This is a genomic window from Bradyrhizobium sp. Ses1, assembly GCF_059512365.1.
Genome location: NZ_JCAMOQ010000008.1, coordinates 54,930 through 168,289 on the forward strand (window position 1 = coordinate 54,930; position 113,360 = coordinate 168,289).

The 113,360-nt window shown below is 63.6% G+C and carries 98 protein-coding genes, 1 tRNA gene and 2 pseudogenes (2 of these 101 cut by a window edge); 60 read left to right on the top strand and 41 right to left on the bottom strand.

Translation table 11 applies throughout. From position 1 onward, the window contains the following. The 4 genes from AC5ZG5_RS12315 to AC5ZG5_RS12330 form a co-directional block, all read right to left on the bottom strand. On the bottom strand, window positions 1-1,822 hold the 5' portion of the coding sequence (locus tag AC5ZG5_RS12315; RefSeq protein ID WP_456645481.1) for an alkaline phosphatase family protein. The gene continues 17 nt to the left of window position 1, outside the view; 1,822 of the gene's 1,839 nt are visible here — the first part of the coding sequence; the start codon lies at window positions 1,820-1,822; its stop codon lies off the left edge, out of view. Window positions 1,823-1,884: 62 nt separating this feature from the next. Beyond that, the gene (locus AC5ZG5_RS12320) at window positions 1,885-5,121 is read right to left on the bottom strand and encodes an efflux RND transporter permease subunit (protein WP_456645480.1); all 3,237 of its coding nucleotides are present in this window, start codon (window positions 5,119-5,121) and stop codon (window positions 1,885-1,887) included. Next, window positions 5,114-6,331: an efflux RND transporter periplasmic adaptor subunit gene (locus AC5ZG5_RS12325; RefSeq protein ID WP_456645479.1), complete on the bottom strand. Its 1,218-nt coding sequence runs from the start codon at window positions 6,329-6,331 to the stop codon at window positions 5,114-5,116. The genes AC5ZG5_RS12320 and AC5ZG5_RS12325 overlap by 8 nt, the downstream gene beginning before the upstream one ends. A gap of 113 nt (window positions 6,332-6,444) precedes the next feature. Next, entirely contained in the window at window positions 6,445-6,810 is a 366-nt protein-coding gene (locus AC5ZG5_RS12330) for a hypothetical protein (RefSeq protein WP_456645478.1), read from the bottom strand. A 248-nt stretch (window positions 6,811-7,058) separates the two neighbouring features. Here AC5ZG5_RS12330 and AC5ZG5_RS12335 point away from each other — a divergent pair, with 248 nt between their 5' ends. Then, window positions 7,059-7,865 carry an ABC transporter substrate-binding protein gene (locus AC5ZG5_RS12335; protein ID WP_028164017.1) on the top strand — a complete coding sequence of 269 codons (807 nt, stop codon included), beginning with the start codon at window positions 7,059-7,061 and terminating at the stop codon, window positions 7,863-7,865. On the opposite strand, the gene AC5ZG5_RS12340 is transcribed toward AC5ZG5_RS12335, so the two are convergent. Beyond that, entirely contained in the window at window positions 7,839-8,537 is a 699-nt protein-coding gene (locus AC5ZG5_RS12340) for an ABC transporter permease (protein WP_028164016.1), read from the bottom strand. The two genes, AC5ZG5_RS12335 and AC5ZG5_RS12340, sit on opposite strands and share 27 nt — an antisense overlap. A 242-nt stretch (window positions 8,538-8,779) precedes the next feature. Between AC5ZG5_RS12340 and AC5ZG5_RS12345 the strand changes: the two genes are divergently transcribed. Further along, window positions 8,780-11,497: a bifunctional diguanylate cyclase/phosphodiesterase gene (locus tag AC5ZG5_RS12345; RefSeq protein WP_456645477.1), complete on the top strand. Its 2,718-nt coding sequence runs from the start codon at window positions 8,780-8,782 to the stop codon at window positions 11,495-11,497. A gap of 11 nt (window positions 11,498-11,508) precedes the next feature. Here the strand turns inward: AC5ZG5_RS12345 and AC5ZG5_RS12350 are convergent, their stop codons facing one another. Further along, entirely contained in the window at window positions 11,509-12,075 is a 567-nt protein-coding gene (locus AC5ZG5_RS12350; protein WP_456645476.1) for a phosphatase PAP2 family protein, read from the bottom strand. A gap of 125 nt (window positions 12,076-12,200) precedes the next feature. On the opposite strand from AC5ZG5_RS12350, the gene AC5ZG5_RS12355 reads away from it, so the two are divergent. Then, the gene (locus AC5ZG5_RS12355; RefSeq protein WP_456645475.1) at window positions 12,201-12,737 is read left to right on the top strand and encodes a DUF4142 domain-containing protein; all 537 of its coding nucleotides are present in this window, start codon (window positions 12,201-12,203) and stop codon (window positions 12,735-12,737) included. A 10-nt stretch (window positions 12,738-12,747) separates the two neighbouring features. Here AC5ZG5_RS12355 and AC5ZG5_RS12360 read toward each other — a convergent pair whose 3' ends face one another. Continuing rightward, the gene (locus AC5ZG5_RS12360) at window positions 12,748-13,653 is read right to left on the bottom strand and encodes a DUF6328 family protein (protein WP_456645474.1); all 906 of its coding nucleotides are present in this window, start codon (window positions 13,651-13,653) and stop codon (window positions 12,748-12,750) included. A 97-nt stretch (window positions 13,654-13,750) separates the two neighbouring features. Between AC5ZG5_RS12360 and AC5ZG5_RS12365 the strand changes: the two genes are divergently transcribed. From AC5ZG5_RS12365 to AC5ZG5_RS12375, 3 genes are all read left to right on the top strand, one after another. Then, window positions 13,751-14,827: a flavodoxin family protein gene (locus tag AC5ZG5_RS12365; RefSeq protein WP_456645473.1), complete on the top strand. Its 1,077-nt coding sequence runs from the start codon at window positions 13,751-13,753 to the stop codon at window positions 14,825-14,827. Window positions 14,828-14,934: 107 nt separating this feature from the next. Continuing rightward, the gene (locus AC5ZG5_RS12370) at window positions 14,935-15,495 is read left to right on the top strand and encodes a type 1 glutamine amidotransferase domain-containing protein (protein ID WP_456645472.1); all 561 of its coding nucleotides are present in this window, start codon (window positions 14,935-14,937) and stop codon (window positions 15,493-15,495) included. Window positions 15,496-15,511: 16 nt separating this feature from the next. Then, the gene (locus AC5ZG5_RS12375) at window positions 15,512-15,958 is read left to right on the top strand and encodes a PPC domain-containing DNA-binding protein (RefSeq protein WP_028164011.1); all 447 of its coding nucleotides are present in this window, start codon (window positions 15,512-15,514) and stop codon (window positions 15,956-15,958) included. Window positions 15,959-15,982: 24 nt separating this feature from the next. On the opposite strand, the gene AC5ZG5_RS12380 is transcribed toward AC5ZG5_RS12375, so the two are convergent. From AC5ZG5_RS12380 to AC5ZG5_RS12390, 3 genes are all read right to left on the bottom strand, one after another. After that, complete coding sequence (locus AC5ZG5_RS12380) at window positions 15,983-16,453, bottom strand: DUF6496 domain-containing protein (RefSeq protein ID WP_456645471.1); 471 nt, start codon at window positions 16,451-16,453, stop codon at window positions 15,983-15,985. A gap of 89 nt (window positions 16,454-16,542) precedes the next feature. Next, window positions 16,543-18,993 (bottom strand): PAS domain-containing hybrid sensor histidine kinase/response regulator, encoded by a 2,451-nt coding sequence (locus AC5ZG5_RS12385; protein ID WP_456645470.1) that lies wholly within the window; start codon window positions 18,991-18,993, stop codon window positions 16,543-16,545. Between the two features lie 70 nt (window positions 18,994-19,063). Then, window positions 19,064-19,825: a thermonuclease family protein gene (locus AC5ZG5_RS12390; protein ID WP_456645469.1), complete on the bottom strand. Its 762-nt coding sequence runs from the start codon at window positions 19,823-19,825 to the stop codon at window positions 19,064-19,066. A gap of 298 nt (window positions 19,826-20,123) precedes the next feature. On the opposite strand from AC5ZG5_RS12390, the gene AC5ZG5_RS12395 reads away from it, so the two are divergent. The 4 genes from AC5ZG5_RS12395 to AC5ZG5_RS12410 all read left to right on the top strand — a co-directional run bounded on the left by AC5ZG5_RS12395 (window position 20,124) and on the right by AC5ZG5_RS12410 (window position 23,725). Beyond that, the gene (locus AC5ZG5_RS12395) at window positions 20,124-20,333 is read left to right on the top strand and encodes a hypothetical protein (RefSeq protein WP_028164007.1); all 210 of its coding nucleotides are present in this window, start codon (window positions 20,124-20,126) and stop codon (window positions 20,331-20,333) included. 143 nt (window positions 20,334-20,476) lie between these two features. Further along, window positions 20,477-22,492, top strand: a complete 2,016-nt coding sequence (locus AC5ZG5_RS12400) for an acetyl-CoA carboxylase biotin carboxylase subunit (RefSeq protein WP_496165447.1) — start codon at window positions 20,477-20,479, stop codon at window positions 22,490-22,492. A 70-nt stretch (window positions 22,493-22,562) separates the two neighbouring features. Continuing rightward, window positions 22,563-23,429: an isocitrate lyase/PEP mutase family protein gene (locus AC5ZG5_RS12405; protein ID WP_456644213.1), complete on the top strand. Its 867-nt coding sequence runs from the start codon at window positions 22,563-22,565 to the stop codon at window positions 23,427-23,429. Then, entirely contained in the window at window positions 23,426-23,725 is a 300-nt protein-coding gene (locus AC5ZG5_RS12410; protein WP_130226943.1) for an acylphosphatase, read from the top strand. Before AC5ZG5_RS12405 ends, AC5ZG5_RS12410 begins: the two co-directional genes overlap by 4 nt. A 6-nt stretch (window positions 23,726-23,731) precedes the next feature. On the opposite strand, the gene lipB is transcribed toward AC5ZG5_RS12410, so the two are convergent. Continuing rightward, window positions 23,732-24,484 carry a lipoyl(octanoyl) transferase LipB gene (gene lipB / locus AC5ZG5_RS12415; protein WP_456644212.1) on the bottom strand — a complete coding sequence of 251 codons (753 nt, stop codon included), beginning with the start codon at window positions 24,482-24,484 and terminating at the stop codon, window positions 23,732-23,734. Between the two features lie 60 nt (window positions 24,485-24,544). On the opposite strand from lipB, the gene AC5ZG5_RS12420 reads away from it, so the two are divergent. The 6 genes from AC5ZG5_RS12420 to AC5ZG5_RS12445 all read left to right on the top strand — a co-directional run bounded on the left by AC5ZG5_RS12420 (window position 24,545) and on the right by AC5ZG5_RS12445 (window position 39,231). Further along, complete coding sequence (locus AC5ZG5_RS12420) at window positions 24,545-24,787, top strand: FliM/FliN family flagellar motor switch protein (RefSeq protein WP_028164002.1); 243 nt, start codon at window positions 24,545-24,547, stop codon at window positions 24,785-24,787. Window positions 24,788-24,887: 100 nt separating this feature from the next. Further along, window positions 24,888-24,972 (top strand) — tRNA-Leu (locus AC5ZG5_RS12425). A 924-nt stretch (window positions 24,973-25,896) separates the two neighbouring features. Continuing rightward, on the top strand, window positions 25,897-26,523 hold the full coding sequence (locus tag AC5ZG5_RS12430) for a secretin and TonB N-terminal domain-containing protein (protein WP_207231040.1): 627 nt from the start codon (window positions 25,897-25,899) through the stop codon (window positions 26,521-26,523). Continuing rightward, complete coding sequence (locus tag AC5ZG5_RS12435) at window positions 26,520-27,062, top strand: RNA polymerase sigma factor (protein ID WP_456644211.1); 543 nt, start codon at window positions 26,520-26,522, stop codon at window positions 27,060-27,062. Before AC5ZG5_RS12430 ends, AC5ZG5_RS12435 begins: the two co-directional genes overlap by 4 nt. 7 nt (window positions 27,063-27,069) lie before the next feature. Further along, window positions 27,070-28,023: a FecR family protein gene (locus AC5ZG5_RS12440; RefSeq protein ID WP_456644210.1), complete on the top strand. Its 954-nt coding sequence runs from the start codon at window positions 27,070-27,072 to the stop codon at window positions 28,021-28,023. A 216-nt stretch (window positions 28,024-28,239) separates the two neighbouring features. Then, the gene (locus AC5ZG5_RS12445; RefSeq protein WP_456644209.1) at window positions 28,240-39,231 is read left to right on the top strand and encodes a filamentous hemagglutinin family protein; all 10,992 of its coding nucleotides are present in this window, start codon (window positions 28,240-28,242) and stop codon (window positions 39,229-39,231) included. A gap of 66 nt (window positions 39,232-39,297) precedes the next feature. Here the strand turns inward: AC5ZG5_RS12445 and AC5ZG5_RS12450 are convergent, their stop codons facing one another. Next, complete coding sequence (locus AC5ZG5_RS12450) at window positions 39,298-40,992, bottom strand: acyl-CoA dehydrogenase family protein (RefSeq protein WP_456644208.1); 1,695 nt, start codon at window positions 40,990-40,992, stop codon at window positions 39,298-39,300. Between the two features lie 228 nt (window positions 40,993-41,220). Here AC5ZG5_RS12450 and AC5ZG5_RS12455 point away from each other — a divergent pair, with 228 nt between their 5' ends. The 12 genes and pseudogenes from AC5ZG5_RS12455 (at window position 41,221) to AC5ZG5_RS12510 (ending at window position 51,959) form a co-directional block, all read left to right on the top strand. Next, complete coding sequence (locus tag AC5ZG5_RS12455) at window positions 41,221-41,874, top strand: TetR/AcrR family transcriptional regulator (protein WP_456644207.1); 654 nt, start codon at window positions 41,221-41,223, stop codon at window positions 41,872-41,874. A 120-nt stretch (window positions 41,875-41,994) separates the two neighbouring features. After that, on the top strand, window positions 41,995-42,837 hold the full coding sequence (locus AC5ZG5_RS12460; protein WP_456644206.1) for a class II aldolase/adducin family protein: 843 nt from the start codon (window positions 41,995-41,997) through the stop codon (window positions 42,835-42,837). A gap of 5 nt (window positions 42,838-42,842) precedes the next feature. Further along, a complete protein-coding gene (locus AC5ZG5_RS12465) occupies window positions 42,843-43,727 on the top strand; it encodes a Rossmann-like and DUF2520 domain-containing protein (RefSeq protein WP_456644205.1) in 885 nt (294 codons plus the stop codon). 589 nt (window positions 43,728-44,316) lie between these two features. After that, window positions 44,317-45,048: pseudogene (locus AC5ZG5_RS12470) on the top strand (calcium-binding protein); the annotation flags it as partial. Window positions 45,049-45,243: 195 nt separating this feature from the next. After that, window positions 45,244-46,401: a calcium-binding protein gene (locus AC5ZG5_RS12475; protein ID WP_456671237.1), complete on the top strand. Its 1,158-nt coding sequence runs from the start codon at window positions 45,244-45,246 to the stop codon at window positions 46,399-46,401. Between the two features lie 192 nt (window positions 46,402-46,593). Next, a complete protein-coding gene (locus AC5ZG5_RS12480) occupies window positions 46,594-48,387 on the top strand; it encodes a type I secretion system permease/ATPase (RefSeq protein ID WP_456644204.1) in 1,794 nt (597 codons plus the stop codon). 137 nt (window positions 48,388-48,524) lie between these two features. Further along, the gene (locus AC5ZG5_RS12485; RefSeq protein WP_456644203.1) at window positions 48,525-49,781 is read left to right on the top strand and encodes an HlyD family type I secretion periplasmic adaptor subunit; all 1,257 of its coding nucleotides are present in this window, start codon (window positions 48,525-48,527) and stop codon (window positions 49,779-49,781) included. Then, a complete protein-coding gene (locus AC5ZG5_RS12490; RefSeq protein ID WP_456644202.1) occupies window positions 49,778-50,023 on the top strand; it encodes a molybdopterin-binding protein in 246 nt (81 codons plus the stop codon). Before AC5ZG5_RS12485 ends, AC5ZG5_RS12490 begins: the two co-directional genes overlap by 4 nt. 46 nt (window positions 50,024-50,069) lie before the next feature. Next, window positions 50,070-50,240 (top strand): annotated as a pseudogene (locus tag AC5ZG5_RS12495) (c-type cytochrome); the annotation flags it as partial. Window positions 50,241-50,263: 23 nt separating this feature from the next. Continuing rightward, the gene (locus AC5ZG5_RS12500) at window positions 50,264-50,668 is read left to right on the top strand and encodes a DUF302 domain-containing protein (protein WP_456644201.1); all 405 of its coding nucleotides are present in this window, start codon (window positions 50,264-50,266) and stop codon (window positions 50,666-50,668) included. A 124-nt stretch (window positions 50,669-50,792) separates the two neighbouring features. Then, window positions 50,793-51,311: a filamentous hemagglutinin family protein gene (locus AC5ZG5_RS12505; protein WP_456644200.1), complete on the top strand. Its 519-nt coding sequence runs from the start codon at window positions 50,793-50,795 to the stop codon at window positions 51,309-51,311. 273 nt (window positions 51,312-51,584) lie between these two features. Further along, window positions 51,585-51,959 carry a hypothetical protein gene (locus AC5ZG5_RS12510; protein ID WP_028163989.1) on the top strand — a complete coding sequence of 125 codons (375 nt, stop codon included), beginning with the start codon at window positions 51,585-51,587 and terminating at the stop codon, window positions 51,957-51,959. 33 nt (window positions 51,960-51,992) lie between these two features. On the opposite strand, the gene AC5ZG5_RS12515 is transcribed toward AC5ZG5_RS12510, so the two are convergent. Both AC5ZG5_RS12515 and AC5ZG5_RS12520 read right to left on the bottom strand, forming a co-directional pair. Continuing rightward, entirely contained in the window at window positions 51,993-53,318 is a 1,326-nt protein-coding gene (locus tag AC5ZG5_RS12515; RefSeq protein WP_456644199.1) for a polysaccharide deacetylase family protein, read from the bottom strand. Window positions 53,319-53,416: 98 nt separating this feature from the next. Beyond that, complete coding sequence (locus AC5ZG5_RS12520) at window positions 53,417-54,199, bottom strand: polysaccharide deacetylase family protein (RefSeq protein ID WP_456644198.1); 783 nt, start codon at window positions 54,197-54,199, stop codon at window positions 53,417-53,419. 121 nt (window positions 54,200-54,320) lie between these two features. Here AC5ZG5_RS12520 and mgtE point away from each other — a divergent pair, with 121 nt between their 5' ends. From mgtE to AC5ZG5_RS12560, 8 genes are all read left to right on the top strand, one after another. Continuing rightward, window positions 54,321-55,742: a magnesium transporter gene (mgtE, locus tag AC5ZG5_RS12525; protein WP_028163987.1), complete on the top strand. Its 1,422-nt coding sequence runs from the start codon at window positions 54,321-54,323 to the stop codon at window positions 55,740-55,742. A 66-nt stretch (window positions 55,743-55,808) separates the two neighbouring features. Then, the gene (locus AC5ZG5_RS12530) at window positions 55,809-56,105 is read left to right on the top strand and encodes a helix-turn-helix domain-containing protein (RefSeq protein ID WP_028163986.1); all 297 of its coding nucleotides are present in this window, start codon (window positions 55,809-55,811) and stop codon (window positions 56,103-56,105) included. 36 nt (window positions 56,106-56,141) lie between these two features. Then, a complete protein-coding gene (locus tag AC5ZG5_RS12535; RefSeq protein ID WP_456644197.1) occupies window positions 56,142-56,960 on the top strand; it encodes an aldo/keto reductase in 819 nt (272 codons plus the stop codon). Window positions 56,961-57,024: 64 nt separating this feature from the next. Beyond that, complete coding sequence (gene tolA, locus AC5ZG5_RS12540; protein ID WP_456644196.1) at window positions 57,025-57,882, top strand: cell envelope integrity protein TolA; 858 nt, start codon at window positions 57,025-57,027, stop codon at window positions 57,880-57,882. Window positions 57,883-57,972: 90 nt separating this feature from the next. Beyond that, entirely contained in the window at window positions 57,973-58,626 is a 654-nt protein-coding gene (locus AC5ZG5_RS12545; RefSeq protein ID WP_130231766.1) for a glutathione S-transferase family protein, read from the top strand. A gap of 306 nt (window positions 58,627-58,932) precedes the next feature. Further along, window positions 58,933-59,136 (top strand): hypothetical protein, encoded by a 204-nt coding sequence (locus AC5ZG5_RS12550; RefSeq protein WP_130231764.1) that lies wholly within the window; start codon window positions 58,933-58,935, stop codon window positions 59,134-59,136. A gap of 156 nt (window positions 59,137-59,292) precedes the next feature. After that, window positions 59,293-60,270: a hypothetical protein gene (locus tag AC5ZG5_RS12555; RefSeq protein WP_456644195.1), complete on the top strand. Its 978-nt coding sequence runs from the start codon at window positions 59,293-59,295 to the stop codon at window positions 60,268-60,270. A gap of 40 nt (window positions 60,271-60,310) precedes the next feature. Then, entirely contained in the window at window positions 60,311-60,751 is a 441-nt protein-coding gene (locus tag AC5ZG5_RS12560; RefSeq protein ID WP_456644194.1) for a DUF1489 family protein, read from the top strand. 75 nt (window positions 60,752-60,826) lie between these two features. Here the strand turns inward: AC5ZG5_RS12560 and panC are convergent, their stop codons facing one another. Next, window positions 60,827-61,678 carry a pantoate--beta-alanine ligase gene (panC, locus tag AC5ZG5_RS12565; RefSeq protein WP_130230822.1) on the bottom strand — a complete coding sequence of 284 codons (852 nt, stop codon included), beginning with the start codon at window positions 61,676-61,678 and terminating at the stop codon, window positions 60,827-60,829. Between the two features lie 283 nt (window positions 61,679-61,961). Between panC and AC5ZG5_RS12570 the strand changes: the two genes are divergently transcribed. Continuing rightward, window positions 61,962-62,885, top strand: a complete 924-nt coding sequence (locus AC5ZG5_RS12570; RefSeq protein ID WP_456644193.1) for a division plane positioning ATPase MipZ — start codon at window positions 61,962-61,964, stop codon at window positions 62,883-62,885. 9 nt (window positions 62,886-62,894) lie between these two features. On the opposite strand, the gene AC5ZG5_RS12575 is transcribed toward AC5ZG5_RS12570, so the two are convergent. Further along, complete coding sequence (locus AC5ZG5_RS12575) at window positions 62,895-63,977, bottom strand: alcohol dehydrogenase catalytic domain-containing protein (protein WP_456671235.1); 1,083 nt, start codon at window positions 63,975-63,977, stop codon at window positions 62,895-62,897. Between the two features lie 108 nt (window positions 63,978-64,085). Between AC5ZG5_RS12575 and AC5ZG5_RS12580 the strand changes: the two genes are divergently transcribed. The 4 genes from AC5ZG5_RS12580 to AC5ZG5_RS12595 all read left to right on the top strand — a co-directional run bounded on the left by AC5ZG5_RS12580 (window position 64,086) and on the right by AC5ZG5_RS12595 (window position 67,762). Further along, the gene (locus AC5ZG5_RS12580) at window positions 64,086-64,859 is read left to right on the top strand and encodes a helix-turn-helix transcriptional regulator (protein WP_456644192.1); all 774 of its coding nucleotides are present in this window, start codon (window positions 64,086-64,088) and stop codon (window positions 64,857-64,859) included. Between the two features lie 306 nt (window positions 64,860-65,165). After that, window positions 65,166-66,080, top strand: coding sequence for an alpha/beta fold hydrolase (locus AC5ZG5_RS12585; protein ID WP_456644191.1), 915 nt, complete (start codon window positions 65,166-65,168; stop codon window positions 66,078-66,080). A 91-nt stretch (window positions 66,081-66,171) separates the two neighbouring features. After that, complete coding sequence (locus AC5ZG5_RS12590) at window positions 66,172-66,936, top strand: vWA domain-containing protein (RefSeq protein WP_130230832.1); 765 nt, start codon at window positions 66,172-66,174, stop codon at window positions 66,934-66,936. Between the two features lie 109 nt (window positions 66,937-67,045). Then, a complete protein-coding gene (locus tag AC5ZG5_RS12595; protein ID WP_130230834.1) occupies window positions 67,046-67,762 on the top strand; it encodes a DnaJ domain-containing protein in 717 nt (238 codons plus the stop codon). Between the two features lie 237 nt (window positions 67,763-67,999). Here AC5ZG5_RS12595 and AC5ZG5_RS12600 read toward each other — a convergent pair whose 3' ends face one another. Next, on the bottom strand, window positions 68,000-69,838 hold the full coding sequence (locus AC5ZG5_RS12600; protein ID WP_456644190.1) for a serine hydrolase: 1,839 nt from the start codon (window positions 69,836-69,838) through the stop codon (window positions 68,000-68,002). 405 nt (window positions 69,839-70,243) lie between these two features. Here AC5ZG5_RS12600 and AC5ZG5_RS12605 point away from each other — a divergent pair, with 405 nt between their 5' ends. Beyond that, complete coding sequence (locus tag AC5ZG5_RS12605; protein ID WP_028163972.1) at window positions 70,244-70,579, top strand: phasin family protein; 336 nt, start codon at window positions 70,244-70,246, stop codon at window positions 70,577-70,579. Between the two features lie 74 nt (window positions 70,580-70,653). On the opposite strand, the gene AC5ZG5_RS12610 is transcribed toward AC5ZG5_RS12605, so the two are convergent. Continuing rightward, on the bottom strand, window positions 70,654-72,012 hold the full coding sequence (locus AC5ZG5_RS12610) for a TadE/TadG family type IV pilus assembly protein (RefSeq protein WP_456644189.1): 1,359 nt from the start codon (window positions 72,010-72,012) through the stop codon (window positions 70,654-70,656). A 493-nt stretch (window positions 72,013-72,505) separates the two neighbouring features. On the opposite strand from AC5ZG5_RS12610, the gene clpS reads away from it, so the two are divergent. Both clpS and clpA read left to right on the top strand, forming a co-directional pair. Then, window positions 72,506-72,841 (top strand): ATP-dependent Clp protease adapter ClpS, encoded by a 336-nt coding sequence (gene clpS / locus AC5ZG5_RS12615; protein WP_165435454.1) that lies wholly within the window; start codon window positions 72,506-72,508, stop codon window positions 72,839-72,841. A gap of 278 nt (window positions 72,842-73,119) precedes the next feature. After that, entirely contained in the window at window positions 73,120-75,522 is a 2,403-nt protein-coding gene (gene clpA / locus AC5ZG5_RS12620) for an ATP-dependent Clp protease ATP-binding subunit ClpA (protein WP_130228739.1), read from the top strand. Between the two features lie 56 nt (window positions 75,523-75,578). Here the strand turns inward: clpA and AC5ZG5_RS12625 are convergent, their stop codons facing one another. Both AC5ZG5_RS12625 and AC5ZG5_RS12630 read right to left on the bottom strand, forming a co-directional pair. Beyond that, entirely contained in the window at window positions 75,579-76,514 is a 936-nt protein-coding gene (locus tag AC5ZG5_RS12625) for a glycine/sarcosine/betaine reductase selenoprotein B family protein (protein WP_456644188.1), read from the bottom strand. An 18-nt stretch (window positions 76,515-76,532) separates the two neighbouring features. Next, window positions 76,533-77,180 carry an HAD family hydrolase gene (locus tag AC5ZG5_RS12630; RefSeq protein WP_456644187.1) on the bottom strand — a complete coding sequence of 216 codons (648 nt, stop codon included), beginning with the start codon at window positions 77,178-77,180 and terminating at the stop codon, window positions 76,533-76,535. 81 nt (window positions 77,181-77,261) lie between these two features. On the opposite strand from AC5ZG5_RS12630, the gene AC5ZG5_RS12635 reads away from it, so the two are divergent. The 4 genes from AC5ZG5_RS12635 (at window position 77,262) to tsaA (ending at window position 80,082) form a co-directional block, all read left to right on the top strand. Continuing rightward, window positions 77,262-78,212: a transglycosylase SLT domain-containing protein gene (locus AC5ZG5_RS12635; protein WP_456644186.1), complete on the top strand. Its 951-nt coding sequence runs from the start codon at window positions 77,262-77,264 to the stop codon at window positions 78,210-78,212. 233 nt (window positions 78,213-78,445) lie between these two features. Beyond that, the gene (locus tag AC5ZG5_RS12640; protein ID WP_130228736.1) at window positions 78,446-79,189 is read left to right on the top strand and encodes an AzlC family ABC transporter permease; all 744 of its coding nucleotides are present in this window, start codon (window positions 78,446-78,448) and stop codon (window positions 79,187-79,189) included. Next, complete coding sequence (locus AC5ZG5_RS12645) at window positions 79,186-79,530, top strand: AzlD domain-containing protein (protein ID WP_456644185.1); 345 nt, start codon at window positions 79,186-79,188, stop codon at window positions 79,528-79,530. Before AC5ZG5_RS12640 ends, AC5ZG5_RS12645 begins: the two co-directional genes overlap by 4 nt. Before the next feature lie 60 nt (window positions 79,531-79,590). Further along, on the top strand, window positions 79,591-80,082 hold the full coding sequence (gene tsaA / locus AC5ZG5_RS12650; RefSeq protein ID WP_456644184.1) for a tRNA (N6-threonylcarbamoyladenosine(37)-N6)-methyltransferase TrmO: 492 nt from the start codon (window positions 79,591-79,593) through the stop codon (window positions 80,080-80,082). 135 nt (window positions 80,083-80,217) lie between these two features. On the opposite strand, the gene AC5ZG5_RS12655 is transcribed toward tsaA, so the two are convergent. From AC5ZG5_RS12655 to AC5ZG5_RS12670, 4 genes are all read right to left on the bottom strand, one after another. Then, the gene (locus AC5ZG5_RS12655) at window positions 80,218-80,640 is read right to left on the bottom strand and encodes an HIT domain-containing protein (protein WP_130228733.1); all 423 of its coding nucleotides are present in this window, start codon (window positions 80,638-80,640) and stop codon (window positions 80,218-80,220) included. Window positions 80,641-80,687: 47 nt separating this feature from the next. Beyond that, a complete protein-coding gene (locus AC5ZG5_RS12660) occupies window positions 80,688-81,935 on the bottom strand; it encodes a GNAT family N-acetyltransferase (RefSeq protein ID WP_456644183.1) in 1,248 nt (415 codons plus the stop codon). Window positions 81,936-82,041: 106 nt separating this feature from the next. After that, on the bottom strand, window positions 82,042-82,794 hold the full coding sequence (locus tag AC5ZG5_RS12665) for a glycerophosphodiester phosphodiesterase family protein (RefSeq protein ID WP_456644182.1): 753 nt from the start codon (window positions 82,792-82,794) through the stop codon (window positions 82,042-82,044). 3 nt (window positions 82,795-82,797) lie between these two features. Continuing rightward, complete coding sequence (locus tag AC5ZG5_RS12670) at window positions 82,798-83,265, bottom strand: RidA family protein (protein WP_130228743.1); 468 nt, start codon at window positions 83,263-83,265, stop codon at window positions 82,798-82,800. A 237-nt stretch (window positions 83,266-83,502) separates the two neighbouring features. Here AC5ZG5_RS12670 and AC5ZG5_RS12675 point away from each other — a divergent pair, with 237 nt between their 5' ends. Beyond that, window positions 83,503-84,366 (top strand): cell envelope integrity EipB family protein, encoded by an 864-nt coding sequence (locus tag AC5ZG5_RS12675; RefSeq protein ID WP_456644181.1) that lies wholly within the window; start codon window positions 83,503-83,505, stop codon window positions 84,364-84,366. 117 nt (window positions 84,367-84,483) lie between these two features. Here AC5ZG5_RS12675 and AC5ZG5_RS12680 read toward each other — a convergent pair whose 3' ends face one another. Then, a complete protein-coding gene (locus AC5ZG5_RS12680) occupies window positions 84,484-85,791 on the bottom strand; it encodes a DNA polymerase IV (RefSeq protein ID WP_456644180.1) in 1,308 nt (435 codons plus the stop codon). Continuing rightward, a complete protein-coding gene (locus tag AC5ZG5_RS12685; RefSeq protein WP_028163956.1) occupies window positions 85,770-86,069 on the bottom strand; it encodes a DUF3572 domain-containing protein in 300 nt (99 codons plus the stop codon). Before AC5ZG5_RS12685 ends, AC5ZG5_RS12680 begins: the two co-directional genes overlap by 22 nt. A gap of 225 nt (window positions 86,070-86,294) precedes the next feature. Here AC5ZG5_RS12685 and AC5ZG5_RS12690 point away from each other — a divergent pair, with 225 nt between their 5' ends. Then, window positions 86,295-86,660, top strand: a complete 366-nt coding sequence (locus tag AC5ZG5_RS12690) for a response regulator (protein ID WP_027581229.1) — start codon at window positions 86,295-86,297, stop codon at window positions 86,658-86,660. A gap of 15 nt (window positions 86,661-86,675) precedes the next feature. Further along, a complete protein-coding gene (locus tag AC5ZG5_RS12695; RefSeq protein ID WP_028163955.1) occupies window positions 86,676-88,049 on the top strand; it encodes a PleD family two-component system response regulator in 1,374 nt (457 codons plus the stop codon). Window positions 88,050-88,311: 262 nt separating this feature from the next. On the opposite strand, the gene AC5ZG5_RS12700 is transcribed toward AC5ZG5_RS12695, so the two are convergent. After that, window positions 88,312-88,896, bottom strand: a complete 585-nt coding sequence (locus AC5ZG5_RS12700) for a TetR/AcrR family transcriptional regulator (protein ID WP_456644179.1) — start codon at window positions 88,894-88,896, stop codon at window positions 88,312-88,314. Window positions 88,897-89,030: 134 nt separating this feature from the next. Here AC5ZG5_RS12700 and AC5ZG5_RS12705 point away from each other — a divergent pair, with 134 nt between their 5' ends. Together AC5ZG5_RS12705 and AC5ZG5_RS12710 are read left to right on the top strand one after the other, a co-directional pair. Continuing rightward, entirely contained in the window at window positions 89,031-90,266 is a 1,236-nt protein-coding gene (locus tag AC5ZG5_RS12705; RefSeq protein WP_456644178.1) for an MFS transporter, read from the top strand. A gap of 543 nt (window positions 90,267-90,809) precedes the next feature. Further along, entirely contained in the window at window positions 90,810-92,216 is a 1,407-nt protein-coding gene (locus AC5ZG5_RS12710; protein WP_456644177.1) for an ammonium transporter, read from the top strand. Between the two features lies 1 nt (window position 92,217). Here AC5ZG5_RS12710 and AC5ZG5_RS12715 read toward each other — a convergent pair whose 3' ends face one another. The 7 genes from AC5ZG5_RS12715 to topA form a co-directional block, all read right to left on the bottom strand. Further along, window positions 92,218-92,748, bottom strand: coding sequence for a hypothetical protein (locus AC5ZG5_RS12715; protein WP_028163947.1), 531 nt, complete (start codon window positions 92,746-92,748; stop codon window positions 92,218-92,220). A 76-nt stretch (window positions 92,749-92,824) separates the two neighbouring features. Next, the gene (gene rpmG / locus AC5ZG5_RS12720; RefSeq protein WP_027581235.1) at window positions 92,825-92,992 is read right to left on the bottom strand and encodes a 50S ribosomal protein L33; all 168 of its coding nucleotides are present in this window, start codon (window positions 92,990-92,992) and stop codon (window positions 92,825-92,827) included. 124 nt (window positions 92,993-93,116) lie between these two features. Continuing rightward, window positions 93,117-94,442, bottom strand: coding sequence for an LLM class flavin-dependent oxidoreductase (locus tag AC5ZG5_RS12725; protein ID WP_456644176.1), 1,326 nt, complete (start codon window positions 94,440-94,442; stop codon window positions 93,117-93,119). 105 nt (window positions 94,443-94,547) lie between these two features. Next, window positions 94,548-95,297, bottom strand: coding sequence for an NUDIX hydrolase (locus tag AC5ZG5_RS12730; protein ID WP_130231029.1), 750 nt, complete (start codon window positions 95,295-95,297; stop codon window positions 94,548-94,550). Window positions 95,298-95,331: 34 nt separating this feature from the next. Next, on the bottom strand, window positions 95,332-95,775 hold the full coding sequence (locus AC5ZG5_RS12735) for a DUF983 domain-containing protein (RefSeq protein ID WP_208822369.1): 444 nt from the start codon (window positions 95,773-95,775) through the stop codon (window positions 95,332-95,334). Continuing rightward, window positions 95,763-98,093, bottom strand: a complete 2,331-nt coding sequence (rnr, locus tag AC5ZG5_RS12740) for a ribonuclease R (protein ID WP_456644175.1) — start codon at window positions 98,091-98,093, stop codon at window positions 95,763-95,765. The genes AC5ZG5_RS12735 and rnr overlap by 13 nt, the downstream gene beginning before the upstream one ends. After that, complete coding sequence (topA, locus tag AC5ZG5_RS12745; protein WP_456644174.1) at window positions 98,094-100,832, bottom strand: type I DNA topoisomerase; 2,739 nt, start codon at window positions 100,830-100,832, stop codon at window positions 98,094-98,096. It lies immediately after the preceding gene. A 227-nt stretch (window positions 100,833-101,059) separates the two neighbouring features. Here topA and AC5ZG5_RS12750 point away from each other — a divergent pair, with 227 nt between their 5' ends. After that, the gene (locus AC5ZG5_RS12750) at window positions 101,060-101,302 is read left to right on the top strand and encodes a hypothetical protein (RefSeq protein ID WP_454619483.1); all 243 of its coding nucleotides are present in this window, start codon (window positions 101,060-101,062) and stop codon (window positions 101,300-101,302) included. A gap of 904 nt (window positions 101,303-102,206) precedes the next feature. On the opposite strand, the gene AC5ZG5_RS12755 is transcribed toward AC5ZG5_RS12750, so the two are convergent. Continuing rightward, on the bottom strand, window positions 102,207-102,680 hold the full coding sequence (locus AC5ZG5_RS12755; protein WP_456644173.1) for a winged helix-turn-helix transcriptional regulator: 474 nt from the start codon (window positions 102,678-102,680) through the stop codon (window positions 102,207-102,209). Between the two features lie 104 nt (window positions 102,681-102,784). On the opposite strand from AC5ZG5_RS12755, the gene AC5ZG5_RS12760 reads away from it, so the two are divergent. Both AC5ZG5_RS12760 and AC5ZG5_RS12765 read left to right on the top strand, forming a co-directional pair. Continuing rightward, window positions 102,785-103,573, top strand: a complete 789-nt coding sequence (locus tag AC5ZG5_RS12760) for an SDR family NAD(P)-dependent oxidoreductase (protein ID WP_165435423.1) — start codon at window positions 102,785-102,787, stop codon at window positions 103,571-103,573. A gap of 201 nt (window positions 103,574-103,774) precedes the next feature. After that, window positions 103,775-103,933: a hypothetical protein gene (locus AC5ZG5_RS12765; protein ID WP_165435422.1), complete on the top strand. Its 159-nt coding sequence runs from the start codon at window positions 103,775-103,777 to the stop codon at window positions 103,931-103,933. Window positions 103,934-104,043: 110 nt separating this feature from the next. Here AC5ZG5_RS12765 and AC5ZG5_RS12770 read toward each other — a convergent pair whose 3' ends face one another. Beyond that, on the bottom strand, window positions 104,044-104,652 hold the full coding sequence (locus AC5ZG5_RS12770) for an FMN-dependent NADH-azoreductase (protein WP_456644172.1): 609 nt from the start codon (window positions 104,650-104,652) through the stop codon (window positions 104,044-104,046). Between the two features lie 100 nt (window positions 104,653-104,752). On the opposite strand from AC5ZG5_RS12770, the gene AC5ZG5_RS12775 reads away from it, so the two are divergent. Next, window positions 104,753-105,154 (top strand): winged helix-turn-helix transcriptional regulator, encoded by a 402-nt coding sequence (locus tag AC5ZG5_RS12775; RefSeq protein ID WP_456644171.1) that lies wholly within the window; start codon window positions 104,753-104,755, stop codon window positions 105,152-105,154. A gap of 153 nt (window positions 105,155-105,307) precedes the next feature. Here AC5ZG5_RS12775 and dprA read toward each other — a convergent pair whose 3' ends face one another. Continuing rightward, complete coding sequence (dprA, locus tag AC5ZG5_RS12780) at window positions 105,308-106,420, bottom strand: DNA-processing protein DprA (protein ID WP_456644170.1); 1,113 nt, start codon at window positions 106,418-106,420, stop codon at window positions 105,308-105,310. Between the two features lie 232 nt (window positions 106,421-106,652). On the opposite strand from dprA, the gene AC5ZG5_RS12785 reads away from it, so the two are divergent. Beyond that, the gene (locus tag AC5ZG5_RS12785) at window positions 106,653-107,894 is read left to right on the top strand and encodes an amidase (RefSeq protein ID WP_456644169.1); all 1,242 of its coding nucleotides are present in this window, start codon (window positions 106,653-106,655) and stop codon (window positions 107,892-107,894) included. Here the strand turns inward: AC5ZG5_RS12785 and AC5ZG5_RS12790 are convergent. The 4 genes from AC5ZG5_RS12790 to AC5ZG5_RS12805 form a co-directional block, all read right to left on the bottom strand. Continuing rightward, the gene (locus AC5ZG5_RS12790) at window positions 107,889-109,109 is read right to left on the bottom strand and encodes a patatin-like phospholipase family protein (protein ID WP_456644168.1); all 1,221 of its coding nucleotides are present in this window, start codon (window positions 109,107-109,109) and stop codon (window positions 107,889-107,891) included. The two genes, AC5ZG5_RS12785 and AC5ZG5_RS12790, sit on opposite strands and share 6 nt — an antisense overlap. Window positions 109,110-109,261: 152 nt before the next feature. Then, complete coding sequence (gene plsY / locus AC5ZG5_RS12795) at window positions 109,262-109,858, bottom strand: glycerol-3-phosphate 1-O-acyltransferase PlsY (protein WP_028166687.1); 597 nt, start codon at window positions 109,856-109,858, stop codon at window positions 109,262-109,264. A gap of 101 nt (window positions 109,859-109,959) precedes the next feature. After that, window positions 109,960-111,261 carry a dihydroorotase gene (locus AC5ZG5_RS12800; protein WP_456644167.1) on the bottom strand — a complete coding sequence of 434 codons (1,302 nt, stop codon included), beginning with the start codon at window positions 111,259-111,261 and terminating at the stop codon, window positions 109,960-109,962. A 4-nt stretch (window positions 111,262-111,265) separates the two neighbouring features. Further along, window positions 111,266-112,219, bottom strand: coding sequence for an aspartate carbamoyltransferase catalytic subunit (locus tag AC5ZG5_RS12805; RefSeq protein ID WP_028166685.1), 954 nt, complete (start codon window positions 112,217-112,219; stop codon window positions 111,266-111,268). 242 nt (window positions 112,220-112,461) lie between these two features. On the opposite strand from AC5ZG5_RS12805, the gene AC5ZG5_RS12810 reads away from it, so the two are divergent. Next, complete coding sequence (locus AC5ZG5_RS12810) at window positions 112,462-113,175, top strand: M15 family metallopeptidase (protein WP_456644166.1); 714 nt, start codon at window positions 112,462-112,464, stop codon at window positions 113,173-113,175. 122 nt (window positions 113,176-113,297) lie between these two features. Continuing rightward, a protein-coding gene (locus AC5ZG5_RS12815; RefSeq protein ID WP_456644165.1) for an isovaleryl-CoA dehydrogenase crosses the window boundary here: on the top strand, window positions 113,298-113,360 show its start. The gene runs 1,584 nt beyond the window's last position; the window shows 63 of its 1,647 coding nt (coding positions 1-63); it begins with the start codon at window positions 113,298-113,300; its stop codon lies beyond the right edge, outside the window.

Below are 113,360 nucleotides of genomic sequence, written 5' to 3' on the forward strand. Positions count from 1 at the left end.
TCTGTTTGCCGCTCTCGACCTCGAGGCCCAGCGTCCGCCCCGGAAAACCGGCGACGTCGAAATAGCGGGTCGACAGCACGCGCTGGAACTTGATGACGGTGCGCAGCCCGTTGGTGTCCGGCTTCGAGGTGACGGTGCCGTCGGCCATCTTCGGGACGATGCCGTTCGGGATCGCTTCCGACATCACCCGACCCAGCAGCCCGCCATTGGCGCTGGCGCGGAGGTCCAGGAGCTTGGCGATGGTCATGCCGACGTCGGCGTTGCTGACGGGAAGGGGATCGACATAGCCGGATTTGAAGTCGGGTCCGATCGCCGCCATGAAGTTCAGCGTGTCGCCCCGGCTGAAGCTGCCGTGCATGCCCTGGCCCTGGCGCAGGACCGTGTCGGCGACCTGGACCGAGCAATTGGTCGGCTCTTCGCAGCCCGACGACCAGGAACGGAAATTGACTACGATCGACGGCGTCGGCGTCGCCGCCTTGCCACGAAGGTTGAGCTGGGAGATCGGCAACGTGCCGGGGAAGCGCCCGAGCCGGTCATCGACGAACAGGCCGCTGACATAGTCCTGCTCCAGCAGCGCCTTGATGACGCGCCCAGTGAGCTTCTTGTCCCGGTTCGGCAGATAGATCAGGTCCGATCCGCCATTGGTGGCCACGACGACGTCGGGCTTGGCGGGGTCCTGGCCGAGCACGCCGTTGCCGGCCTTGGGATGGGCGTTGTCTGCGACACGGGCGTTCTTGTCGTTGGGATCGAACAGCGGCAGGTCCAGCGCCTTGGCCAGATCGATCGCCAGGAAGCCCATCGGCAGGAAATCCTTCGGCGTGTCGTCGTAGGAGATCTTGGCGGAGGGGCTGGTCTTGCTCTCCTTCGAGATCGTCGAGAAGCCATGGTCGGCGGAGACGATGATGTTGGTCGAGGCGGCGAGCCCGAGCTCGTCGAGCGCCTTGCGCAACTGCGCGAGGTTGTCGTCGGCGTTCTTGATCGCGGCCATCGAGGTCGGCCCGTTGATCCCGGGCGTGATCGTGTTGAGGCTGTCGCCGGTGTTGTGCTGGCTGCCATCCGGGTCGCGCGACCAGAACACCAGGACAAACGGCTTGTTGCGCGCCTTGAACATCGGCAGCACGACCTTGGTGGCGACGTCCGCGAAATAGGCCTGCTGGGCGACATTGGCGACCGTGGTGCCGGGTGTCTTGGCGTCGCCGGCCTTGCCATTGTCGCCGCGGCTTGGCGTCGTCAGGGGCAGGTTGGCCTTAGTGAGCGCATCCTTCACCTCCTCGGATACGGGAACGCCATTCTTGCCGCCGGTGGAATCGTCGAAGATGATGGTGTGCTTGCCGCGATCGGTGTGGTCGAACAGCAGCGTCGGGCCGACCTTGCCGATGGCGGCGGTGCTGAAACCCTTCTCGCGCGCCATCTTCAGGATGGTCTCTTCGTTCAGATAGTCGCCGTTGAAGTGATCGTCGATGTCGGCCAGCACCGCGTCATTCTCGATGAAGGGCACAACGGTGTCGCCTGCGGGGGCCGAAGAATAGCCAGTGTAGATGGTGTTGCTGAAGGTACCGGTGTCGCCGAGATAGTGGCCGGTCGACATCGCCGAGCTGTTGGCCATGGTGAAGGTCGGAAACAGCGAATGCGAGTTCTTGAAGTTGACGCCCTTGTCGCGGATACCCGCCATCGCCGGCGCCGTCTGCGGAGTGACGATGCGCGAGCGCAGGCCGTCGGGGATGAACAGGATCACGTTACGTGGCGTGCTGTTCTGGGCCGATGCGGCCCCGGCCGCGAGCGTGATCAAGCCTGCCGATAGCAATGTTATTGTGCGGCGCATCTTCATTTCCCCCTGTCAGAAGCGACGATCCTGCGATCGATCGTCGCACCCGTTTAGTTTTGCTATATGACAGAATTGTTACAGGCGGGCTCCTGTGCGTGCTCTGCGACAGGTTTGTCAACGCGCCGTCCGAACCGTGCGTAGAGCGCCGGGAGGACGGCCAGCGTCAGCAGTGTTGCGCTAATCAGGCCGCCGATGACGACGGTCGCCAGCGGCTTTTGCACCTCCGCGCCCGTGCCGGTGGCGAAGGCCATCGGCACGAAGCCGAGCGCCGCCACGAGTGCGGTCATCACGACCGGGCGAAGCCGGGTGAGGGCGCCATTCTCGATGGCCTGCCGCAGCGGCATGCCGTCCTCATAGAGCTTGCGGACCAGGCTCAGCATCACAAGGCCGTTCAGCACGGCGACGCCCGACAGCGCGATGAAGCCGACCGCTGCTGAGATCGAGAACGGCATGCCGCGAAGCCAGAGTGCGGCGATGCCGCCGGTGAGTGCGAGCGGCACGGCGCTGAACACCACCAGCGCATCGCGCGCCGATCCCGTGGCCGCCAGCAGCAAGAGGAAGATCAATGCAAAGCAGGCCGGCACGACGATGCCGAGCCTCTGCCGGGCCGCGGCCAGATTCTCGAACTGTCCGCCCCAGCTCGTCCAGTAGCCTGGCGGCAGCTTGACCTGCTGGCCGACCTTGGCCTGGGCTTCCGCGACCACCGAGCCGAGGTCACGGCCGCGCACGTTGGCGGTGATGACGATGCGGCGCTTGCCGTTCTCGCGGCTGATCTGGTTCGGCCCCTCGGTGAAGGAGAAGCGCGCCAATCGATTGAGTGGAAGGCTCTGGACCGGGGCGTTGGGCGTTGCCTTCGGCAGCGCCACGGGAAGGTTGCCGAGCGCCTCGAGGTCGGATCGCAACGCTTCCGGCAGCCTTACGACGATGTCGAACCGGCGGTCGCCCTCGAACACGACGCCTGCGTCCTGGCCGCCGACCGCGGCGCCGATCACATCCTGCACCGCCGCCGCGCTCAGACCGCGACGGGCGATCGCGGCGCGGTCGACCTTGATATCGAGGACAGGAAGGCCGCCGGCCTGCTCCACCTTCACGTCGGTCGCTCCATGCACCGAGCGCAGGACCGAGGCCACTTCGTTGGCCGCTTTCAGCATCGGCTCGAACTCGTCGCCGAACACCTTGACGGCGATGTCGCCGCGAACGCCGGCCAGAAGCTCGTTGAAGCGCATCTGGATAGGCTGGGTGAATTCATAGACGTTTCCGGGCACGCGATTGACGGAGCTTGCGATCTGCTCGACCAGTTGCTCCTTCGTCATCGACGGATCCGGCCATTGATCGCGCGGCTTGAGCATGATGAAGGTGTCGGACGCGTTCGGAGGCATCGGGTCGCTCGCGACCTCGGCCGTTCCGGTCTTGGAGAAGACGAAGGCGACCTGCGGCAAACGGCTGACGGCGTTCTCGACCGCAAGCTGCATCGCCTGCGATTGCGACAGCGCGGTGCTGGGAATCCGCAGCGCATGCATGGCGATGTTCTTCTCGTCCAGCGACGGGATGAACTCCTGCCCGAGGCGCGCGAAGCCAGCGAGTGCGACCGCAAACAGCACCGCAGCCGTTGCGATGACGGGCAGCGGGGCGGCAATCGCATAGCGCAACAGCGGCCGGTACAGGTGCTTCAAGGCGCTGACGAGCCCGCTTTCATGCTCCTGTACGCGTCCCGTGACGGCAATGGCAATCGCTGCGGGAACGAGCGTCAGCGACAGAACGAATGCCGATGCCAATGCCAGGATCACGGTCACGGCCATCGGCGTGAACATCTTGCCTTCGATGCCGGTGAAGGTGAGGAGCGGCACGTAAACCAGGAGGATGATGGCCTGCCCGTAGAGGCTCAGGCGGATCATCTCGACCGCGGAGGCGCGCACGGTGGCCAGCCGCTCGTCGCGGGAGAGGGGACGCCCAAGGTCGCGCTGCCGCTCCGCCAGATGGCGCAGGCTGTTCTCCGTAATGATGACGGCGCCATCGACGATCAGGCCGAAATCGAGTGCGCCCAGGCTCATCAGATTGGCGCTGATGCGGCCCTGCCACATGCCGATCGCAGTCATCAGCATCGCCACGGGGATCACCAGCGCGGTGATCAGCGCTGCGCGAAAATTGCCCAGTAGGACAAACAGCACAGCAACGACCAGCAGTGCGCCCTCGCTCAGATTGGTCGCAAGCGTTCTGACGGTGGCATCGACCAGCTGGGTGCGGTCGAGCACGGTCTTGACCTCGACACCCGGCGGCAGTGTCGGCGCGATCTCGCGCAGTCGCGCATCGACCGCCGACGACACGGTGCGGCTGTTGGCGCCGATCAGCATCAGCGCCGTGCCGACCACCACCTCGTGGCCGTTCTCGCTGGCACTGCCGGTCCGGCTTTCGCCGCCGATCGTGACGGTGGCGATATCGCGGATCCGCACCGGAACGCCGCCGCGCGTAGTGACGACGATGGTGCCGAGTTCCTCCATGTTCTCGATGCGACCGCCGGAGCGCACGACGAATCCCTCGCCGTTCTTTTCGATATAGCGCGCGCCGCGGCTGACATTGTTGGCCTCGATCGCGTTCGCAACATCGGCAAAGGTCAAGCCGAGGGCGATCAGCTTCGCCGCATCCGGATGGACCTGGTACTGCTTGAGATAGCCGCCGATCGTATCGACGCCGGCGACGCCCGGAACAGTCTTGATCTGCGGCCGGATGATCCAGTCCTGTACCGTGCGCAAATAGGCGTTCTTCTCGATGTCGCCTTTGAGCCGCGCGCCGTCGCTGGTGACAAAGCTTCCGTCCCGTTGCAGGCCCGGCGCGCCGTCGGCTTCGACCGGTTTGTCGGCGAACCGAACGGTCCACATGTAGATCTCGCCGAGCCCGGTCGAGATCGGACCGATCCGCGGCTCGATGCCTTGCGGCAGGCGTGCGCGAACCTCGGCGAGGCGTTCGGTGACCTGCTGACGCGCGAAGTAGATATCGGTCGATTCGCTGAAGACCGCGGTCACCTGTGAAAAGCCGTTGCGCGACAGCGAGCGGGTGCTCTCGAGGCCGGGCGCGCCGGCGAGCGCCGTCTCGACGGGAAAGGTGACCTGCTTCTCGATCTCGAGCGGCGACAGCGCGTGGGCCGCGGTGTTGATCTGCACCTGCTTGTTGGTGATGTCGGGCACCGCGTCGATCGATACCCTCGTCAACGCAAAGCCGCCGAGCGCCATGACGACGGCGCAGAGCGCAACGACCACCCAGCGGCGGTGAACGGAGAAGCCGATGATCGCCTCAATCATGGCCATGCTCCGCTTCGGCCTTTTCCAGCTCGGCCTTGAGCGTGAATGTGTTGGCGACGGCGATCGTCTCTCCGGGCGATAGACCGCTCACGATCTCGACGTCGTCATCATCCTCGCGACCGGTACGCACCTGTCGCGCCTCGAACCCTTCGGCGTCACGGACGAATATCGTGGCGTTGCCCTTGACGGTCTGCAGCGCCTTCTTCGAGACGATCACCTTGGAGGGCTCGCCGCCGAGCGGCACTTCGGCGGTGACGAAAGTGCCGGGCCTCCACCGGTGATCCCGGTTCGGCAGCGTCGCGATCACGCGAGCATTGCGGGTCTCGCGATCGAGCAGGGGGCTGACAAAGATCACCCGCGCGACCGCTTCGTCGTCGCTACCGATCGCGCGGATCGTGACCAGACCGCCCTCGCGCACGGCGGCGATGTCTTCCGGGGAGACCGCGAGATCGACCCAGATATCGTCGAGATTGACGATGACGAACAGTTCGCTTTCCTGGCCCTCGCGGCCGATCAGCCCGCCGAGGTCAACGCGCCGCTCCGAGACCCGGCCCGAGATCGGCGCACGTAAATATTGTTGGCGCAGGCTTTCCGGCGGCTGGTTCGGGAGATCGGCGATCTCCTGTTCGGACAGACCCAGCGCGAACAGCTTTTGCCTGGCGCCGTCGAGCTTGATCCTAGCGTCGTTGGCGGCGAGCTGGGTCCGCAGGAATTCGTTTTCCGACATGGCCCGGCTTTCGGCCAAGCTTTTTTGTCTGTTGTAGAGGGTCTGCTGCAGATCGTTGGTCAGCCGCGCGGCGAGGTATTCGCTCTTGGCGTCCGCCACTTCGCGGCTTTCGATGACGGCGACGATCTCACCTTTTTCGACACTGTCGCCGAGGCGCTTGCGCAGTTCGCCGACCGTTGCCAGCACGCGTACGGAGACGCGGCCGACGTGGTCGGCGTCGGGAATAAGCGAGCCTGGCGCCAGGAAATGGCGTCTGAGCGTACCGCCCGCAACCGGTGCCAGCCTGATGCCGGCATCGCTGATCTGCTCCTCGCTCAGCACGATGCGCTCGGTGCCGTGATCCTCGCTTTCGGCTTTTGCTGTCCCGGTCGTCGCCGCTTCCGGTTGCGCTGGCGTTCCCGACAGCGGCCAATGCGACCAAACCGTGATGCCCAGGCCGCTGCCGATGATGATGCCGGCAACGAAAAGAAGAATCCGTCTCATATATGCCTTCCCGCCGCGCGCGGGTCCGAGCCCGGCGCTGCTGCCATAGCCATGCGTGCAAGTTGGGCGCGCTGCCGGGAGGCAGCGCGGCCGGATCGGTCATGCTGATCGGATCAGGCGCGGGGTGGCTTGAAGGGAGAGATCGGTTCGGCCGCTTCGGGGGCACGTATGGCAAGGAAGCGATAGGCGTGCGCGGTATACTCGATCGTGATCGACGTGTCCTGTGTCGCCACGGTCGATACGTGGGTCAAGCAATGATCGCCATGGGGCAATGCTGGATGGACGGGAGCGTTGTCGGTGGCATCACCGGCGAGTTGCGCGATCGACAGTGCCGGCACTGCATCGTCGCTGTCGAAGCCGAGACCGTGAAAGAAGGACAGCACGAGCGCTAGCGAGATCAGTCCCGCAAGCAGGCTGCGCCACCGGCGCGACGGGGCCTTGCAGGTCGAAGAATCCGGTGCGGCGAAGCGAGAATCCATGCCGTTAGTTAGCGCCGCCCCGGTACCGATTCAAGTCAGCAGAGTGCTGAATGCTATAACGTTACGCTTTCGCCGGCGGTCGCTTGTTCCTTGTGACGCGGAACATGATGGCGCGACGACGGAGTCGCGCAGTTAGGGGCATTGTAAAAGCCGGCTTCCGATCGCTGCGGCGGATCGCCTCGCTTATGGTCGGGCAGGCTGAGATGAAGTAGAACTTCCTGGACAGCCGGCTTGGCGGAGGTGGGGAAATGCTCGCACGAATCGTGGTCGCAACTCTTCTCATGATCTCCAGCGCGTTCGCGCAGGAGCGCTCAATCACGGTGGCATCGACGACATCGACCGAGCAATCCGGGCTGTTCGGTTTCCTCTTGCCGCGCTTTACGGCGGCAACCGGGATCGGTGTCAAGGTCGTCGCGGTCGGCACCGGCCAGGCGCTCGACATCGGACGGCGAGGCGATGCCGACGTGGTGTTCGTGCATGATCGCCCGGCGGAGGAGAAGTTCCTGGCCGAAGGATTTGGCGTCAAGCGCCAGGACGTGATGTACAACGATTTCGTGGTGATCGGGCCAAAGGCCGATCCGGCGCATATTGCCGGCGGTAAGGACGTCACGGAAGCGCTGAAAAAGATCGCCGCCGCGAAGGCGACCTTCGTCTCGCGTGGCGACCGCTCCGGCACGCACCAGGCCGAATTGCGGCTATGGAAGGAGGCGGGCATCGACATCGCGACGGCGAAGGGATCCTGGTATCGCGAGATCGGGCAGGGCATGGGGCCCGCACTCAACATGGCCGCATCCGACAATGCCTATGTGCTCTCCGATCGCGGCACTTGGCTGTCGTTCAAGAATCGCGGCGATCTCGCGATCCTGACCGAGGGCGACCGGCGCCTGTTCAACCAATATGGCGTGATGCTGGTCAATCCGGCCAAGCACCCGACCGTGAAAGCCAAGGATGGCCAGGCCTTCGTCGACTGGCTGATCTCCGCCGAGGGACAGAAGGTGATCGCCGACTACAAGGTCGGGGGCGAGCAGCTATTTTTCCCCAACGCGTCCGACTAGCAGGAACGCGACCGTGCTGACGGTCACGCTGAGGCCGAGCAGGATCAGGCCGAGCCCGAGCGCGAGTGGCAACTCGCCCTTGCTGGTTTCCAGCGCGATCGCAGTCGTCATGGTCCGGGTGTAGCTGCGGATATTGCCTCCGACGATGATGATGGCGCCGACTTCGGCGATGGCGCGGCCGAACGCGGCGAGGAACGCGGTCAACAGCGAGGCGCGGCCAAGCGACGACAACAGCGCCATGCTGCGCAGACGCGACATGCCATCGGTGCGCATGAGGTCGGCATATTCCGCCCACAATAGCGAGACCGGACGGTGCACGAGTGCGACCACGATCGGCGTGGCGAGGATCGTCTGCGCGACAATCATGGCGCTCGGCGTGAACAGCAGTCCGGCAAAGCCGAGCGGACCGGAACGCGACAGCAGGAGGTAAAGCGCCAGTCCGACCACCACGGGCGGCAGGCCGAGCATGGCGTTCACCAGCACGATCGTGGCCTGCCTGCCCTGAAACCGGCTAATCGCGAGCAGGACGCCGAGGGGGGCGCCGATCAGCAGCGCCAGCAGGCTCGCCGTCAGGCTGACGCGCAACGATAGCAGGACGATGCCGATCAGCTCAGCGTCAAGACTTGCGATCAGCGAGAGCGCCGTCGCCACCGATTGCGTGAAATCATTCATCCTGCTGCGCGCTTGGCCGCCCCGGTGAAATCGCCCGAATGAAGATTGCCGGCTGCCACCATCCAGCAAACACCTAAATCTCTCATAAACTGCGTAACGTCCAATACCGCACAAGCGATGTTGCGCGGTCGAAATCTGGTAACACTCAGAAACAAAGTTCCATGTTAACCGGCTGATAACTCATTTTCCTAACGCCCTCTTGGGTTGTGTCTCCTACAACAAGCGCTTGTAGGGGCAGGGAAATGTCAGACAGCTCGGCCAAGAGCGATATTTTGCAGAGCCGGTGGTGGCCGAAATGGGCCGCCGCGGCGCCACCGCGATTGAGCGCAATTCAGTGGCTCGTGCTGTGCGCGGCTGCGCTCGTGGCCGCGATCGGGCTCGGCACCGGGTACCTGGCGCTGCAATTCCGGGAGCGCGCGCTCGATCTTGCCGAACGCGAACTCTCCAACACGGCGCTGCTGCTGTCCCGCCATTTCGATCAGCAGCTCTCCGATCTCCAGCACGTGCACGATGATGTCGTCGCCAACATGCGGGCGGACGGGGTCGATACGGCCGATCAGTTCGAAAAGGTGATGTCACTGCTGAGTGCGCACGAAATGCTGCACACCAGGCTTGCGGCGCTGCCGCATGTTGGTGGTCTCAATCTGTTCAATGCCGAGGGATGGCTGATTAATTCCTCCGAGATGTGGCCGGTGCCCGACCTCAATGTCAGGGATCGGCGATATTTCAGGGAGTTCACCTCCGGCAAGCCGACGCCGGATGTCATCGTCGAGCCCGCCGTGAGCCGCGTCACGGGCAAGTGGACGACGCTGTTCGCCCGCAAGATTGTCGACGGTAATGGCGCCATCATCGGCTTTTCCAGCCGGGGTGTCGAGCCCAGCCAGTTCGAGGATTTCGTCGCCTCTTTGGCGCTGAATGGCGACACAATCATCTCAATGATCCATCGCGACGGCACGGTGATCGCCCGCTATCCCAAGGATGACGGGGCGGTCGGTAAGAGCGTAGCCGGTCTCCGGCCATTCCAGAAGGCGCTGACGCTTGACGGGAATATCTCGGGGCGCTTCAGCACTGAAGATGCCGAAGACAAGATCGGGGCAGTTCGACCGCTCACTCATTTTCCGATCCTGATCGTTGCCACGACCAAGACCTCGACCGCGCTCGCCAACTGGCGGGCGCAGACGAAACTGCAGTTCAGCGCTGCGATCCTGGCGATCGTCGTCGTCATCGTCACGATCTTCCCGATCGTGAGACAACTGCAGCGACAGCATGAGGCCGCGCGCCAGAAGCTATCGGAGAAGAGCCTTCATCTCGACACCGCCATCAACAACATGACCCAGGGGCTGTTGCTGTTCGATGCGTCGGGCCGGCTCGTGGTCTGCAATCAGCGCTATCTCGATATGCTCGGCGTATCTCCTGACGTCGCCAAGCCCGGATGCCACCTGCGCGATCTCGTGCTGCACCGTCAGGCGATCGGATCCTTTATCGGCGATGTCGACGAATATTGCGCGCACTTCATCGGACCCAACAGCAGCGAGATCGGCGAACGCCATTTCTCGACGCAGGACGGGCGAATTATCCGAATGATCTTCAAACATTCACCGGACGGGGGTTGGGCCACGACATTCGAGGACGTGACCGAGCGGCGCCGTGTCGAGGCGAAGATCGAACATCTCGCCCATTACGATCCGCTGACCAATTTGCCGAACCGGACGCTGTTCCAGCGCCACGCCGAAGGCTTGCTGCTCGAAACAGCCGATGTGCAGTTCGCGATCCTCTATATCGATATCGACGAGTTCAAGCGCATCAACGATTCGCTCGGCCATCTGATCGGTGATGAGTTCCTCAGAGGTGTCGCCGAACTGTTGCGGCAGTCGATCGGACCGGAGGATTTCATCGCGCGTCTCGGCGGGGACGAGTTCGCTATCGTTCAACGCGGCATCACGGCCGATGGCGATGTCAGCGCGCTGGTTGAACGGATCTATCAGGCGCTGCGGACGCCATTCGATTGCCACGGCCATCACTTGTCCGGCGACGCCAGCATTGGCATCGCGGTCGCGCCGCGGGATGGTACCGATCTGCTCGGCTTGTTGAAACGCGCGGACCTTGCGATGTACGCAGCCAAGGCTGCCGGTCGCCGCACCCACCGTTTCTTCGAGCCGGAAATGGAGAAGGAGGCCAAGCTCCGCCGCGAGCTCGAAGCCGATATGCGCACTGCGCTGGTCGAGGGCGGGTTTGAAATCCATTACCAGCCGCTCGTCGACCTGCGCAGCGACGAGGTGACCGGCTGCGAGGCGCTGGTGCGCTGGCGGCATCCGGTGCGCGGCATGGTATCGCCGGCCGAATTCATTCCGGTCGCGGAGGAGACGGGCCTGATCGAGGAGATCGGGCAGTGGGTGCTGCGAACCGCCTGCACCGAGGCTGCCACCTGGCCCGCCCATGTGCGGGTGGCGGTCAACGTATCGCCAATTCAGTTCAAGTCGGATGCGTTGTCGTTGAAGGTCGCAGCGGCATTGGCCGAGAGCGGGCTCGATCCGCGCCGCCTCGAGCTCGAAATCACCGAGGCCGTGCTGATCGCGGACGATGATGCCGCGCTGATCGCACTCAACCAGCTCCGCGCGCTCGGCGTCCACATCGCGCTGGATGATTTCGGAACCGGTTATTCCTCGCTGCAATATCTGCAGCGCTTCCCGTTCGACAAGATCAAGATCGACCGCAGCTTCGTCAAGGAAGTCACCCGCAACAGCTCGTCGGCGTCGATCATTCGCGCGGTGGTGAGCATCGCGGCCGACCGCGATATGATCACGACGGCGGAGGGCGTCGAAACCGAGCAGCAGCGCGACACTGTGCACATGCTGGGCTGCACCCAGATGCAGGGCTATCTGTTCAGCGCGGCGCGCACGGCGCAGGAAATCCGGGCGATGCTGGCGTCCGAAGCCGCCGAGGTGGAGAACGCGGCCTGATCGGCGACGCTTCAGCGTTCGCGCCGATTCTTGCCGTAGCCTGTGATGGGGCGCAACAGCCGTTCGGTCAGCACGCCGATCGCAAGGCCGGCAACGACATCGCTCAGCCAATGCGCAAGCAGGACGACGCGTGTCAGCACCAAACCTCCACCGATCGCCCATACCACGTTGCGCTTTGCCGGCGGAAGCACGGTTGCGGCTGAGGCGATTGCACCGACGTGAATCGCATGGCCGGACGGAAAAGCGTCCTCTGGCTGGCCGGAGAACGGCACGCCATGAAGGTGACCTCGGGCTGTCCGTCGATCGGGGCGCTCCTGGTCGAATACCGTTTTCAGCACGTGGGGCAGGATAGTCGCGACGATCGTGGTCAGGAGGATGTGGTTGCTGTTGCGGCGCTGCTTCGCGTCCTTGTCGCGAGAATAAAGCCACCAGCCCAACGCAAGCGCGCTGAGCACGTGCTCATCCGCGCCCCAGGTCAGGACCTCGGCGACGCGCTCGGCTGTCGGCGTCGTGTATTCCGATACGGTGTCGGCGATAGCCTTATCAGCACGGGTTGGCTGCACCCGGAAAAGCGCCATCGTATTCTCCCTTCGAGAGTACAAACCTTTGACGGCCGTGATGGTTTCGCGGGCGCACCCGCGCATAGGAACGAAAATTTCGGCCACGAGTTTGCCGCTCACGATCCCGAGGAGAGGCAAGCACCATGAAGAGATCGATCGTGGTGACGGCGGTTGCCGTCGCCCTTATTTCCACCTCGGCAGCCGCGCAATCGGTCGGCGAGAAGACCGGCGTCAATTCGGTACTGGGCGTCGCACCCTCAACGGCGGATTTCGTGAAGGAAGCCGCGATCAGCGACATGCTGGAGATCGAGGCGGGCAAGGTCGCCGAGCAGAAGGGCAATGCGGAGGAGAAGAAGTTCGCGTCCCAGATGATCGCCGACCACACCAAGACCAGCAGCGAGCTGAAGGGCCTGGTCACGAGCAGCGAGGGCGTGCAGATTCCATCGGGCTTGGATTCATCTTCGCAAAGCAAGCTCGACAAGCTGCGCGACACCAAACCGAACTTTGCAAGCCAATATAACCCGATGCAGGTGAGCGCGCACAAGGATGCGGTGTCGCTGTTCGAACGCTACGCCAAGAGCGGCGACAATCCGAAGCTGAAGGATTGGGCCGGCAAGACGCTGCCGACGCTGCGGCACCATCTCGAGATGGCGCAGGCGCTGGACAAGAATCGCAAGTGACGCCGCGGCGTCACGCCTTGCGCTGGTGGCGCGTCCATTGCACGATCAGCGGCAGAGCGTACCAAAATCCGACCAGGCCGAGAAAACTCGCCGTCGCGCAAGTGGCGGCGAGTTCGCGGTTGGTGATCCTGCCGAGAACGACGTAGCTCTCTGCGGCTATGCCCGCGGCCAGAAACAGCGGCGCCGCTGTCACCAGCGCGGAGGCTGTGCCCAGAAATCTCGGAGAATCTGCGCCGCCATAGGAGAGCCGGTGCAGGGCGGCTGGCGTCATCAGGAGGATGACGTTCACGGCGACGAGGCCGAGCGCGACGGCATGCACGATCTTTGCCGTCTGCGGCATCTCATCAAATCCAGCGGTAAGCATGGCGATGAATTGAAAGCCGAACAGGGCCTGTGCGCCGGGGATGATGACCCGCGCTTCGGTCAGCAGTTGCTCGACTTTTGTCGCGAGCGGGGTTGTTCCTCCTGAATCGGGCATTGGTGTTCTCTCCCGGTGAAACAGCTCCAATCCGAACCACGCAAAGCTTGATGCGAGTATCAGCGCGAGTCCGCTGGTGGTACCCGCGAACCAGCCGAAATGTCGTTCGATCACGACGTAGGCGGCAACGCCAAGGCTCAAGGAGAAGGGAACCAGGCCGGCGGTCGCGTACAAAGAGGTCGCGCGGACGAGGCGCTTCGACGATGAACCTCCCTCGACCATCCGGTGTTCCATCGAGGGGATGATCAGGAGCCCCAGCGAAAGCGTCAGCAGCGCAAGCCCAACGGCGCAGAGCATTTTCGACGCGGAGGAGAGCGATGGAAAGCTGGTCTGGAAGAAGGCCTGGAATTGAAATCCGAGCAGGACCTGGATGCCGAGGACAAGCAGACGAGTTTCGTCAAGCGCCGTCTTGACCATGCGGTCCAGCTTCTCGGACATCCTGGCCGCACTCCTTTCTCGCCGCGCGGGAACCGTCGCCGATGTCGTGTTGTTAACGCGACATGTCATCTAACGTTCATCTACGGCGGGGTGCGACATGACGGCGCCAGACGTCCGCAAGGGGATGCCATCAGTCAAATTGCCGCGCGAGGAGTTTGCGGAACGCTACCGCAGCCGTTTCGTCGATCCCGCCTTCAGGCCGCTGCAGCGGGAGATCGATGCCATCATCGACGCGGCGTGGGATGCCTACAGTCATTCGCGCAAGTCGCCGCTGACGCGCAAAGCGGGGCCGGGCTTCGCCGATCCGGAATACGAACTGGCGGTGGACTGGCTCGCGGCGCGCGAGGCGATCCTGGCGGCGCAGCGGCGTCACGACGATGCGGCGGAGAGACCGCGCATCCTGATCATCAACGGCTCCTCACGCAGCGAGCATACTTGTCCCGGTGAAATGTCCAAGAGCTGGCGATTGGTCAAGCTCGCCGAGCCTGCGTTCGTCGAGATGGGGCTTGCCGTCGACATCCTCGATCTCTCGCGACTGGCGTCCGAGTTCGGCAAGCAAATCCATCCCTGCAAGTCCTGCGTCTCGACATCGCCTGCGCTCTGTCACTGGCCCTGCAGTTGCTATCCGAATTACGCGCTCGGCCAGACCGACGACTGGATGAATGATATCTATCCGCTATGGGTGGCGGCGCACGGCATCCTCATCGTATCGCCGGTGAATTGGTATCATGCGCCGACGGGGCTGAAAGCCATGATCGATCGGATGGTTTGTGCCGATGGCTGCAATCCCGACCCGACCTCCACCCACGGCAAACACGCGGATGAAGCCAAGGCGCTCGAGTTGAAGGGCTGGCCTTATCCGCGGCATCTCGCTGGCCGCAACTTTGGTCTCGTCGTGCACGGAGATTCCGTTGGCGCGGAAACGATGCGACGTTCGCTATCGGATTGGCTGACGGATATGGGGCTGATCCCGGTCGGCCGAACGGGTGAGCTCGACGGCTATATCGGCTACATGGAGCCTTACGCGACCTCACATCAGGCACTCGATGAGGACAAAGCGTTCCAGGAACAGACCTTGAACGTCGCACGAGCGCTCGGCAACGCCGTGAAGCTTGCGCGTGAGGGCAAGTTGCGGGATCCGGCAGCGGGCCTAGTCGAGCCGAATCCGAAATAGTGTCACCGGCGGTTCCCGGCGAACGGGATCAATTCGCCGTTGCGCAGGAACGATGCTCGGCATTGCCGATTGGTCGGCATCTCCCATCCACTGCGACGGAGTTTCCCATGGACTTGAAAGGCAAGAAGATCGCAATCCTCGCAACCCACGGCTTCGAACAGTCGGAACTGGAAGTGCCGCGCGACCGGCTCAAGAAGGCTGGCGCGGCCGTCGACGTGATTTCGCTGGCCGCAGGCGAGATCAAGGGCTGGGACATCAAGGATTGGGGCCGGCCGGTGAAGGTCGACAAGACGCTCGACCAGGTCTCCGCGTCCGACTACGACGCGATCGTGCTGCCGGGCGGACAGATCAATCCGGACCTGCTGCGGGCCGAGCCGAAGGCGCTGAAGTTCATCAAGGAGATATTCGACGCCAAAAAGGTCGTCGCGGCGGTCTGCCACGCGCCCTGGCTTCTGATCGAAACCGGCATCGCCAAGGGGCGGCGGATGACCTCGTACAAGTCGATCAAGACCGACGTGATGAATGCTGGTGCCAAGTGGGAAGACTCCCAGGTGGTAACCGACCAAGGCGTGATCACATCCCGCAATCCCGGCGATCTCGAAGCCTTCAGTGCCAAGATCATCGAGGAGGTGAAGGAAGGCCGCCACACCCAGCGCAGCGCAGCCTGATGAAGCGAGCCAGCCGATGCAAAGCAAATTGATCTCCGACGAGCCGGGCGCGCAGGTCCATGTCGTCATCCTCGACACCGGCGAGGAAGCATTCGCGGCGCTGACGAAGTTCGCCAACGAGGCCAGGATCTCGGCGGCGACGCTGACCGCGATCGGCGCGTTCGAGAAGGCGACCGTCGGCTGGTTCGATTTCGGCTCGAAATCCTACCGGAAGATCGAGGTCAACGAGCAATGCGAGGTGCTGAGCGCGATCGGCGACGTCGCGATCGGCGATGACGGCAAGGCCAGTCTGCACGTTCACATCGTGCTCGGGCTGTCGGATGGCTCTACGCGCGGCGGCCACCTGCTCGCGGGCGTGGTGCGGCCGACGCTCGAGGTCGTGCTGACGGAAGCGCCGGCAAAGCTTCGACGGAAGAAGAGGGCGGATCTCGGCATCGCCCTCATCGATATCGCGGCCCAATAGTGCCAATAGAAAAAGGAGACGCGCTTAGCGCACGCCGAGCGCGTTCTCCAACTGCTGCTTCGTCATTTTCGAGCGGCCTTCGATTCCGCGTCGCTGCGCCCTCGCGTAAAGCTCTCGCCGCGTATGTCCGTCGCGCTTGCGGGCGCGAGAGCGTGCCGCTTTGCGTCCGCGGGCGGTGAGCTTGCGGGCATTGCGGCCGCCCATCGCGCGGCTGCTTTCCCGCTTGCCGGAAGCCCCGACATGCGACTTGCCCTCGCGTTCCTGCTGGGCGGTACGGCCCTTCGCTTCCTTTTGTTCGGTGCGGCGCAGGTCACGAGTGTTGCGGCGCTCGCTCTGGTATTTGGAGGCGCCGGCTTCCTGCAGCGCAATGGCGATCGCCTGCCGGCGATTCTTGACCTTGCCGGCGCGGCCGCCACGGCCGCTCTTCAGTTCGCCATGCTTGAATTCGTGCATCACCCTGCCGGTGACGCGTCGTTGACGCGATGAGGGTGCCATCGTCTTAATCCTCCGTTTATCGGCAAGAACCGCCGACGGCGGATGTCGTTCCAACGGAGGGCAGAGGTTAAGGCCGCAGACGTTAAGGCTCAGACGGTCGAACTGATCGACCCCCGATCGACGATCGCTTTCCGTAAGATGCGCGACAGCGACTCGACCGAATAGGGTTTCTGGATCAGCTCGAATCCGCGATGCGCATTTTCGGCGAGCACGTTGCTGTATCCGCTGGTCAGGACGACCGGCAGCCCGGGATAGCGGTCGCGGATCACGCTGGCGAGCTCCACGCCGTTCATGCCGGGCATGATGACGTCGGAGAATACGAGGTCGGCGGAAAACTCGTCTTCGGACAACAGGGCAAGCGCTGCATTGGCATTCGCCACGCGTTTGACCGAGTATCCGAGATCTTCGAGCAGCTCGGTGGAGAACTGCCCGACCTCGTCATTGTCCTCCACGACCAGGACGCGGTAGCCGCGGCCCGTGGTTGCGGGCTCGCTGGCGATGGCTGCAGCGGACGCCGCATCGGCCGGTCGTGCTGCCTGCGGCAGATAGATCGTGAAGGCCGCGCCTCGTCCGAGCGTACTGACGACATCGATGTCGCCGTCGGACTGCTTGGCAAAGCCAAATGCCTGGCTCAGGCCAAGCCCGGTTCCCTTGCCGACTTCCTTGGTGGTGAAGAACGGTTCGAAGATCGATTGCAGATGATCGGGCGCGATGCCGCTGCCGCTATCGGCCATGGTGATCGCGACAAAATCGCCGCGGCGCGCCGGCTGGGCGCGCAGGGCAGGGATGCCCCGCACCTTCCGCACCGCAATGGAGAGGCGGCCTTCGCCGTCCATGGCGTCGCGGCCGTTCACCGCGAGATTGATCAGTGCGGTCTCGAATTGGGCGATGTCGGCGATCGCAAAGCAATCGGGGTCGTCGATCTGGACGTCGATCTGGATGCGCGCACCGACCAGCGGCCGGATAAGCTGGGTCACGCCCTCGACCTGCGCGCCGACATTGAAGACCTGCGGCTTCAGCGGCTGGCGGCGGGCGAACGCCAATAGCTGCGCGGTCAGCTTGGAGGCGCGCTCCACCGTCTCGGAGATCGCGTCGATGTAGCGATGACGGCGCTCTTCGGGCAGGTCGCGGCGGCGCATGAAGTCGGTCGCGGAGCGGATGATGGTCAGCAGATTGTTGAAGTCGTGGGCCACGCCGCCGGTGAGCTGGCCGACGGCTTCCATCTTCTGCGATTGCCGTAGCACCTCTTCGCCCTGGCGGCGTTCGGTGATGTCGACGGCTTCGGCCACGGCGCCAATCACAGTGCCGTGCTGGTCGCGAAGCGGCCGCATCGCGAAATCGAAATAGCGCTCGCCGACCGGAAGCCGCAGCATCATCTCGGTCTTGACGTCGTCGCCCTTCATGACCGCCATGAAGGCGTTGCGAACCAGCTTGGGCAAGTCGTCGGTCGCGACGAACCAGGGCGTTTCCCAGAACGGCTTGCCGATGGCATCCCGGGCCTCGGCGCGGATGCCGGCCAGTGCCGTCCGGTTGGCATGGAGCACGTCGCCGTGCTGATTGAGCAGCACCTGATACTGGTGGCTGGTCTCGAAGATCGCGCGCATTTGCGCTTCGCTGGCTTCGAGCTGCGCGGTGCGCTCGGAGATACGCAGTTCGAGCGTCTCGTTCAGCCGGCGCAGCTCGATCTCGGCCTGCTTGGCCGCGGTGATGTCGTGGGCGACCCCGATGAAGCCGATGTGGTTGCCGGTCGGATCCCAGCGCGGTTGCGACTCCGACCTGAGCCAGCGCCATTCGCCGTCGGCGCGCAGATAGCGCGCCTCCAGCACGAAAGGCTTGAGCGAAGCTTCGCCCGCGATCGATTCCTGCACGATGCGCGACATGTCGTCAGGGTGCAGCCGTTTGCGCCAGTCGAACTTGATGGCTTCTTCGAAGGGAAGGCCGAGGAAATCGATATAGGCCCGGTTGGCGAAGGAGCGGGTGCGGTCGAGTTTGGTCACCCAGATCGGAACCGGCGCGCTGTCGGCGATGAGGCGGAAGCGCTCTTCGCTTTCGCGCAGCTTTTCCTGGGCGAGCATGCGTTCGGTGATGTCGATATGGGCGCCGACCAGACGGAGTGCGCGGCCGTCGCGGTCGCGCTCGATTTCCCCGATCACCGCGATCCACCTGACCTCACCGTCGCTCGGACGGAGGATCCGGTATTCCGCCATATAGTCTCCGCTCGTCCCGGCCAGCGCATCGAAGAAATGCCCGATCGCGCGGTCACGATCGTCGGGGTGGATGCGGTCGACCCAATCCTCGTGGGTTTCGTTCACCGCATCCGACCCCAGTCCATGGATGATCAGGTATTCCGGCGAGCGGCGGTTGCGGAAGCCCTCGCGGAAATCGACCTCGACACCGCCGACGCGGCCGATACGCTGGATCCGGGCAAGCTCCGCCTCGCGCTCCTGCAATTCGCGATGCGCGCGGTCACGTTCGCGGGCAATTTCTTCCAGATGCTGGCGCAGCCGTTCAGCGGCGACCGTCTCGGGAAGGACGTTCATAGGGTCTGGCGGCATCGGGGCGGGCGACCTCTTTCCGTAGTCTCACACAACGAAAGAGGGCTTGCCAGCATCATTTGGCCTTGGTGCCGGGCCTGCAGTTATAGGCCCTGCGGAACCCCGCCGCCTGTGCGTCATCTTCAGAGCAGAACCAGCGGTCTGGTCTGGTTAATCCAGGGTAACTGCGGCACGCCTGCAAGTGGTAGATGCCGATATCGCCGGTGACGCGGGCGCGCACGGCGAACTTACCCTTGATGTTGCAGCTTGCCGGCATGGGAAGATCTTCAGGGAAGAGCACGTCGCGGATCGCGCGATCGCGGTCGGCGGGACAAGATGCGCCCAGCAGCGCGCCGTCCTGCTTGCCGCGGCGGAACTCCTGCGGGGCAACAAAGCAGCCTTTCCACATGCCCTGGCGCTCTTCCCTGGCGCGCGCCTCGTCAGGCTTGAAGCGGCCGGTGGCGGAAGCCTCGACGTTCAGGGCAAAGCCCCGCTGGACCATCACCTCGCTAAGGCTGGTCGGGTCGCCTTCGATCTTGCACACGCCGAGATGTCGTTTCTTGTAGGCCGGGTCGGGACCGAGATCGTCGCAGCGGACCTGACGATCGCCGATCAGCTTCGCCAACTGGTCGCGGGCCTCGATGCCGCAGGTCCAGCTCTCGGCATGCTCGTCGATGCACAATTGGTCGATCGGAGGCACGTCGATGCCATCGAGCCGATAGGTCACGTTGCCGAGCTGCAGCGTGCTGCCGTCCCTGACGGTAGCGTTGGCGGCGAAGCCTTGGCTCGCCGGAAGGGCTATCAGGATCAGCCCTGCGATCAATGTGCGTAATGGCATGGTCTGCATCGATGGGGTGGCGTGCGGGGGCAAAGGTTCAAGATCATGAGCCGATTGGACGGAATCGGATCATGATCTCATCTTTCTTGTTTGAGCATGATCTCCGCGCAAACGCTTCGCGTTTGTCGCGAGGGAAAACCGGTTTCCACCGGATCATGCTCTAGCACGAAGCTCCCGCGAAGCTATTCCGCGTTGGGAAAAAGCCGCCGGAACTGGTCGACAGTGACCGATCCATGGTTGACTTGTTGAGAACAAAAAGAGAACATAAGTGCTCGCCCCACATCCCGGAAACCGCCAGATGTCCTCTCTTCCCAGTGCCAGCAGCGAGGATATCGACGGCTTAGAAGCTGCCGTGGATGAGGCGATCGCGGCCTGCGGCGGGGATATGCGGGCGACCGTCCGCGCGCTGATCGTGGCCAATGACTATCTGGAAAACGAGGTCAGCGAGCTGATGAAGGCCGTCTCTCGCGCCCATGTCCGTGGTAGATTTAATACCTATTCGGGTTGATGGCTTCGGGCGCCGGGTGCAAGCCGGCCGCCTCCATATAGACCGTTGCCTCTCCTGAGTTTTCCTGTACCACGTTAATTGAGACGACCGCCCGTACCACATTGCGGGCGAAGATCCTGCCCAAACGCTCAAGCAAGAAGCACATGTTCAAACGAATCCTGATCGCCAATCGCGGCGAGATCGCCTGCCGGATCATCAAGACTGCGCGCCGTATGGGGATTGAGACGGTCGCGGTCTACTCCGAGGCTGACCGCGATGCGCTGCATGTCGAGATGGCCGATGAGGCTGTGCTGATCGGCCCGCCGGCGGCGGCGGAGAGCTATCTGTTGATCGAGAAGATCGTCGAGGCCTGCCGCAAGACCGGCGCCGAGGCCGTGCATCCCGGCTACGGCTTCCTGTCCGAGCGCGAGGCGTTCCCGCGCGCGCTGGAGGCCGCCGGCATCGTCTTCATCGGTCCGAACCCCGGCGCCATCGCCGCGATGGGCGACAAGATCGAATCCAAGAAGGCGGCCGCGAAGGCCAAGGTCTCCACCGTGCCCGGCCATCTCGGCGTCATCGAGGACGGCAAGCATGCGGTGCGGATCGCCGACGAGATCGGCTATCCCGTGATGATCAAGGCTTCCGCCGGCGGCGGCGGCAAGGGCATGCGCATCGCGCATTCGAAGGCCGAGGTCGAGGAGGGCTTCAATCTCGCCAAGGCCGAAGCGAAATCCTCTTTCGGTGACGACCGCGTCTTCGTCGAAAAATTCATCGTCGATCCCCGCCACATCGAGATCCAGGTGCTCGGCGACAAGCACGGCAATGTGATCTATCTCGGCGAACGCGAGTGCTCGATCCAGCGCCGCAACCAGAAGGTCATCGAGGAGGCGCCGTCCCCGCTGCTCGACGAGACCACGCGCCGCAAGATGGGTGAGCAGGCGGTCGCGCTGGCGAAGGCGGTGAGCTACGACTCGGCCGGCACGGTCGAGTTCGTCGCCGGCCAGGACAAGAGCTTCTACTTCCTGGAGATGAACACGCGCCTGCAGGTCGAGCATCCCGTCACCGAACTCGTCACCGGCGTTGATCTGGTCGAGCAGATGATCCGTGTCGCCGCCGGCGAACAGCTCAGCCTTACGCAGAAGGACGTGACGCTGACGGGATGGGCGGTGGAATCGCGCGTCTATGCCGAAGACCCGTTCCGCAACTTCCTGCCGTCGATTGGGCGCCTGGTGAAATATCGTCCGCCGGCCGAGAAGAGCCAGGATGGCGTCACCGTCCGCAATGACACCGGCGTGCAGGAAGGCGGCGAGATCTCGATCCATTACGATCCGATGATCGCCAAGCTGATCACGCACGCGCCGTCGCGGGCGGCGGCGATCGAGGCGCAGTCGACCGCGCTGGACGCGTTCTATGTCGATGGCATCCGCCACAACATTCCGTTCCTGTCGGCGCTGATGAACCATCCGCGCTGGCGCGAGGGAAAGCTCTCCACCGGCTTCATCGCGGAGGAATATCCGAAGGGATTCTCGGCGCGGCCACCGGAAGGCGAGATCGCGCGACGGCTGGCGGCGGTGGCCGCGGCGATCGACCACGTGCTCGGCGAGCGCAAGAGGCAGATCTCGGGCCAGATGAATGGCCGACTGGTGCAGCGGGAGCGGCGCCGCGCGGTGTGGCTCGAGCGTGATGAGATCGCGCTCGACGTCGCGCGCGAGGCCGACGGCATCGCGGTCCGCTTCATCGGCAGCGATGGGCTGCCGGGCAATCCGCACAATCTGGTCTCGAGCTGGGTGCCGGGCGAGCCGGTGTGGCAGGGCACGATCGATGGCCAGTTCGTGGCGATGCAGGTGCGCCCGATCAACAACGGCTTCCGCCTCGCGCATCAGGGCTTTGAGGTTCCGATCTATGTCTTCACCGAAGCCGAAGCAACGTCGGCGCGTCTGATGCCGGTGGTGTCGGCCGCCGATACCGGCAAGAAGCTGTTGTGCCCTATGCCGGGACTCGTGGTGTCGATCGCAGTCAGCGAGGGGCAGGAGGTCAAGGCCGGCGAGACGCTTGCGGTCGTCGAGGCCATGAAGATGCAGAACGTGCTGCGCGCCGAACGCGACGGTACGGTGAAGAAGGTCCACGCCGCTCCCGGCGCAACGCTGGCGGTCGACGCGCTGATCCTCGAATTCGCCTAGAGCATGATCCGGAACGTGGATACCGGTTCCGCGAAAGGGTCGTGCCCAAGCTGACATAGAGAGAGCTCCCATGACCTTCCGTGCGCGACGCGAAGCACTGCGTTCGATCCTTGCGGGCACCGGCTGCGTTCGGCCAGGTTCGGTCTACGATGCGACGTCGATCCGGATTGCCGAGGATCTCGGCTTCGAGGTCGGCATGTTCGGCGGATCCGTCGCCTCACTCGCGGTGCTCGGCGATCCCGACATCGCACTGATCACGTTGACCGAGCTTGCCGAGCAGATGCGGCGGATGTCACGGGCCTCCGCTCTCCCTGTGCTTGTCGATGCCGACCACGGCTATGGCAATGCACTGAACGTCCGCCGCACGGTGCAGGAGCTTGAGGCCGCCGGCGCCGCCGGCCTCACCATCGAGGACACCTTGCTGCCGCAGGCGTTTGGCGAGGCCAAGACGCAACTGATTCCGCTCGATGAAGGCATCGGCAAGATGAAGGCGGCGCTCGACGGCCGCGGCGATCCATCGCTCGTCATCATTGGCCGCACCGGCGCGGTGTCGATCACCGGCCTTGACGATGCAATCGCGCGAGCTAAGGCCTATGAGGCCACCGGTGTCGATGCGTTGTTCTTCACCGGCATCAAGGTCAAGGCGGAGCTGGAAGCGATCTCCGCGGCAACGACACTGCCGATCGTGCTCGGCGGTGCGCCGGAGGAGATGGCTGCGCCGGATTATCTCGCGGGCCTGCGCGTGCGGATTGCGCTGCAAGGCCATGCGCCGTTCGCAGCGGCGACGCAGGCGGTCTATGAGACGCTGAAGGCGCTGCGCGAGGGCGCGTCGCCGAAAAGCCTGAAAGGGCTGCCATCCCCGGAACTGACCGGCCGTGCGATGCGCGAGGCTGAGACGAAAGCGCGCGGCAGCGAATTTCTCGGACTGAAGAAGTGAGCGACACGATCCGTCATGTCATGATCCGCGGTCGCGTCCAGGGCGTCGGCTACCGCGCCTGGGTCGAACACCAGGCGCACCTGCGGCGGCTCGATGGCTGGGTGCGCAACCGCCGGGACGGCAGCGTCGAAGCGGTGTTCGCCGGGCCCGAGGCGGTCGTGTCGGGAATGATCGCCGAGTGCCGGCGCGGGCCCACCGCAGCACGCGTCGATGCCGTGCAAGACGAGGCCGGCCGCCCCGATCTGCTCAACCTGCGCGAGGCAGGGGAGGCTTTCTCGGTGCTGGCGACGGTGTAGGTGCGATCATGTGAGGCCGTGCGCGGCCCCGTGCTGAATCGTCTCCAGCAGTCGCGCTTGGGTTTCGCCGAACACCTCGGCAAAGGCCTGCCGGAGCGCGACGTCGACATCGGTGAGCGTCACCGGCAGGCCGAGATCGACCAGTGACGTGACGCCATAGCGTGGGTCGACCACGCCGCAGGGCACGATCGCGGAGAAGTGCGCCAGATTCGGCTCGACGTTGATCGCGATGCCGTGAAACGAGACCCAGCGCTTCAGCCGGACCCCGATCGCTGCGATCTTGTCCTCGAATCCTGATCCCTTGTCCGGCCGCTTGACCCAAACGCCAACGCGGTCCTCGCGGCGCTCGCCGCGGACATTGAAGGCGGCAAGGGTGCGGATGATCCATTGCTCCAGCGAGGCGACATAGGCGCGCACATCCGGCCGGCGCCGCTTCAGGTCCAGCATCACATAGGCCACTCGCTGGCCCGGGCCGTGATAAGTGATCTGACCGCCGCGCCCGGTCTGGAATATCGGGAAGCGCGCCTCCAGGAGGTCGCCGGCCTTGCCGCTGGTGCCGGAGGTGTAGAGCGGGGGATGCTCCAGGAGCCAGACCAGTTCGGGCGCTTTCCCGGCCGCGATATCGGCGACGCGTGATTCCATCGCGGCGACAGCGTCAGGGTAGGGCACCGGGGTATCCGAAATCCGCCATTCCACGGCTTCGCCGCCGTCTGGGTGCGCGAAAATCGTCAAATCAAGGTCTTGGCGGACATTAACCATTGGCTAACCATCACGTGGTCAGGTGGAACCACAATCTAATCCCGGTTTGGCGGTTCAAAAGTGCCTACCCTCGATAAAGTCAGTGTCGATCTCATGGTGGTGCTCGGCACCACTACCATGCCCATCCACCAGGTCATGCGGCTTTCCCGCGGCGCCATCATAGAACTGGATGCCACCGAGGCCGACGAGGTGAAGATCCTCGCCAACAACCTGCCGATCGCCAGCGGCGTGGTGCTGGTCGACCGCAACCGGATCGCGGTCGAGGTCAAGCAAATGCTGCCGAAATCCCCGGATGTTAGGTAGTTGATAGGCCACTTATCGGCTTGTCCCCCACCTTCCGATTTGTTACATCCCGCGCCGTCGATCCGGCGGCGCGCCCTTTAGGTTCCCTCCGGCATCCCAAGCGCTCGTGGCGGAATTGGTAGACGCGCTGCCTTGAGGTGGCAGTGAGTAAAATCGTGGGGGTTCGAGTCCCTCCGAGCGCACCAATGGTCTAACCATTGATATAAAAGGCGTTTTTTCCGTTCCTTGTTCCCGCATTGTTACTCGCAGCGAATGTTAGTACCAGCGAGTGTTCAGCGTCTCACGCGCTTTCGTGTGGCTCCTTATGAGTTGGTCACCTCCGGAGACACTCGCGTTGCAGCCTGTTGTCCAAGCCTTGTACCCAGTGTCTCTCGAAGAGAGTCCGGCGTTTGCTCCCGTGGTTCTCGTATCTCTATTTGAAGAAGATCCGGCGAGACAAAAGCACTGTTTCGTTGCGAGAGAGCTGCGCGTAGCTCAGCGTGGAAATCGGCCGGCTCTTCTCGCATTTGTAATCGCCACGAGCCCCGAGCAGCGTTCGATCAAGGACAATCGGGCAGGGTGCGGTTGGGCATATTGTGCGCCCCTGTTCTTCAGCGCGCGCACCGCCGGACGTCGATGCTGGCCTTTGCCGCCAGTATAGACTAGAGGCCAGAATGTTTGCGTCCTGGGTTCGAGTCGTCCCCGCTACCATCGAGATCTGTAAGAATAGCTTAGTCCCACACACTTCCTAGACGTGCGGGTCTCGGAATTTGTTCCGATACCGAGCGTACCTACCGTCGCGGAAAGGGACGCGATCGATCTGCGGCCCCTGCTGCGCGCTGCTCGCCATTTCGACCGGCAAGGCCGGCAGCTTCGCTGGCCTGCGCCGCGATTCAGCAGGTTGCGGTGCCCGGCCTTGCCGCATCAGGGTGGTCAGGGGCGATCCGGCGGAACGATGGCTGTGCGGGGACGCTCGTGCCGTCATAAAAATGTAATGGTGCCGACCTAGCTACCGTGCCGCAGATCGCTGCGTTTGTAAGGGGGCAGGGCGTTTGATGCGAGATGCGCTCGCAATCGCGCGCGTCCGCAGGGCATGTACCTGCCGGCCGCTTAGTCAAGGATTGGCGTTGATGCTCGCGCTGTCCCCGATCGGCGGGGCGATGGCGCGCGAGCGGCACATCAACTTTGATCTGGCCGCGCAGCCGCTCGGCAGCGCCTTGGTTGAATTCGCCAATCGGACAGGCATGACGGCGCTGATCGACGGCGAGTTGGCGAATGGGTTGCACTCGCCGCCCGTCAAAGGTCGTTTTTCTCCGACCGACGCCCTGCAGGTGCTCCTTGCCGGAACGGGCCTTGCGATCCGCTACGTCGGTGCCAACGCTTTCACGGTAGGCCCGCCGCCGCCGAATCCAACAGTCGGCATCCCGGGATCGCAATCGACGCATCGCTCTGACGAGAGTGCCTATTTTGCCGAGCTTCAGAATTCCGTCGAGCGCGCGTTGTGCCGTAATGACGACACGCGGCTTGGCACTTACCGCGCTGCATTTCAAGTGTGGATCGAAGAGAGCGGGCGGATACGGGCCCTGCATCTCCTTGGTTCGACCGGCAATGAAAGCCTCGACGCGGCGATCACGACGCGAATTACGAGTGACACCGTCGTGCCCCCGCCACGGGATTTGCCGCAACCGATCACGATAATCCTGCGCGCCGCGTCGTCGAATGGTGGTTGCTCTCGCTCCGCGGGGGCACGACCATGACCGGCGCGCGAGCACGAATGATGAAGGTTTTCGAAGCAAGCTACCAACGGTTTCGCGAACGTCTTCGCTGGAGGCTTGGCTCGGACGCGTTGGCGACCGAGGTGCTGCATGAAACCTGGCTGCGAATAGCGCGCATAGACGATGTCGGCTTGGTGCAGCAGCCCGAGGCCTATCTGTTCCGGATGGCTCTCAATGTCGCCGCGGATCAAAGGGAGAAGGACAATCGGAAACTCGCCGCTTCTGAGATCGAAGCGATTCGTCACACGATGGATGGCGCGCTTGATCCAGAGCGCATAGCTGAGGCGCGAGCGGAGCTTGCGATGCTCCGGGCTGCACTGGAAGAGCTGACGCCGCGCCGCAAAGCCATTCTGCTTCTCGCGCGGCTGGATAATGTGAAGCACGAGGAGATCGCAGAGCGGTTTGGCATTTCTCCCCGGATGGTCGAGAAGGAGCTCTTGAATGCGCTGCGGCATTGCTCCAATCGGCTTGAAAGAAAGCTGAATCGCAGGTTCAGTTCTGGTCCCCGAAAAGGGTCTTAGAAGTGCCATGCGCGAAGACGATCCGATCACACCGCCCGACATGCGGCCGACCATTAAACAAGAAGCACAGCAATGGCTGGTGCTCCTGACCTCCGGACGCGCCACCGTGGCCGATGCCGCGGCGTTGAAACGCTGGTGCGAGCGCAGCGAACTGCACGCTGAAGCCTTCGCGGAAGCGAACCTGCTCTGGGACAACATCGCATCGGCATCGCGACGTCCCCGGCGCGCGGTCTTCAACCGACGCACGATGTTGGCTGCCGCGGGGGCATCTGCGGCGGTTGCGGCACTCGGCTACCTTGTGAAGCCGCCGCTTGATCTTTGGCCGTCGGCCTCCGAGTTGCGGGCGGACCTGCGGACCGCAATAGGCGAGCGACGTCGGATTGCGCTGCAATCGGGCGCCTCGATCGATCTCAACACGCGTACGAGCCTCAACATGCCACACGCGGCCGGTGAAGGGCCGCTGGAACTGGTGTCGGGTGAAGTGGCCATCGTCACAAGCAAGTCGCTCGATGCGCCGCTGACGATCACGGCAGCAGGCGGCCGCATCCGCGCTGTCGACGCGCATTTCAATGTACGCTGCGAAGGTGTGCGGGCGACCGTGACCTGCGAACGCGGCTCGGTGGCGATCGACTACTCCGGAAACTCCGTCACGCTGTATGAAGGCCGGCAGGTCGCCTATGCCCAAGGCGCTTTGGAGCCCGTTGTCGCGGCCGATGTTGGAGCCGTCCTGGCTTGGCGCGAAGGCCAGTTGGTGTTTCGTCAAACCCCACTTTCAGAAGTGATCGGCGAGGTCAACCGCTATCGGCCAGGGCACATCGTGCTCATGAACGAAGCGCTTGGTCGGCGTCGCGTGGAAGTTCGGCTTACGCTCGACCGTATCGACGATCTCATTGCGCTTATCCAGGACGTTTATGGCGCGCGCATTACACAACTGCCCGGCGGTGTCGTCGTGGTGTCATAGAATACGCCGAATGCGTGTGCGACGAGAACATTCCCTCTCCTTCGAATTTTTTTCTCCGGCGCGGTTCAGTAACGCGCTGCTCGGCCGGTCTTACCGGGTGACATTGAGGGGATAGGCTCAAGACGCGTTTGTAGCGTGCATCCGACAGTTGGATGTCCGGGCGGCGTCGTCTGAACGGCATGTTCCCGACCGATTAAGAACCGTCGAGGAATGATCATGGCGTCGAGCAGTCGCAAGTCGCAGTTCACAATACGTCGTGCCAAGTTGTTTGCGACCGTCAGCGCTTTGGCTCTCATTGCGACTGTGCCGGGCGCAATGGCGCGGCCTCTTGGCGGACAACCATCGTCTCCCACGGCCGCTGCGGTCGCGGCCGCTCAGGCCGTCCAGCTCGAGGCTTCGCAGGCGGCGCGTGATGCGCAGAATTCCTTGAAGCGCGCGACACTTGCGGTGCAGGCCATGCAGGCAAGCCAGCAGGCCGCTCGCGATGCGGCGCGCGTCCAGCTCGGCGCCACGCCGGATATCGTGCCCAATGGCTTGCGGCCGGGCGGTCTTCAGGTGGCTCCGGGCGTGGCCACAAGGGCGAACCTGTGGCAGGGGGCGGAGCTCCCGACCGAGACCGTCAGTGGCGGCAACGCCAACGTCACGATCAAGCAATCGCAGCAGAAAGCCATCCTCGAGTGGAAGACCTTCAACGTCGGCGGCCGCACCCAGCTCTATTTCGACCAGCGCGCAGGCGGTTCAAATGCGTCGGATTGGATCGCGCTCAACCGCGTTCTCGATCCTTCGGAGGCACCGAGCAGAATCCTCGGCTCCATCAAGGCCGAAGGCCAAGTCTATATTATCAATCGGAACGGCATCATCTTCGGTGGCGCGAGCCAGGTGAATGTGGGGGCGCTCGTTGCTTCTTCGCTGGCCTTGTCCAATGAGCAGTTCCTGGCCGGTATCAACAAGCAGCTTTACGGTACCGACGCGAGCGGCAACACCTACGTCTACAAGCCCCAGTTCGGTTATCTGGAGCAACGGCAGCCGAACCAATTCGTCTCCGTCAACGACCCCAGTCAGGTTCCGGGTGCGGTGATCGGCGCGGCGCCGGGCAACGTGAGCGTTGAGGCCGGCGCTCGGTTCGAGACCGCGAGCGCCGGCAAGGTCATGCTGTTCGCGCCGAAAGTGATCAATTCCGGTCAGATCTCCGCCCCGGATGGCCAAGTGATCATGGCTGCCGGTGAGCAGATCTATCTCTTGACCAGCCAAACGGGCGTGCGCGGTCTGGACGTCGCCGTATCGTCACCGATGCGCTGGCTGTTCGACTATTATGCGATGCAGGCCGCGACCAATCCGTTAGCTCCGACCAATGCCTTCACGCAGGATCTGCGCGACATCGTCTTCCCCGAAATGGCGGCGAGGGCGGCTTCGGTCGGCTACCGCGTCGCCAATGACGGCGTGATCCAAAGCGACCGCGGGAATATTACGATCATGGGTCGCGAGATCGTACAGGACGGCGGGCTTTTCACGACCACAAAGCTGAACAACCGTGATGGCTCGATCCGGCTGCTCGCCTGGGATCAAGGCATGATGGCGAACGGCAGCTCGTTCAGCGGTTCGCCCCTGCAATACTGGTCGACCGGAAGTCTGACCCTGGGCTCGAACAGCGTCACCCTGGCGACACCCGACCTGAGCGACGTCGAAGAGATCGAGCAGACATCGCTCAAGACACGTTATCAGCCCGGCCGCGTCGAGTTGCGCGGAAACCTGATTGATGTGAAGGCAGGCGCAAGCGTGATCGTTCCGGCGGGCAAGATCAGCATCGTGGCAAGCACCTCGCCGCTTTCGGGGGAAGAGCCGATATCCGGCGAGCCGACCGTTCGCGACGGCAGCCGCGTTTACATCGGCGAAAATGCCTACTTGAGCGTCGCGGGCCTGCAGGACATCGCGGTGTCGATGGACCGCAACTTCGTCGAGGCCCAGCTCTACATAAACGAGCTGCGCGATACGCCGCTCTATCGTGATTCCTGGTTGCGCGGCCTCAAAGTGATCGTGGATCGACGGCGATCGGGTGACTTCACCAGCGGGCCCATGGCCGAGGTCAATTGGATCGACGGCCAGCCCGGCCGTTGGGTAGGCACGCCTTTGGCCGACGTCTCATCCTGGGTCGGCGTGGGCAAGACTGATCTTGCCGAACTCTCCACCAAGGCCGGCTCGATCGTCATAAAATCCAGCGGTTCGATCATTACCCGCAAGGAGTCGTTGCTCGACGTCTCGGGTGGGTCGGTGCGCTATACGGATGGTTGGAACACGACCACCAAGCTGCGCGGCGCCGATGGACGAGTCTACAATATTGGCGACGCCTTGCCCGACCAGCTCTACACGGGGGTAGCGGGGGGCTTTACCCGTCGCCATGACCGGTGGGGTATCAGCGAAACATGGACTGACCCGCTCGGCAAGTCAGCGCGCACGTTCGAGAAGGGATACACCGAGGGGCGTGACGCCGGTTCGATTCAACTCTTCGCAGCCGAAGCACTCGTTCTCGAAGGTAGCTATTGGGGCGGCGTAGTTGTCGGCGAGCGCCAGGCGGCGCTCGGTAATCTAGCGAAGGCTGGTACGTTAAGGATTGGCGCCAACAGCGATCCGGCCCGGTTGTGGCTACCGGGCGACCTCATCATCGCGAGCGATCCGGTTCGCTTGCCTGATGATTTCAACGTCTCAAGCGGGCTCGACACCATCTGGTACAATCCGAATTCGGCCAATCCGCATCGCGACAAAGCCACTTACCTTGACCCCGCCGTGCTCGCCCAGTCCGGCATGGGTTCCTTCGAGTTCTATGTCGCCAAGGGTTTCACGCTCGGTGAAGGCGAAGCGCTCGAACTCTTGCCCGGCGCCAAACTAAACGTTATCTCCAACGTGCCGAGCAACCTGCCGACCACATTCATTATCGGCGGGACGATCCGTATCGCCGGCGGCGATATTTGGCTCGTCGGCCAGCACAACATTTTCGGGGCAAATTCGCGGATCGACGTCAGCGGACAGTGGATCAATGAACTTTTGAACCCGGCGGCGTCGCTCTTTCGGAAGATCGATGGCGGTACGGTTCAGGTCGCCGGAGACTTCGAGCGAGGCGCTGTTATCGACGTTTCGGGCGGGGCAAAGCTCAGCGGTGGCAGCAAGCCCAACATCACAGCCGGTGACGCGGGACGTATCAGGCTGGGAATTGCCGATGCCGATATGCTGTCGAATATCGATCTTCGCGGCTATGCGGCGGGCTCGGGCGGCGAACTGGAGCTCATCACGAGCTCCGATGTCGAATTGGGCGGCGCCGGCACAAATACCGCCGCTTTCCATCTGAACGATTCTCTTTTGGGTGATCGCGGCTTCCGCTCGCTGGCGATCACGACGCAAGGCACGATTACGGTTACCGAAGGGGCGAACATCGACCATCGCGTCTCCAATCTGGTGATCGATACTAAAAAGGCATTCGCTGCCGAAACGGGGACGTCCATCGCGGCTCTCGGAACGCTTGCCGTTCTGCCTGTCTACGAGCGGGTCGAACGCAAGCCCAATGCTCTCAGTCTGGCAGGCGGAACCAATGTCACCGTCGGTGCTGGCGCCGTCGTCAGGACTGACATCGGCGGCACCATTTCTCTTGCGACCTCCGAAACCGGCAGCCAGGTTGTGGTCAAGGGCACGCTGGATGCCCCTGCAGGAACGATCCAGCTTTCGGCGAACAACGGCGACGTTATGCTCGCTGATCGCGCCGAATTGCTGGCGCGTGGCGTATCGACGCTGGTCAAGAACGGAAACCTTCAACCTGTCGTCGACGTTCGTCCTGGCGGCTCCGTGGGCATCAAAGGCGTCATGGTGGACCTCGATGCCGGTTCGCTCATAGACGTCTCGGGCGCGAGCGGTATTGTCCAGGTTCCGATAGGGGGCCTCCAGCACAGCAACCTCGACTCCCGCATCGATAGCAACGGCGGTTCGATCTCGCTCACGCTGCAATGGGGTGTGATTGCAGGTCGTCTGGTCGCTAAGGCGGGCGGCCCTGGTGCGGTTAACGGCAAGATCTCGATAAACGCGGAGGTCTCGGGCGGCTTCAATCCGATCGAGGCGATCAAGAACGATGCGGGGCTCGGACAACTCGATCCCGACTGCTGGGGATATGCGGCCAACGGTGCGTGCGACTACAACCCGCTCGACGTGATCGGGTTCGACCTTGCGCGAATCGCCCGGGATTTGGGGATTCCAGCATCGGGCTCATGGCTCATTTCAAAGGAAATGATCGAAGCCGGAACCGGCGGAAACATCATCATCACCTCCGCGCCACCGGCAAGTGGTAGCGGTGTTGATCCGAGAAATTACGGCTGGACCGACGCGACCATTCAAGAACTCCGGGATACTGTCGGGACGGACTTGCTGGCGATTTTCCCGTCCACTGTGCAGGTTCGCAATGCGTACATTCGACCGGGTGTGCTGGCGTCGGGCTCTTTCGCCGACGTGTCGCTGACGACGGCAGCAAGCATCAAGCTCGACAACGCGGTCGTCAAAGCGGATCGTTCTCTTCAGATTTCGGCACCGCTCGTCAATCTCAACGGCGGCCGCTCCAGCCTGATCGCGCCATACATGTCATTGACTGGAACCGGACAGTCCAGCACCAGGCGCGAAGGCGGGCTCACATTGGTCGCATCCGTGATCGACGTGAACAGTGAGATGAATATCCGCGGCTTCGCGGAAACGGCCTTCGATACATCCGAGTTGCGGCTCAATGCACCGTTCGACGCCAGCATCCCGCCGCTCTCTGTTCTCGATGTCGATGGAGCGTTGGTTTTGAGAGCCGGGCAGGTCTATCCGGCGACGGGCACCAAGGCGACAATCAAAGCGTCCGATCGGATAACGGTCGACCGGAAGGACGTGGTCGCTCCGCCGTTGTCGGCCGGCGGCAGTTTGACTCTGGCGGCGCCTGTCATCGAACAGAATGGCGTGCTTCGAGCGCCGTTCGGGCAGATAACGCTAAAAGCAAGCGAGCGTCTGATCCTCGGTGCTGGCAGTGTGACATCGGTGTCGGGTGCTGGGCTCATCGTGCCATATGGAAATCTGTCCAACGGAGAGAACTGGCTCGATCCGACCAAGCCAGGTGCGGTAGGCGCCGACGGTGTTCTGACCTCGCCTCCCGAGAAGCGGATTTCGCTTGAAGCCCCGGTTGTCGAGAGTCGGGCGGGGTCGGTCATCGACGTCCGCGGCGGCGGCGACCTCTACGCCCGTGAGTTCGTGCCTGGGCCCGGCGGTTCGCACGACATCCTGACGTCGGCCAACGGCTATGCGGTGATCCCCGGTTTCAATGGCGCGGCACCGGGCGGCATGGTCGGTGATCGAGTCTGGCTTGCTGGCGGCAATGGTTTAGCGGCCGGTTGGTACACGCTGCTGCCGTCGAGCTACGCGGCGCTGCCCGGAGCCTATCTGGTGTCGCTTGTTTCCCGGGCGACGACCACGCCGCTCGCCAAATCTGTGGCTCTCGCGGACGGATCGGTCATGATGAGCGGTCGGCGCGGCGATGCGTTGCTAGGCAGCGAGGACCAGCTCTCGTCAGTCTGGCGGGTGATGACGGGCACGCAGTTGCGCCGGTACACCGAGTACAACGAGGCCTTCGCCAACACCTTCTTCGCCTCCGATACATTCAAGCTCACACAATATCGCTTGACCGGGCTCAATGTGGTGACGCCGCGGCTGCCGCTGGATGGCGGCGCCGTCGTGTTCAAGGCGACGCAGCAACTGATCCTCGACGGCAGCCTGCAAGCGCAGACCCCGGAAGGGGGCCGCGGTTCTCTTATCGACATCGCCGGAACCAAGATTGCGATCGTTGGTGCAGGCGTTGATGGCTCGGATCTGCGCGCCGACGGTTACCTGGTCATCGATTCCGCGAGCCTGTCCAGGTTCGGCGCCGGAAGTCTGTTGATCGGCGGCACGCGCACAGGAGATCCTCTCGGCTTGCGTCTCGACGTGACCGCGAGCGACATCCTCGTCCGGAACGACTCCGGTTCGGCCCTCACCGGGCCGGAGATTATCCTTGCGGCGAGCGGGCTCGTCGACATCGGCGCCGGCAGCGTGATCAGGGCAGAGGGAACGGCGACGCGCGGCGCCGGCAATCTGATCATGAAGCCGCAGGTGGCGGCGCGCTACGAGGATCCCGACGGTTGGGACGATGGCAACCCGGCCGACGACGTCATGGTGGCGCCGTCCAAGGACTATGGCGCGCTGATCCGCGTGTCGAACGGTGATGTCGTCCAGGTGATCCGCGAGAACGTGGACACGACGATCGGCGGCACAATTCGGGTCGGCGAAGGCGTTCGCCTTACGGCTGACCGTGCGCTTCTGATCGATGCGACGCAGACGACGGAGCTTGCCGGAAGCGCGGTGCTGTCGGCGGCCTCGCTGTCCGTCGCGTCGGGCCGGATCGGCTTCGGCGGCGGCACCAACGGCCTCGTCCTGTCTCTCGAATCCTTAAAGCAATTGAATCGCGCCGAGAGCCTGACGCTCCGCAGTTATACGACGCTCGATTTCTATTCCTCGTTCAACCTGAGCGGTGCCGGACTTGCCTCGGTGACCTTCGATGGCGCCGGCCTTGCGGGATATGGCGCCAACGACATCGAGGTGTCCGGCGGCTCGATCGCGCTCATCAACAGCGGTGGAGGAGCTGCGACTGCGGGCACTGGATCAGGCACGCTGACGCTGGCCGCGGACCAGCTCATTCTCGGGACCGGAACGAAAACGATCTCCGGTTTCGATCATGTCGTGATGGCGGGACGTCGCCACATCACAGGGCAGGGCAATGGCGGGATCGACACCGGCATGGCAGCGCTGACGATCGACACCCCCTTGCTGACCGGGCGCAGCGGCGCTGCGCAGTCGTTGATCACGGGCGGCATGCTACGGCTCGCGGAAGCCGGCACGGCATCGACGAGTCTCGAGGAGAGCCTCGGCACCCGGCTTACGCTCCGCGGCCAGACGATTGAGGTCGCGACCCGCATTGCCGCGCTCGGCGGCGCGGTCGAACTGACGGCCGGCGCAGGTGGCGTGACGTTGTCCAACGGCGCGGTGATCGATGTCGGCGGCTTCGCCAAGCAATTCTTCGACGTCAGCGCCTATGGCGATGCCGGACGCATCAGCCTGACCGCCGTCGACGGCGGCAATGTTGTCGTTGGCTCTGGCGCGATCTTGAATCTGGCTGCGCACGCTGGCGGTGGCAATGCCGGCAGTCTTGCGGCGACGGCATCTGGTGGCGGCACGGTTGTGCTCGATGGCATGGTCGCCGCGCAGGCCGGAGCGAACGGGAAGGGCGGCACATTCGTGCTCGACATCGCCGAGTTGCCGGATTTTGCAGCTTTCGCCGACCGCCTTAATGCGGCGGGCTTCACCCGCTCGCGCCAGTTCCGTATCCGATCCGGCGATGTCGTCGTTTCCGGCATGACCAAGGTCGAAGACTTCCAACTCGCGGCCGACCAGGGACGGGTGACGATCGCCGGTAGCGTTGATGCGCGCGCGACTTACGGCGGCAACATCTCGATTTCGGGCGGCAATGGCCTGGTGATGGAGAGCTCTGCTCATCTTCTTGCCGGTGCGACCGACACCACACTTGGCTCTGGCCGAGTAACGCTTGAGGCGGCGCGCGGAAGGCTCGATGTTCGCGGAGGCACGATCGATGTCGCGGGCGGCGACGGCGGCAGGGTGCGCTTCCGGGCGTTGCAGAACGAAAACCACGATGGCATCGCGGTTGATGCTTTGGCAGCCCGCATCATCGGTGCCGGCTCGGCTGTGCTCGAGGGCGTGAGTGTCTACACCAGCGGCACCACCAGCGCGGTTCAGGTGCAGGCGGTTAGCGATGCCCGGACGTTCGGTACCCATGCTGGTGCTATCGCGGCTGCCTTGGGGCTCAGCTCACGCGGCATCGAGCTCATGTCCGGGATCGAGATTCGCAGCACCGGCGACCTGTTGATCGACCAGGACTGGAACCTGTTCGCCGACTTTGGAGCTTCACAGCGTGAGGGCACGTTGACGCTCCGCGCTGCCGGCAATCTGATCATCAACGGCAACCTCAGTGACGGCTTCGATCGGGCCGACCGGTCCGGGGTGTTGCAGGATGCCGCATCCTGGAATCTTCGGCTCGTCGCCGGGGCCGATCTCGGCTCGGCCTCGGCGATCACTACGATGCCGCTCGCCGGTCTCGGCAGCAATTCTGGCACGATCACGGTAGGTAACAGCAGCAGTGGCATACTGGTGCGCACCGGCACCGGCGATATCGATCTCCGCGCCGGGCGCAACCTCGACCTCGCTCACTATCAATCGGTCGTCTACACTGCGGGGCGCAAAGATACGACGACCTGGGACAACTTCACTGCGCCCTCAGCGGCGACCTACGGAATCGAGGGTGGACACCTTACGATCGCCGCGGGAGGCAGCATTTCGTCGGCGCTTCCGGCCAACCCGAAGGACAACCAGCTCTTCGTTGAATGGCTCAAGCACGTCGGCGGCACGGATCAAGACTATGTCTTCCGTCCGGGCGAGCAGAGCTCCTGGTGGATTGACTACGCAAACTTTGCGCAAGGCGTTGGCGCGCTCGGTGGCGGCAATGTCTCGGTCTTCGCCGGAGGCGATCTCGACAATATTCTCGTGGCTCTCCCGACCAACGGTCGGGTGCGCGGCGGTCGCACGAGCGGCGAGGCCAAATCGTTGGAAATGCGCAATGGCGGTGCACTGACTGTCGACGTCGAAGGCGCGCTCCGCGCTGGCTACTACTATGTCGGCCGTGGCACAGGCACGGTCACCGCGGGCGAGACTGCGACCGGGCGATCCGTAACCATCAGCGGACGCGCCGCCGGAATCTACAACATCGCCCCTGTGTTCGCTCTCGGCGACGCCGAATTGAGTGTGCGCACGGCCGGCGATTTGATCGTCCAAACCGTGCTCGATCCGCTGATGCTGAGCGGTGACCCTCTGTTATTGGGCGGTATCGCTCGTCAGAGCGCGATCATGAGCGGCTATACAAACCGCACCGCTCTCAATCTGGTATCGATCGGCGGCGACGTTCGACTCGTCAATCAAGGTCAATTCCTGTCGAAGGACCTGAACCTCAGCTACGTTTTCGATGGAGATTCCGACTACGGTGCGATCGGTCTTTTCGCCACGAATCTCTATCCTGCGATCACGAACGTGCTCGCGCTGAATGGCGACATCGTCAACTTCGGGAAGCTCTACACCGCGCCCGGTGCACATCCGGAGCTGCAGTTGCTCGCCGACCGGGACATCATCCTGGGCTCGATTACCCAAACGCGCGCCATTCCGGAGATGATGCCGTCTCCGTTCCAGCCTGTGGACGGCATCAACGGTGTCGCAATCAGTTTCGCGGGCTCGCCTTTCGACGACATATTCCAGAATCCGCGGCAAAGCGGAAGCAGCTTCCACTTCATGCTGCAGAATGCCATTTCTACCGACCGGGTCACTTACGGAGTTCACGGTCTCTTCCTGCAGAGCATTCGCAACCCCGCGGTGCTGCCCAACGCCGAGGACTATGAGCCGAGCCGCATCTACGCCCGTCGTGGGACCATCTCCAACGTGCTCTTGCGGAACGACGGCGATCCACTCTCGACGCAGGTCATGACCGCGGAGCAGACATGGTTCCGTGCCGGCACGGATATCCGCGACATCAACTATCAACTGCGCAATCTGCATGCGACTGACGTCTCGCTTCTGGAGGCCGGCAACGACATCATCGGCGGCACCATGCAAGTTCAAGGACCGGGGCTGATCACGCTGAGCACAGGCCGCGACGTCTACGGACAGGCTCTGTCCATTACCACGACCGGCAATCGCAGTTTCGACGGCAATAACCGGCCGGTCGTCGGCACCGACATCAGAGGGCTACCGGAGCAAGGCGCCTCGATCTCTGTGATGGCAGGCCTGCAGGACAAGCGGCCATCCTACGATGCTTTCATCGCCGCTTATCTCGATCCCTCGCGTGTCGCGGCCATGCCGGCCTATTTGACGACAACACTGCCGGACGGCACGTTGGTGCCGCTCTATCTCACCGATCGGAGCGAGGAGCGCGACGGCCAGCAGAAGCTGCTCAGATTTGGCCTCGTTTCTTTCATCGAAGAGAAGACCGGCGAGACCCTGTCGCCGCTCGACGCGTGGGCGCGCTTCCTAAGCCTGCCGGAACTGGTTCGCCATGCGTTCGTCAATCGCGTCTATATGCAGGAGCTGCGTGAGGCCGGCCGCGATCAATTGACGCCCGACAGCAAGGGCCGGCCGCTCAATGGTGGATACAACCGCGGCTACGCAGCGATCGCGGCGTTGTTCCCGGGCGAGGGCTGGAAGGGCGATGTGCTCGGCCAGTCGCTGACATTGCGCACCATGGCCGGCGGCGGCATCGAGGTGCTGGCTCCCGGCGGCGGATTGCAGGTTGCAGCACTGGGCGCTGCCATCGGGGACGGGCAAGGCCTCGTTGCGCTCGGGCCGGGCGATATCAGCGTCTTCGTGAAGAAAAGCGTCACGGTGAATCGGTCCCGTGTCCTGACGTTTGGCGGTGGCGACGAGACGCTATGGGCTACACTCGGCGATATCGACGCCGGCCGCGGCGCAAAGACGGCCCGCGTTCCTTCGGCGCCGGAGGTTGCCACTAGCGTTGATGCGGTTACCCGTGTCCAAGAGCGGGCGGATATTTCCGGTAGTGGCATCGGCACCATCATCGGTTTTGCTGGCGTGGTTCAAGGCGATGTCGACCTCGTTGCGCCCGAAGGCACGGTGAATGCAGGGGATGCGGGCATCCGGGTTGCGGGCAATCTCAATCTCGCGGCGCTGCATGTCCTGAACGTCGCCAATATCGAAGTCGGCGGCCAGTCCAAAGGCGTGCCGGTGATCGAGCCGCCGAATATCAGTGGACTGCCGGAAGCCGGAAACCAGGCCGGGGCCGCGGCCCGTCAGGCGGCGCCCCCGCAGCAGCGGGCCAACGAACCATCCTCCGTCATTATCGTCGAGTTCCTCGGATTCGGCGGCGGCGATGGCGAGGAAGAACGTCCTCGCAAGCGCGAGCAGCGCTCACAAAACCCCGATAGTCCGGTGCAGATCGTCGGCGCGGGTAATCTTGGCCCAAGCGCGCTGCAACGACTGACGGTGGAAGAACGCAAACGGGTCGTACCGGCGAGTAGCGACGACGGACTTGTCCACTGAGACCATGCAGCCGATGCGAAGCGACTATGACGATCAAACTCGTTGCGTACACATACGTTCCTCAATTCATTCGACGACCACGGCGCGGCGCATGACTTTCTGCGCCTTCGCCTGGTCGACGCTGAACGCCAGCGTCCCGTAATGCGAACCCCATGATCCCGATGCGTTCGGTGCGCGGGTGGCGAGGAAGAGGTCGACGACGTCCTGCGTGCTGTGACGCAGGAGCTCTGCACCCTGCAGGACGCGTGCGACCGCTTCGGTCATCGGACGGGCGACGAACTCGTCCTCAACGGCTTTGCGAACCAGTGTTTCGGTATGAAGGACCAGCGCGTCGAAGCGGGCGTCCTGACCGAGCAGGGGACGGGTCTCGTCGAAGAGTGCCTGGATCGTGCGCGGGTCCTTGGCCATCGCCCGACGGACATCCATGCACATCATGTTCGCCGTGCCCTCCCAGACGCTGTTCAGCGGCGCTTCGCGGTAGAGACGCGCTATCGGATTTTCTTCGATGAAGCCGTTCCCACCATGACACTGGAGCGCTTCGTAGGCGATGGACGGGGCGCGCGAGCAATTGAAGAGTTTGGCCGCTGGCGTGGCTACGCGGGCGAGCAGCCGTTCGTGTTCGGAGGCCTTCTGGTCTGTCGCCTTTGCGACGCGCAGCGCCAGAAGCGTGGCAGCTTCGACTTCGACGGCCATGTCGGCCAGCACGTTGGTCATCATCGGTCGGTCCGCGATGGAGGTGCCGAACGCCCTACGGGTGGTGGTGTGCTGCAGGGCCAGCGTCAGCGACTGACGCATCAGACCGGCGGAGCCAATCGCGAAGTCCAAGCGGGTCAGGTGCGCGTGCGAAAGTATCTCGCGGATACCGTGGCCTTCCTCGCCGACGCGGATCGCCATGCTGCCGGCGTACTCGACTTCGCTGGAAGCGTTGCTCTTGTTGCCGGCCTTGTCCTTCAGACGCTGGACAAAGAAGTTGTTGTAGCTGCCGCCGGGCAGCGTACGCGGCAGGAAGAAGCAGGTCACGCCGCCATTGACCTTGGCGAGCGTGAAGAAGCCGTCGCTTTGCGGCACCGAGCAGAACCACTTGTGGCCGGTCAGTTCGTACCAGTGCGCCGTCTTGCCGTGATAATCCTCGGAGTGGGAGAAGCGAGCAGTCGTCTGTGTCTCGCGGAGATCGGAGCCGCCTTGCTTTTCGGTCATGGCGTAGCCGATCACGACCGAAGGCTTTTCGCTCACCTCGCGGCGGCTGAATTCGTATTCGGTCCCCTTGACCTTCTCCGCCCAGATCGCCAGCGCGGGCTCGGCCTCGAAGCCCGCGTACGAAGCGTAGGCCATGCCGGTCGGACAGGCGGTGCCTTGTTCGACCTGATTCCAGACGTAGGACAGCACGGCGCGGGCGTAGTGGCCGTTCTTCTGGTTGGTGCGCCAGGCGAGGTTCGGTACTTCATGCTTCCACGCCAGCGACATCAGTTCGTGCCAGCTCGGATGGAAGTCGACCCAGTCGATGCGGTTGCCGAACCGATCGTGGGTCTTCAGTTCGGGCAAGTGGCGGTTGGCGAGGCGGGCGAGCTCCTGCACATCCTCGTCGCCCGCGATCGCGCCGAGGGCCTCGCAGCGGTCCGCGGCCCAAGGAGCCTCGCGCTCGATCGCGGCGCGCAGCACGGCGTCGCCAGTAAAGGCGTTGAAGCCGGCGGCGGGCTCGGCTTGGTTTAGGACCTTGTGGGTGCCGTAACGGCTGGCGGGAGCCTCGAGTGTTTGGGTCATGGGACGCCTCCAATTCGTTCCTAGGTTCGTGGCTCGCTGCGTTGGCGAGCATTCTCGAAACCGAACCGACCCTCAGGCAGAGTCGGAAAGCCCACAAAACTGAATCGATCGTTCAGTTTCAGGTCGGCCCAAAAGTGCTGATTTTGACGCTAAATTACATCATCTCTTGACACCGATTGATTTCCAAATCAAGATGAAAATGAATTCGATTTCATCTTTGGTGACGAGATGGCGACTAGACAGGTCCGTTCCCTCGACAAGAAGACGCATATCCTGCGGGCCGCGCGCGCCGTCGTGATGGATGGCGGATTCCAGGAGCTTCAGATGAACGCGGTCGCGGCCGCAGCCGACGTCGCGGTCGGAACGATCTATCGATACTTCCCGTCACGTGCGGATCTCTGCGCCACCATCGTCAGCACGGTTTCGCAGCGCGAGGTCGACGTTCTATCGGGGATCGCCGTCGCGGAAGGAGAGCCGTCGCAGAAGGTGAGGGACGCGGTCCGCACTTTCGTGCTGCGAGCCGTGCGCGGCAAGCGCCTCGCCTACGGCCTTATCTTCGAGCCGATCGATCCGGAAGTGGAAAGCACGCGACTGAAGTATCGACTTGCCGTCGCGCGCGTCTTCGAGACCATTATCAAGGAAGGCCTCGCCGCCGACGAATTCCGCAAGGTCGACGTCAGGGTCGCCGCAACCTGCCTCGTCGGAGCCTTCATGGAAGGTCTGATCAGCGTTCTCGCGCCCGGAGCCAGCGGCGTCCCGGTGCAGACCGAAGAGTTCGCGGATTCCATCGCGGATCTATGCCTCGCCGCGGTCGCGAAGCCGGACAACCGCCTGCTCGAGGGAGAGCGTCCCGCGACGGTGCGGTGGAAGCCGTCTCTCTGAAGAAGTCCTGAGCGGCCGAAGAGCGAGGGGCCGACGGGGGCTCCCGCGGCCATCGGCCGACTGCTTCGCCCGATCAATGGACGCGGTAACGCGTCGGTTCACTTGGAAAGGACAACACAGATGGGCAACATGAAGGTGCTTTCCCTCGCCAACATCAAGTCGGCGGTCTCGCTCGATGAGTGGCAGACCCGGATCGATCTCGCCGCCTGCTACCGATTGATGGCCGTCTTTGGAATGACGGACCTGATCTATAACCACATCAGTGCACGCGTTCCGGGCGAGGAAGGAAGCTATCTCATCAACCCGTACGGGATGCTGTACGAAGAGATCACGGCGTCGAACCTCGTCAAGATCGACGTCGACGGCAACACGCTCCTGCAACCCGATCACGGCTACAACGTCAACGTCGCGGGCTTCTATCTGCACGCTCCCATCCACAGGGCGCGACCGGACCTTCACTGCATCATCCACACGCACACCCGCGCCGGCACCGCCGTCAGCGGTCTGAGCGAAGGCTTGCTCCCGTTGTCCCAGACCGCGATGCGCTTCCACGGTCGGGTCGGCTACCACGAATTCGAAGGACCGGCGATCAGCGGCGAGGAGTGCGATCGCGTCGTCCGCGATCTGGGCGAACACGACGTGCTCCTGCTGCGCAATCATGGGCTGCTCGCCTGTGGCCGGACGATCCCGCAGGCCTTCAACGCCATCTACTGGCTCGAGAACGCTTGCCGGATCCAGGTCGATCTTCTGGCCTGCAACCGGCCGGTCCATCAGCCGTCTCCCGCCGCGATCGAGAACACGGTGACGTGCTTCTCCGGCAGCGAGATCACGCTGCTCAATGAAGCGGACACGAACCCCACGCTCAACGAAGGCGCGAGGCGGAATTCGGGCGGGTACGGTTCGCTCGAATGGGCGGCCCTGCTGCGCAAACTCGACCGGCTCGATGCCTCGTTCCGGAGCTGATCGGGATGCCCAGCGCAAAATTCGGATTCATCGGGTGCGGCAGCGTCGGACGTACGCTCGCACAAGCCTTCAGTCGGGCGGGGTATCAGGTGGCCGCGGCCTGGAGCCGGGGCGGCGAGGGCGCGCTCCAAATGCGGCAGGAAGTCGAGGGGCTGCGTGCGCTGGCGAGCGCGCAGGACGTGGTGGACGCGTGCGACTTCGTCTGGCTGACCGTATCGGACGATGCCATCGCGCGCGTCGCCGACGGCATCGCCTGGCAGTCGCATCATAAGGTCGTCCACTGCAGCGGCGCGACCGACATCGAAGCGTTGGCGAAGGCGAAATCGGACGGCGCGACGATAGGTGGCTTCCACCCGCTGCAGATGTTTACCGATCCGGCCGTCGCTCTGCGGGGCTTGCCGGGCGTGACGGTCGGCGTGGAGGCCGCCGAACCCGCATTCCTCGAGACGCTCAAGCGGCTGGCCGGCGACATCGGTTGCACCACCGTGGAGGTACCCCGAGGACAACGCGCGATCTACCATGCCTCGGTCTATTACGTTGGTCCTTTCTTCATCGCGCTGCTTTCGGAGGCCGTGTCGATCTGGAAGTCCTTCGGCGCCAGCGAACGTGACGCCTTGAACGCCCTGCTGCCGCTTCTCGCCGGAACCACCTCGGCAGTCACCAGCAGCAGCCTGGCCAAGGGAATGGGCGGCTGCGTCGCGAGAGGCGATGTCGGCACGGTGCGACGGCACATAGCCGCGATGGACCTCTTCAGCCCTAACGCCGGTGAATTGTATCGCTCCTTGACTGAGCGAACCATTCCACTTGGGCTCGCGCGAGCAAGCCTGACGACATCGGTCGCGGACCAGATCCGAGAAGCGTTGTCGACCGCCCCGACAGCGAAAGGCTGAGAAGAAGCCGACATCCCGAGAGATGGAAATGCAGTGGGTGCCATTCCGGGACTAATACAAGACAAGCAACTGATGATCAGCGACTTCATCGGTTATGCCCAATAGTATCGCTTGCTCCTTGAGTATGCCTAAGGCTTCAAGCCGCCGTCGGGAATGTCAGCCAAGTTGGAATCGTATGCCGGTTACGGCAATGGAGGCTCCGGCCAAGCTCGGAGAGGGCGGTACGACGGCTGTACGAATCTTGCGGCGTCCTTGGCGGACCGCTGCTGCAGCTCTGATCGAGTGGAGCGGTACGGCTTCAGTGGTCCATCGATGCTTCGCGGATCTAGGAAGGGTCATCTGGATTGGGTGTTTGCATCCCGATCGATGAGACTCTCGGCTCGCGCGCTGAGGGCGACGTTACAGTTTGGTTACAGCGATCCGCTCCTCGCATTACAGATGCAGCCATATCGCCCTGAACTCTCCGAAAAGAAAGCATACGAACGCGTGAGGGCGTCGGTTCAGGGCCCGCAGGATTCTTTGTCAACCTGCAACTCGCCGAGGCCCCGCATGTGAAGCTGAGGCCCACATCTGAAAGGGAGAATGCCTCATGTCCAATCTCACGGGAACCAACGGCGACGATATCCTGACCGGCACCGATGGGCCGGATCGTATCTTCGGCCTTGCCGGCAACGATACGATTGACGGCAACGGCGGCAACGATACGCTGTCAGGCGATGACGGTGATGATACGCTCAACGGCGGTGATGGTGACGATCATGTCCTCGGCGGCGCGGGCAACGACGTCATCACCGGCGGCAACGGCAACGATCTTCTCGAAGGCGGATCGGGAAACGACCACATCAGCACCGGAGCGGGCAACGATGTCGTGTTCGCCGGTGACGGCATCGATACGATCGATCAGATGGCCGGTCACGACGTCGTCCACGCGGGTGCGGGCGACGATCTGATCTCGTGGAACGACAAGGTCGGTGATGTTGTCTTCGGCGATGAGGGCAACGACCGGATCATCGGTTCCGACACCGCGGCCGACGAGAGCCATGGCGGCGACGGCAACGACTTCATCCAGGCCTTCACGACTGACGCCGCGCACGCCACCGCAGGCGACAAGATCTTCGGTGATGCCGGCAATGACACCCTGATCGGCGGCGACGGCAACGACCACATCGAGGGTGGCACCGGAAACGATACCATCAACGGTGGAGGTGGCAACGATTTCCTCGATGGCGGCGACGGCGATGATCACATCAGCACCGGTGCCGGCAACGATACGGTGTTTGGCGGCGATGGCAACGACACCATCGACCAGATGGCGGGCCATGACGTCGTCCACGCCGGCGACGGGAACGACACGATCTCCTGGAACGATGCCGTCGGTGACACCGTCTATGGCGACGGCGGCAACGACAGGATCATCGGTTCCGACACGGCGTCCGATGAAAGTCACGGCGGCGACGGTGACGATTTCATTCAGGCCTTCACCACGGATGCCGCACATGCGACGGCGGGCGACCGCATGTTCGGCGACGGCGGCGATGACACGTTGATCGGCGGCGATGCCGCGGACCACATCGAAGGCGGTACCGGAAACGACACCATCAACGGTGGAGGCGGCAACGACTACCTCGATGGCGGGTCGGGAAATGACCACATCAGCACCGGGGCCGGCAACGACCTGGTTTACGGTGGCGACGGCAACGACACCATCGACCAGATGATGGGACACGATGTCGTTCATGCCGGCGCCGGCGATGACGTCATCTCCTGGAATGATGCGGTCGGAGACACCGTCTTCGGCGACGGAGGCGATGACCGGATCACCGGTTCCGATACCGCGTCCGATGAAAGCCATGGCGGCGACGGTAACGACATCATCTCCGCGTTTACGACGGACGCGGCGCACGCCACGGCGGGCGACAAGATCTTCGGTGATGCCGGCGACGATACCCTGACCGGCGGTGACGGCAGCGACCATATCGAAGGCGGCACCGGAAACGACATCATCACTGGAAATGGCGGCACCGACATCCTTGATGGCGGTGACGGCGACGATCATATCAGCGGCGGCGGCAGCCATGATCAGATATTCGGCGGCCTTGGCAACGACGTTATCGATCATATGGGTGAGCACGGCTTCGCCGATGCGGGTGACGGCGACGATATCGTGCAGTGGACCGAAACGTTCGGTGACGTGGTTCATGGGGGAGCCGGCAACGATAGGATCACCGGTGAACTCGCCTTCAATCCGCCGCTCGGCGGGGAGGCCGCTGCTGACATCCACGGCGATGCCGGAAACGACTTCATCCAGGCAGCCAGTTCAGGCAGCAGCACGGTGTCTGACAAGCTCTTCGGCGACGAAGGCAACGACATCATCATCGGAGGCAGCGGCGCGGACCGCATCGATGGCGGTGTGGGCAACGACACTATGACCGGCAACGGCGGTGCCGATACCTTCACCTTCCAGATGTCGCAAGCCGGGCACGACGTTATCACGGACTTCGACGTGAACAACGACGTGATCAATTTGTCGGGCTTCGGCTCCAATTTTGATGCGCTTGCGCACGTGCATGACACCGCCAACGGCGCCGTTCTAGACCTCGGCGCTGCTGGGGACGTGACATTCCAGGGCGTCCATGCCGCGGACCTCTCTCACCACGACTTTGTCCTGAGCTAAGTCCGATCAGGATTGCCTGTCCTCGAAGCGACGTAACCGCGCTTCTGCCAAATACGGTCGCCCTCCTGTTTGGGGAGGACGACCGTACTGGATGGGTTTTGAAGTCGCGACGTGCCTGTCAGATACGGCGGGAGCGCCGAGACTCGAATGTCACGACGAAGACATCAGAATTGGAAAATTGGGGCGCCGCATATGAAGCCGATGTCGAAGCTTGCGGTGGTCGATCCACATGAGAAAAGCGAGACAATCCTCAGCCGCGCCATCGGCTGTTGCAAGATTCAGCTGCTGGCGGTGGGCCTGTTCAGCGGCGTGGTCAATCTGCTGCAGCTCACCATCCCGATCTACATGATGCAGATTTTCGACCGCGTGCTGACGACGCACAATGTCGATACGCTTCTCTATCTGTCGCTGATCGCGGGTGTGTCCATCCTGTTGCTGGCTATTCTGGAAATCTCGCGCAATCAGACCCTGCAGCGCGTTGCAACCTGGGTCGAGCAGAAGGCCGCGCCGGAGGGCTTTGCGAGAGCGATGGAGAGCGTGCTCGCCGGTCATTCCTATCGCATGGAGGCACTACGCGATCTCGCCATTTGCCGCGGCTATCTCGGCTCGCCTGCTTTGCTTGCCCTCTACGACCTTCCCTGGGTGCTGATTTTTCTCGCCGTGATCTTCGTCCTGCATCCGGTGCTGGGTTGCATCGCGACGGCAGGAGCGATCGTCCTTTTCACTCTCACCTTGCTGAACGAACTGACCACGTCGCGGCTGATGAAGGAGGCAAATGTTGCGGCGGCTAATTCGCAACGTCGCGCCGACAGCATCGCGCGCAATGCGGAAGTGATTGACAGCATGGGCATGTTGCCGGCGGTGATGCGCCGCTGGCAGGAGGCGGTGGCCGAAGTGCTGCCGCCGCAGCGGCGCGCGGCGCAGCGAGCCTCCGTTCTGCTGGCAATGGCCAAGTTCGCGCGCCTCTCGGTGCAGATCGCCGTACTTGGCGCGGGCGGCTATCTGGTGCTGCAGCATGAGCTGACATCGGGCGTGGCCGTTGCCGGCTCGATCATCATGGGCCGGGCGCTTGCGCCGGTGGAAATGCTGATCGGCGGCTGGAAGCAGCTTGTCCAGGCCCGGCAAGCTTTCTTTCGCTTGCAGCATTTTCTTCGCCAGCCTCGTCTTCGTCCGCCCGGACGGCCATTGCCGGCCCCGGTCGGCCGCCTGTCGGTGGAGCGTGTCACGTACGGCTTGCCGGGTTCGACGTCCACGATCGTCAAAGGCGTGCAGTTCGCGCTGTCACCAGGTGACAGTCTTGCCGTCATCGGCCCCTCGGCGGCCGGCAAGACAACGCTGATCAAGATGCTGATCGGCACGCTTGCGCCAAGCGCCGGCACCGTGCGCCTCGATGGCGCCGACGTTCATCGCTGGATGCGTGAGGATTTCGGCCGCTACGTCGGCTATCTGCCGCAATCCGTCGAGCTGTTCGAGGGTTCGGTATTCCGCAACATCGCACGGATGGGAGAGGCGACGCCCGAGCAGGTTTACCGGGCCGCACAGCTTGCGGGCTGCCACGACATGATCTTGCGGCTTCCGTGCGGCTACGACACCGAGATCGGCGAGAACGGGCAGTATCTGTCCGGCGGGCAACGGCAGCTGATCGGCTTGGCGCGCGCACTGTTCCGTAGTCCGAAATTCGTGGTGTTGGATGAACCCAACAGCAATCTCGACGGCGATTCCGAGGCCAATCTGGCCGACACATTACGGAAGCTCAAGGCGCGCGGCACCACGGTGGTTCTGGTCTCGCACCGTCCGCGCTTGGTGCAGCATGTCGACCTGGTCTTGCTGATGCGGGATGGAGCGGCAGAAATGTTTGGACCGCGGGCCGAGATCCTGAACCGCGTCGTCGCCCCGGCGCCTGACAACCGCCCAGCACTCAGCGAACCCCGCATCGCCAGAGCCGCCGTACCCGCCCGACGCGAACAGAACCGTGTTGCATCATGACCCGAGCTCTCACGTCTCCATCCGGGCGAGCCGTCGTCGCTGATAGCCACGGCCGATCGATCGCGTCGTCCGCGCCGCCATTAATGGAGGCGCCTCATCCGTCAACACGCGGCGTGATCCTGCTCGGATTGATGGCCATGGCGGTCTTCATCGGCGGTTTCAGCGTCTGGTCCATCTCCGCTCCGCTGGCGGAAGCGGCGATCGCGAATGGTTTGATCGAGGTCGAGGGGCAGCGTCGCGTCATTGCGAACCAGGAGGGGGGATCGGTTCAGGAACTGCTCGTGCGCGAGGGCGATCATGTGCTTGCCGGTCAGGTGTTGATGCGACTGAACGACGTGCAGGCGAGCGCGACGGCCGAGACGGCGCGAGCCGAGCGCTGGGCATTGCTTGCAAAATTGGCCAGACTGGATGCGGAGACAGCCGGAAGGAGCGATATAGGCTTTCCTGACGATCTGCTGGCGGCGGCGAGCGGGCAAGGCTTCGATGCCCTGCGCGCCGCCGATGTGGTCAGCGGGCAGCGCGCGCTGTTCGAAGCGCGCACGGTCAGCTTGAAAAGCCAGGTCGCCGTGCTGCGAGACCGGGTCGATCAGCAACTTGGCGTGATTGAATCGGCAGAACAGCAGCAGCGAGCCACCCGGCAACAGCTCGAACTGATACGGCACGAGGCCGAGATCAAGCAGGGGTTGTTGACAAAGGGCTTGGCGACGCTGTCCGTCGTGCTGGCCTTGCAGCGAAACCAAGCCGGATTGGAAGGGACACTGGGTGACCTGAGCGGACAGATCCAACGCGCGCGGGCAACGATCGCGGAATCTCGTTCATCCATGAAGCAGATTCAAGACCAGCGGCTACAAGATGTCTCGAACGACATACGGGAGGCCCGTATCAGGCTGAACGAGGTGGACGACAAATTGCGCGCCGCGCAGGATGTCGCCGTGCGTCGCGATGTGGTGGCGCCCGAGGACGGCACGGTCCTTGGCATGAGGGTGTTCAACATCGGCGCTGTCGTCAAGCCCGGCGATACGGTCATGGAACTACTGCCATCGCGCGACCGGCTGGTGGCCAACGTGAAACTTTCGCCCAACGATATCGATGTCGTATATCCCGGCCTTGAAGCACAGGTGCGTCTCCCCGCGTTCAAGCAGCGCCTCGTGCCGTTCGTTGCGGGCCGCGTCACTTTCGTTGCCTCCGACGTCACCGCCGATGAGCAGACAAAAAGCAACTACTATAAAGTGCAGATCCTGATCGATCAGGGCCAGCTTGCTCGTCTTCCCAACGTCCGCCTCACGCCGGGAATGCCGGTGGAGGCGATGGTGCAGCTTGGGGAGCGAAGCTTCTTCCGCTACATCACGCAGCCAGTTCGGGACAGCTTTCACCGCGCCTTTCACGAGCAATGAGTGCGTGGTCTGCGCGAAGAGCGTGCAAGGTCGAGATTTCGAGCGATGGCGCCAAGAGCTGGAAGGATGCGCAGCTAAATCTGCCGGTATTGCCGAAGACGCAAACGCGCTTTCAGATGGATTGGACCTGGGACGGTAAGCCGACCAAGATCGTCAGCCGTGCGACCGACGATAAGTGCAATGTCCAGCCCGACCGAAAATCCTTTATCGGCGCAATCGCGACCAACGCAACTTTTCACTAGAACGCGCAGCAGACCTGGAGCATTGAAGAGACCGGGAGGGTTCGAAATGTCCTCGACTAGCAAGGTACTCCTCACTGGCGCTATTGCGCTCGCTTCTCCCGTACTTGCATATGATTTCGGCCGTCCCGCGACACCCGGCGAGATCGCGCTATGGGATATCGACGTCAGGCCCGATGGCAAGGGACTGCCGCCCGGCAGCGGTACCGTGGCGCAAGGATTTCGTTATCAGGAGAGCATGCAATGTCCGCTGATGGATTGATCACGCTGCACAGCAGCTTTGGCCCGGAAGAAACGATGCACCGGTTTGAAGCGGAGGTTCGTACCAGGGGCATGGCGGTATTTAGCCATATCGACCACAGCGCTGGCGCTGCTGCGGTCGGCCTGCCACTGCGGCCGACGAATCTTCTGATCTTCGGCGCGGCGAAGGCCGGCACTCCGCTGATGCAATCGGTGCAGACGATCGGCATCGATCTGCCGTTGAAGGCGCTGGTCTGGCAGGACGAGGATGGCAAGACTTTCCTTTCCTACAATGATCCGGCCTATATCACGCGTCGGCACGGTATCGGTGAATCCGCCAAGGCTGTCATTGAAGCGATGGCGGGCGTGCTGAAGGAAATGGCAGCAAAGTCGACAACGGTTCCTTGAGATCAGCGGGAGCCAACAGTGAGGCGCCCGCCATTCTGCGGATGTCTGCGCAGATGGCATCCGCACGGACACGCGCGGCTCAATAAGAAACATTACACGCGTAGCCAGTTAGGGACGGGTGACGTTGTCTCCAACCGTTCCTACGACAGGCGCCGGCATCGCGACACTCAATCCGATGCCGGAGGTGCCGCCCGGCAACGTCGATCTGATCGCTCCGCTCGGCACCATCGACGCAGGCGAAGCCGGCATCCGCGTCTCGGGCAACGTCAATCTTGCCGCGTTGCAGATCGTGAACGCGGCGAGTATCCAGGTCCAGGGCAGCGCGACCGGAATTCCGGTCGTGCAGGCACCGCCGGTTGCCGCGCTGAGCTCGGCGGGGAACGCCACTGCCGCCACTCAGCAAAGCGCCGCTCCAACGCAGTCGAACAATGACCGCCCATCGGTGATCCTGGTCGAGTTTCTTGGCTTTGGCGGTGGCGACGGCTCCCTCACGCCGAATCCGAACCCCGAAAAGAAACGGAGCGGTGACGACGGGCGAGCCCAAAACCCTGATAGCGCCTACCAGGTGCTCGGCGCGGGCGAGATGACGATGGACGAGGCAAAGCAATTGATTGCCCAACGCCGCCGTCGGATGCAGCCATAGTCGGGCCGAGGCGCGGCGTCCTGAAACGACGTCGCGCCCGTCCTCCACGCGTACCATTCGCATCCTACAGGTTGAGCTGAGCTAGCCGGAGAACGTCTACGTTGTCCGCTCTGGCGCGGCGACAAATTTTCCGCAACCGAGGTCGGTCGATGGCTTTCCGTAACACCCTTGGCGTACGCTAAGGGTGTGAAAGCTCGTGGGCCGGCGATTCCGAACCCGACGGGCGCCGTCGCTCACCGATCGCACGCCCGATTCGGAAATCCGGAAAACAGGATGATCCTGCTCAGCTACATCTATCGCTTCGTCTCCAATTTCGTCTTCCTGGCGCTGGTCTATTTCAGCCTCAACTTCATGGAAAAATACGAGCATCGCGCGCTCGTCGCGCTTCTGGTGCTGGTTTATGCCGCGATGCATGCGGCGTCCGCCTTGCGCTCGTTCTATTTCTTCCAGCGAATCGAACGCCTGGAAGGGGAGACGCGTCGGCTTGGGACGGCGGTGGTCGAGGGACCAAGTTCGACAGCCTCACGCAAGCAGATCGTCGGTGCCGTCACCGAGCTGCGTCATGCCGGCGAGATCAAGTCCTATATCGACCTGCTGTTCCTGGCGCTCGTCATTCTGCTCTGCATCGCCAAGATCGTGACGAATTGAGCGCCTGACGCTGCAATCGCCGCGCCGCGCTCTTCAGCGCTTTGCGACCTGAAGTGCGCGTCTGTTCGGCTGCGCCTGCACGGCATGCTTGGGGACGCCACGACCCGCATGGCCTCCTTGCGGGTTCTGATGCACGGCATGCCGGGAATGCGGCGCCTGGCGTACGCCAATGGTGCGGGCTCTCGCGGAAATCGGCCCCATCGCATTGGCGGCTTCAGGAGATGCTGCCACCTGTTGCGGCCGTTTGGCGGGTGAATGCGACGCGAGCAACGTCACGCGCAGGCCTTCGGGCATCCTGAAGACGGAGGAGGCGGGGACCGGCAGGGCCGAACCGCTGTTCTCGGAGACCCGCAATGGCTCCGGCCATGCCGTCTGCGCGGCGATTGCGGCGCGCGGGCGGCGTCCTCGATCGAACAGGCCCGGATCACGCCAATCCAGATTCGAGAGCCCGGGGGCGGGCAGTTCCTGCGTCTGGACGAACACGAAATTCGCAATCTTCGGCCAGCGCACCGTTGCGACGGTCTCGATCGGCGGGTGCAATAGCCATTGCACAGGTTCGGTTGGCGTGGCCGGCTGCTCCGGCGTCGCCGGCACCACATGGACGATCCGATAGCCGCGCGCCTTCAACTCCTGCAGGATTTTCGGCAGCGCCGCCACCGTGCGCGGTTGGATGTCGTGCAACAGCAGGATGCCTTTGCCCTTCTCCTCGAGCCGCTGGATTGCGAGCTCGTAGACGCGCGCCGGAGGGATATGGCGCCAATCGTCGGCAACGAAATCGGCGCTCCAGTTCTGGATCCCACGCGACGCCAGATAGGTCTCGACCGCTTCGGCGCGCAGCAGCCCTGGAATGCGGAAGAAGGGCGCGAGCTTGCTCGCGTCGCCAAGCGCGGCCACCGTCGAGGCGATGCCGGCATCGACCTCCTGCTTGGCCTGCTCGATCGACATCTTGTTGAAGGTCAGCGGATGGTTCTGGCTGTGCGTGCCGACGGTGTGGCCGGCGGCGACGAGCTTGCGGACACCCTGCGGATTGGCTTTGGCCTGACTGCCGATGATGAAGAAGGTCGCCTTCACGCACTGGCTGGCAAGAATGTCCAGCACCTGGTTGCTGTATTTCGGCAGCGGGCCGTCATCAAATGTCAGCACCACTTCGTGATCGTCCAGCGGCAAGGTCTCGGCATATTGCATGGTGCCGATCCGGGGATGCTCGCGGGGATCGACCACCAGCGTTCGCGAGGTGCCGAGCGCATCAGGGGGACAATCAGCCGCGATTGCGGACTGGCCGCTCGCGCCGATCAGAATCAGCAGGGAGAGGGCAGTCCATGACCGCTTCCAAAATCCCTCGCCAACGCTACCGATCATAACACCCTGGCTGCATTCTCTTTGTCCGACGCCGAATCCTTACAGGCGGCGTCATGAACGCTACCTTAATGCTTTGTAACCCACAGCTGTGCTTTGGTTCAATGTGTTTGATCCGACACGGTTTTCGAGCCCGGCGGCACGACATGCACGATCCTGTAATTGTGATCGCGCAGATAGCGCAAGAAGGCCGGAAGCATCGCCGCGGTCTGCGTCTTGGGATCGTGCAGCAGGATGATTCCCTTGCCGGCGGCGTTCAGGCGCCCGGTCAGAAGCTTCAGCTCCTCCTGCGGCGTCATCTTGTTCCAGTCGCTCGCCCAGAGGTCGGCGCCGAACACGGCGATGCCGCGCTTCTCCAGGTTCGCGAGCGTCTCCGGCGACATCTCGAAATAGGGGAAGCGGAAGAACGGCGTGCTCGGCGTCGTGGTCGCGCGCCCATGCAGCGCCGATTCGACGGCGGCAATGCCCTTGTCGATCTCGCCAATGGCGTCGTCCGGCTTCATGTATTTGAGGTTGTGATGCGTCCATGTGTGATGGCCGATCGTGTGGCCGAGTGCCGCGATCTGGCGGACCAGCTCCGGATGCTCGGAGGCCGGCTTTCCGATCATGAAGAAGGTCGCGCGCACGCATTCGTGAGCGAGTGCCGCGAGGATCTTACGGTCGGTTGATGGCCATGGCCCGTCGTCGAACGTCAACACCACCTCGTGATCCTGCAGGGGGAGCGTGTCCGGAAAGCTCTTGGTGCCAACGCGCGGATAGCTCGCGGGATCGACGGTCAGGACGCGCGACGTTCCGAGTGCATCCTTGCGCGGGCATTCGTCGGCGGCGTGCGCCGCGCCGCTCCACGCGAGCAGGGCAAGAATGGCTGCACCAAACGATCTCATAAGCACACCTGTTCTTCGCGGTTGGCGATATTTGGCATTGCGCGGGACGCAGCCGATTGGGTAATGCGTGCGACGATAACTCAGACGAGTTCCTACCTTCTGTCAAACGGTGAGGCGCGGCATGGCCGAGAATATCGACGCTGCCCATCCCGCCGAAGCATCCATCCTCGATCGGTTGCCAATGCGGGACGAGGAGGGGCAGCTCCGCCACGAATTCGTCGAAAATATCGCGAGCGCGATCCACACTGCCGACCGGCCGTTCCTGTGCGAGGTGGTGGCGGAACTTCATGAGGCGGATCTCGGCGATCTCATCGCCGCGCTCGCGCCGGAAGACCGCGTCAGCCTCGTCGAGATCACCGGCACCGATTTCGACTTCTCGGCACTGAACGAGGTCGACGATGCCGTGCGCGAGGAAATCCTCGAAGAGCTCGAGCCGGAGACCGTCGCGGAAGGCGTCCGCGAGCTGGAATCCGATGATGCGATCGAGCTTCTCGAAGGTCTCGACGAGGAGGACAAGGAGGAGATCCTCGACAGGCTTCCGCCGTCCGAGCGCGCTGAGCTCGAGCGCAGCCTGCTGTATCCGGACAACTCCGCCGGCCGGCGGATGCAGACCGAGTTCATCGCGGTGCCGCCCGCTTGGACGGTGGGGCAGACACTCGACCACATGCGCAACACGCCGGACCTGCCGCACCGGTTCTACGAGATTTACGTCGTCGACGGCGACGGGCACTGGCTGGGCGCGGTACCGCTCGACGTGCTGCTGCGTTCCCGCGACCCGGAGCCGCTCACCGACCTGATCGATGAAGATCGCCGCCGCGTCTCCGCCCTGGAGGACCAGGAAGAGGTCGCGCGGATGTTCGGCAAATACAATCTGGTGGCCGCGCCCGTGGTCGACACCACAAACCGGCTGGTCGGTGTCATCACCATCGACGACGTCGTCGACGTCATCGAGGAGGAGGCTGACGAAGACCTGAAGGCGCTCGGCGGCGTCACCCGCCACGAAGAGTTGTCGGACAATGTCTGGACGATCGCGCGAGGGCGATTCAACTGGCTGCTGGTCAACCTCGCGACCGCCTTTCTTGCGTCCTCTGTGCTCGGCCTGTTCGAAGGCCAGCTCGAAAAGATGGTGGCGCTTGCGGTGCTGGCGCCGATCGTCGCCAGTCAGGGCGGCAATGCGGCGACCCAGACCATGACCGTCGCGGTGCGCGCGCTGGCCACCCGCGAGCTCGGGTCCTACAACGCCGCCCGGGTGATCCTGCGCGAGATCATGGTGGGCCTCGTCAACGGTCTTGCCTTCGCCGTCATCACCGGCATCGCCGCGGTCGCCTGGTTCAAGATTCCGGGCCTTGGCGTGGTGATAGGGCTCGCCATCGTCTGCAACCTGGTTGCCGGTGCGCTCGGCGGGATTTTGATCCCGATGGTGCTTGAACGGGTGCGAGCCGATCCGGCCGTTGCGTCCGGCACCTTCGTCACCACGATCACGGACGTGGTTGGCTTCTTCTGCTTCCTCGGCATCGCCACTTTGTGGTTCGGCCTGAACTAGCGCCTCGCTTAGCGTTAATCGGGCCTTAAGTCGGTTTGCCCACAATGCGGCTTTCCGGAGCAGACCATGAAGCGCCTGCGGCTGAAAGCGGATGGACGGATCGTCGAGCTGCGAGACGGGCAGGAGTTCCCGCTCGCGCCCGAGACGCCGACCGGGTCGCTCACGGTGCGCGACCTGCGCCGCCGATCGCATCTGACCCAGCTCGAATTCGCCGCCAAACTCGGCGTGCCCGTTGAGACGATCCGCAATTGGGAGCAGGGCAAGCGAGCCCCGCGCGGACCGGCACGGGCGCTTCTGGCGGTCATCGCCCATTCGCCGGAAACGGTATTCGCTGCGCTGGCGACAGAGGCCTCTGCGGCGTGAGTTGGCAGCGGAGCTGCGGCGGCCCATAATGGGCGCATGAACATCATCGAAGCCAATGGCGCCAGGATCCCGGCGATCGGGCTCGGTACCTGGGAACTGCGTGGACGCACCTGCGCGCGGATCGTCGAGCAGGCGCTCAGGCTCGGCTATCTCCATATCGACACCGCGCAGATGTACGACAATGAGCGCGAGGTCGGCGAGGGGCTCCGCGCATCCGCCGTGAGACGCGACGACGTCTTCATCACGACCAAGGTCTGGACCACCCATTTCAGGCCCAACGACCTCGAGCGCTCGGCCAAGGAAAGCCTGGCGCGGCTGCGGCTGACCGAAGTCGATCTCTTGTTGCTGCACTGGCCGAACCCGCAGGTGCCGCTCGCGGAAACGATGGGCGCGCTGGCGCATGCCAAGCAGCTTGGGCTCGCGCGCCATATCGGGGTGTCCAACTTCACGGTCGCCTTGATCGAGGAGGCGGTGGCGGCCTGCGCGGAGCCGTTGGTGTGCGACCAGGTCGAGTATCATCCCTATCTCGATCAGGCGAAGGTGAAGGCCGCCTGCGCCGCGCACGGCATGGCGCTGGTCGCCTATAGCCCGATTGCGAAGGGCCGCATCCGGAACGAGCGCGCATTGGCGCGGATCGGCGACCGCTATCGCAAGACGGCGGCCCAGGTCTGCCTGCGCTGGCTGGTGCAGCAGAATGTTGCCGCGATCCCGCGGACATCGAAGCTCGAACGGCTGTCCGAGAACATCAACGTCTTCGATTTCGAATTGTCGGAGGACGACATGAGCCTGATCTCGGCCATGGGCGGCGCCTCCGGCCGCATCACCGATTTCGGCTTCGCGCCGAAATGGGATTGAGACACCCCTCGATTGCCCGCTATGCTGATGACGGGCAAGGGGGCTCAAACCTGATCAGTTGCGAATGAACCTGCGGGAGCTCATTCCTGTGGACGTGACGGCGTCGGCGGTTGCGCACGTGTCCGTGCTGGCCCTGGTGCTGCTCCTGTCCGAAGTCCATCCGTTTGACGTCGTGGCGGCTGACACCGTCCCGGTCGACATCGTCACGCCGCAGGACATCGAGAAGAAGGACATCGAGAAGAAGCCCGAACCGACCCCGTCGCCGTCGCCTTCTCCGTCACCATCCATCGATCTGTCTGCGCTCCAAGAGCCGCCTGTAAGCACGCCGCCTCCACCGGCGCCGCAGCCCGCAGCGCCGCAGCCGGCAGCGTCGCCGCCGCCCCACCAGAACCAGCCGGAACCGGCGGAATCAGGTTCGGTCCGGTCGCAAGCCGCGGCAACACCGGCGGCCGCCCCAGCCTACACGCCGCCGGAGCCTGATCTCTCGATCAAATACAATGTCCAACTCGGCCTGCCGCCGGCCCTTCCGCCGATGGCGGCGCCAGCCCCGGCGCCGGCCGCGCGCTACGGTGGCAAGGTCGACGATGATTTCGATGCACCGGCCGTCAGAGCCGCCGACCTCACTCCGAGCGTCGTCGCCGAGTTTCGCCGCCATCTCAAGACCTGCTCGAAGCTGCCGGCAGCGCTAAAACCTTCCGACGACGTCAAGGTCACGCTGCGCGTGTTCATGACGCCGCAGGGGACGCTCGCCGACGAGCCGTTGCTGATCGAGGCGAGCGCGTCCGAGAAGGGACCGGTGTTGATGCGTGGCGCGATGAGTGCACTGGAAGCGTGCCAGCCCTACAAGATGCTCCCAGCGGATCGCTATGGCGAGTGGAAGGTGCTCGATCTCAGCTTCACGCCGCAGGACTTCGCTTCGTAGCCGCGAAGCCAATGTCGTCGACGTCACGATGCGAGTTGGACGGCCGCGCCGCGCTGTGGCAAAGTAGCAATTCAACCGGATCCCCCGCACATGTTGAAGCTCGTCATCGGCAACAAGAACTATTCGTCATGGTCGATGCGGCCGTGGCTGGCGCTGCGCGCCAACAACATCGCGTTCGAGGAAGTCTTCATCCCGCTGTACACCGATAAGGCGGACAAGGACCGGATCCTGAGTTTCTCGCGTGCCGGCAAGGTGCCGACGCTGATCGATGGCGATGTCACGGTCTGGGATTCGCTGGCGATCATCGAGTACCTCGCCGAGAAATATCCGGAAACAAGGCTCTGGCCTGAGGATCGCGCGGCCCGCGCCCATGCGCGCTCGGTCTCCGCGGAGATGCATTCGGGCTTCATGCCGCTGCGCAATGAATGCGGCATGAACCTGCATCGCCCGATCCGGGCGATTCCGTTGTCGGACGACGCTCGCGCCAATGTCGCGAGGATTCAGGAGATCTGGGCAGACTGCCACGCGCGCTACGGCAAGCAGGGGCCGTTCCTGTTCGGGGCGTTCTCCGGCGCGGATGCGATGTTCGCTCCAGTCGTGCATCGCTTCCGCACCTATGCGATCCCGGTGAAGCCCGAGGCGCAGGCCTATGTCGATGCGATGACGTCGCTGCCGGCATTCCAGGAGTGGACGCGCGACGGGCTTGCCGAAACGCTCGTGATCGAGCGGTTCGAGACCGTCTAACCCGGCCGACCCAGTTCGCAGTCATGCCTCGTACTTTCCGGCGGCCGCCTACCATGCGAGCCCGGATGGCGGGCTGCCCTTAGGTGGCTGGATCGCAGGAATCCGCACTTTCGCCCATTCTCGTCGTGGAACGCGGCCGACTCGCTCGCGGGCCTTCTATCCTGCTGAAAAATATACGAATTTCGTACGTTTGCTCGCCCCCGATCCTGCTGGATTTCGGGGCCCTTGCTGTGCTAACTTGACGCGGGGTTCTCAATGTTGGCCGCCGCTGTGGGACCTAAGGCAGCGCGCCGACGATCCAAGAAAATGGAGAGGGCGTTGAAGCACAAGTACGGCGTTGGAGAGACTGTCTATTTCACTGCGAGCAACGTGTCTCGTCCGGCCGCTACCGGGACCTATCAGGTGGTCCGGCTGCTGCCGACCGACGGTGACGATTGCCAATACCGCATCAAAAGCTCGACCGAAGCTTTCGAACGGGTCGCCAAGGAAAGCCAGCTCGCCCTATCCTGAAGAGAGCTGTGCGCAAGCACCCGGTAGGCGCGGTTCCCTGATGGGTCGCCGTCAAAAGGCCCCGTTCGCAGAACGACTCTGCCGAAGGCCGAATGCCCGAAAGGAGGCGTTCGCCTTTGGCGAATGTGTTTTATGCTGCGTTGAGGGACATCGCGCATGAGCTGGGTTTCTTCGCTGGATCATATCTGGCGCTCCGCGACTTTTCCGATGTGGCTGACGCTGGCCGCCGCAGGATTTTTTGGGGTGATCCTGTTGATCACGCTGTTGCGCGCGGAGAAATCCGTGGCCAACGGCGCGTTGACGGTCATCACCTTGCTTGCGATCGCGGTCGCTGCTGCCTCGACCATTCGTGGCTTCGATTCCGGTAATCGGCTTGCTTCCGCTGATGCGCGATCGGCGCAGCCGGTCGTCGCGGCGCCAGCCGCGCTCGCCTGCATCGATGACCTCGCGGGCGATGCCGTGCTGAACGCCTGCGAAAAGGTGTTATTCGGTTCCGCCGACTCTGCGGCTGCCGCGGTCGCCTATGCGGCTTCCCAGATCTCCCGCCTAACGTCATTGGGGGATATCGCGACCGCCGAGCGCAACACATCGCCCGAACTGCAGGCGCTGCGTCGCGCGGTCGAGCGGGACCGCTACGGGCTCATGGCCTATGTGCTCACTGTGCGCGACCATTGCACGCCGGCCTCATGCGCGGCGTTCGGTTCGCTCGGGACCACCCAGCAGATCGTGTCCAATATGGACGAGCACCTCTATGAGAACTTGATCACCCGTTACGCGCCGTCGTGGAACGCGCCCGCGCCTGCCATTGCAGCGGCGGCCGGAGCAGGGGTGCTCGGAACACTGCCGCCGTCGGTCCCCACCGGCAAACCTACCAACGCCGAATTTCCGTCCGCCGCGAATACCCCTCCGATCAGCATCATGACGCCTGAGCCCGCACCGAAGCCGTCGGCGGCTGCGGCGGCCGCCACGACCGCAGCTCCGCCTGCGTCGCGTCCCGCGCCAGCGGCTTCGCCCGCGCCGCCGGCCGCTGCCAAGAAACAGGCGGTGGCCAAACGTCCGTCGGCACCCGCGCCGGTCCCGATCACGCCGCCACCACCGGCGTCCACAGCCGCTCCCGCAACTTCGGACGAGTGATCTTTTCAAAACCGGAGCCGGCGGCTAAAGCGAAACGATCATGCCGCTTCATCTCATCAAGCTCGCCGTCGGTTGCGACTCGGTCAGGGAACTCAAGACCTGGGTCGCCGAGCGGATGGCGATCGCGAAGAAGAATGCCTTGCCCCAGCGTCACATCCATATCACGCGGATGACGCCGAAACGGGAGGAGGAAATCCTTGCCGGCGGCTCGCTCTATTGGGTGATCCGCGGCGAGATCGCCGCGCGCGAGAAGATCATCGCGATCGAGCCGTTCCGCGACAAGGACGGCATCGGCCGCTGCCGCATCGTGATGCAGCCCAAGGTGATCGCGGTATCGCCGCGCCCGATGCGCCCCTTCCAGGGCTGGCGCTATCTCACCGCCGATGCCGCGCCGCCCGACCTGACCAAATCGGCCGCTTCCGGCGTCGCGGCGATGCCCGAGCCGATGCGGCGCGAGCTGCGCGATCTCGGATTGCTCTAGATTCTTGTTTTGACGCGTTTTCTTCACGCGAACCGGTGTCCACTTCGCTCGAAAACGCTCTAAGGTGCGGCCGCCCTAAACCGCGATATTGTCGATCAGTCTCGTGGTGCCGAGCCTGGCGGCCACCAGCATCCGCAGCGGGCCGTCCTTGATCGAGGCGATCGGCGCCAGCGTCTCGGCGTGGCGCACTTCCAGATAGTCGAGCTTGAAGCCGGCCTTCTCGATCAGCTTGGCGCCTCCGGCGACAGCCGGCTTGATCGCTTCACCGGCGCGGATCCGGCGGGCGGTTTCCTTCATGACGCGATAGAGCTCCGGCGCCACGCGCCGTTCTTCGGGCGAGAGGTAGACGTTGCGGGATGACATTGCGAGCCCGTCGCGTTCGCGCACAGTTTTCGAGCCGATCACCTTGACGCCGAGGTCGAGGTCGCGCGCCATCTGGGTCACGACCCGCAACTGCTGAAAGTCCTTCTCGCCGAAGATCGCAAAATCCGGCCGGCACTGCGTGAACAGTTTGCCGACGACCGTTGCGACCCCGCCGAAGAAATGCGGGCGGAAGCGGTCTTCGAGGCCGACGGTGGCGGGCCCCTCCGGCGCGATCCGCGTGGCAAAGCCATCCGGGTACATCGTCTTGACGTCGGGATGCCAGATCAGGTCGACCTTCTCGGCGGCGAGCTTTGCGACGTCGTCCTTCCATGTACGCGGATAGGAGCCGAAATCCTCTGATGGCGCGAACTGGGTCGGATTGACGAAGATCGAGACGATGACGCGCTGGGCGCGTCGCTTGGCAAGGCGTACCAGCGACACATGCCCGTCATGGAGAGCTCCCATGGTTGGGACCAGTGCTGTCATGGCCTTTCTTCCGCGCAAAGCCTCGACGGAGCGGCGCAAGGCAGGGACGGTGCGGACGACCACGGGACTTCGCGACATCTGGATTCAATCTCTTGGGCTGGTTCGGGAAGGTCTGGTCGGGCGAGACGGGCTTGGACTCGCTCGATGAGGCGGGCACGCGACCATACCAAGGGGAAGGCGTCGACGCCAAGGCGGCAGGCGGGCGCACCTGACCCGCTTGGCGACCTCAAGCGATTGCGGGCTGACATCTCCCGCGATGGATTCATGATTAAGGAAGACAGTCGGCTGCTCCTTGAGCGCATGGCGCATTTCACTTGACCGTCGAAGCGCCCGATTTGAAGATATCGAGGGGATCAGGTTCATGTTGGTACAGGCTAGTCAGGGGCAATCCGGCTCCGCCCATGTGGTGGTGCTTGGCAACGAGAAGGGCGGTTCGGGCAAATCCACCACCGCCCTGCACATCGCCGTCGCCCTGATGAAGGCCGGCCAGCGGGTCGCCACCATCGATCTCGATTGCCGCCAGCAGAGCTTTACCCGCTACATTAATAACCGGCGGGCCTGGGCACGGCGCACCAATCTTGGCCTCGAAATCCCCGTGCATCATTGCATCAAATACGGCGAGACGATGCAGATCGCGGAGAACGAGAACGCCGAGTTCCAGCAGTTCATGGCGGCGATCAGCACGGTCGAGCGCAATTTCGATTTCATCGTCATCGATACGCCGGGCACGGACAGCTACCTGATGCGGCTCGCCCATTCGATGGCCGACACGCTGGTCACGCCGATCAATGACAGCTTCCTTGACTTCGACGTGCTGGGCACCATCGATCCCGTCACCTATTCGGTGACCGGCGAAAGCCATTACGCCGAGATGGTGCGCGACGTCAGGCGCAAGCGGCGCCAGGTGGACGGCACCACCACCGACTGGATCGTGGTCCGCAACCGCCTCTCGATGCTTGGGTCGCGCAACAAGCAGCTCGTCGCAAGCGGCCTGAAACAGTTGTCGCTGCGGCTCGGTTTCCGCTCGATCGACGGCTTTGCCGAGCGCGTCGTCTACCGCGAATTCTTCCCGCGCGGCCTGACCGCGCTCGACGATATCGACGAGCAGACGCTCGGCACCCGGCCCAGTATGGGCCACGTCACGGCGCGCGAGGAGGTGACTGGCCTCCTGCGCCAATTGAAGCTGCCGCTCGACGAGCGCGGCCGCCGCCGCGCGGCCAACCGGGCCGAATGGTTCAGCCAGGTCGACAAACCGCTCGAGCTCCACGACATCATCGCGACTTGAGAGGGCGGCTCACGCCGGCTGCAGGATCGTCATCTTGAAGGGGCCGCCATTGGCGGCCGCGTGCGCCACCGCCTCGTTGACGTGATCAAGGTCGAAGGTGGTAACCTCAAACAGGTCGAGCGGCAGCAGGCCTGCCCGGATCATGCCAACGAGACCGAGCGTTGCTTCCGGCGGATACATCCACACGCCGTGGATGGTGATGCATTCGCGCATGATCCAGGGGTAGGGCAATTCGAGGCCTGGGCCACCCAGCATCCCGACGCCGCCCATAAGCGCCACGCGCCCGTAGGGGCGCACCGTCATGATGGCCGCGCGCACCGTGGTTGCACTGACCGAGGGCGGCATCAGGTCGATCACGCAATCGATCGGGCCGTCAGCCGCCTCGCGCATCCGCCGGCGATCGTCCTCCTCATTGCCGGAAAGCCGGACCGGGCGCACCCTGTGGCCGAAGCGACGCCCCAGGTCGGCGAGCACCCTTTCATTGCGCCCCGGTGCCACCACGCATCTCGCGCCGATGGCGAGCGCGACCGCGACGGCGGCGCTGCCGAAATTGCCGGTGGCGCCGCTGACCAGCACCGTCTCCCCCGCCTGAAGTCTTGCCGCCAGGAAGCCGCCATACGGCACAAGGCATGTGCCGAGCGCGCACCAGGCTGGCGCGTGGACCGCATCGATCGTGCCGATGCGCTTGACGTTCTCGGTTGGGACCAGCGTCTGCTCCGCGAACGAACCGTGGCGGAAGTGCCGCTGCAGCCGCAACCCGCCTTCGCCGCGCGCGCTCCAGCCTTGCAGGGTAATGTCGGGCGAGATGGCGTCGTCGCGGGAGCGGAAGGTCGGGTCGCAATAGACCCAGTCGCCCACGGCGAGGTGCGTGGCGTCGGGCCCCACCGCGCGAACCCTTCCGATCGCGCCGGGTCCCGGCACGGCCGGCAACTCCAAGAGATAGTTTCGTTCGCCGCTGAAGACTTCGTTGGCATAGGACAGTACGCGCGTCGCCACGACATCGACCACGACTTCACCGGTGCCGATCACCGGGTCGGTAACGGTTTCGATCGCGAGTGGCGATCCAAATGATCTCAAAACAGCAGCTTTCATGGCTCTTACCCCACTTGAGACTGCATCATCGAAGCGCCTGTCCTGGGCAACAAGACCTGGTATTATCCTGGGATCAAGAGTCCCTCCTTTCGTCGCAGGAAGAGTCCCATGGCAGATGCCCGGCAAAGCGAACTCGGCGATTTCCTGCGCTCGCGGCGGGAGAAGCTGACACCAAAAACTGCCGGCATTCCGATCGGACGACGCCGTCGGACGCCCGGCTTGCGCCGCGAGGAGGTGGCCGAACTCGCCGGCATCGGCGTCGATTGGTACACGCGGCTCGAACAGGGGCGCAGCGTCAGCCCTTCGCTGACGACGATCGACGCCTTGGCGCGAGCGCTGCGGTTGACCAAGGCCGAGCACGCGCATCTGCGGGCGCTGATCCGCGACGCCGATCGGCGGCCGTTCATCCCGGAGGTGGTGCCACCGGCGATCCGGCGCACGATGGAGAGCTTGAACCAGCCGGCCTATATCACCGGGCGGCGCTGGGACATCCTGGCCTGGAACGATGCCGCAGAACAAACCTTCGGCTTCAGCCGACTTCCGCCAGCCGACCGCAACGTGCTCATCTGCATGCTGACCAATGAGGCGACGCGGCGTCTGTTCGGTCCATCATGGGCCGATCAAGCCCGCCGGATGGTGGCCCAGTTTCGCGCAAGTCACGATCTCTGGGCGGGCGATCCTGCCTTTCGCGACCTGCTCGCTCGGCTGCAGCACGGCTGCCAGGAATTCGCCCAATGGTGGGGGGCGCACGATATCAAAAGCAGCGTGTCCGGCCGCAAAGTGCTCAGCCATCCCAAGAGGGGCCGCCTGGCCTACGAATATGCGAGCTTTCAGGCCAATGACGACCCGGCGCTGAAACTTACCATCTACAGGGCTGCCTGAACCCGTGTGACTACGGGGGAGGGTCCAAAGCTGGGAACAAACTTCAAAGTGGGCCGTTTTATTACAAATGTATTGAGCGCCTAGACCCGAATTTCGCAGGCGCCATCATAAGGTTAGGAGGAAAGCCAAATCCCACAGCTCCTTGTGCGCATGCACAAGGATTAGGTGCATCGCACAACGATCAGGCGGTCAACACACAACATTTGGACTTCCCGTCACGTCGCTGTGACATATATCATCCACACGGACCGTCAGAGTCCGGACAAATGGGATATAGCGCCAGAGGCGGGCGCGCCGAGGACGAATATGAAACGTGGAATTACCGTTCTGCTTTCACTTACCGTGCTTGTTACTGGCGCGTATTTCACCGCCAGCAAGTGGGCTATCCGTCACGAGACACTCAAATTCTATGATCCGGCGCGGGACAATCGCCTCGTTCCCGTCGACGTGGCCGTGCGCTGGGACAAGGAGATGCAGGCCAACGCCGGCATGATCACTTTGCCGGTGGCGATCCTCAACCACGGCAACACCGTCAAGAACACCGAGTATTCGTTCCTGACCAACATCTTTGCCGCGCGCGGCTATCTGGTGATCAGCCCGCAGCACGACCTGCCGACAGACCCGCCGATGGTGACCAAGGCCGGCGAGATCTATGTCGGCCGCTTGCCGCAAATCCAGCGCGGCGTGGCCAATATCCACTTCGCTATCGACGAGATGAAGAAGCTCCAGCCTAACGCCGACTATGCCAAGGTCACCATGGTCGGACACTCGATGGGCGGCGACATCTCGATGTACTTCGCCAAGCAGTATCCCGACGAGATCAAGAAGGTCGTGACGCTGGACAATCTGCGCGTGCCGTTCCTGACCGACGGCAAGTTCAAGATCCTGTCCTTCCGCTCGAAGGATACCCATTTCAAGCCTGATCCGGGCGTCGTGCCCGATGATGAGGAGTGCGAGAAGTCCGGTATCACCGTGGTGAACACCAACTTCCAGCACAACGATATGCGCGACACCGGCCCGGACGTGGCGAAGAACTCGATCCAGGCGATGCTCGACAAGTTTCTGGTCGATAGCGACAGTGAGGTGGCGCCGGTCGACACCAGGAGTGCGCCGCCGAAGATCCTCGAACCGGGACCGGTCTCGCTCTACGTACCGGATCCCTCGACCAAGAAGGTCCAGAAGACCGAGACCGAGAAAGATCGCTCGGCCGTACCAAACTGACCTCTGGCCCCAATGCTCGGCGCATCCCGTGCGCGCATTGACGCTTTCATGGTCTCGGCCCACATAATCCTCGCAGCAACGGCGAGGATTCATGGCTGGCGAACCGACCAAACCGAAATCCGGTAACGACATCGCTGCGCAGGCGGCCGAGGCCCGCAAGTTCGGTCGCCTGCCGGAAGCATCTCCGTCCAGCTCCGACGATATCGCCGCCTTCGTCGCCAAGGCGCGCGCGATGTCGCCGCATCAGGCCAGCGCGCGCGGAAGGCTGATTTTTGCACTCGACGCCACCATGAGCCGGCAGCCGACCTGGGACATGGCCTGCGCGCTGCAGGCGGACATGTTTCGCGAAGCCGCTTCCCTGGGCAGCCTCGATATCCGCCTGGTCTACTACCGCGGTTTCAACGAATGCCGGGCGACTGGCTGGATTTCCGACAGCGCTCACCTTGCCAGATTGATGGGCAAGATCGATTGCCAGGGCGGCAATACTCAGATCGGCAAAGTGTTGTCCGAGACGCGCCGCGAGGCGGTCGCCTCCGGGGTGCGGGCCGTGGTGTTCGTCGGCGATGCCATGGAGGAGTCCGTCGATGATCTCTGCACCAAGGCCGGCGAACTCGGGCTGCTCAAGGTACCCGTCTTCATGTTCCAGGAAGGCGGCGACGCCACCGCCGAGCAGGCGTTCCGTGAGATTGCGCGGCTGACCGGCGGCGCCTATTGCCGCTTCGATCCGGGTGCAGCGGCGCAATTGCGCGAACTGCTGCGGGCGGCTGCGGCCTACGCCGCCGGCGGCCGCGAGGCGCTGCTGCAGTTGTCGAAAACCGCAAGCGGTGCGGCCAAGTTGATCGGCCAGATGAAGTGACGGTGGTCGCCACGTCGCCTGACAGCGCACGGCGGCGCACCAGCCAGGCTGGGTCGTTGTGGGCTCGGTTCGCGATGCTTTTCCTCGCCGCCGCGATTATATTGCGCCCATGCCAACCCTGATTGCCGGCGTCGTCGCCGTTGTCACGCTTTATCTCCTGCTGCAGATGTTTCGGGCCGCCAACCCGGCGATGATGGCGCGCGCGATCAAGATCGTCGGCGGCGTGTTGTCGCTCGCGGTCGCCGCCTATACCGGAATCAGGGGCGAACTTGCTGTCGCGATCCCGCTCGGGATCTTTGGCGCCGGCCTGCTCGGCTGGTCCCCGAACGTGCTGGGCAATTTCGGCAGCATCTTCGGCGGCACGCAGCGCTCCGCCGGACAGAGCTCGCGCGTGCGCTCGAAATATCTCGACATGAGCCTCGACCACGACACCGGCGCGCTGTCGGGTCAGATCGTGGAAGGGCCGAATGCCGGCCGCTCGCTCGACGAGTTCGACCTTCAGGGATTGCTGGCGATGGCCGCCGGCTTCGACGCCGAGAGCGTCACGTTACTTGAAAGCTATCTGGACCGCCGGTTTCCCGCTTGGCGTCAGGACGCGCAGCGCAACGGGGCAGGGGGGCAACGCCGCGCGGCGCCGGGCGGCAAAATGACGGAAGAGGAGGCCTACCAGATCCTTGGCCTGCAGCCGGGAGCCTCGCGTGACGAGATCAGCCGGGCGCACCGCACTCTCATGAAGAAACTGCATCCCGACCAAGGGGGGTCGACGTACCTCGCTGCCCGTGTAAACGAGGCCAAGGATACCTTGCTTCGCACGCATTCTAGCTAACTCCGGCACGCTACCAACGCTACAAACCGAGAGTTGCCGCTGCTTCTCTGTGCTGACGCGCCCTGTCTCGCCCGCCGTTGTCCAGCGTGGTCGATCCCCTGTTCTCGAAAGCTTAACCGTAAATCCTTGCCGAGAAGTTTTCGCGAGGGAACAAGTGGCCGCGGCTGCGACAGGCCGACGCAAAAAAGCCGGCGCTGGTGGGCGCCGGCTTTGCGATTTTACGATCGGGCCGAAAGATCAGTTGCGGATGGTGATGCAGGAGATGTCGGCGCGTTTCAGCGTCCGGCACGCCGCCTCGGCCTGCTCGCGCTCGAGGCCGGCAAAGCGGGCGCGATAAAGCTTGCGGTTATCCTTGCCGACGACCGGCTCGGTGAAGGGATCGGCCTTGCCGAGGAGGCCGCGCGACTGGTTGCGCGCAAGATCGATGCGCTGGCGCGCCTCGCCCTCGCTTTCGAGTGCACCGACCTGGATGATCCAGCCGGTGTGCACGGCAGGCTGCGTGGGCTTGGCGACCGCGGCCGGCGACACCGCTTGCGGCTGGAGCGCGGCGACCGTCTGCGGCGAGGAGGTGGGCTGCTGCAGGCTCGACGCGGGCAACACCCCGAGGATGCCATTGCCGGTGCCGAACCCGGCAGGCTGCGGCGGCATTTCGGCTCTGGCTGCGGACCTTGCGGCGTCGGTCTTGGCGACGTCGGCGCTTGCCACGACGGCGCTGGAGGTCTCGGCGACTTCCGGACGGGGTGGGATCGCATTGGTGACCGGAGGTGCCGGCTGGGATGGCGCGGCGGAGGCGAGCTTGGTGCCGCCGGCCTTGACCTGAACCGTCTTCACCTTGACCGGCTTCATCGGCTCGGCCGAGCCCGGGATGATGGCCATCGGCTGGCTCTGGATCACGCCGTTGGTCAGGGGCGCGGGTTCCGACTTGGGCTCCGGCCTCGCCGCTGGCTCAATCTTCGCTGGCGGCGGGGGAAGGGCGGCGGCCGCTGCGGCCATCAGCGATGCCTTTGCGGCCGGGCGCGGGGCCGCCGGCGTGAGCGCTGCCATTGCGGGCTCAGCGGAGGCGGCGGCGCCGGAAGTGACCTGCGCCGGCTGGTCGTTGCCGCGCGACGGCGTATCAGCTTCCGCGATATTGGTATTGCCATCCGCGACGTTCTTCTCGGTGATGGCGGCGGCGGTGCGGATCGTTGCGCCCTTCTCGAGGTTCTCGGCGAGCAGGCTGCGCATGATGGCGTCGCGCGAGCCGCCGCTGCGGCCACCCAACACCACGCCGATCAGATGGCGGTTGCCGCGGCGCATCGAACTGACGAGATTGAAGCCGGAGGCGCGGGTGTAGCCGGTCTTGATGCCGTCGATGCCCTCCACCTTGCCGAGCAGGTGGTTGTGATTGCGGATCGACTGTCCCCGATAATTGAACACGGTGGTCGAGAAATACCGATAGTAGCGCGGAAACCGATCCTGGATCGCGCGGCCGAGGGTGGCTTGGTCGCGCGCGGTCGTCACCTGCTCATCATTGGGCAGGCCTGATGCGTTGCGGTAGACCGTCTTGCTCATGCCGAGCGAACGGGCCTTCCGCGTCATCATCTTGGCGAAATCATCCTCATCGCCGCCAATGGCTTCGGCGATCACGACGGCGGCGTCATTGGCGGAACGCGTCACCAGGCCCTTGATGGCGTCTTCGACCCTGATGGTCTGGCCGGGCCGGAGGCCAAGCTTGGTAGGAGACTGCTCCGAAGCGTGCTCCGATACCTGCATTTCCGTATCCAGCTTCATCCTGCCGGCTTCGAGGCGCTCGAACAGCAGATAAAGCGTCATGATCTTGGTCAGCGAGGCCGGGTGACGAAGACCATCGGGATTGTTGGATGCCAGCACCGAGCCGGAATTGCCGTCGACGATGATGGAGGAGAATTGGGGGCTATAGCTGTCGCGATCCACCTGATGAGAGCGCACGTGATGGCGGTGGCGAGAGCGACGCGCCTCGGCGCTCTCGCTGGAGATCAGGATCGCTGTGGTGAAGGTGATGAGCCCGAGAACGCCAACTCGCAAGACACGCGAGGAAGCGAAGGTTGTACGAAGCATTTACTTCCCCGTCCCAATTTCTATCTTGATCACCGGCCCGTGGGGCAAAATTGTGCCCGCCGGCCCGCTGACATCACCCTGTTCGACGATGGCTTCCGGAAACGAGGCTCCGGTTGCATCGGCCGGCCAGGGTCGCTGTTCTGGCTAAGATGCTGTTCACAAACAGTTTTCAGGCTGCCTGTGGGAAGATGAACCCGTTGGGAATCAAGGTTAGGCCTGCCGAGTTTCCAAAAGCTTAATTAAGCGTTGCGTAAAGACCCGGGGTTTTCGGCAAATTCGAACAATTTGTGCAATGCACAATATCGCTTGACTTGATTGTGCGCCGCACTAGTTTGACGGCGCGTTCGGGGAGTCGGCTCCGTGCCGACAATGGGTTTGCGCAAAAAGTCTTGGGAAAGGATTCCAATGGTCAAGGTTGAAGACATTCAGAACTACGGAAAAGAGCAGATTGAGACGATCACAGCTTCGGCGAACAATCTGCAGAGCGGCGTCCAGGCGATCGCGACCGCCTATGGCGACTACGCGAAGAAGTCGTTCGAGGACACCAAGTCGTTTGTGGAAAAGCTGTCCGGCGTGAAGTCGCTCGAGAAAGCGCTGGAAGCCCAGACCGAGTATGCCCGCTCGGCCTACGAGACCTTCGTTGCCGAATCGCAGAAGATCGCCGGCCTCTACAGCGACTGCGCCAAGCAGACTTTCAAGCCGTTCGAGGGCCTGGTCGCTAGATTCAACCCGACGCATTAATCGGCGCTGCCTTAGTTTCCAAACGAAAAGCCCGGCCTTTGGCCGGGCTTTTCTGTTCGTCGAGGGGACGGTAGCTACCGCGCGACACGCAGCTTGGACAGCGAGTTCCCGATCGAAGTGAAGGCCGTCATGATCTGGGTTGAGGACGTCACGGTTGAGAATTTGTCTGAGCTGCTGGCACAGTACTTCAGAATTTGGGATGTTGGATCACCACTGGTATTCACGTGCATCGTATAGATGGTGATGCCCTGACCCTTGATGTTGTCGCACTGAATGCGCTGGCGGGCGTCGATCTGGCCATTAAATTGGACTTGGCCGTTTCCGTATGATGGCCAGCGGTCCTGGGTGTTCAGACCGTCGGACATCACGATCAGGACCTTCTGATAGGTGTAGTTGGGATCCTCGGCGGGTGCATTGAGCGGCGCGCCTTGGGTGAGGGACTGCCATCCCCACGCGATTCCGATCGGCTGATTGGTGCCGCCATTGGGTACGAGGGAATCGACCTTGTTCTTCAGGGCGGCAAAATCATAGGTGAGTGGCATCAGTTGGGGCGGGCATGCGTCATACTGATCGGCGTAGAACCGAGTGGACGGGAGAGAAGTGTTGATGGTTGGTGTGGTATTCAGCGTATCGTATTCCTGGTCGCGATCCGTCACGCAGCCGTTCCAGGTGGTGTGATTGTTCGTCTTCCAGGTCTTGCCGGCGGCGGTGCAACTGCTGCTGTTCTTATAGGAGGTGTTGCTGCAGGTCCCATTGACCGCATCCCACTCGCTCCAGTTGATCCAGGGTTGATTGTAGTTGCCGGGACCGGCGTTGACCTCCTTGGCGAACGGAACGAGCGAGATGTAGACATCGCCTGGATTCTTTGCGAGCGCAGCGAGCTGATCGATCAGGGCCTTTGCGGCAGGCTTCAGGGCGGCCATCTTGCCGTCGTACTGCATCGAACCGGTCACGTCGAGTACCAGCGCAACCCGCATCCGAACCGTGCCCCACAGAGAGGTGGAGCTGAGGTTGAAGCCGAGAGTGTCAAGGCTCGCGAACTTCAAGAATTCGGTATTCACGCTGCCGGAGCCATCGACCTTGATGGTCGAGCCGTTTCCGGTATTCTGCGTATAACTCGCGTTGATCGTCACCGATTGGGCATCGGGGTTTGTGTAGAGCGCGGCGAAATATTTCCGCGCCGTCGTGGTGACGTCCGAGGTCGATATCCTGCCGTCGGTCAGATCTTTCGCCACCATCAGCGCCGTCGAGTCGAGCGCCGCCTGCATCGAGGAGCGGGCGCTGTTGGCGCGGGAATAGTCGATCGCGGCACCGACGAGGGTGATGATCGGAACCGCAGCCAAGGCAAAAATTACCGCTATATTCCCTTGATCCGCGCCGGCGAACCGGCGGGCCGCTGTACGAAGGCGGTCGAAAATGGCTGTAACGGACATGGCGTTCACCGCAATCTGGTTGGTGCCGCCATTTCTCAGTGCGCCGCTAAATAGGTGGTAAACCGGTCCTCATAAAAACGGGTCAAAGCCAAGGCAAAAGCCGAACGACGGGGACGAAAGCGGACCTATTGTCAATGGTCGCTAAACGAGTAGTCGGCTTCCTTTGTCAAACCCGCCAGAAACGATTAACCTTCGCACGAGCGTCGAGACCCGGGAGTCGGGCCGGCCGGCCCCGTGTGAGCCACGCATCTGTGCTTGCAGCGGGACAAAGCCGGGCCCATATTGCCTTTTGCCGACCCAGCAAAGGATCGGACCGGGAAACGGCGATCTCTCGAGCGTGCTGGAAGTTCCGTGACGACTGTTTTCGGCGTTGCGCAACCTCCAAGTGCGTTGCGTGTTTCCTTTGGGGATGTCGAACGCCTGAGCCATGTCGCAGACAGTTTTTGCAACCAATTCGCCCATATCGGCGCTTGCCGCGCCATCAGCGCCCCGGATGAGCAACGATGAGGGCCGTAGTGGGGGGGCCACCGGAGGTCCGTCCACTTCGGTCATTACCAAGGTCAAGCCGAAGACCAAGCGCCCGAATTTGTACCGCGTCCTGATCTTGAACGATGACTACACTCCGATGGAGTTCGTCGTTCATGTCTTAGAGAAGTTCTTCAACAAGGACGCGGAAGCGGCGACCAAGATCATGCTACACGTCCACCACCATGGCATCGGGGAGTGCGGGGTTTTCACCTATGAGATCGCCGAGACCAAGGTGACCCAGGTGATGGATTTTGCGCGGAAGCACCAGCATCCGCTGCAATGTGTGATGGAAAAGAAGTAACGCGGGCCCAACGTCGAGCAGACCCGCCACGAAGCGGAACGGGTCTTGCATTTAATTCGCCTGATGGAAGCGCTTTGCCCGATGGAAGCGGATGGTGTTCCCGCTGACTGGAGGGATGTGGCTCTCGGTCGCGGCGCCTTTGCTCGATTGGCTGACCGCTGCGCGAAGCCGGGCTTTCGCCACGATCGTGCGTGACTATATGACAGGGGATGACGAAGGTTGTTGTTGCCTGACCGGGCAATGGCGATCATGATGGCCGGGGGCCACAGAGGAAGCGAATGCCTACTTTTTCCCAAAGCCTTGAACAATCCCTGCATCGTGCATTGGCGATTGCAAACGAGCGTCACCATCAATACGCGACGCTTGAACACCTTCTGCTGTCGCTGATCGATGACTCGGATGCGGCCGCGGTGATGCGGGCCTGCAGCGTTGATCTCGACAAGCTCAGGACCAGTCTCGTCAACTATCTTGAGACCGAATTCGAAAACCTTGTGACTGATGGCGCCGATGACGCGAAGCCGACCGCCGGTTTCCAGCGCGTGATCCAGCGCGCGGTGATCCATGTGCAGTCCTCGGGTCGCGAAGAAGTGACCGGCGCCAATGTGCTGATCGCGATCTTCGCCGAACGCGAAAGCCACGCTGCCTATTTCCTGCAAGAGCAGGACATGACGCGCTACGACGCGGTCAACTACATCAGCCACGGCATCGCCAAGCGGCCGGGCGTCTCCGAGGCGCGGCCGGTGCGCGGCGTCGACGAGGAGACCGAGGCCAAGGGCAATGAGGACGCCAAGAAGAAGGGCGAGGCGCTCGAGACCTATTGCGTCAACCTCAACAAGAAGGCGCGTGACGGCAAGATCGATCCGGTGATCGGGCGCAATGCCGAGATCAGCCGCGCGATCCAGGTGCTGTGCCGCCGGCAGAAGAACAATCCGCTGTTCGTCGGCGAAGCCGGCGTCGGCAAGACCGCGATCGCGGAGGGACTGGCCAAGCGCATCGTCGACAGCGAAGTGCCGGAAGTGCTGGCCGCGGCCACCGTGTTCTCGCTGGACATGGGAACGCTGCTTGCCGGTACGCGCTATCGCGGTGATTTCGAGGAGCGCCTGAAGCAGGTGCTGAAGGAACTCGAGGCGCACCCGAACGCGATCCTGTTCATCGACGAAATCCATACCGTGATCGGCGCCGGCGCCACGTCGGGCGGCGCGATGGATGCGTCCAACCTGCTCAAGCCCGCGTTGGCTTCGGGCACCATCCGCTGCATGGGCTCGACGACCTACAAGGAATACCGCCAGCATTTCGAGAAGGACCGCGCCCTGGTGCGCCGGTTCCAGAAGATCGACGTCAACGAGCCGACGGTGGAAGATGCGATTGCGATCCTCAAGGGCCTCAAACCCTATTTCGAGGATTACCATCGGCTGAAATACACCAATGAGGCGATCGAGGCGGCGGTGCAGCTTTCGTCGCGGTACATCCACGATCGCAAATTGCCTGACAAGGCGATCGACGTGATCGACGAGTCCGGTGCAGCGCAGATGCTGGTTGCCGAGAACAAGCGCAAGAAGACGATCGGCATCAAGGAGATCGAGACCACGATCGCGACCATGGCGCGGATTCCGCCCAAGAGCGTGTCGAAGGACGATGCCGAGGTGCTGAAGCACCTTGAGCAGACCCTGAAGCGCGTGGTGTTCGGTCAGGACAAGGCGATCGAGTCGCTATCGGCCTCGATCAAGCTGGCGCGTGCCGGCTTGCGCGAACCAGAAAAGCCGATTGGCTGCTACCTGTTCTCGGGCCCGACCGGCGTCGGCAAGACCGAGGTGGCAAAACAGCTCGCGGCATCGCTGGGCGTCGAGCTGCTGCGTTTCGACATGTCCGAATACATGGAGCGGCATACGGTGTCGCGCCTGATCGGTGCACCTCCCGGCTATGTCGGCTTCGACCAGGGCGGCCTGTTGACCGACGGCGTGGACCAGCATCCGCATTGCGTGGTGCTGCTCGACGAAATCGAGAAGGCGCATCCGGATCTCTACAACGTGTTGCTGCAGATCATGGATCACGGCAGGCTGACCGACCATAACGGCAAGCAGGTCAACTTCCGCAACGTGATCCTGATCATGACCACGAATGCCGGCGCGGCGGATCTCGCCAGGCAGGCCTTCGGCTTCACCCGCAGCAAGCGGGAAGGCGACGACCACGAGGCGATCAATCGCCAGTTCGCGCCGGAATTCCGCAACCGGCTGGATGCGATCGTCTCCTTTGCGCATCTTAATGCCGACGTGATCGGCATGGTGGTCGAGAAGTTCGTGCTTCAACTCGAGGCGCAGCTTGCGGACCGCGACGTCACCATCGAACTGTCCGAGCCCGCAAAGGCTTGGCTGATCGAGAACGGCTATGATGAGCAGATGGGTGCCCGCCCGATGGCGCGGGTGATCCAGGAGCACATCAAGAAGCCGCTGGCCGATGAAGTGCTGTTCGGTCATCTCAAGGGCGGCGGCCACGTGCGCGTCATCCTGGTCAAGGACGAGGCGACCGGCAAAGACAAGATCGGCTTCGAGTTTGTCGAGGGGCCGGTCACCCCGAAGCCGGAGAAGCTCCCCGGCGCTCGCAAGCGCAAGCCGAAGCCGGGCGGTCCCAATGGCGGTGGTGGCTCGAAGGGGCCGGCGCGCGGACCGCTGGTGAAAGTCTGACGGTGTTCTGATCGATTTTGAAAAGGCCGGCCACAAGCCGGCCTTTTTATTTCGGATTACGCCGCGCTCTCGCGAATACCCTTCGCGATTTCCTTCTGCGCGTCGAACTCGCGGCGGAGCCGGGCAAGCTCTTCGGCGCTCAGCGCGTCGGCGTTGCTGTAGTCGCGCTTCCAGGAAGGATCGGCGCTCCAGCGCAGCGGCGATTGCACCGTCGTCTGCGGTCCCGGCGCGGACTCAAGCACACGCAGCGCGAGCTCGAACGTGAATGCCTGCGAAGCCGGGTCCTGCGGCTTGCCGGCTGAATTGCCGAGCGGGAAATCGCTGAACAGGAAGCGCGGCACGGCGGCGTGCTCGACGATATCCTTCGCGCAGCCCATCACGACGGTCGAAATGCCGTTCGCTTCGAGATGCCGTGCCACCAGGCTGACGGTCTGGTGGCACACCGGGCAGTTCGGCACAAGCACCGCGGCATCGACGCCATCAGCGCGGCAGCGCGCCAGGATGTCCGGCGCATCGGTCTCGATGGTGACGCGGTGGCTGCGGTTGGTGGGCGCGCCGAAGAAGCGCGGCGCGATCTCGCCGATCCGTCCTTCCTGCGCCAGCCGCCGCAATTGCGGCAGCGGGAACCAGGTGCCGCTGTCCTCGGCCGAGCTGTGCACGCGGTCATAGGCGATATGGGAAATGCGCAGATCGTGCTGCTTCGATGTGTCGCCGTCATAGACCTGATAAAACTTGGCGCCGCCGTTATATTTCGCCCCCGGTCCCTGATCGCCCTTGGCGGGATCGAACGGCGCCGCCGTGGTGATGATGGTGACGCGGGATTCGGCGAGCGACTTGCGCAGCGGCTGGAACGGCGCGCTGGTGTAATGCGCCCAGCGGTAGGGCGTCGTGTAGCCGATGGCCGCATAGTAGTCGCGCGTGCGTTTCATGTAGCCGATCGGCGCATCGTCGTCGGGTGCGAAGTCGAGCTGCTGGTCGGACGTTGTTGTCATCTCGTGTGCTCCGAGTGATCAAGCCGGAAGCGACAGGCAATGGTCGAGCAAATTCGGATGGGTCGCGCAGATATGATGTGCGCCGGCGCCCTTCAGCTCCTCTTCGCTGCCATAGCCGTAGAGGACGCCGATGGCCGTCATGCCGTTGCTCCGCGCGCCGACGATATCGTGGCTGCGGTCGCCGATCATGATCGCCTGCGTCGGATCCACCTTCGCCGTATCGAGCGCATGCCGCAGCAGCTCGGTCTTGTCGGTGCGCGTGCCGTCGAGCTCCGAGCCGAACACCTGTTCGAAATAGGGACGCAGGCCGAAATGGTCGATGATCCGCTCGGCATAGACCGCGGGCTTGCTGGTGGCGATGAACATGCGCGGATGCGAGGCGGCCAGCGCGGACAGCGTCTCCTGGATGCCGTGATAGGTCTCGTTCTCGAACAGGCCGATATCGGCGAACCGCTCGCGATAAAGTGTCAACGCCCGATCTGCGAGCGCATCGCTGCCGACCAGTTTCTTCAAGCTCGCGTGCAGGGGAGGGCCGATGCACCAGGTCAATTCGTCTTCGCTTGGGACCGCCTGGCCCAGTCGCTCGAGGGCATATTGGATCGAGCGGGTGATCCCGGGCTTGGGGTTGGTCAGCGTGCCGTCGAGATCAAAATAGATTGTGCGCATTTCGGCCTTGGGGCGTTGATAATGCCCAAGTTTGCTAGTTGGCCCGCCGCCTAAGTCAAGGACTGATTTGTCAGGTCTGAGATGATGCGAATAATCCCGCATTTCAGTGCCGCTTTCGCGATCTTGCTGTGGCTCGTACCGGCGGCGGCCGAGGAGCCTGACAGCCGCGTCGTGCATCCGAGCGTCGAGGAACTCGCGCAACCCCCGGAAAAGTCTGAGACCGCGCGCGAGAGCGAGGCGCGGGAGGCGATGTGCCTGATGATCGAATCTGCTGCACGGGCGAACGATCTGCCGCTCGAATTCTTTGCCCGCGTGATCTGGCAGGAGAGCCGGTTTCAACCCGATGCGGTGGGTCCGATCACGCGGAACGGCCAGCGCGCGCAGGGCATCGCGCAGTTCATGCCGGGAACGGCGAACGAGCGCGGCCTGCTCGATCCCTTCAATCCCGTGCAGGCGCTGCCGAAGTCGGCCGAATTCCTCAGCGAGCTTCGCAGCCAGTTCGGCAATCTCGGCCTTGCCGCCGCAGCCTACAATGCCGGTCCGCGCCGCGTGCAGGACTGGCTCGCTGGCACCGGCTATATGCCGCAGGAAACGCGCAACTATGTATACGCGATCACCGGCTCCAGCGTCGACGAATGGGCGTCCGCCGCCCGCAATGGCAAGGTGCCCACACGCCCGCAGACCTCGAGCTGCCGCGAATTGATGGCGCTCTTGAAGCGCGCGCCGAACCCGTTCGTTGCCGGCCTTGAACAGCACGTTACGCTCGCCGCGGCAAAGGTCTGGGGCGTTCAGCTTGCCGCTGGCTTCAACCGCGACAAGGCGCTCGCGATGTATGCGCGCGCGATGAAGAGCCTGAGCGCCGTGATCGGTGATCAGGACCCGAGCCTGTTCAGCGCACCCCTGCGCACGCGCGGGACCGCCACCTTCTATCAGGTGCGCATCGGCGCCGACACGCGGCCCGAGGCCGACAATCTCTGTAACCGCATCCGCAAAGCCGGCGGCGCCTGTTTTGTGTTACGGAACAGGGTGTGAGCGGGCAAGATTCGTCATTGCGAGGAGCGAAAGCGACGAAGCAATCCATCTCTCCGCAAGCGGCGGCATGGATTGCTTCGCGGAGCCTGTCATCGGGCGGCGCTACGCGCCGACCCGGTGGCTCGCAATGATGTTGGGGCGCGGCTGCATGCCAGCCCTGATACCCGCTTGCTTGACGTGGCCCGGCTTCATCAGCCCTATGCCGCTCAACTCAAACCTCTCTCCGGTCCTCCGTGGCGCTTCCTCCGCTTGATTCTCCGCAATGGCACAGCTCGTTCCGCGCCTTCTTCTGGGGCGTGCGGTCGGTCGGCTCGACCATCCTGGCGCTGGTGCTGTTCGCGACCTATCTCGGCATCGGGGCGCTGGCGCATGACACGCATTTCTCGCTGGCCTGGACGCTCGCGAGCACGGTGTTTGTCTGGGCTGGACCGGCGCAGATCATCCTGGTGTCGACGCTGGGCTCCGGCGCGACCATCCTGCAGTCGGCGATTGCGGTGAGCGTCAGCGCCATCCGCCTGTTTCCGATGGTGGTGTCAGTCTTGCCAATGATGCGGACGCCAAAGACAAAACGGCGGCACCTGATCCTGGTGGCGCATCTCACCGCGGTGACGCTGTGGGTCGAATGCCATCGCTTTCTGCCACAGGTGCCGCGGGAGCGCCGCATCGCCTTCATTCATGGGCTCGGCTGCGGATTGGTCTTTCTCTCCGTGGTGGCCAACACGATCGGCTATTTGCTGGCGGCCAATCTTTCGCAGCTTTTCGCCGCGGCGATCCTGATGCTGACGCCCCTGGCGTTCCTGTTCTCGACCGCGCGCAATTGCCGCGAGCTGGCCGACGGCATCGCGCTCGCGCTCGGACTGGCACTGTATCCATTGGCGACGCTGCTCAACAGCGGCCTCGACATCCTGGTCAGTGGCGTCGTCGCCGGCACGATCGCCTATGGCGTGCACCGGGCAAGGGCAAAGGCGATCGCATGAGCACCTTCATCGGCGACTGGCACGCGCTCGTGGTCTTGTTCGTGGCCGGCGTGATCCCGAACCAGATCTGGCGGATGCTGGGCCTGTGGTTCGGCGGCGGGCTCGACGAGGGCTCGGAGCTTCTTGTGTGGGTGAGGGCGGTCGCGACCGCAATTCTTGCCGGCGTCATCGCGCAGATCGTGGTGCAGCCGCCCGGCGCGCTCGCAAGCGTTCCGGCCCTGTTGCGCTATGGCGCCGTGGCCGCAGGCTTTGCCGCGTTCATACTGTCGCGGAGGTCGATCTTCGCAGGCGTTGCAGTCGGCGAAGTAATCCTGGTCGGCGGCCAATGGTGGCTCGGCTGATTGCAGCCGCCGCGCAATGCGTTACTGTCGATCGGCAAGCAGCTATCTGTGGATTGAGACATGGTTCGAGAAGGTGAGATACGCCCGGGCGAAGTCGCCGTCGAGATGCCGCCGACGCAGGACGCCGGCCTGATCTTCATCGGCCGCATCCGCACGCCCTGGACCTCGCGGCTGACGACGCCGCGCCAAGGCCGCCAGGACGGGCCCGTCTGTCGTCTGGAGATTTTCGAGCCCTGGGTGCCCGCCATCAAGGGCGTCGATTTCTACGAAAATCTCGAAGTGCTCTACTGGCTGCACCAGTCGCGCCGCGACCTCGTGCTGCAGAGCCCGAAGAGCAACGGCAAGACCCGCGGCGCCTTCTCGCTTCGCTCCCCGGTGCGACCGAACCCGATCGCGACCTCGATCGTGAAGCTGGTCGGCGTCGAGGGCAACGTCATCCTGGTGCGCGGATTGGACTGTCTCGACGAGACGCCGCTGCTCGACGTCAAGCCCGACCGCTGCGAGTTCACGCCGCTCGCGCCGCCACAGCCCGGCGATTTCGAGACGGAGTGATTTTCTCGTCCCGGTCGTCATTCCGGGGCGCGCGCAGCGCGAGCCCGGAATCCATTTCGCCGCAGCGCATGTGGTCCAATGGATTCCGGGCCTGCGCCTGACGGCGCATCCCGGAATGACGAGTGGAGAGAGCCGTTACCCCAGCGCGGCGATCAGCTTGGTCGCATTGTCCTCCAGCACCTTCGCATCCTCCTTGCGGCTTGCAGGCGGCAACAGCGCGACGCCGTCCTGGCGCGGCATCACATGCATGTGGAGGTGGAAGACGACCTGGCCGCCGGCTGGCTCGTTGAACTGCTGCACGGTGATGCCGTCGGCCTGAAAGGCTTTCATCGCCGCTGCGGCGATCTTGTGGGCGGCGCGCGCGACATGGGCGTAATCGTCGGGCGAGATGTCGAGGATGTTGCGGGCGGGGGCCTTCGGGATCACGAGCGTATGGCCGGGCGAGCGCGGCATGATGTCGAGGAAGGCCAGCACGTACTCATTTTCGTAGACCTTGTAGCAGGGGAATTCGCCGCGCAGGATCTTTGCGAAGGGATTTTGGGGGTCATAGGCGGGCATGGCGGTTCCTCACATCAGTCTGAAGTTCTCGGGTCCTAGCAGAAAGCTCAAGCCTCGTCGCCGCCCTTGCGGAACGGGCCAGCGTCAGTGAGCTCACGGCCGACCTCGGCGACATAGGCGCGCTCGCGCTTGAGGTAATCGGCGATCGCCCGGCGCAGACCTGGGTCCGCGATATAGTGGGCGGAATAGGTCGTCTGCGGCAAATATCCGCGTGCGAGCTTGTGCTCGCCTTGCGCGCCGGCCTCGACCACCTTCAATCCGTTCTGGATGGCGAAGTCGATCGCCTGATAGTAGCAGACCTCGAAATGCAGGAACGGATGGTGCTCCATCGCGCCCCAGTTGCGGCCGAACAGCGTGTCCGAACCGATGAAGTTGATGGCGCCCGCAATCCAGCGTCCATTGCGCTTGGCCATCACCAGCAGCACGTCCTTGGCCATGCTCTGGCCGATCAGCGAGAAGAATTTCCGGTTCAGGTACGGCCGGCCCCATTTGCGCGAGCCGGTCTCCATGTAGAAGTCGAAGAACGCGTCCCACGCATCCTCGGTGATCTCCTCGCCAGTTAGCCAGTGGATCGTCACACCAGCCGCAAGCGCCTCGCGCCGCTCGCGCTTGATCGCCTTGCGGTGGCGCGAATTCAGCGTGGCGAGGAAATCGTCGAAGCTCTTGAAGCCGGCGTTGTGCCAGTGGAACTGCTGGTCGGTCCGCTGCAGGAAACCATGTCCGCCCAGAAACTTTGCTTCGTCCTCGCCTGCGAAGGTCACGTGCACGGAGGAGGCCTCGGTGGCCTCGCACAGCGCCATCAGGCCATGGGCAAGCGCCGACCTGATCTGCTCACGGGGGATGCCGTTGCGAAGCAGGAGGCGGGGCCCGGTGGCCGGCGTGAAGGGGACCGACACCTGGAGCTTCGGATAATACCGGCCGCCGGCGCGCTCATAGGCGTCCGCCCAGCCGCGATCGAAAACGTATTCGCCCTGCGAGTGGGACTTGAGATAGCAGGGGACGATCCCGGCGATCTCGCCATCCAGCCTGGCCAGCAGATGCCGCGGCCCCCAGCCGGTCCGCGCAACGGCCGAGCCAGAGGCCTCCAACGCTGCAAAAAAGGCATGTGAAACGAATGGGTTATAGGAAGGTCTTGCATGGATGCACGCAAGACCCCCGGAACTGGGTAAAGCCAGCGTGTCGAGGGCGTCGAGCGAGGTGGGATCGACCGTCGGATTGGCACAAGCGTCCCAATCGGCAGCCTTGATGTCGCTGACGGACGGAACGGCTTCGAGGGTGATTTCAGATGAGGCCATTGAGAATTTGAACCGGTCCCCTGTGCGAGCGGCCATCGCCCATGGTGACCTGCGCCTTGGAAAGATCGTGCATCGCAATGCCGACTTCAAGGCCGCCAGCCACATCTCAGGTTCCCGGCATGAAACCTTCGAAGATCATCTGGTCGGCATAGCGTGCCGCTTTCGCGCGCTGCTCCGCCGTGCGCACGGTCCAGGCCAGAAGCGGGCAGCCGAACAGGTTTCGGGCGATCCAGGGAGCGGGCGCCGGCAACTGCTCGACCCAAAAGGCGACGAAATGCGGCTCGGTGCGAAAGCCGTGGCGCAGGTACAGCATGCTGTCGCGCTGTGCCGGCGTGAGCTTGGCCCAATACCCGTCGTCATAATTGCGCTGGGCGGTGATGCCACGATGAAGTCTTGGCATGATCTCGCGCAGCGCCAGCACCTGGTCCGGATCAAAGGACATGCCGACCACGGGGCCGGCATAGCTGCTCAGCACCTCGGCCATCCGCTTCACCAATTTGCGGTCGCCATCGAAATGGCTCTTCACCTCGACCAGGAGCGGCACGCGGCCGGCAACCAGCGCGCAGAGGTCGCCGAGCGACATCATGCGCTCCGCGGTGTCCTTGAACCTGACGGTCTTCAGTTCGGTCGCCGTCTTGGTGAGCAGGAGGCCCGCGCCGTCGGTGAGCCGGCCAAGCGCATCGTCGTGATGCACCATGGCCTCGCCGTCGGCGGTAAGCTGGATATCGCACTCGATGGTGAAATTGCCCGCGATGGCCGCCTCTGCCGCCGCCGGCATGTTCTCGATGATGCCGCGCGCGGCATCATGCAGGCCGCGATGGGCGACCGGCCGTGCCGTCAGCCAGTCGGGGGCCCGCATCGCTCAGATGACCTCGAACAATCCTTCGACTTCCACAGCGGCGTCCGCCGGCAGCGAAGCGACGCCAACGGTGGTGCGGGCGTGCCGGCCCTTGTCGCCGAAGGCGGCCACCATCAGGTCTGAGGCGCCGTTCAGCACCTTCGGTGCGTCCAGGAAGTCGGGTGTCGAATTGATGAAGCCGCCGAGCCGCACCACGCGCGCGACCTTGTCGAGGTCGCCGAGCGCGGCCTTGATCTGCGCAAACAGGTTGATCGCGCAGCCGCGGGCGGCGGCCTGACCCTGCTCGAGGGTGACGCCGGCGCCGAGCTTGCCCTTGGCGATCAGCTTGCCCTGGCCATCGAAGCAAAGCTGGCCGGAGACGAACAGCAGGTTGCCGGTCCGGACGAAGCCGACATAGTTCGCCACGGGAGCAGCGGGCTCGGGCAGGGTAATGCCCTGTGCCGCCAGTTTCTGTTCGACCGTACCTGCCATGTTTTCCGTCCCCGGTTCAGTGACAATCAGGGCGCACTGTTTCGCGCATCGCGCCGCCGCTTTCAAGTCGGCCGCGGATCGGTCAAGGACGGCGCTTTGCTGCGTAAACCGCGGTGAAATATGCTGAAAACGCGTCACTCGCGTCCTTGGCGTTACCTTTTTGTGAAACTGCCCCAGTTGCGGCGCAATAGAGCCGTCACTATTGTGACGAATCGCCCGTTTCCTAAAGGGATATACATGGCCCGCCTGTTCCGGATTCCGCCGCGCGTTTTGGCGATGACTATTGCCGTAGCCGCAGGATCGGGATTCACCAACGGAGCGGCGACGGCCGGAACGGTGCCGTTTCTGTCGCATCAGGCGCTCTACGAGCTCAATCTCGTGAAGTCGCGTGGTTCCAACGCGATCAGCGGCGTGCGCGGGCGCATCCTCTACAATTTCTCCGGCAGCACCTGCGAGGGCTACACATCCGAATTCCGCCAGGTATCGGAGCTCGACAGCGGCGAGGGCAAGGTTACGCTCTCCGACCTGCGCTCTTCGTCCTGGGAGGATGCCGCCGGCAAGAGCTACCGGTTCAAGATCGATACGCGGATGAACGACGGCGATTCCGCGCCGGTGGATGGTGTGGCGGAGCGGGTGGGCGACCACATCACGGTCAAGCTGAAGCAGCCGGTGGCGAAGACCTTTCAGCTCGACGGCAAAGTCGTATTTCCGACCGAGCAGATCCAGCACATCATCACTGCTGCGCGCGAGGGCAAGAGCGTGCTCGAGCTCACGGTCTATGACGGCTCCGACAATGGCGAAAAGGTCTACAACACGCTTTCGGTAATCGGACAGCCGATCCCCGCCGAGCGCGCGCCGGCGTCGCCCGATGCTTCGAGCACGAACGATGCGATGAAAGCGATGACCCGCTGGCCGGTGACGGTGAGCTACTATGACCGGGACGCCAAGGCCGTTGATGGCGAGCAGACGCCGGTCTACGCGATGTCGTTCGAGCTCTATGAGAACGGCGTCTCCCGTGCGCTGGTGCTGGATTACAATGACTTCGTGATATCAGGCGCGATGGGCAAGTTCGACGTCAAGGACTCGAAGCCGTGTAAGTGAGGTATTATTCGCGGCGTACTCTGCCGTCATGCCCGGGCTTGTCCCGGGCATCCACGTTCTTGCCGCCACCGCGAAGGCGTGGATGGCCGGGACAAGCCCGGCCATGACGATGGAGGCCTATTCAGCCTTCGCCGGCCCCTTGTAAGAAATCCCCCTAATCACCGCCGCGTTTCCGAACTTCTTGCGCAAGTCATCCATTGCGCGCTCGGCATGGGCGGAGCGTCGGTCGAGCATGTCGGTGTCGTCGGCCGCCGATCCCGGCCGCAGCGAGCTGACGCCGACGCCCATCAGGCGGAAGGCGGTGCCGTCGATCTCCTTCGCCAGCATCTCGCGCGACACCGCAAAGATCTTTCCGGCGAGCTGGGTGGGCGCCGCGATCGATTGCGAGCGGGTGCGCGGTCGGAAATCGGCGGTCTTCAGCTTCAAGGTGATGGTGGAACCTGCAAGCTCGCTGTTCTTCAGCCGCGCCGAGACCTTCTCGGACAATCTCCACAGCAGCCTTTCCAGCGTGACGAAATCGCGGATGTCGTTCTCGAACGTGGTCTCGCTCGAGATCGTCTTGGCGCCGCGATCGGCTACCACGCGGCGGTCGTCGATGCCGCGCGCAAGTCGCCATAGCCTTCGGCCTTCGCTGGCGAACTGCTTCATCAGCTCGTTCTCGTCCGCGCGCTGCAGGTCGGCGATGGTGCGAAAGCCGCGATGGATCAGCCTTTCCTGGGTCGCAGGGCCGACGCCGAAGATGAATCCGACCGGCTTGTCCGCGAGCATCTCGCGCGCTTCGTCCTGGTCGAGCGTGGCGAAGCCACGCGGCTTGTCGAGGTCGGACGCGATCTTGGCCAGGAACTTGTTGCAGGACAGCCCGACCGACACCGTGATGCCGATATTGCGCTCGACGTCGCGGGCAAAGCCCGCAAGCACTTTCGCCGGGATCATGCCATGGACGCGCTCAGTACCGGAGAGATCGAGGAAGGCCTCGTCGATCGACAACGGCTCGACCAGGGGCGTCAGCGCCTGCATCGCGTGGCGCACCTCGCGGCCGACGCGAACATATTTCGCCATGTCCGGCGGGATCACGGTTGCCGACGGGCAAAGCTCAAGTGCTTTGAACATCGGCATGGCCGAGCGCACGCCAAAAGTCCGCGCGACGTAGCAGGCGGCCGAGACCACGCCGCGCTTGCCGCCGCCGATGATGACGGGCTTGTCGGCGAGATCGGGGTTGTCGCGTTTCTCGACCGTGGCGTAGAAGGCGTCGCAATCGATATGCGCCAGCGCAAGCCGGGGGAGGGCGTCATGGCGAACCAGGCGCGGCGAGCCGCAACGGCTGCAGCGCCTTGCCTTGAAGTCGAGATCGCCGAGACAATCCCGGCAGAAGCAGCGGGGGCCGTTGCTCGTGAGCGGAGCGCTCACGGCACGTCGCGTTCCCATTTGGGATCGTTCAAGACCTGGTGGGCCGCGGCGATGTTGGTCGGGTGCAGCTCGGAAGCCTTCGCAAACGCCTGCACGGTCGCATCATCCCGCATCACGAAATCGAGCACCGAGCTAAGGAACTTTGGATCGGAGGCGGCCGAGCGGAGCGTCTCCGGGCCGATTCCCGTCTCGGCCAGGAACAGGCCCAGCCTTTCGGGGTCGCCGGCGATGAAACCCAGCGCCTGAACCGCAACGATTTCAGCTACTTCGCGGGGATTTTGAACAGGCTTTTTCAACGGCCGGTTTGCCTTTCCGTTAACTTATGTTCTCTAATGAGACGCATCATGCCCGAGTCTTTCGGACCTGTTCAAGCAAGTGGAAACCACGCCACACAAGATAGCGTCGGGCTTAACGAGTTTGAGCGAATCTGGCGCTAGTTTGATTTTACATTTCGACGCGCCCGAGCGCGGTATCGAACGTACCGTATCAGGGACTGTTTCCTACGGCTTTGGAGGGACGGGATGGCCAAGACCGTCCTGATCGTGGAGGACAACGAGCTCAATATGAAGCTCTTTCGCGACCTGCTGGAGGCGCACGGTTATCAGACCTCCGGCACGAGCAACGGCTTCGAAGCGCTCGATCTGGTCCGCAAGCTGCATCCCGACCTGATCCTGATGGACATCCAGCTTCCGCAGGTCTCCGGGCTCGAAGTCACGCGCTGGATCAAGGATGATCCCGATCTGCGCAAGATCCCGGTGGTCGCGGTCACCGCGTTCGCGATGAAGGGCGATGAGGAACGCATCCGCGAGGGCGGATGCGAGGCCTATTTGTCCAAACCAATTTCGGTCGGCAAATTCATTGAGACTGTCCGACGCTTTATCGGGTAGGGGAGTAGAGTTTCGATGTCTGCGCGTATCCTCGTGGTCGATGACGTTCCCGCGAACGTCAAGTTGTTGGAAGCACGACTGTCGGCCGAATATTTCGACGTGCTGACCGCTTCCAACGGCGCCGAGGCCCTGCAGATCTGCGCTCGTGCCGAGTGCGATATCATCCTGCTCGACGTCATGATGCCTGACATGGATGGCTTCGAGGTGTGCCGCCGCCTCAAGTCCAACCCGGCCACGCACTTCATTCCGGTCGTCATCGTCACCGCGCTCGACAGCCCCGCCGATCGCGTGCGCGGGTTGGAAGCCGGCGCAGACGACTTCCTGACCAAACCGGTGTCCGACGTCGTGCTGATCGCACGCGTGCGCTCGCTGACGCGACTGAAGATGATGACCGATGAATTGCGCATGCGCGCGATCACCTCGCTCGAGATCGGCATGCAGGCGCCCGAACGCAGCGCGATTGCCGACAAGGGGCTTGGCGGCCGCATCCTTCTGGTCGACGACCGGCCGTCGTCCTACGAACGGCTCGCACCGATGCTGTCGGCCGAGCATACGGTCGATGTCGAGACCAACCCGGCGGAAGCGCTGTTCAATGCCGCCGAGGGCAATTACGACCTGCTGATTGTCTCGCTCAGCCTCGACAATTACGACGGCCTGCGGCTTTGCAGCCAGGCGCGCTCGCTGGAGCGGACCCGCCAATTGCCGATCCTCGCCATCTCGGATGCGGACAACAATGCGCGGCTGCTGCGTGGGCTCGAGATCGGCGTCAACGATTACCTGCTGCGCCCGATCGACAAGAACGAACTGTTGGCGCGGGCGCGCACGCAAATTCGGCGCCGGCGCTATACCGATCATCTGCGCGACAATGTGCAGAACTCGATCGAGATGGCGATCACGGACGCGCTGACCGGGCTGCATAACCGCCGCTACATGGAGAGCCATCTGGGGACCCTCGCCGAACAGGCCTCCGCCCGCGGCAAGCCGCTGGCGCTGATGATCCTCGACATCGATTACTTCAAGGCGATCAACGACACCTATGGTCATGACGCCGGCGACGACGTCCTGCGCGACTTCGCGACACGGATCCGCAAATCGATCCGCGGCATTGATCTCGCCTGCCGCTATGGCGGCGAGGAATTCGTGATCGTTATGCCGGAAACCGACCTTCACGTCGCCAGCATGGTCGCCGAACGCCTGCGCCGCTCGATCGCCGGTGAATCCTTCTCCATCAACAAGGGCGCCAACCGCATCGAGGTCACGATCTCGATCGGTCTCACCACGCTGGAGCGCAAGGGCGAGTCGGTCTCCGACGTGCTCAAGCGCGCTGACAACGCGCTCTACCGTGCCAAGCACGATGGCCGGAACAGGGTGGTCTCAGCGGCGGCATAGCCGCTCCGTAGCGCGCGGGATGCGGCGTGCCCGCGGAGAGAACCCCTCATCCGTCGCGCATTGCATGCGCGCCACCTTCTCCCACAAGGGGAGAAGGAAAGGACGCGCCATCGCCGTTCGAACAGAATTCGTCCCTGCCTTGCAGGTGCCGGTTGATGCGCCCTCGCCCCTTGTGGGAGAGGACTGCTCCGGTACCAGCAACGTACTCGTTTGGGTGAGGGGTTCTCTCCACGGGCACGTGCGCTCATCGTCCGCCCCCGGATTACGCTTTCGCTTCATCCGGGCTACTGACCTTCACCCCGGCATTCTCCAGCAGCACCCGCGCCGCATCTTTCGCCGCGCGCGCCATCGCGGGATCGTCGCGGACGAGATCCTGCGCGATCGAGCCATCGACCAGCAATTGCAGTTGGATCGCAAGCCCCTCCGGATCGGCAACGCCTAGGTCGACCAATCGATCGCGAAACCACAGCCGCCGACTTTCCTTGAAGGCGATGGCGATCTTCTTGACCGACTGGTCTTCGCCGCCGAGTTCGGCGACCGCGTTGACGAAGGGGCAGCCGCGAAAATCCTTGGCGCCGAAACGACGCTCCAGCGCATCGAAGGTGCCGAGGATCTGCTCGAGCGGTGACTTGTCCGACGGCTTCGGCTGCACGAAGCGATGCTCGAGATAGGCCGCGATCAGCGCGTCCTTAGACGGAAAGTGATTGTAGAGGGTGCGCTTGCTGATACCGATCTCGGCGGAGATCGTGTCGACGCCGATGGCGCGAATGCCCTTCAGGTAGAACAGCCGGTCGGCGGTCTGAAGGATGCGGTCCTTCATCGTCTGTTTCTGGTGCGGAGAAGCCATGCGTTGGCTCCGTATCTCACTCGCTTGACAGCACCCCTCCCTTATAGCCAAGGTACACAGGTCTGTGTAACTAAAAAATGCGTGAATCGCAGGTGGACCTTGCTGCGCCGCCATCGATAGGGAGAACAAAAACAATGCCCTTGCTGCAAGTCCTGCGTCCCACGCTGCCCATCCTGATCGGAGCCTCGATCATGCTCACGCTGAGCATGGGCCTGCGCCAGAGCCTCGGCATCTTCATGCAGCCGCTGACGCACGACATCCGGATTTCTGTTTCCGACTTCACGCTGGCGCTGGCGGTGCAGAACCTCGCCTGGGGCTTCCTGCAGCCGCTCGCCGGCGCCATGACGGTACGGTACGGCTTTCGTCCGATCATGGTGGTTGGTTCGCTGCTCTATATCGCGGGCCTTGCGTTCATGGCGGGCGCGCACGGCGTCATCAGCATCATGATCGGCGGTGGGGTCCTGATCGGTACCTCGATGGCGTGCACGGCGGCCGCGATCGCGATGTCGGTCGCTGCCCGCGCGGTGCCCGAGACGGTGCGCTCGACGGTGCTTGGCATCGTCTCCGGTGCCGGATCGCTCGGCGCGCTGCTGTCGGCCCCGATCGGACAGCTTCTCAATGAAGGTTTCGGCTGGCGCGTCGGTTTGCTCGGCTTCGTGGTGCTGGCGCTCGCGATGATTCCTGCCGCCTGGTACGCGGGTCGCATCGACAAGGTCCCGCTGCCCAAGCCAAGGTCATCCGAGGACATCGGCGAGGCTACCGCAGCCATTGCCGCGCGAGCAGCGCTCGGCAACGCCTCGTTCGTTGTGATGACTTGCGCCTATCTCGTTTGCGGCATGCAACTCGTCTTCCTCACCACGCATCTGCCGTCCTATCTCGCGATCTGCGGCCTCGATCCAATGCTGAGCGCGCAGACGCTCGGCATGATTGGCGGCTTTAACGTACTCGGCTCTCTCTTCTTCGGCTGGGCCGGCCAGCGCTGGAACAAGCTTGCGCTGCTGGGCATGATCTACATCCTGCGCTCGCTGGCGCTCGCCTGGTATTTCATGCTGCCGGCGACGCCTGCCTCCACGCTGCTGTTCGGAGCCATCATGGGCTTCCTGTGGATGGGCGTCGGCCCGCTGGTCGCGGGCGCCGTGGCGGAGATGTTTGGGCTGCGCTGGCAGGCGATGATCCAGGGGCTCGCGTTCATGAGCCACCAGATCGGCAGCTTCCTCGGCGCCTATGGGGGAGGGCTGCTGTACGATGCGCTCGGCTCCTACACCATCGCCTGGCGCATCGGCGTCGCGCTGGGGCTTGCCGGCGGCATCATCCAGGTGGCGTTTGCGCTGATGCGGCCCTCGCAGCCGCCGCTATTGAAGGCGGCGTAAAGTCCGCGCCGGTGGCTAGTCCTCCGCGGAGGACTGCTGCGCCATGCCGACGGCCATCGTGGCTGATTAAATTATGGTCAGTGAGGTGCTTTCAAAATCGGCAGCAGCCAAGTCAGTTCACGCGTTGGTGAACGAGAGACGATGTTGATTCAACGGGTTTTCTCTGCATGGTTGGTGGCACGAAACTTGATTAAGTCTGGCTAAGAATTGGGAGTCGGAGACCGACACGGACGTCTTCCGACTTTGGTATCTCTGAAAAGGCTGGCAGCCCATGAGGCTAGTCGCCGCCAATCCCCAGCCACTGAAACTCGACGGCCGTGCCGCGGCGCCGAGTTGCCCGAGCTTTGTGCCCAGGTCGGGCACGTTGCCAATTCTGGGCAAGCACTGCAGGCCGATTGCGGCGCTCCAAAGCACTGCGAAAACCCGACGAGCGGGCCACAGCAGACATTTGGTGACGTCCGTTGAGCAGCAAGCCGCGCGTGTGCGGGCGCGGCAAAACCTCTCTTCAAGCCTTTCGCCGACTTCTCTTGCGACGGGAGAAAGATGATGCACTCAAGAATCTATGCGAGCCAAAGGCTCGTGAAATTCGCGGCTGCTTTCCTGGCGACTTTCCTGGCAATTGCGCTCCTCGGTCTCGCACTGGGCGACATTGCGTTTGCGCAGGACGCGACGCCGCCGGCCTGCGGCGGCAAGGTCCTTGAAAAGTGCACGCCGAACTCGGGTGACACGGCGTGGATGCTCACATCCGTCGCGCTCGTCTTGATGATGACGATCCCGGGCCTCGGCCTGTTCTATGGCGGCATGGTGCGCAAGAAGAACGTCGGCGACACCGTGATGACCAGTTTCGCGGTCACCTGCCTCGTCACCATTCTATTCGCCATTCTGACTTACAGCATGGCATTTCGCGCTGGCACGCCCTTTGTCGGCGGCCTCGATCGCATGTTCCTCAAGGACATGCTGAGCGACATCGGCAAGGGCGGAATTGGCAATCCCAATCCGCTTGCTCCAACCATTCCCGAGGCCGTGTACATCTGCTTTCAGATGACATTTGCCATCATCACGCCGGCGCTGATTGCCGGCGCATTTGCCGAGCGCATGAAATTCTCGGCCATGCTCTGGTTCATCGGCCTGTGGGCGATCCTGGTCTATGCGCCGGTTGCGCACTGGGTCTGGGGACCCGACGGCGTCTTCGCCGCTGCCAACGAGAACGCATGGGTGAAGGTGCTCGATTTCGCCGGCGGTACCGTCGTGCATATCAATGCCGGCGTGGCAGGTCTGATGTGCGCCATCATGCTCGGCAAGCGCAAGGAGACGGGGCCTGCTCACAACATGGTTCTCACCTTTATCGGGGCCTCTTTGCTCTGGGTTGGCTGGTTCGGTTTCAACGCCGGCTCCGCCGTCTCGGCGGGGATGCAGGCGGGCATGGCCATGCTGGTGACGCAGATCGCCACCGCGGTTGCTGCCTTCACCTGGATGCTGGTGGAATGGACGCTCAAGGGCAAGCCGACCGTCATCGGCATCTGCTCGGGCGCGGTCGCGGGCCTCGTCGCCATCACGCCGGCTTCCGGTTTCGTGGGACCGATCGGCTCCTTTGCAATTGGAATTGGCGCAGGCGTCTTCTGCTATTGGGGATGCACCGGCTTGAAGCGCACGTTCAACTATGATGACGCGCTCGATTGCTTCGGCGTGCATGCGATTGGCGGCATCGTCGGGGCACTGCTCACCGGCGTGTTCGCGGTCGAACAATACGGGGGGACGGCCGGCGTTCTGGAGGGGAACGCTGGTCAGTTCTTCAACCAGTGCGTCGGCGTGGCCTCCGTGATCGTTTACGATGCCGTCGTCAGCTTGATCATCCTCGCTGCGGTCAAGGTGTTCGTCGGGCTTCGGGTGCACGAGGACGCCGAGCGCGACGGCCTCGACCTCGCGCTGCATGGTGAAGTGGTGCACTGACTTAGCTCCGGTAGTAACGCCACATCCTGAGGAACGTCCGATGGATGTCGTCGGGCGACCGGTCGAATGGCTCCAGGTTGACGCACACCACGGCGCGGTGATCCATGCGCCACGGCAGCCGCATCAAGCGGCGATAGGCCGGCTGCTTGCGCCAGTCGGCGACGAGCGCGCCGCTGAGGGGCATGCTGAGCGCGATCTGCAATTCATGGACGGTCATCGCGCGCTCGGCGATCTGGACGAGGTCGATGCGTTCGATGGCGCGCCAGCGGATCAGGCCGAAGGCCTGGATGAAGATGCCGTACTGATTGGCGCCGATGGTCGGGCGCCCGGTCTCCAGCAGGGGAATGTTGTAGTAGGTGAAGCCAGCCGCCGCAGCCGCAAGCGCCAGCCAATACAGCGCGCCGGTGATCCAGGTGGCTGTGAAGAAGATCGCGGCGAGGGCGGCGGTGATGTAGACGGGAAAGTAGATGTCCTCGCGGCCATATGCCACCGAGTAACCGCCGACGCTTCCTTCGTCCAAGGTTGCGATCATGTGAGCCCTTGCCCCCGGGCCACAAAATAAAAACGGGGCCGCGAGGCCCCGTTCGAGTGGGTAGTGTCCCGCGATCTTACTTGATCTTGGCTTCGCGGAATTCGACGTGCTTGCGCGCGACCGGATCGTACTTCTTCTTGACCAGTTTGTCGGTCATGGTGCGCGAATTCTTCTTGGCGACGTAGTAGTAGCCGGTGTCGGCGGACGACACGAGCTTGACCTTGATGGTGACCGCCTTGGCCATGTCAAAACCTCAGGAAATGTGGGGTATAGGAGCCGGCCAAGCGGCCCGCGTTTGGCCGGCAAACTAGTCAGAATCGGCCCAAAGTCAAGGTTTTCCGGACCCAAACCGGCCCGATTCGGGCGGATCAGTGCTCGAAAAACCGGTTTTTCGGTCGCGGCAGGCCCAGATTCTCCCGTAGCGTCTTGCCTTCATACTCCTTGCGAAAGATCTCGCGCTTCTGCAGTTCCGGCACCACCTTGTCGACGAAATCGTAGAGCCCGCCCGGCAGGTACGGGAACATGATGTTGAAGCCGTCGGAGGCATAGCTCGTTAGCCATTCCTCCATCTGGTCGGCGATCAGTTTCGGAGTGCCGACGAAGGCCAGCCCGCCATAGCCGCCGACGCGCTGTGCGAGCTGACGCACGGTGAGCTTGTCGCGCGCGGCGACGTCGACCAGGCGCTGGCGCCCGCTCTTGCTGGCATTGGTTTCGGGGATCGGCGGCAACGGCCCATCCGGATCGAATCCGGACGCGTCGGTGCCCAGGATCACCGAGAGCGAGGCGATCGCGCTGTCGTAGTGCACGCGGCTGTCGAGCAGGGCCCGCTTCTCCTTGGCCTCCTCGACGCTGTCGCCGACGACGACGAAGGCGCCCGGCAGGATCTTCAGATGCTCGCGGTCGCGGCCGAGCTTGTCCATGCGGCCCTTGATGTCGGCATAAAGCTTCTGCCCGTCGCTGACACTGCCGCCACCGGTGAACACCGCTTCCGCCGTCTCCGCGGCGAGCTGCTTGCCGTCCTCCGAGGCGCCGGCCTGCACGATCACCGGCCAGCCCTGCACCGGGCGCGCGATGTTCAGGGGGCCGCGCACCTTCAGGTATTTTCCCTCATGATTGAGCACATGCATCTTCTCGGGATCGACGAACAGCCCGGATTCGACGTCGCGCACGAAGGCATCATCGGCAAAGGAATCCCAGAGCCCGGTGACGACGTCGTAGAACTCCCGCGCGCGCCGATAGCGTTCGGCATGCTCCATATGGTCGTCGAGCCCGAAATTGAGCGCCGCATCCGGATTGGAGGTGGTGACGATATTCCAGCCGGCGCGGCCGCCGCTGATGTGGTCGAGCGAGGCAAAGCGGCGGGCGACATGATAGGGCTCGTCGAACGTGGTCGAGCCGGTCGCGACCAGGCCGATATTCTCCGTCACCGTCGCGAGCGCCGACAGCAGCGTGAACGGCTCGAACGAGGTCACGGTGTGGCTGCGCTTCAGCGCATTGATCGGCATGTTCAGCACGGCCAGATGGTCCGCCATGAAGAAGGCGTCGAACTTGCCGGCTTCCAGCTTCTGGGCGAGCTGCTTGATATGGGAAAAGTTGAAATTGGCGTCGGGCCAGGCGCCGGGATAGCGCCATGCGCCGGTGTGGATGCTGATCGGCCGCATGAAAGCGCCGAGCTTGAGTTGACGCTGTGCCATTTGCCCCGTTTCCGTGTGGGTCGTTCAGGAGCAGATAGGCACGAAGCACGGCGGCGCCACTGGGAAGATTATTTTGTTTTTGCACACTTGCGCGACATGCCTCTGTCAAGCTCCCAAAATGTCCTTCTGCATCCTGCCGCCGTAGAAATGGAAGAACGGCACCGGAGCGTCGTGGTTGAGCGGACCGGTAGCAAGCCGGCGGTCGAGCTCGGCCAGCACGTTCTTGGTCATGGCATGGGCGTCCGCCAATGGCTCGGAGCCGATCTCGACCCAGACCAGCTCGACCAATTCCGCATCGGCATGCACCACGCCCTCGACGCGGTGGGCAATGGCGGAAGCATCCGCCGTGAAGAAGCGCGTGTCGAAGCGGCGGACACGGCCAGGCGGGGTGATCGCGCGCGCGATGAGGAACAGGCCGGAGGGGTCGGGCAACAGGCCGGCATCGGCGAACGGCTTCCACGGACCATCGAGGTTGCCGGGCTTCTCAGCCTTGCGGCCGAGGCACAGGCCGGTCTCCTCGCAGGCCTCGCGGATCGCCGCATTGGCGAGCGCACGCGCGCGGCCGGGCGTGATCTTCGGGCTGCCCTTCAGCAGGTTCGTCTCGAGCTCCTTGCTGATCGGAGCGGCGACCGGGACGCGGTTGTCGGCCGCATCGACGCGGCCGCCGGGAAAGACGTATTTGCCGGGCATGAACACGACCTTGTCGTGGCGCTTGCCGACCAGCACCTTCGGCCTCGCGCTGGAGCGATCGATCAGGATCAGCGTCGCGGCATCCTTGGGCCGGAAATACGGATGATGATCCGCTTCCTTTTCTTCCTTGACTTCCGCTTTGATCGCGGTCGCTGCTTCAGTCATTCCATCCCCGTTTGTTATTTTTTTGAATTTTAGGCTATCGGATCGGCGGAAGATCGTCTGGCGCGTTCTCGTCGAAACCGTGCATGCGCATCGCCCACTGGAAACCTACGACTGCGCCCTTGATCGGCTGCAACAGCAGCAGCGACAAGATCAAAGTCAGCGGCAGATAGATCGAGAGTTGCAGCCAGACCGGCGGTGAATAGTTGGTCTCGATCCACAGCGCGAGCGGCACCACGATGTGGCCGACGACGACGATAACGAGATAGGCCGGCAGGTCGTCGGCGCGATGGTGCGAAAAATCCAGGTCGCAGACCGGGCAGTGACCATCGACCTTGAGGAAGGCGCGAAACAATTTGCCTTCGCCGCAGCGTGGGCAGCGGCAGCGAAAGCCGCGCTTCAAGGCCGCCCACAGGTCGCGCCGCTCGGCCGCCGCGGCTTCGCGGGTCCACACCGTCGTCGCGGGCTTCAGCGTTTCCATGACTTGCCTCGCTTCGATTTGCCGGACTTTTGCTTGCCCGGCTTGCGATCCTTCTTGCTCGTCGCGCGCCCCGCTTTCGCGCCCCGCACTTCTTTCTTCCGTTCGCGCCGGCCCTCGCTTTTTCTGCCACGCGGAATGGCCTGTCCGCCCGACAGCAATTCAAAGCGCAGTGCACCTGCGATCGGAGCCGCTTCTACCAGACGCACGTCGACCACGTCACCCAGTCGGTGCATGGCACCGCTGCGGGAGCCGATCAGGGCGTGACGCGTCTCGTCATAGTCGTAATATTCCGAGCCGAGCGTCCGGATCGGGATCAATCCATCGGCGCCAGTGTCATCGAGCTTGACGAACAGTCCGGAGCGGGTGACGCCGGAAATGCGGCCCTGAAAGCTCGCGCCGACGCGATCGGCAAGATAATGCGCGATCAGCCGGTCGGCGGTCTCGCGCTCGGCTTTCATCGCGCGCCGCTCCGTCATCGAAATCTCGGCTGCGATTTCGGCAAGCGTCTCCGGCGTCTCGCTGTCCGGCAGGGCGCCATCGCCGAGCCCAAGCGCGCGGATCAGCGCACGGTGCACGATCAGGTCGGCGTAGCGCCGGATAGGCGAGGTGAAATGCGCGTATCGCCTCAAGTTCAGGCCGAAATGGCCGTAGTTCTCCGAGGAGTATTCGGCCTGCGCCTGCGAGCGCAGCACCACCTCGTTGACCAGCGTCTCGTAATCCTCGCCCTCGACCTGGGACAGCACGCGGTTGAATACCGATGGCCGCAGCGCGCCGGCCTTTGTGAAGGGAAGATCGAGCGTCTTGAGGAATTCCTGGAGGTTGTAAACCTTCTCCTGCGTCGGCTCGTCATGCACGCGGTAGATCAGCGGCAGGCCTTTCTTCTCGAGCGTCTCCGCCGCGGCGACGTTGGCGAGGATCATGAATTCCTCAATCAATCTGTGCGCGTCGAGACGTTCGGGGACGATGACGCGGTCGACCGTGCCGTCCGCCTTCAAGAGGATCTTGCGCTCGGGCAGATCGAGGTCGAGCGGATCGCGCTCGTCGCGCGCCAGCTTCACGAGCCGATACGCCTCCCAGAGCGGCTTCAGGATCGGATCGAGCAGGGGTCCGGTGGTGTCGTCCGGCCGGCCGTCGATGGCGGCTTGGGCCTGCACGTAGTGCAGCTTGGCGGCCGAGCGCATCAGCACGCGGTGGAATGTGTGCGAACGCTTGCGGCCGTCGGCGCCGATCACCAGCCGCACCGCGAGCGCGCCGCGCGGCTCGCCCGGCACCAGCGAGCAGAGATTGTTGGAGATGCGCTCGGGCAGCATCGGCACCACGCGGTCCGGGAAATAGACCGAGTTGCCGCGGATCAGCGCATCATGGTCGAGCGCCGAACCCGGCCGCACATAGTAGGCGACGTCGGCGATGGCGACGTGGATGACGTAGCCGCCCTTGTTGTTCGGATCTGGGTCCGCTTCCGCATGCACGGCGTCGTCGTGATCCTTGGCGTCCGGCGGGTCGATGGTGACCAGCGGGACGTCGCGCCAGTCCTCGCGCGCTTGCAGCGTCGCGGGCCTGGCGTCCTCGGCCTCGCGCAGGGCGCCGCGCGAAAATTCCTGCGGGATCTCGTGGGTGTGGATCGCGATCAGGCTGATCGCCTTTTCGCTCGCGATCGAGCCGAGCCGTTCCTTCACCTTGCCGGAAGCGAGGCCGAAGCCGCGGCTGCGGACGAGATCGACGCTGACGAGATCGCCGTCCTTGGCGCCGGCGGCGTCGGCCTTGGCGATGTTGAGTTCGCGCCCGGCCTGCTTCTTGTCCACCGGCACCAGCCGGCCGCCGCCGTCGGGGAGGGCGCGAAACAGCCCGAGCACGCGGGTCCTGGCGTGGTCGATGACCTTGATGATGCGGCCGCGATAGGGCGTGCCGTCGGCATCTCCCACCATCTCGATGCGCAGCAGCGCGCGGTCGCCGACGCCGGCCGTGGTGCCGCGCTTCTGATGGCGCGGCGTGACGATACGGATTTTCGGCGCGGTGCCGTTCTCTTCCGTATCCCACTCGGTGGGCGTTGCGATCAGCTCGCCGTCGGCATCGCGGCCGGTGACGTCGGCCATCACGGTCGGCGGCAGCGCGGCCGGCTCATGAATCTTGCGGCCGCGTTTGGCGATCGTGCCGTCGTCGGCGAGCTCGCGCAGCATGCGCTTCAGCTCGACGCGATCGGCGTTCTTCAACCCGAATTCGCGCGCGATCTCCCGCGTGCCGACTTTTCCGGGATTGGATCGGATAAAGGCGACAATGGCGTCCCTGGCCGGAAAGCCATGGTCAGGCTTTTGCTTCACTTACCCTCGAGCCTTGCCCGCGCTTTTCTTCGCGGGCGTTTTCGATGTTGCGGCAGGTTTTGCCGCTGATGTCTTCGCTGCCTTCACCGGGGCGCGCGCCTTGCTGGCGGCATCCGATTTCGGCTTGCTCGGCGCTTTCTTCGCCGCCGCCTTCTTGGCAGGCTTCGCCGCGGCGTCGCCGTCGGCCTTGGCGGGCTTTTCCGCCTTGGCTTTCTTGGCCTTCTTGCCGCCGCCCTTGGCTGCGCGCTCGTCGATCAGCGCGATCGCGTCCGCAAGCGTCACCTCGTCGGGCGTCTTGTCGCTCGGGATCGTCGCATTGACGCCACCAGCGGTGACATAGGCGCCATAGCGGCCGTTCTTGAGCGCGACCGCGCCAAGCGTCGGATGATCGCCGAGCGGTTTGCCGGGATCGGCGCCGAAGCGTCGGCCGCTCGGACCTTTCGCGATCTTCTCCGCGATCAGCGTCACCGCACGGTTGAGGCCGATGTCGAAGACTTCGTCGCCGGCCTCGAGCGAGGCGTAGGTCTTCTCGTGCTTCACGAACGGACCGAAGCGGCCGATGCCGGCGGTGATCGGCTCTCCCGTCTCGGGATGCTTTCCGACCTCGCGCGGCAGCGACAACAGTTTCAGCGCGAGCTCGAGATCGACGTCGCTCGGCGAGGTGCCCTTCGGAATGCCGGCGCGCTTCGGCTTCTCGCCTTCGGCATAATCCTTCAGCTCGCCGAGCTGGATGTAAGGGCCGAACCGTCCCGCCTTCACGGTGACGTCGAAGCCGGTGTCCGGATCCTGGCCGAGCACGCGGTCGGCGGCAGCCTCGGAATCGGCCGCGAGCGGCCTCGTGTAGCGGCATTCCGGATAGTTCGAGCAGCCGATGAAGGCGCCGAACTTGCCGGCCTTGAGGTTCAATCGGCCGGTGCCGCAGGTCGGACACTGCCGGGGATCGCCACCATCCGCGCGCGGCGGATAGATGTGCGGACCCAGCATCTCGTCGAGCACGTCGAGCACCTCGGCGACGCGCAGATCCTTGATGTCGTTGACCGCGCCAATGAAGTCGCGCCAGAAATCCTTCAGCACCTGCTGCCAGGAGATCTCGTTGTTCGAGATGCGGTCGAGCTGTTCCTCGAGATCGGCGGTGAAGTCGTATTCAACATAGCGGCGGAAGAAGCTCTCCAGGAACGCGATCACGACGCGCCCCTTGTCCTCGCCGTGCAGGCGCCGCTTCTCGAGCTTCACATAGCCGCGGTCCTTCAGCACCTGCAGGATCGAGGCATAGGTCGAGGGACGGCCGATGCCGAGCTCTTCCATGCGCTTGACCAGCGAGGCTTCCGAGAAGCGCGGCGGCGGCTCGGTGAAATGCTGGGTGACGGAAAGGTCCTGCCGCTTCAGCGGCTCGCCCGCGCTCATCGCGGGCAGGCGGCGGGAGTCTTCGTCTTCTTCGTCGTCGCGGCCTTCCTGGTAGAGCGCGAGGAAGCCGTCGAACTTGATGACCTGCCCGGTGGCGCGCAATTCCAGCATCCGCGCGCCGGCCTTGGCTTCGATGTCGACGGTGGTGCGCTCGAGCTCGGCGGATTCCATCTGGCTGGCGATGGTGCGAGTCCAGATCAATTCGTAGAGCCGCGCCTGATCGTTATCCAGCCGCCGCTTCAGGTCGTTGGGCCGGCGCGAGAGATCGGTCGGGCGGATCGCTTCGTGCGCTTCCTGTGCGTTCTTGGCCTTGGCCTGGTACTGGCGCGGAGCGTCGGGCACATAGGCGTTGCCGAAGTCCTCGCCAATCACCTTGCGCGCCTGGGTGATCGCGGACGGATCGATCTGCACGCCGTCGGTACGCATATAGGTGATGAGGCCGGTGGTCTCGCCGCCGATGTCGATGCCTTCATAGAGCCGCTGCGCGATGCGCATGGTGTGGGCCGGCGCGAAGCCGAGCTTGCGGCTGGCTTCCTGCTGCAGCGTCGATGTGGTGAAGGGCGCCTGCGGATTGCGCCGGGCGGGCTTTGCTTCGACGGTCGCGACCTTGAACAGCGCGGCTTCGATGGCTTTACGAAAATCTTCGGCTTCCGCGCCCGAGCCGATGTCGAGCCGCGCGATCTTCTTGCCGTCGGCGCCGACGAGCCGTGCCTCGAAGGCTTCGCCGCGGGGCGTCAGAAGCGTCGCGACCAGCGACCAATATTCCCTCGGTACGAACTTCTCGATCTCGAGCTCGCGGTCGCAGACCAGACGCAGCGCCACCGACTGCACCCGGCCGGCGGAACGCGCGCCCGGCAATTTGCGCCAGAGCACGGGGGAGAGGGTGAAGCCGACGAGATAGTCGAGCGCGCGGCGCGCCATATAGGCGTCGACCAGCGCGCCGTCGATCTGGCGCGGCGTCTTCATCGCTTCCGAGACCGCCTGCTTGGTGATGGCGTTGAACACCACGCGCTCGATCTTCTGATCCTTCAGCGCGCGCTTCTCCTTCAACACCTCCAGCACGTGCCAGGAGATCGCCTCGCCCTCGCGATCAGGGTCGGTCGCGAGAATCAGGCGATCGGCACCTTTCAGCGCCTTGGCGATGTCATTGAGTCGGCCGGCAGCCTTGGGATCGACCTCCCAGATCATCTGGAAATTGGAGTCCGGATCGACCGATCCGTTCTTGGCGGGGAGGTCGCGGACATGGCCGAACGAGGCCAGGACCTCGTAGGAGGAGCCCAGATATTTGTTGATAGTCTTGGCTTTGGCCGGCGACTCCACAATGACGATATTCATGTCATTCCAATAGCTTATGGGAGGAACTGAAAGCGGGCTCCGCGAGACTCGCGACCCCCTCTGTCGGGGCGAACATGGGTGTTGAGGGGCCCCCTGTCAAATCGAAGGATATTGAGAGGGTGGGGCGGGTCTACGACTTAATATCTAGGAAGTTGCAGAATGCGTCCTAGAGTTGCGGCCGAAAAGGCCCTATCCTCATTTCAAAATGGTGCTTTTGGAAAAAATTTTTGGCTAGGGCGGGAGGCCGCCGGAAGCGCTCCGCTTCTGGTCGGGAAAAGCGATCGCAACTGGATGAAACCGGCGAGGAGGGCGGCCCTGATGAGGCCGTGGCCTTCATTGCGGAGACTGTGACCGAGCTCGTGAAGCTCGCGGAACGTCACCGGTTGGAGGTCTTGAGTCATCTCTTGGGCATGGCGAAGCTCGAGGCCGAAGAACGGCTGCGCCTGCGCAGCAAGCGCAAGCTGTCGTGAGGCGCATCGCACTGTCCCGTAGGATGGGTAGAGCAAAGCGAAACCCATCACGATGGAGCAAGCGGCGTGAATGATGGGTTTCGCTTTGCTCTACCCATCCTACGTTGCCGATTCGGTTTTCAAACAGCGGAGAGGATGTGGGTCCGCATTCTCGCGGCGCGTTGCGTCCGAGGTTTGCGTATCTCTTCACCCTCTCATCGAGCAGAGGGCGCAGGGAAAGCCGGGTGCCGGTTGCACCCATGGGTCCCGTGCAACAAAAAGCACGGGGGTAGGACCACAGGTTCAACCGAAGCATTCCGGCTTTCCCTGCGCGATGGTTTTACGGTTTCCTTCGCGCTCTCCCTGGTGACCGGGCTTTCTTGCCACCATCATCTCTTGTGCGAACTTCTTCGCGCAAAAAACTTAGCGCCAGCGTCGGGGCGCCAGGACCACACGACTTCGCCGTCCGTAATGCGCGCGCTCGTCAGTCACACACATCGCGTCCACCGCATCTCACCGCAACGTTCGTGACGATCGCGAGCCGCCCCTCTCTCGGGTGAGACGCGCGGAGTTAAATCACTGATTTGCCCGACGACGGAAGCGGAATGTTTTTTTGTAAGAGGGCTGGACGAAGCAAATCACGTTGATTGGCTTAAGGAAAATCGCGCGAATGATATGACGCCGTCATGCCCGGGCAAAAGCGCGAAGCGCGTCTTCGCGCAGATGTCCCGGGCATCCACGTGCTTTTGCCTCCGTGCATGGGAGAGAACGTGGATGGCCGGGTCAAGCCCGGCCATGACGAAGGAGAGGATTGCGCGACGCGTCCCCCTGTCATTCCGGGGCGATGCGAAGCATTGAGCGCTACGCGCGCCCTGGAATGACGACGTAGGCTGCGGCGCGCAACGAATGACAGATGAAGCAGGACCTACGCCCCACCGCGCCTGGCGCGCTTCGGTGCGCCGCGCTTCAGGGTGATGTCGGCGACCGAGAGCAGCCGGCCGTCCTGGGAACAGAGCGCGAGTTTCTTCACTGGCTTGCGGTTTTCGCGGTCGACCATGGTGGTGCCGATCTCTTCCGGATGGTCGTCGAATTCCTCGCTCCACTGCCGGAGCGCCACCAGGATCGGGAAGACCCCGAAGCCTTTTGGGGTCAGCACATATTCCTTATAGGCGCTGCCGTCGGACGCGGGCGCCAATTCCAATATGCCCTGGTCCATCAGCGCGCGCAGCCGCACGGTGAGGATGTTCCTCGCGAGCCCCAGGCTCTTCTGGAACTCGCCGAAGCGGCGCCGCCCCATCAGCGCATCGCGGATGATCAAGAGCGACCACCAGTCGCCCAGCACATCCAGAGATCGCGCGATCGGGCATTCCGCGCCCTCAAGGCTTGTCCGCTTCACCATCAAGATCTCCGTCCAGACATATCACAGGCTTGTGTAGTTGCATTATAAAACCAGATCGCCTAGTTGTCCAACGAAGTTTAATAATGCAACCACTGGAGGCTATCGTGAGACTGGCGAACAAGACGGCATTGATCACAGGCGGCAACAGCGGCATCGGTCTTGCGACCGCACGTCTGTTCGTTCAGGAGGGCGCCAAGGTTGCGATCACCGGACGAAACCGGGCGACGCTGGAAGCGGCGGCCAAGGAACTGGGACCGAATGCGATCGCGATCGTTGCCGACGCCACCGACGTCGCAGCGACGGAGGCCGCGGTCGCGCAGGCCGCGCAGAAATTCGGCAAGCTCGACATCGTCTTTGCGAATGCCGGCATTCCCGGCCAGACGCCGCTCGGCGGCACCACGCTCGCGGCTTTCGAGCAGGTGATCCGCACCAATTTAACCGCCGTGTTCTTCACGGTGCAGGCGGCCGTGCCGCATCTCAATGACGGCGCTTCGGTCATTCTCAACGGGTCGGTGATCTCGATGCTGGGAAATCCGGGCTATTCGGCCTATGCCGCGAGCAAGGGCGGCGTGCGCGCGATGGCGCGCGTGATGGCCGCCGAACTGTCGCCGCGCGGCATTCGGGTCAACGTGGTCGCGCCTGGCGCCATCCGCACGCCGATCTGGGGTGCCGCGACCGCAACGCCTGAAGCAGAAAAGGCGTTCGAGGCGCGCATCGCTCTGTCGACGCCGTTACGTGGGCTCGGCGAACCCGATCACATCTCCAAGACGGTGCTGTTCCTGGCTTCCGACGATTCCGCTCATATCCAGGGGCAGGAGCTGTTCGTCGATGGCGGTGCCACTGCCTTGCCCGCCGGCGCTCCGATCTATCGGGGACAGAGCCCGCGGCAATAAGCGGTGATCCGGTTCGCGTAAAGAAAACGCGTCAAGAGAAGAACACGGAGCTTCGGTTCTGATTTAGCCAGAACCGGAGCTTCGGGTGCGCCGGCATTATTTCATTGGACTGGGCACAAGGCATTGAACCTTGGTCGTAGCTGCCAAGACAGTTCTGGTGGGCAGGGAAATTTCTTTGACCATTTGATTTGGAGAGCAGCCATGCCGACCGCCGTCCGCACGTCTACTTCGGTCTCGGCTTCCCGCGCCTCGCAGAAGTCAGACAACACGCAGTTCGTTTCGATCACTCTGTTTGCCGGGATCGGCCTTTTGATTTCGCTAGTCGCCCTGATCTTCGGCGTGCAGGGCGCCTGGTATTAGAGCGTTTTCTCCATTCGTCATGGCCGGGCTCGACCCGGCCATCCACGCCTTTCTTGTCGCGGCAACGTGGATGCCCGGGACAAGCCCGGGCATGACGGCGAGGACGCATCTCAAGCCGCGCTGAGATTGCCGGCAGCTTGCAATGCGCCCGCGACGGCTTTCTCCCGATGCTCCGGTCCGACCTGGATTCCGTCGGCGGAGATGAATTCGGGATCCTTCACGCCGATGAAGCCGAACACCCAACGCAAATAGGTCTCCAAATGCTCGGCCACCGCCATCGGCGTGCCGGCGCCGTAATAGCCGCCGCGCGAGACCGCGACGATGATGCGCTTGTTGCCGGCAAGGCCCTCGACGCCGGCAGCGCCGTACCTGAACGTCTTGCCGGCCACCAGGATACGATCGATCCACGCCTTGAGCTGGCTCGGGATGGTGAAATTGTACATGGGCGCGCCGAGCACGACGATGTCGGCTGCCAGGAATTCGTCCAGCATCTGCTGGCCCGCGGCGATGTCCGGCTGCAGCGAGGCTTCCGGGGTGGCGCCCTGGCTCGCAGCCAAATGGGAACCCGAGAGATGGGCGAGCGGCGTCGTTGCGAGGTCGCGATAGGTAACCGCAATGCCGGGATGGGTCTCGCGCAGCCGGTCGACGATGGCGGCGGAAACCTGACGGCTGACGGAGTGCGGGCCCAGCACGCTGGAGTCGAGATGCAGAAGTTTCATGGTTGGTGTCACCCTTTGGTATAGGTTTGTAACTGGCGCTATATGAGTGACCGTGGCAAAACCCCGCAAGAACGCACATTTTTCTCACCGGAGCACATCAGTGAAACCCGCGCACATCCATGTGCCTGTCCTGGAACCGATCCCGCATACCAGCGGCGACTGCCGTGGCGTGGCCTCGGTGCTGGCGCGGGTCGGCGACAAATGGAGCGTGCTGGTAATCATGCTGCTCGGTAACGGACCGCGCCGCTTCAACGAGCTCAAGCGCACGATCGGCGGTATCTCCCAGCGGATGCTGACCCTGACGCTGCGCGGGCTGGAGCGCGACGGGCTGGTCACGCGCACGGTGTTTCCAACCATCCCGCCGCGCGTCGACTACGAGCTGACCGATCTCGGTCGCGGCCTCTCAAAGCCGGTGCAGGCGCTAGGCCAATGGGCGTTCGAGCATTTGCCCGAAATCGAGCGCGCGCGAGGCGAGTTCGATGCGCGGAACGAGCGGGGGTGAACGATGGAGACGAGGGATCTGCACCTCTCCCATAGGAGAGGTCGGCGCGCAGCGCCGGGTGAGGGGATCCGCTCTATCGAGGGACTGTAACCCCTCACCCGAATTGCTTCGCAATTCGACCTCTCCCTATGGGCGAGGTGAAGAAACGACGTCCTAGACCAGCGACACCAGTCCGCCGCCGTGGCGTTCGAGACGGCCGGCGAGTTCAAGCTCGAGCAGCACCGTGCGAACGATGGTGGCGGACAGGCCCGACATCCGGATCAGGTCGTCGAGGCTGACCGGGCTCGGGCCGAGCAGCGCGACGATGCGTTCGCGCTCGCTCGGATCGGTGTCGAAATCGAGCGGCTCGTCATCGCTTTCGCGTGCAGCGAGCGCGAACGGCCGCTCCATGATCGGCTGCACCGCGTTGATGATGTCGCTCGCGTTGGTCACGAGCGCCGCGCCCTGCTTGATCAGATCGTTGGTGCCGGCCGCGCGCGGATCGAGCGGCGAGCCGGGGACGGCGAAGACTTCGCGGCCCTGTTCCGCCGCCATGCGCGCTGTTATCAGCGAGCCCGAGCGGTGCGCGGCTTCGACGATGACCACGCCGAGCGCAGCACCCGAGATCAGGCGGTTGCGGCGCGGGAAGTCGCGGGCGCGCGGGGTGTGGCCGAGCGGCATTTCGGAGATCGCCGCGCCTTGTTCGAGCAAGGCCGCGAGCAGGTCCTCATGCTCGGGCGGATAGATCCGGTCATGACCGCCGGCGAGCACCGCGACGGTGCCGGTCGTCGTGGTAGCGCGATGCGCGGCCTGGTCGATGCCGCGGGCGAGACCGGAGATCACGACGAAGCCGGCGTCGCCGAGATCATGGGCGAGGGTGCTTGCGAATTTCAGCCCGGCGCCTGACGCGTTGCGCGAGCCGACGATCGCGATCATCGGCCGCGCCAGAGCGTCAAGCGCGCCGCGCACCGCAAGCAGCGGCGGCGCGTCATCGATGGTGGCAAGCCGCGCCGGATAGGAGGCTTCGCCCGGCGCGACCAGGCTGACGCCCTGCTTCTTGCAGGCCGCAAGCTCGGCCTTTGCCTCCTCGACCGTGCAGATGCGCCCCGCACCGCCGCCGCCACGGCGCGCCATGTCCGGCAGATGTTCGAGCGCGGTGCGCGCGTCGCCGAAATGATTGAGGAGCGAGCGAAAGGTGCGCGGCCCGACATTCTCCGAGCGGATCAGCCGCAGGCGGTCGAGGCGTTCGGTGTCGGTGAGTTGGTGATTGGGCGTGCGGTCATGCATGGCGGCGCAGCTTCGCCCAATCGGATATCGCGATCAACTTGTTTGCCGTCTCCTTCGTCATGCCCGGGCTTGTCCCGGGCATCCACGTTCTTTGGACGGGGCACAGCAAGGCGTGGATGGCCGGGACAAGCCCGGCCATGACGAGGAGGTGAGGGCCTTCCGTCCGATTTACTTGCCCGAGGAGGAGGCGGCCCGTAAAACCAATCCAACCAATGAAGGGAGCAAATTCCCGATGATCTCGCTTGCCGAACTCACCCGCCGCATCGAGCAGGGCGAACTCTCGCCCGATGCAGCGCTTGCCCAATCGCTCGCGGCGGTCGATGCCGAGGAGAAGACGATCGGCGCCTTCGTGTCGCGGGCGGAGAATCCGCGCGCGCAGGCGGCGGGGCCGCTGCGCGGGATTGCGGTCGGGATCAAAGACATCATCGATACCGCGGATTTCCCGACCGAGATGGGGGCGTCGATCTACCGGGGAAATCGCCCGCGCGCCGATGCGTCTGTCGTGATGATGCTGAAGCAGGCCGGCGCCACCATTGTCGGCAAGACCACGACCACGGCATTCGCTGCGAACGATCCGACGGCGACGCTCAATCCGCGCAATCATGGCCACACGCCGGGCGGATCGTCGGCAGGCTCGGCGGCGGCGGTCGCGGCCGGGATGATTCCGCTAGCGTTGGGGACGCAGACGGCAGGCTCGGTGATCCGGCCGGCGTCGTACTGCGGCGTGGCCGCGATCAAGCCGTCCTACCGGCTGCTGCCGACGGTCGGCGTCAAGTGCTTTTCCTGGACGCTCGACACCGTCGGCTTGTTCGCGGCTGGAGTGAGCGACCTCGCGGTGGCGCTGGCGGCGATGACGGGACGGCCGGCGCTGCGGTTGCCCGACACCATCACAGCGCCGCGGATCGGCATCGTGACGCAGGACTTTGCCGGTGCGCCCGATGAGTCGGGCGCGGAGGCGCTAAGGATCGCGGCGCAGATGGCCGAGCGCGCTGGTGCTTCGGTTCGCGCGCTGTCATTGCCTGAGATCGTTGCGGAAGCCTGGCGCATTCAGCCGGTGGTGCAGGATTTCGAGGCGCACCGGTCACTGGCGTGGGAATATCGCGAGAACTACGACGCAATGCCGCCATTGCTGCGCGGCCGGCTTGACGAGAGCAGGGATGTCAGCGCGGCTCAATACGACGAGGCGATCGATGTCGCCGGTAGTGCGCGGCAGGCGCTTACGCAAGCGTTTGCGGATGTCGACGTGCTGCTGACGCTGTCCGCGCCCGGTGCTGCGCCGAAGGGGCTCTCGTCGACCGGCGATCCCCGCTACAACCGGCTATGGACGTTGATGGGCGTTCCTTGCGTCAACGTGCCGACCTACGTGGCCGAAGGCAACTTGCCTGTCGGCGTGCAGGTGATCGCGCCATTCGCTGCCGACGCCAAGGCGCTGGCGGCGGCGCGCTTTGTCGAGATGGCGCTGGCGAAACTATAACAGTGCGGGCTCGGCGGCGCGCGACTTGCGCGGCGTCTCGATTCGCGTCGAGCCGGCATCCTGCGCCAGAAAACGTTCGGCAGCCTTGCGGCCGCTCCGATGCAGTTGGCGAATGAAGCCCGGCCCGAGATCGGTGGCGCTGCGCTGGGCGAGCCCGTCGATCTCATCTTCCGCTGCGATCCGGAATAGTCGCAACGAGGGGGCTGCCGCAGGACGCGCCCATTCCAGCGCCGCAATCTCGGCGTTGAGCACGGAATTGGCGGTGATCTGGTCGAGGCGGCGATCGATCGCGGCGGGCGTGATCGGAACATAGCTGTCGCGCGCCGGCGTGACTTGAACGACGAGCACGTTGGACGTCTCGGATTCCTGCACCAGTCGGACCAGCGGGGGATTGCCGCCAAAGCCGCCGTCCCAATAGGACTCGCCGTCGATTTCGACCGCGCAATGGATCAGGGGCGGGCAGGTCGAGGCGAGCAGCACATCGGCGGTGATCTCGTCATTGCCGAAGACCTGCTGCCGGCCGTCGCGCACGCGTGTCGCCGCGACCAAAAGCTTCGGGCTGGCGGGGCTCTGCAGCGCGGAGAAATCGATATCCCTCCAGAGCGCCTGGCGCAGCGGATCGAGATCGAACGGATCGAACTGGCCGGACCGCAGCGTCGGCCCGAATGCGACCGACCGTCCGGCCGGCGAGAATCCTCCGACCAGCATCAGCGAGCGGAACGAAGCCTCGTGCATCATCCGCATCCAGAACCGGTTGAGCGCGGCACGTGCGCCTTCGCGGCCACCTTCCACCAGGCCGCAAGCGAGCAGCGCGGCATTGACCGCGCCGGCGCTGGCGCCGCTGATGGTGTCCAACGCGCAATCCGGTTCTTCCAGGAGCCGCTCGAGTGCGCCCCACGTGAACGCGGCAAAGGTGCCGCCGCCCTGCAATGCCAGCGATAATTGTCGCGGCGGCCAGACCAGCGATTCGCGCGCATCCGCCTTTTTCGGTCTATCGACCGGCGAGCGCGCCGGCAGGTCGGCCCGCGCCGATTGCATGTTCAGGATGGCGTCCGGGAGTGATGGGGCAGGCAGCTCAGCTTCTGGGCTGGACTTGGCTGCTGAATCGACGGCAGTCGGTGTGTTGCCGGAGAATGACCAGATCTCGCTGGCCGCTAGCAGGGCGCTCGCGCCGGACGTACTCACCGGACGCGACGCGACATCGGGCGCGCTCATTCCGCTAATCCCATCCTGTTCGATCCCGTCCACCTGACGAAACCGTATGACGCCATTTGAGTCGAAGGATGACAGCCCGCGTTACCGTTTGCCAGTGTCGCGCAAGAATTTCGGACAGATGTGACCCGTCCTCAACAGGTTGATGGCGAATTCTAGGCCTTTTGGCCGATGCGCCCCTCGGTTCCCGCCAGCAAGCGCTTGATGTTTTCGCGATGGGTGTAGAACAGCATGAGCATCAGCACCGCGGCGAGCGCGGCGAGTGCGGCGTGGTCGAACCACCACAGGAAGATTGGGGTGACGACGGCGGCCACCAGCGCTGAGAGCGACGAATAGCGCGTGGTGAAGGCGGTCGCGAGCCAGACGGCTCCATAGACGGCCGCGGCCGGCCAGAACAGGCCGATCAGCACGCCGATATAGGTAGCGACGCCCTTGCCGCCCTTGAATCCGAGCCAGACCGGATAGAGATGGCCGAGGAAGGCGCCGAGTCCGGCCACCATCGCCGCATTCGGGCCGCCGAGATAGCCCGACAGCACGACTGCAGCGGTGCCCTTCAGCATGTCGAAGATCAGCGTCGCCGCGGCGAGCCCCTTGCGCCCGGTGCGCAGCACATTGGTGGCGCCGATATTTCCGGACCCGATCGAGCGCAGATCCTGTGTGCCGGCGATCTTGGTCAGGATCAGGCCGAACGGGACCGAGCCGAAGAGATAGCCGATCAGAAACGCGACGATCAGGAAGGCGTCAGAGGACATGGCCGGCGCTCCCGCCGCAGGCGCGGCATGTCTCGGAGGTGTCTCTTTTTCTTGACGCGTTTTCTTGACGCGAACCGGTATCCACTTCGCTTGAAAACGCTCTAGACATGTTCATACACCGTCCGCCCACCGACAATGGTGCGTACGACGCGGCCGGAGAAGCGGGCCTCGTCGAAGGGCGTGTTCTTGCACAGCGATTTGAGGTCGGCGGGATCGAGCACCCAGGGCGTGTCCGGATCGATCACGATCACGTCGGCCGGCGAACCCGCGCGCAGCGAGCCGCCGGGCAGGCCCAGCAGTTCGGCGGGTCGGGTCGACATCGCCCGGATCAAGGTCTTGAAATCCATCTCGCCATTATGGACCAAACGCAAGGCCGCCGGCAGCATGGTCTGCAGCCCGACCGCGCCGGGGGCGGCCTCGGCGAACGGCAGGCGCTTGACCTCGACATCCTGCGGATTGTGGTCGGACATGATGACGTCGATGAGACCGGAGGCCAGCGCCGCGACCAACGCCTGACGGTCGTCCTCGGTGCGCAGCGGCGGCGACAGTTTCAGGAACGTCCGGTAAGGCCCGATATCGTTCTCGTTCAGTGTGACGTGGTTGATCGAGACAGAAGCAGAGACGTCGGCGCCGGCATCGCGGGCGCGTTTGAGGATTTCAAGCGACTCAGCCGTGGTGAGGGAGGCCGCGTGATAGCGGCCGCCGGTCAGCGCCGCGAGCCGCACGTCGCGCTCGAGCATGATCGACTCGGCGGCGTTCGGGATGCCGGCAAGCCCCAGCCTCGTCGCGAACTCGCCCTCGTTCATGACGCCTTCGCCGACGAGGTCGGGATCCTCGGTGTGATGCACGATCAGTGCGTCGAAGTCGCGCGCATAAGTCAGCGCGCGGCGCATCACCTGCGCGTTGGTGATGCTCTTGTCGCCATCGCTGAAGGCAACTGCGCCGGCGGCCTTCAACAAGCCGATCTCGGTCATCTCCTCGCCGCGCAGACCCTTGGTCAGCGCCGCCATCGGATGGATGTTGACGATCGCGGTGTCGCGGGCGCGGCGCATCACGAAATCGACGGTCGCCGAATTATCGATCACCGGCGAGGTGTTCGGCTGGCAGATGATGGTGGTGATGCCGCCGGCAGCCGCGGCGAGGCTTGCCGACGCAAAGGTTTCGCGATGGTTCGCGCCGGGCTCGCCGACAAAGGCGCGCATGTCGATCAGGCCGGGAGCGACGATCTTGCCGGCGCAATTGACGATGTCGGTGCCTTCGGGGACGCCGGCGGCGCCGATGCCGCGCTTGGAGTCGCGGATCAAGCCGTCGGCGATCAGGACGTCGGCGGGCCCGTCGAGATCGCGGGAGGGATCGACGACGCGGGCATTGGCGAGCAGAATTGGGCGACGATCTGTCAGCATGATCTCACGCGTTCGGCAGGTTGCGGGCGAGCGCTTCCAGCACCGCCATGCGCACTGCCACTCCCATTTCGACCTGTTCGCGGATCACCGATTGCGCGCCGTCGGCCACCGCCGAGTCGATTTCGACGCCGCGATTCATCGGCCCCGGATGCATCACCAGCGCATCTGATTTGGCGTAGGACAGCTTCTTCTGGTCGAGCCCAAAATACTGGAAGTACTCGCCCGAGGACGGCACGAAGGAGCCGTTCATGCGTTCGCGCTGCAGGCGCAGCATCATCACGATGTCGGCACCGTCTAGCCCCTCGCGCATGTCGCGGGCGACCTCCACTCCCATCCGCTCAATGCCGCGCGGCAAAAGCGTCGAGGGCGCGACGACGCGGACGCGGGCGCCCATGGTGTTGAGCAGGAGGATGTTGGAGCGTGCGACGCGGGAATGCATGACGTCGCCGCAGATCGCGACCACGAGCCCCTCGATCCGGCCCTTGTTGCGGCGGATCGTCAGCGCGTCGAGCAGGGCCTGGGTCGGATGCTCATGCGCACCGTCGCCGGCATTGATCACGGAACCGTCAACCTTGCGCGCCAGCAGTTCCACGGCGCCGGAGGCATGGTGGCGCACCACCAGGATATCCGGATGCATCGCGTTCAGCGTCACCGCGGTGTCCATCAAGGTCTCACCCTTGCGCATCGAGGACGAGGACACCGACATGTTCATGACGTCGGCGCCCAGCCTTTTTCCCGCGATCTCGAAGGAGGATTGCGTGCGGGTCGAGGCCTCGAAGAACAGGTTGACCTGGGTGCGGCCGCGCAAGGATGCGCGTTTCTTGTCCACCTGGCGGTTGAGCTCGACATACTCCTCGGACAGGTCAAGCAGCCCGGTGATGTCGGCAGCGGAAAGCCCCTCGATGCCCAGCAAATGCCGGTGACCGAGGACAAAGGTCGATTTCAATGATGGGGTCATTAAAGCCAGAGCTATAGGCGTGGATGGCCGGCGGGGCAAGCGGGAATAGGGGGCGGATGAGTTATCCCCGGGTCTGTCACGGCGTCGTCATGCCCGGGCTTGTCCCGGGCATCCACGGCTTACTTAATATCTGCCGCAAAGAAGTATCGGCCGCAAAGAACGTGGATGGCCGGGACGAGCCCGGCCATGACGCAAGTGGGTAGGTCCTCGTGAAAGCGATACTCATCGGAATTGTGGCAGCCATGTCGATTTCGGCAGCTCGCGCGCAGCAACTGCCCGGCGGCTTCGTGTTCCTGCGCGACGTCGATCCCACGATCATCCAGGACATCCGTTATGCTAGCCCGAACAATTTCGTCGGCCGGCCGCTCAGGGGCTACGGCGCGGCGGAATGCGTCGTGAAGCGCGAGGTCGGGCTCAAGCTGAAGGCCGTGCAGCAGGAACTCGCGGCACAAAGGCTCTCATTGAAGATGTTCGATTGCTATCGCCCGGTGCGGGCGGTCTCCGACATGGTGGCGTGGTCGAGGGATGGCAAGGAGACGGTCGCCGGCAAGCGCTACAATCCGGCGTTCAGGAAGGCCGATCTGTTCCGGCTCGGCTATATCGCCGCGCGTTCCGGCCATTCGACCGGGGCCGCGCTCGACCTGACGCTGGTGGATCTTGCCGCCGACAATTCCGGCAAGTTCGATCCCGCGAGAGACTATGCCGACTGCACGGCAACAGTGGAAAGGCGGGCACCGGAAGGCAGCGTCGACATGGGCACCGGCTATGATTGCTCCGACGTCAAGGCGCATACCGCCGCGGGTCAGATCAGTCGGTCGCAGCGGCGGTGGCGCAGGATGCTCGTCGCAGCGATGGCGCGACAGGGTTTTGTCAACTATTCCAAGGAGTGGTGGCATTTTTCGCTGCCCGGCGGGGGCGGTCAGGCCTATGATTTCCCGATTCCGCCGCGCCGCTAGAGCGCGATGACTTCTCTTCGAATCGTCATCCAGCTCTAGCCCTTTGTTTGAGCATGATCTTTTCGGAAAACCGGTGTCCACTTTTCCGGATCATGCTCTAGTTCCGGCTTTCAGGAAGCGTCATGACCCAAGCCATCTTCTCGACCCACGAGGTCTTCAACCAGTCGCCGCCGTTCGAGGATGTC

What these genes read in the sequence shown, in the direction of transcription:
- AC5ZG5_RS12370 (WP_456645472.1), top strand. Translation starts at nt 14,935, where the DNA reads ATGGACTTGAAAGGCAAGAAGATCGCAATCCTCGCAACCCACGGCTTC.
- AC5ZG5_RS12580 (WP_456644192.1), top strand. Translation starts at nt 64,086, where the DNA reads ATGGCAGATGCCCGGCAAAGCGAACTCGGCGATTTCCTGCGCTCGCGG.
- AC5ZG5_RS12535 (WP_456644197.1), top strand. Translation starts at nt 56,142, where the DNA reads ATGAACATCATCGAAGCCAATGGCGCCAGGATCCCGGCGATCGGGCTC.
- AC5ZG5_RS12810 (WP_456644166.1), top strand. Translation starts at nt 112,462, where the DNA reads ATGTCGATTTCGGCAGCTCGCGCGCAGCAACTGCCCGGCGGCTTCGTG.
- AC5ZG5_RS12450 (WP_456644208.1), bottom strand. Translation starts at nt 40,992, where the DNA reads ATGACCCAAACACTCGAGGCTCCCGCCAGCCGTTACGGCACCCACAAG.
- AC5ZG5_RS12725 (WP_456644176.1), bottom strand. Translation starts at nt 94,442, where the DNA reads ATGGCACAGCGTCAACTCAAGCTCGGCGCTTTCATGCGGCCGATCAGC.
- AC5ZG5_RS12560 (WP_456644194.1), top strand. Translation starts at nt 60,311, where the DNA reads ATGCCGCTTCATCTCATCAAGCTCGCCGTCGGTTGCGACTCGGTCAGG.
- AC5ZG5_RS12590 (WP_130230832.1), top strand. Translation starts at nt 66,172, where the DNA reads ATGGCTGGCGAACCGACCAAACCGAAATCCGGTAACGACATCGCTGCG.
- AC5ZG5_RS12595 (WP_130230834.1), top strand. Translation starts at nt 67,046, where the DNA reads ATGCCAACCCTGATTGCCGGCGTCGTCGCCGTTGTCACGCTTTATCTC.
- AC5ZG5_RS12755 (WP_456644173.1), bottom strand. Translation starts at nt 102,680, where the DNA reads ATGGTGAAGCGGACAAGCCTTGAGGGCGCGGAATGCCCGATCGCGCGA.
- AC5ZG5_RS12625 (WP_456644188.1), bottom strand. Translation starts at nt 76,514, where the DNA reads ATGACAACAACGTCCGACCAGCAGCTCGACTTCGCACCCGACGACGAT.
- AC5ZG5_RS12455 (WP_456644207.1), top strand. Translation starts at nt 41,221, where the DNA reads ATGGCGACTAGACAGGTCCGTTCCCTCGACAAGAAGACGCATATCCTG.
- AC5ZG5_RS12320 (WP_456645480.1), bottom strand. Translation starts at nt 5,121, where the DNA reads ATGATTGAGGCGATCATCGGCTTCTCCGTTCACCGCCGCTGGGTGGTC.
- AC5ZG5_RS12645 (WP_456644185.1), top strand. Translation starts at nt 79,186, where the DNA reads ATGAGCACCTTCATCGGCGACTGGCACGCGCTCGTGGTCTTGTTCGTG.
- AC5ZG5_RS12660 (WP_456644183.1), bottom strand. Translation starts at nt 81,935, where the DNA reads ATGGCCTCATCTGAAATCACCCTCGAAGCCGTTCCGTCCGTCAGCGAC.
- AC5ZG5_RS12375 (WP_028164011.1), top strand. Translation starts at nt 15,512, where the DNA reads ATGCAAAGCAAATTGATCTCCGACGAGCCGGGCGCGCAGGTCCATGTC.
- AC5ZG5_RS12785 (WP_456644169.1), top strand. Translation starts at nt 106,653, where the DNA reads ATGATCTCGCTTGCCGAACTCACCCGCCGCATCGAGCAGGGCGAACTC.
- AC5ZG5_RS12475 (WP_456671237.1), top strand. Translation starts at nt 45,244, where the DNA reads ATGTTCGGCGACGGCGGCGATGACACGTTGATCGGCGGCGATGCCGCG.
- AC5ZG5_RS12385 (WP_456645470.1), bottom strand. Translation starts at nt 18,993, where the DNA reads ATGAACGTCCTTCCCGAGACGGTCGCCGCTGAACGGCTGCGCCAGCAT.
- dprA (WP_456644170.1), bottom strand. Translation starts at nt 106,420, where the DNA reads ATGCATGACCGCACGCCCAATCACCAACTCACCGACACCGAACGCCTC.
- clpA (WP_130228739.1), top strand. Translation starts at nt 73,120, where the DNA reads ATGCCTACTTTTTCCCAAAGCCTTGAACAATCCCTGCATCGTGCATTG.
- topA (WP_456644174.1), bottom strand. Translation starts at nt 100,832, where the DNA reads ATGAATATCGTCATTGTGGAGTCGCCGGCCAAAGCCAAGACTATCAAC.
- AC5ZG5_RS12460 (WP_456644206.1), top strand. Translation starts at nt 41,995, where the DNA reads ATGGGCAACATGAAGGTGCTTTCCCTCGCCAACATCAAGTCGGCGGTC.
- tolA (WP_456644196.1), top strand. Translation starts at nt 57,025, where the DNA reads ATGAACCTGCGGGAGCTCATTCCTGTGGACGTGACGGCGTCGGCGGTT.
- AC5ZG5_RS12570 (WP_456644193.1), top strand. Translation starts at nt 61,962, where the DNA reads ATGTTGGTACAGGCTAGTCAGGGGCAATCCGGCTCCGCCCATGTGGTG.
- AC5ZG5_RS12365 (WP_456645473.1), top strand. Translation starts at nt 13,751, where the DNA reads ATGACGGCGCCAGACGTCCGCAAGGGGATGCCATCAGTCAAATTGCCG.
- AC5ZG5_RS12790 (WP_456644168.1), bottom strand. Translation starts at nt 109,109, where the DNA reads ATGAGCGCGCCCGATGTCGCGTCGCGTCCGGTGAGTACGTCCGGCGCG.
- AC5ZG5_RS12480 (WP_456644204.1), top strand. Translation starts at nt 46,594, where the DNA reads ATGAAGCCGATGTCGAAGCTTGCGGTGGTCGATCCACATGAGAAAAGC.
- AC5ZG5_RS12500 (WP_456644201.1), top strand. Translation starts at nt 50,264, where the DNA reads ATGTCCGCTGATGGATTGATCACGCTGCACAGCAGCTTTGGCCCGGAA.
- AC5ZG5_RS12435 (WP_456644211.1), top strand. Translation starts at nt 26,520, where the DNA reads ATGACCGGCGCGCGAGCACGAATGATGAAGGTTTTCGAAGCAAGCTAC.
- AC5ZG5_RS12655 (WP_130228733.1), bottom strand. Translation starts at nt 80,640, where the DNA reads ATGCCCGCCTATGACCCCCAAAATCCCTTCGCAAAGATCCTGCGCGGC.
- AC5ZG5_RS12325 (WP_456645479.1), bottom strand. Translation starts at nt 6,331, where the DNA reads ATGAGACGGATTCTTCTTTTCGTTGCCGGCATCATCATCGGCAGCGGC.
- tsaA (WP_456644184.1), top strand. Translation starts at nt 79,591, where the DNA reads ATGGTTCGAGAAGGTGAGATACGCCCGGGCGAAGTCGCCGTCGAGATG.
- AC5ZG5_RS12390 (WP_456645469.1), bottom strand. Translation starts at nt 19,825, where the DNA reads ATGCCATTACGCACATTGATCGCAGGGCTGATCCTGATAGCCCTTCCG.
- AC5ZG5_RS12355 (WP_456645475.1), top strand. Translation starts at nt 12,201, where the DNA reads ATGAAGAGATCGATCGTGGTGACGGCGGTTGCCGTCGCCCTTATTTCC.
- AC5ZG5_RS12635 (WP_456644186.1), top strand. Translation starts at nt 77,262, where the DNA reads ATGATGCGAATAATCCCGCATTTCAGTGCCGCTTTCGCGATCTTGCTG.
- AC5ZG5_RS12670 (WP_130228743.1), bottom strand. Translation starts at nt 83,265, where the DNA reads ATGGCAGGTACGGTCGAACAGAAACTGGCGGCACAGGGCATTACCCTG.
- rpmG (WP_027581235.1), bottom strand. Translation starts at nt 92,992, where the DNA reads ATGGCCAAGGCGGTCACCATCAAGGTCAAGCTCGTGTCGTCCGCCGAC.
- AC5ZG5_RS12440 (WP_456644210.1), top strand. Translation starts at nt 27,070, where the DNA reads ATGCGCGAAGACGATCCGATCACACCGCCCGACATGCGGCCGACCATT.
- AC5ZG5_RS12550 (WP_130231764.1), top strand. Translation starts at nt 58,933, where the DNA reads ATGGAGAGGGCGTTGAAGCACAAGTACGGCGTTGGAGAGACTGTCTAT.
- AC5ZG5_RS12770 (WP_456644172.1), bottom strand. Translation starts at nt 104,652, where the DNA reads ATGAAACTTCTGCATCTCGACTCCAGCGTGCTGGGCCCGCACTCCGTC.
- AC5ZG5_RS12395 (WP_028164007.1), top strand. Translation starts at nt 20,124, where the DNA reads ATGTCCTCTCTTCCCAGTGCCAGCAGCGAGGATATCGACGGCTTAGAA.
- AC5ZG5_RS12350 (WP_456645476.1), bottom strand. Translation starts at nt 12,075, where the DNA reads ATGGCGCTTTTCCGGGTGCAGCCAACCCGTGCTGATAAGGCTATCGCC.
- mgtE (WP_028163987.1), top strand. Translation starts at nt 54,321, where the DNA reads ATGGCCGAGAATATCGACGCTGCCCATCCCGCCGAAGCATCCATCCTC.
- AC5ZG5_RS12700 (WP_456644179.1), bottom strand. Translation starts at nt 88,896, where the DNA reads ATGGCTTCTCCGCACCAGAAACAGACGATGAAGGACCGCATCCTTCAG.
- AC5ZG5_RS12585 (WP_456644191.1), top strand. Translation starts at nt 65,166, where the DNA reads ATGAAACGTGGAATTACCGTTCTGCTTTCACTTACCGTGCTTGTTACT.
- clpS (WP_165435454.1), top strand. Translation starts at nt 72,506, where the DNA reads ATGAGCAACGATGAGGGCCGTAGTGGGGGGGCCACCGGAGGTCCGTCC.
- AC5ZG5_RS12360 (WP_456645474.1), bottom strand. Translation starts at nt 13,653, where the DNA reads ATGTCCGAGAAGCTGGACCGCATGGTCAAGACGGCGCTTGACGAAACT.
- AC5ZG5_RS12710 (WP_456644177.1), top strand. Translation starts at nt 90,810, where the DNA reads ATGATGCACTCAAGAATCTATGCGAGCCAAAGGCTCGTGAAATTCGCG.
- AC5ZG5_RS12340 (WP_028164016.1), bottom strand. Translation starts at nt 8,537, where the DNA reads ATGAATGATTTCACGCAATCGGTGGCGACGGCGCTCTCGCTGATCGCA.
- AC5ZG5_RS12715 (WP_028163947.1), bottom strand. Translation starts at nt 92,748, where the DNA reads ATGATCGCAACCTTGGACGAAGGAAGCGTCGGCGGTTACTCGGTGGCA.
- AC5ZG5_RS12675 (WP_456644181.1), top strand. Translation starts at nt 83,503, where the DNA reads ATGGCCCGCCTGTTCCGGATTCCGCCGCGCGTTTTGGCGATGACTATT.
- AC5ZG5_RS12400 (WP_496165447.1), top strand. Translation starts at nt 20,477, where the DNA reads ATGTTCAAACGAATCCTGATCGCCAATCGCGGCGAGATCGCCTGCCGG.
- AC5ZG5_RS12515 (WP_456644199.1), bottom strand. Translation starts at nt 53,318, where the DNA reads ATGATCGGTAGCGTTGGCGAGGGATTTTGGAAGCGGTCATGGACTGCC.
- AC5ZG5_RS12690 (WP_027581229.1), top strand. Translation starts at nt 86,295, where the DNA reads ATGGCCAAGACCGTCCTGATCGTGGAGGACAACGAGCTCAATATGAAG.
- AC5ZG5_RS12380 (WP_456645471.1), bottom strand. Translation starts at nt 16,453, where the DNA reads ATGGCACCCTCATCGCGTCAACGACGCGTCACCGGCAGGGTGATGCAC.
- AC5ZG5_RS12510 (WP_028163989.1), top strand. Translation starts at nt 51,585, where the DNA reads ATGATCCTGCTCAGCTACATCTATCGCTTCGTCTCCAATTTCGTCTTC.
- AC5ZG5_RS12800 (WP_456644167.1), bottom strand. Translation starts at nt 111,261, where the DNA reads ATGCTGACAGATCGTCGCCCAATTCTGCTCGCCAATGCCCGCGTCGTC.
- panC (WP_130230822.1), bottom strand. Translation starts at nt 61,678, where the DNA reads ATGTCGCGAAGTCCCGTGGTCGTCCGCACCGTCCCTGCCTTGCGCCGC.
- AC5ZG5_RS12555 (WP_456644195.1), top strand. Translation starts at nt 59,293, where the DNA reads ATGAGCTGGGTTTCTTCGCTGGATCATATCTGGCGCTCCGCGACTTTT.
- AC5ZG5_RS12445 (WP_456644209.1), top strand. Translation starts at nt 28,240, where the DNA reads ATGGCGTCGAGCAGTCGCAAGTCGCAGTTCACAATACGTCGTGCCAAG.
- AC5ZG5_RS12695 (WP_028163955.1), top strand. Translation starts at nt 86,676, where the DNA reads ATGTCTGCGCGTATCCTCGTGGTCGATGACGTTCCCGCGAACGTCAAG.
- AC5ZG5_RS12575 (WP_456671235.1), bottom strand. Translation starts at nt 63,977, where the DNA reads ATGAAAGCTGCTGTTTTGAGATCATTTGGATCGCCACTCGCGATCGAA.
- AC5ZG5_RS12405 (WP_456644213.1), top strand. Translation starts at nt 22,563, where the DNA reads ATGACCTTCCGTGCGCGACGCGAAGCACTGCGTTCGATCCTTGCGGGC.
- AC5ZG5_RS12765 (WP_165435422.1), top strand. Translation starts at nt 103,775, where the DNA reads ATGCCGACCGCCGTCCGCACGTCTACTTCGGTCTCGGCTTCCCGCGCC.
- lipB (WP_456644212.1), bottom strand. Translation starts at nt 24,484, where the DNA reads ATGGTTAATGTCCGCCAAGACCTTGATTTGACGATTTTCGCGCACCCA.
- AC5ZG5_RS12335 (WP_028164017.1), top strand. Translation starts at nt 7,059, where the DNA reads ATGCTCGCACGAATCGTGGTCGCAACTCTTCTCATGATCTCCAGCGCG.
- AC5ZG5_RS12430 (WP_207231040.1), top strand. Translation starts at nt 25,897, where the DNA reads ATGCTCGCGCTGTCCCCGATCGGCGGGGCGATGGCGCGCGAGCGGCAC.
- AC5ZG5_RS12610 (WP_456644189.1), bottom strand. Translation starts at nt 72,012, where the DNA reads ATGTCCGTTACAGCCATTTTCGACCGCCTTCGTACAGCGGCCCGCCGG.
- AC5ZG5_RS12485 (WP_456644203.1), top strand. Translation starts at nt 48,525, where the DNA reads ATGGCGGTCTTCATCGGCGGTTTCAGCGTCTGGTCCATCTCCGCTCCG.
- AC5ZG5_RS12600 (WP_456644190.1), bottom strand. Translation starts at nt 69,838, where the DNA reads ATGCTTCGTACAACCTTCGCTTCCTCGCGTGTCTTGCGAGTTGGCGTT.
- AC5ZG5_RS12805 (WP_028166685.1), bottom strand. Translation starts at nt 112,219, where the DNA reads ATGACCCCATCATTGAAATCGACCTTTGTCCTCGGTCACCGGCATTTG.
- AC5ZG5_RS12465 (WP_456644205.1), top strand. Translation starts at nt 42,843, where the DNA reads ATGCCCAGCGCAAAATTCGGATTCATCGGGTGCGGCAGCGTCGGACGT.
- AC5ZG5_RS12735 (WP_208822369.1), bottom strand. Translation starts at nt 95,775, where the DNA reads ATGGAAACGCTGAAGCCCGCGACGACGGTGTGGACCCGCGAAGCCGCG.
- AC5ZG5_RS12490 (WP_456644202.1), top strand. Translation starts at nt 49,778, where the DNA reads ATGAGTGCGTGGTCTGCGCGAAGAGCGTGCAAGGTCGAGATTTCGAGC.
- AC5ZG5_RS12705 (WP_456644178.1), top strand. Translation starts at nt 89,031, where the DNA reads ATGCCCTTGCTGCAAGTCCTGCGTCCCACGCTGCCCATCCTGATCGGA.
- AC5ZG5_RS12665 (WP_456644182.1), bottom strand. Translation starts at nt 82,794, where the DNA reads ATGCGGGCCCCCGACTGGCTGACGGCACGGCCGGTCGCCCATCGCGGC.
- AC5ZG5_RS12545 (WP_130231766.1), top strand. Translation starts at nt 57,973, where the DNA reads ATGTTGAAGCTCGTCATCGGCAACAAGAACTATTCGTCATGGTCGATG.
- AC5ZG5_RS12680 (WP_456644180.1), bottom strand. Translation starts at nt 85,791, where the DNA reads ATGGGAACGCGACGTGCCGTGAGCGCTCCGCTCACGAGCAACGGCCCC.
- AC5ZG5_RS12330 (WP_456645478.1), bottom strand. Translation starts at nt 6,810, where the DNA reads ATGGATTCTCGCTTCGCCGCACCGGATTCTTCGACCTGCAAGGCCCCG.
- AC5ZG5_RS12605 (WP_028163972.1), top strand. Translation starts at nt 70,244, where the DNA reads ATGGTCAAGGTTGAAGACATTCAGAACTACGGAAAAGAGCAGATTGAG.
- AC5ZG5_RS12520 (WP_456644198.1), bottom strand. Translation starts at nt 54,199, where the DNA reads ATGAGATCGTTTGGTGCAGCCATTCTTGCCCTGCTCGCGTGGAGCGGC.
- plsY (WP_028166687.1), bottom strand. Translation starts at nt 109,858, where the DNA reads ATGTCCTCTGACGCCTTCCTGATCGTCGCGTTTCTGATCGGCTATCTC.
- AC5ZG5_RS12345 (WP_456645477.1), top strand. Translation starts at nt 8,780, where the DNA reads ATGTCAGACAGCTCGGCCAAGAGCGATATTTTGCAGAGCCGGTGGTGG.
- AC5ZG5_RS12630 (WP_456644187.1), bottom strand. Translation starts at nt 77,180, where the DNA reads ATGCGCACAATCTATTTTGATCTCGACGGCACGCTGACCAACCCCAAG.
- AC5ZG5_RS12730 (WP_130231029.1), bottom strand. Translation starts at nt 95,297, where the DNA reads ATGACTGAAGCAGCGACCGCGATCAAAGCGGAAGTCAAGGAAGAAAAG.
- AC5ZG5_RS12530 (WP_028163986.1), top strand. Translation starts at nt 55,809, where the DNA reads ATGAAGCGCCTGCGGCTGAAAGCGGATGGACGGATCGTCGAGCTGCGA.